Annotated in this window: 106 protein-coding genes (1 of these 106 only partly in view); 62 read left to right on the forward strand and 44 right to left on the reverse strand. The window is 68.7% G+C overall.

Annotation, left to right across the window (positions count from 1 at the left end):
• Nucleotides 1-32 precede the first annotated feature (32 nt).
• From PBN85_RS14045 to PBN85_RS14065, 5 genes are all read left to right on the forward strand, one after another.
• Complete coding sequence (locus tag PBN85_RS14045) at nucleotides 33-1,802, forward strand: ABC transporter transmembrane domain-containing protein (protein WP_271299388.1); 1,770 nt, start codon at nucleotides 33-35, stop codon at nucleotides 1,800-1,802.
• A 159-nt stretch (nucleotides 1,803-1,961) separates the two neighbouring features.
• On the forward strand, nucleotides 1,962-3,113 hold the full coding sequence (locus tag PBN85_RS14050) for a saccharopine dehydrogenase family protein (protein WP_271299389.1): 1,152 nt from the start codon (nucleotides 1,962-1,964) through the stop codon (nucleotides 3,111-3,113).
• A 75-nt stretch (nucleotides 3,114-3,188) separates the two neighbouring features.
• On the forward strand, nucleotides 3,189-5,699 hold the full coding sequence (locus PBN85_RS14055; RefSeq protein WP_271299390.1) for a penicillin-binding protein 1A: 2,511 nt from the start codon (nucleotides 3,189-3,191) through the stop codon (nucleotides 5,697-5,699).
• Between the two features lie 56 nt (nucleotides 5,700-5,755).
• Complete coding sequence (gene prfB, locus PBN85_RS14060) at nucleotides 5,756-6,883, forward strand: peptide chain release factor 2 (RefSeq protein ID WP_037532143.1); 1,128 nt, start codon at nucleotides 5,756-5,758, stop codon at nucleotides 6,881-6,883.
• A gap of 35 nt (nucleotides 6,884-6,918) precedes the next feature.
• Complete coding sequence (locus tag PBN85_RS14065) at nucleotides 6,919-7,602, forward strand: class I SAM-dependent methyltransferase (RefSeq protein ID WP_051583271.1); 684 nt, start codon at nucleotides 6,919-6,921, stop codon at nucleotides 7,600-7,602.
• Between the two features lie 107 nt (nucleotides 7,603-7,709).
• Here the strand turns inward: PBN85_RS14065 and PBN85_RS14070 are convergent, their stop codons facing one another.
• Nucleotides 7,710-8,099 (reverse strand): JAB domain-containing protein, encoded by a 390-nt coding sequence (locus PBN85_RS14070; protein WP_271299391.1) that lies wholly within the window; start codon nucleotides 8,097-8,099, stop codon nucleotides 7,710-7,712.
• Between the two features lie 77 nt (nucleotides 8,100-8,176).
• Here PBN85_RS14070 and PBN85_RS14075 point away from each other — a divergent pair, with 77 nt between their 5' ends.
• The 6 genes from PBN85_RS14075 (at nucleotide 8,177) to PBN85_RS14100 (ending at nucleotide 13,754) form a co-directional block, all read left to right on the forward strand.
• Entirely contained in the window at nucleotides 8,177-8,971 is a 795-nt protein-coding gene (locus tag PBN85_RS14075) for a thymidylate synthase (RefSeq protein ID WP_271299392.1), read from the forward strand.
• Complete coding sequence (locus PBN85_RS14080) at nucleotides 8,968-9,435, forward strand: dihydrofolate reductase (protein ID WP_037532137.1); 468 nt, start codon at nucleotides 8,968-8,970, stop codon at nucleotides 9,433-9,435. The genes PBN85_RS14075 and PBN85_RS14080 overlap by 4 nt, the downstream gene beginning before the upstream one ends.
• A gap of 91 nt (nucleotides 9,436-9,526) precedes the next feature.
• Entirely contained in the window at nucleotides 9,527-10,909 is a 1,383-nt protein-coding gene (locus tag PBN85_RS14085; protein WP_443026750.1) for a M48 family metalloprotease, read from the forward strand.
• On the forward strand, nucleotides 10,906-11,619 hold the full coding sequence (locus PBN85_RS14090) for a DsbA family protein (RefSeq protein WP_271299393.1): 714 nt from the start codon (nucleotides 10,906-10,908) through the stop codon (nucleotides 11,617-11,619). Before PBN85_RS14085 ends, PBN85_RS14090 begins: the two co-directional genes overlap by 4 nt.
• A gap of 447 nt (nucleotides 11,620-12,066) precedes the next feature.
• A complete protein-coding gene (locus PBN85_RS14095; protein ID WP_271299394.1) occupies nucleotides 12,067-12,996 on the forward strand; it encodes an ABC transporter ATP-binding protein in 930 nt (309 codons plus the stop codon).
• Nucleotides 12,993-13,754, forward strand: a complete 762-nt coding sequence (locus PBN85_RS14100; protein ID WP_037532128.1) for an ABC transporter permease — start codon at nucleotides 12,993-12,995, stop codon at nucleotides 13,752-13,754. Before PBN85_RS14095 ends, PBN85_RS14100 begins: the two co-directional genes overlap by 4 nt.
• Here PBN85_RS14100 and PBN85_RS14105 read toward each other — a convergent pair.
• The 6 genes from PBN85_RS14105 to PBN85_RS14130 form a co-directional block, all read right to left on the reverse strand.
• Nucleotides 13,744-14,457, reverse strand: a complete 714-nt coding sequence (locus tag PBN85_RS14105) for a CPBP family intramembrane glutamic endopeptidase (protein ID WP_271300902.1) — start codon at nucleotides 14,455-14,457, stop codon at nucleotides 13,744-13,746. The two genes, PBN85_RS14100 and PBN85_RS14105, sit on opposite strands and share 11 nt — an antisense overlap.
• Nucleotides 14,458-14,742: 285 nt before the next feature.
• Nucleotides 14,743-15,705, reverse strand: coding sequence for a class II fructose-bisphosphatase (glpX, locus tag PBN85_RS14110; RefSeq protein ID WP_271299395.1), 963 nt, complete (start codon nucleotides 15,703-15,705; stop codon nucleotides 14,743-14,745).
• A 141-nt stretch (nucleotides 15,706-15,846) separates the two neighbouring features.
• Nucleotides 15,847-17,253, reverse strand: a complete 1,407-nt coding sequence (locus PBN85_RS14115; RefSeq protein WP_271299396.1) for a carbohydrate porin — start codon at nucleotides 17,251-17,253, stop codon at nucleotides 15,847-15,849.
• A 97-nt stretch (nucleotides 17,254-17,350) separates the two neighbouring features.
• Nucleotides 17,351-17,770: a hypothetical protein gene (locus tag PBN85_RS14120; protein WP_271299397.1), complete on the reverse strand. Its 420-nt coding sequence runs from the start codon at nucleotides 17,768-17,770 to the stop codon at nucleotides 17,351-17,353.
• Nucleotides 17,767-18,516: a prepilin peptidase gene (locus PBN85_RS14125; protein WP_271299398.1), complete on the reverse strand. Its 750-nt coding sequence runs from the start codon at nucleotides 18,514-18,516 to the stop codon at nucleotides 17,767-17,769. Before PBN85_RS14125 ends, PBN85_RS14120 begins: the two co-directional genes overlap by 4 nt.
• Before the next feature lies 1 nt (nucleotide 18,517).
• Nucleotides 18,518-18,778: a hypothetical protein gene (locus PBN85_RS14130; RefSeq protein ID WP_235199541.1), complete on the reverse strand. Its 261-nt coding sequence runs from the start codon at nucleotides 18,776-18,778 to the stop codon at nucleotides 18,518-18,520.
• A 729-nt stretch (nucleotides 18,779-19,507) separates the two neighbouring features.
• Between PBN85_RS14130 and PBN85_RS14135 the strand changes: the two genes are divergently transcribed.
• Nucleotides 19,508-20,692 carry an acetyl-CoA C-acyltransferase gene (locus PBN85_RS14135; protein WP_271299399.1) on the forward strand — a complete coding sequence of 395 codons (1,185 nt, stop codon included), beginning with the start codon at nucleotides 19,508-19,510 and terminating at the stop codon, nucleotides 20,690-20,692.
• 481 nt (nucleotides 20,693-21,173) lie between these two features.
• Here the strand turns inward: PBN85_RS14135 and PBN85_RS14140 are convergent, their stop codons facing one another.
• Nucleotides 21,174-21,662, reverse strand: a complete 489-nt coding sequence (locus tag PBN85_RS14140; RefSeq protein WP_037532116.1) for an SH3 domain-containing protein — start codon at nucleotides 21,660-21,662, stop codon at nucleotides 21,174-21,176.
• A 100-nt stretch (nucleotides 21,663-21,762) separates the two neighbouring features.
• On the opposite strand from PBN85_RS14140, the gene PBN85_RS14145 reads away from it, so the two are divergent.
• The gene (locus tag PBN85_RS14145) at nucleotides 21,763-22,755 is read left to right on the forward strand and encodes a 2-hydroxyacid dehydrogenase (RefSeq protein WP_271299400.1); all 993 of its coding nucleotides are present in this window, start codon (nucleotides 21,763-21,765) and stop codon (nucleotides 22,753-22,755) included.
• A gap of 99 nt (nucleotides 22,756-22,854) precedes the next feature.
• Nucleotides 22,855-23,052, forward strand: coding sequence for a hypothetical protein (locus PBN85_RS14150; protein WP_037532114.1), 198 nt, complete (start codon nucleotides 22,855-22,857; stop codon nucleotides 23,050-23,052).
• Nucleotides 23,053-23,077: 25 nt separating this feature from the next.
• Here PBN85_RS14150 and PBN85_RS14155 read toward each other — a convergent pair whose 3' ends face one another.
• Both PBN85_RS14155 and PBN85_RS14160 read right to left on the reverse strand, forming a co-directional pair.
• Complete coding sequence (locus tag PBN85_RS14155; protein WP_443026788.1) at nucleotides 23,078-23,539, reverse strand: nucleotidyltransferase domain-containing protein; 462 nt, start codon at nucleotides 23,537-23,539, stop codon at nucleotides 23,078-23,080.
• A gap of 19 nt (nucleotides 23,540-23,558) precedes the next feature.
• A complete protein-coding gene (locus PBN85_RS14160; RefSeq protein WP_037532111.1) occupies nucleotides 23,559-24,962 on the reverse strand; it encodes an NAD(P)H-dependent flavin oxidoreductase in 1,404 nt (467 codons plus the stop codon).
• A gap of 176 nt (nucleotides 24,963-25,138) precedes the next feature.
• Here PBN85_RS14160 and PBN85_RS14165 point away from each other — a divergent pair, with 176 nt between their 5' ends.
• On the forward strand, nucleotides 25,139-25,594 hold the full coding sequence (locus PBN85_RS14165) for a hypothetical protein (RefSeq protein WP_271299402.1): 456 nt from the start codon (nucleotides 25,139-25,141) through the stop codon (nucleotides 25,592-25,594).
• A 233-nt stretch (nucleotides 25,595-25,827) separates the two neighbouring features.
• Here PBN85_RS14165 and PBN85_RS14170 read toward each other — a convergent pair whose 3' ends face one another.
• Genes PBN85_RS14170 through PBN85_RS14180 form a run of 3 tightly spaced genes read right to left on the reverse strand, consistent with a single transcriptional unit; the run spans nucleotide 25,828 to nucleotide 29,042 of the window.
• Nucleotides 25,828-26,952 carry a glycosyltransferase family 4 protein gene (locus tag PBN85_RS14170; protein ID WP_373276443.1) on the reverse strand — a complete coding sequence of 375 codons (1,125 nt, stop codon included), beginning with the start codon at nucleotides 26,950-26,952 and terminating at the stop codon, nucleotides 25,828-25,830.
• Between the two features lie 33 nt (nucleotides 26,953-26,985).
• On the reverse strand, nucleotides 26,986-28,188 hold the full coding sequence (locus tag PBN85_RS14175; protein WP_271299404.1) for a DUF418 domain-containing protein: 1,203 nt from the start codon (nucleotides 28,186-28,188) through the stop codon (nucleotides 26,986-26,988).
• Complete coding sequence (locus PBN85_RS14180; protein WP_271299405.1) at nucleotides 28,185-29,042, reverse strand: alpha/beta fold hydrolase; 858 nt, start codon at nucleotides 29,040-29,042, stop codon at nucleotides 28,185-28,187. The genes PBN85_RS14175 and PBN85_RS14180 overlap by 4 nt, the downstream gene beginning before the upstream one ends.
• Nucleotides 29,043-29,092: 50 nt before the next feature.
• On the opposite strand from PBN85_RS14180, the gene PBN85_RS14185 reads away from it, so the two are divergent.
• On the forward strand, nucleotides 29,093-30,451 hold the full coding sequence (locus PBN85_RS14185; RefSeq protein ID WP_271299406.1) for a protein adenylyltransferase SelO family protein: 1,359 nt from the start codon (nucleotides 29,093-29,095) through the stop codon (nucleotides 30,449-30,451).
• A gap of 60 nt (nucleotides 30,452-30,511) precedes the next feature.
• Here PBN85_RS14185 and PBN85_RS14190 read toward each other — a convergent pair whose 3' ends face one another.
• Nucleotides 30,512-30,949, reverse strand: a complete 438-nt coding sequence (locus PBN85_RS14190) for a hypothetical protein (protein WP_152542124.1) — start codon at nucleotides 30,947-30,949, stop codon at nucleotides 30,512-30,514.
• A 98-nt stretch (nucleotides 30,950-31,047) separates the two neighbouring features.
• Between PBN85_RS14190 and astD the strand changes: the two genes are divergently transcribed.
• Both astD and PBN85_RS14200 read left to right on the forward strand, forming a co-directional pair.
• Nucleotides 31,048-32,460 carry a succinylglutamate-semialdehyde dehydrogenase gene (astD, locus tag PBN85_RS14195; protein WP_271299407.1) on the forward strand — a complete coding sequence of 471 codons (1,413 nt, stop codon included), beginning with the start codon at nucleotides 31,048-31,050 and terminating at the stop codon, nucleotides 32,458-32,460.
• Between the two features lie 275 nt (nucleotides 32,461-32,735).
• Entirely contained in the window at nucleotides 32,736-33,266 is a 531-nt protein-coding gene (locus PBN85_RS14200; RefSeq protein ID WP_271299408.1) for an AAA family ATPase, read from the forward strand.
• Here the strand turns inward: PBN85_RS14200 and PBN85_RS14205 are convergent.
• Nucleotides 33,253-33,966, reverse strand: coding sequence for an EAL domain-containing protein (locus PBN85_RS14205; RefSeq protein ID WP_271299409.1), 714 nt, complete (start codon nucleotides 33,964-33,966; stop codon nucleotides 33,253-33,255). The genes PBN85_RS14200 and PBN85_RS14205 overlap by 14 nt on opposite strands.
• A gap of 218 nt (nucleotides 33,967-34,184) precedes the next feature.
• Here PBN85_RS14205 and cobA point away from each other — a divergent pair, with 218 nt between their 5' ends.
• The 6 genes from cobA to PBN85_RS14235 all read left to right on the forward strand — a co-directional run bounded on the left by cobA (nucleotide 34,185) and on the right by PBN85_RS14235 (nucleotide 39,973).
• Complete coding sequence (gene cobA / locus PBN85_RS14210) at nucleotides 34,185-34,976, forward strand: uroporphyrinogen-III C-methyltransferase (RefSeq protein WP_037532092.1); 792 nt, start codon at nucleotides 34,185-34,187, stop codon at nucleotides 34,974-34,976.
• Nucleotides 34,973-35,269 carry a DUF2849 domain-containing protein gene (locus PBN85_RS14215; protein ID WP_037532090.1) on the forward strand — a complete coding sequence of 99 codons (297 nt, stop codon included), beginning with the start codon at nucleotides 34,973-34,975 and terminating at the stop codon, nucleotides 35,267-35,269. The genes cobA and PBN85_RS14215 overlap by 4 nt, the downstream gene beginning before the upstream one ends.
• 176 nt (nucleotides 35,270-35,445) lie before the next feature.
• Nucleotides 35,446-37,071: a nitrite/sulfite reductase gene (locus PBN85_RS14220; RefSeq protein ID WP_271299410.1), complete on the forward strand. Its 1,626-nt coding sequence runs from the start codon at nucleotides 35,446-35,448 to the stop codon at nucleotides 37,069-37,071.
• A complete protein-coding gene (locus PBN85_RS14225; protein WP_037532085.1) occupies nucleotides 37,064-37,492 on the forward strand; it encodes a DUF934 domain-containing protein in 429 nt (142 codons plus the stop codon). The genes PBN85_RS14220 and PBN85_RS14225 overlap by 8 nt, the downstream gene beginning before the upstream one ends.
• Nucleotides 37,485-38,243, forward strand: a complete 759-nt coding sequence (locus PBN85_RS14230) for a phosphoadenylyl-sulfate reductase (RefSeq protein ID WP_037532082.1) — start codon at nucleotides 37,485-37,487, stop codon at nucleotides 38,241-38,243. Before PBN85_RS14225 ends, PBN85_RS14230 begins: the two co-directional genes overlap by 8 nt.
• 101 nt (nucleotides 38,244-38,344) lie before the next feature.
• Nucleotides 38,345-39,973, forward strand: coding sequence for a histidine kinase famiy protein (locus tag PBN85_RS14235; protein ID WP_271299411.1), 1,629 nt, complete (start codon nucleotides 38,345-38,347; stop codon nucleotides 39,971-39,973).
• Nucleotides 39,974-40,047: 74 nt separating this feature from the next.
• On the opposite strand, the gene PBN85_RS14240 is transcribed toward PBN85_RS14235, so the two are convergent.
• Together PBN85_RS14240 and PBN85_RS14245 are read right to left on the reverse strand one after the other, a co-directional pair.
• The gene (locus PBN85_RS14240) at nucleotides 40,048-41,328 is read right to left on the reverse strand and encodes a mechanosensitive ion channel (RefSeq protein WP_271299412.1); all 1,281 of its coding nucleotides are present in this window, start codon (nucleotides 41,326-41,328) and stop codon (nucleotides 40,048-40,050) included.
• A gap of 89 nt (nucleotides 41,329-41,417) precedes the next feature.
• Nucleotides 41,418-41,783 carry a hypothetical protein gene (locus PBN85_RS14245; RefSeq protein ID WP_271299413.1) on the reverse strand — a complete coding sequence of 122 codons (366 nt, stop codon included), beginning with the start codon at nucleotides 41,781-41,783 and terminating at the stop codon, nucleotides 41,418-41,420.
• A gap of 314 nt (nucleotides 41,784-42,097) precedes the next feature.
• Between PBN85_RS14245 and PBN85_RS14250 the strand changes: the two genes are divergently transcribed.
• Together PBN85_RS14250 and PBN85_RS14255 are read left to right on the forward strand one after the other, a co-directional pair.
• On the forward strand, nucleotides 42,098-42,715 hold the full coding sequence (locus PBN85_RS14250; RefSeq protein WP_271299414.1) for an OB-fold-containig protein: 618 nt from the start codon (nucleotides 42,098-42,100) through the stop codon (nucleotides 42,713-42,715).
• A 35-nt stretch (nucleotides 42,716-42,750) separates the two neighbouring features.
• Nucleotides 42,751-44,439 carry a flotillin family protein gene (locus PBN85_RS14255; RefSeq protein WP_271299415.1) on the forward strand — a complete coding sequence of 563 codons (1,689 nt, stop codon included), beginning with the start codon at nucleotides 42,751-42,753 and terminating at the stop codon, nucleotides 44,437-44,439.
• Between the two features lie 18 nt (nucleotides 44,440-44,457).
• Here the strand turns inward: PBN85_RS14255 and PBN85_RS14260 are convergent, their stop codons facing one another.
• Nucleotides 44,458-45,348 (reverse strand): SDR family oxidoreductase, encoded by an 891-nt coding sequence (locus PBN85_RS14260; RefSeq protein ID WP_271299416.1) that lies wholly within the window; start codon nucleotides 45,346-45,348, stop codon nucleotides 44,458-44,460.
• 93 nt (nucleotides 45,349-45,441) lie between these two features.
• Here PBN85_RS14260 and PBN85_RS14265 point away from each other — a divergent pair, with 93 nt between their 5' ends.
• Entirely contained in the window at nucleotides 45,442-46,275 is an 834-nt protein-coding gene (locus PBN85_RS14265) for a helix-turn-helix transcriptional regulator (protein ID WP_037532072.1), read from the forward strand.
• A gap of 27 nt (nucleotides 46,276-46,302) precedes the next feature.
• Here the strand turns inward: PBN85_RS14265 and PBN85_RS14270 are convergent, their stop codons facing one another.
• From PBN85_RS14270 to PBN85_RS14280, 3 genes are all read right to left on the reverse strand, one after another.
• On the reverse strand, nucleotides 46,303-47,922 hold the full coding sequence (locus tag PBN85_RS14270) for a M28 family peptidase (RefSeq protein ID WP_271299417.1): 1,620 nt from the start codon (nucleotides 47,920-47,922) through the stop codon (nucleotides 46,303-46,305).
• Between the two features lie 152 nt (nucleotides 47,923-48,074).
• Nucleotides 48,075-50,852 (reverse strand): TonB-dependent receptor, encoded by a 2,778-nt coding sequence (locus PBN85_RS14275; RefSeq protein ID WP_271299418.1) that lies wholly within the window; start codon nucleotides 50,850-50,852, stop codon nucleotides 48,075-48,077.
• 316 nt (nucleotides 50,853-51,168) lie between these two features.
• Nucleotides 51,169-54,585 (reverse strand): autotransporter domain-containing protein, encoded by a 3,417-nt coding sequence (locus PBN85_RS14280; RefSeq protein WP_271299419.1) that lies wholly within the window; start codon nucleotides 54,583-54,585, stop codon nucleotides 51,169-51,171.
• 373 nt (nucleotides 54,586-54,958) lie between these two features.
• On the opposite strand from PBN85_RS14280, the gene PBN85_RS14285 reads away from it, so the two are divergent.
• A complete protein-coding gene (locus PBN85_RS14285; RefSeq protein ID WP_271299420.1) occupies nucleotides 54,959-56,335 on the forward strand; it encodes a DEAD/DEAH box helicase in 1,377 nt (458 codons plus the stop codon).
• Nucleotides 56,336-56,474: 139 nt separating this feature from the next.
• Nucleotides 56,475-56,741, forward strand: coding sequence for a hypothetical protein (locus PBN85_RS14290; RefSeq protein ID WP_037534991.1), 267 nt, complete (start codon nucleotides 56,475-56,477; stop codon nucleotides 56,739-56,741).
• Nucleotides 56,742-56,847: 106 nt separating this feature from the next.
• On the opposite strand, the gene PBN85_RS14295 is transcribed toward PBN85_RS14290, so the two are convergent.
• Nucleotides 56,848-57,627: a crotonase/enoyl-CoA hydratase family protein gene (locus PBN85_RS14295; protein ID WP_271299421.1), complete on the reverse strand. Its 780-nt coding sequence runs from the start codon at nucleotides 57,625-57,627 to the stop codon at nucleotides 56,848-56,850.
• An 89-nt stretch (nucleotides 57,628-57,716) separates the two neighbouring features.
• Here PBN85_RS14295 and PBN85_RS14300 point away from each other — a divergent pair, with 89 nt between their 5' ends.
• Both PBN85_RS14300 and PBN85_RS14305 read left to right on the forward strand, forming a co-directional pair.
• Nucleotides 57,717-58,142 (forward strand): PaaI family thioesterase, encoded by a 426-nt coding sequence (locus PBN85_RS14300; RefSeq protein ID WP_037534993.1) that lies wholly within the window; start codon nucleotides 57,717-57,719, stop codon nucleotides 58,140-58,142.
• Entirely contained in the window at nucleotides 58,139-58,534 is a 396-nt protein-coding gene (locus tag PBN85_RS14305; RefSeq protein WP_037534994.1) for a PaaI family thioesterase, read from the forward strand. The genes PBN85_RS14300 and PBN85_RS14305 overlap by 4 nt, the downstream gene beginning before the upstream one ends.
• A 27-nt stretch (nucleotides 58,535-58,561) precedes the next feature.
• Here PBN85_RS14305 and PBN85_RS14310 read toward each other — a convergent pair whose 3' ends face one another.
• Both PBN85_RS14310 and PBN85_RS14315 read right to left on the reverse strand, forming a co-directional pair.
• A complete protein-coding gene (locus tag PBN85_RS14310; protein ID WP_271299422.1) occupies nucleotides 58,562-59,380 on the reverse strand; it encodes a shikimate 5-dehydrogenase in 819 nt (272 codons plus the stop codon).
• A gap of 42 nt (nucleotides 59,381-59,422) precedes the next feature.
• A complete protein-coding gene (locus PBN85_RS14315) occupies nucleotides 59,423-60,562 on the reverse strand; it encodes a PQQ-dependent sugar dehydrogenase (RefSeq protein ID WP_271299423.1) in 1,140 nt (379 codons plus the stop codon).
• Nucleotides 60,563-60,782: 220 nt separating this feature from the next.
• Here PBN85_RS14315 and rimP point away from each other — a divergent pair, with 220 nt between their 5' ends.
• The 13 genes from rimP to pnp all read left to right on the forward strand — a co-directional run bounded on the left by rimP (nucleotide 60,783) and on the right by pnp (nucleotide 73,454).
• Complete coding sequence (gene rimP, locus PBN85_RS14320; RefSeq protein ID WP_037534997.1) at nucleotides 60,783-61,370, forward strand: ribosome maturation protein RimP; 588 nt, start codon at nucleotides 60,783-60,785, stop codon at nucleotides 61,368-61,370.
• Between the two features lies 1 nt (nucleotide 61,371).
• Nucleotides 61,372-63,003 (forward strand): transcription termination factor NusA, encoded by a 1,632-nt coding sequence (gene nusA / locus PBN85_RS14325; RefSeq protein ID WP_037534998.1) that lies wholly within the window; start codon nucleotides 61,372-61,374, stop codon nucleotides 63,001-63,003.
• Nucleotides 63,003-63,245 carry a tautomerase family protein gene (locus tag PBN85_RS14330; protein ID WP_271299424.1) on the forward strand — a complete coding sequence of 81 codons (243 nt, stop codon included), beginning with the start codon at nucleotides 63,003-63,005 and terminating at the stop codon, nucleotides 63,243-63,245. The genes nusA and PBN85_RS14330 overlap by 1 nt, the downstream gene beginning before the upstream one ends.
• 105 nt (nucleotides 63,246-63,350) lie before the next feature.
• Complete coding sequence (locus PBN85_RS14335) at nucleotides 63,351-64,085, forward strand: DUF448 domain-containing protein (protein ID WP_037535000.1); 735 nt, start codon at nucleotides 63,351-63,353, stop codon at nucleotides 64,083-64,085.
• Nucleotides 64,082-66,937, forward strand: coding sequence for a translation initiation factor IF-2 (gene infB / locus PBN85_RS14340; protein WP_271299425.1), 2,856 nt, complete (start codon nucleotides 64,082-64,084; stop codon nucleotides 66,935-66,937). The genes PBN85_RS14335 and infB overlap by 4 nt, the downstream gene beginning before the upstream one ends.
• A gap of 203 nt (nucleotides 66,938-67,140) precedes the next feature.
• Nucleotides 67,141-67,527: a 30S ribosome-binding factor RbfA gene (rbfA, locus tag PBN85_RS14345; RefSeq protein ID WP_200870393.1), complete on the forward strand. Its 387-nt coding sequence runs from the start codon at nucleotides 67,141-67,143 to the stop codon at nucleotides 67,525-67,527.
• Nucleotides 67,528-67,558: 31 nt separating this feature from the next.
• Nucleotides 67,559-67,840 (forward strand): AbrB/MazE/SpoVT family DNA-binding domain-containing protein, encoded by a 282-nt coding sequence (locus tag PBN85_RS14350; RefSeq protein WP_271299426.1) that lies wholly within the window; start codon nucleotides 67,559-67,561, stop codon nucleotides 67,838-67,840.
• Complete coding sequence (locus PBN85_RS14355; RefSeq protein WP_271299427.1) at nucleotides 67,837-68,226, forward strand: type II toxin-antitoxin system VapC family toxin; 390 nt, start codon at nucleotides 67,837-67,839, stop codon at nucleotides 68,224-68,226. The genes PBN85_RS14350 and PBN85_RS14355 overlap by 4 nt, the downstream gene beginning before the upstream one ends.
• Entirely contained in the window at nucleotides 68,226-68,807 is a 582-nt protein-coding gene (locus tag PBN85_RS14360; protein ID WP_037533905.1) for a thymidine kinase, read from the forward strand. Before PBN85_RS14355 ends, PBN85_RS14360 begins: the two co-directional genes overlap by 1 nt.
• A 71-nt stretch (nucleotides 68,808-68,878) precedes the next feature.
• A complete protein-coding gene (locus PBN85_RS14365) occupies nucleotides 68,879-69,568 on the forward strand; it encodes a site-2 protease family protein (protein WP_271299428.1) in 690 nt (229 codons plus the stop codon).
• A gap of 10 nt (nucleotides 69,569-69,578) precedes the next feature.
• Complete coding sequence (truB, locus tag PBN85_RS14370) at nucleotides 69,579-70,577, forward strand: tRNA pseudouridine(55) synthase TruB (protein WP_271299429.1); 999 nt, start codon at nucleotides 69,579-69,581, stop codon at nucleotides 70,575-70,577.
• A 21-nt stretch (nucleotides 70,578-70,598) separates the two neighbouring features.
• Complete coding sequence (gene rpsO, locus PBN85_RS14375) at nucleotides 70,599-70,868, forward strand: 30S ribosomal protein S15 (RefSeq protein ID WP_037533902.1); 270 nt, start codon at nucleotides 70,599-70,601, stop codon at nucleotides 70,866-70,868.
• Between the two features lie 210 nt (nucleotides 70,869-71,078).
• Complete coding sequence (gene pnp / locus PBN85_RS14380) at nucleotides 71,079-73,454, forward strand: polyribonucleotide nucleotidyltransferase (RefSeq protein ID WP_271299430.1); 2,376 nt, start codon at nucleotides 71,079-71,081, stop codon at nucleotides 73,452-73,454.
• A gap of 415 nt (nucleotides 73,455-73,869) precedes the next feature.
• Here the strand turns inward: pnp and PBN85_RS14385 are convergent, their stop codons facing one another.
• The gene (locus PBN85_RS14385; protein ID WP_271299431.1) at nucleotides 73,870-74,256 is read right to left on the reverse strand and encodes a response regulator; all 387 of its coding nucleotides are present in this window, start codon (nucleotides 74,254-74,256) and stop codon (nucleotides 73,870-73,872) included.
• 98 nt (nucleotides 74,257-74,354) lie between these two features.
• Here PBN85_RS14385 and PBN85_RS14390 point away from each other — a divergent pair, with 98 nt between their 5' ends.
• The 3 genes from PBN85_RS14390 (at nucleotide 74,355) to PBN85_RS14400 (ending at nucleotide 76,255) form a co-directional block, all read left to right on the forward strand.
• Nucleotides 74,355-75,107 carry a Crp/Fnr family transcriptional regulator gene (locus PBN85_RS14390; RefSeq protein WP_271299432.1) on the forward strand — a complete coding sequence of 251 codons (753 nt, stop codon included), beginning with the start codon at nucleotides 74,355-74,357 and terminating at the stop codon, nucleotides 75,105-75,107.
• A complete protein-coding gene (locus PBN85_RS14395) occupies nucleotides 75,094-76,008 on the forward strand; it encodes a sensor histidine kinase (protein ID WP_271299433.1) in 915 nt (304 codons plus the stop codon). The genes PBN85_RS14390 and PBN85_RS14395 overlap by 14 nt, the downstream gene beginning before the upstream one ends.
• 85 nt (nucleotides 76,009-76,093) lie before the next feature.
• Nucleotides 76,094-76,255 carry a hypothetical protein gene (locus PBN85_RS14400; protein ID WP_200870394.1) on the forward strand — a complete coding sequence of 54 codons (162 nt, stop codon included), beginning with the start codon at nucleotides 76,094-76,096 and terminating at the stop codon, nucleotides 76,253-76,255.
• A 33-nt stretch (nucleotides 76,256-76,288) separates the two neighbouring features.
• On the opposite strand, the gene PBN85_RS14405 is transcribed toward PBN85_RS14400, so the two are convergent.
• Nucleotides 76,289-77,146 (reverse strand): fumarylacetoacetate hydrolase family protein, encoded by an 858-nt coding sequence (locus PBN85_RS14405; protein WP_271299434.1) that lies wholly within the window; start codon nucleotides 77,144-77,146, stop codon nucleotides 76,289-76,291.
• 216 nt (nucleotides 77,147-77,362) lie between these two features.
• Here PBN85_RS14405 and PBN85_RS14410 point away from each other — a divergent pair, with 216 nt between their 5' ends.
• The 3 genes from PBN85_RS14410 (at nucleotide 77,363) to PBN85_RS14420 (ending at nucleotide 79,669) form a co-directional block, all read left to right on the forward strand.
• Nucleotides 77,363-78,463, forward strand: coding sequence for an AI-2E family transporter (locus PBN85_RS14410; RefSeq protein ID WP_037533897.1), 1,101 nt, complete (start codon nucleotides 77,363-77,365; stop codon nucleotides 78,461-78,463).
• Between the two features lie 131 nt (nucleotides 78,464-78,594).
• Nucleotides 78,595-79,290, forward strand: coding sequence for a response regulator transcription factor CtrA (gene ctrA / locus PBN85_RS14415; RefSeq protein ID WP_037533896.1), 696 nt, complete (start codon nucleotides 78,595-78,597; stop codon nucleotides 79,288-79,290).
• 199 nt (nucleotides 79,291-79,489) lie between these two features.
• Complete coding sequence (locus tag PBN85_RS14420) at nucleotides 79,490-79,669, forward strand: hypothetical protein (RefSeq protein WP_271299435.1); 180 nt, start codon at nucleotides 79,490-79,492, stop codon at nucleotides 79,667-79,669.
• A 1-nt stretch (nucleotide 79,670) separates the two neighbouring features.
• Here PBN85_RS14420 and PBN85_RS14425 read toward each other — a convergent pair whose 3' ends face one another.
• The gene (locus tag PBN85_RS14425) at nucleotides 79,671-81,350 is read right to left on the reverse strand and encodes an amidohydrolase (RefSeq protein ID WP_271299436.1); all 1,680 of its coding nucleotides are present in this window, start codon (nucleotides 81,348-81,350) and stop codon (nucleotides 79,671-79,673) included.
• A gap of 55 nt (nucleotides 81,351-81,405) precedes the next feature.
• Here PBN85_RS14425 and PBN85_RS14430 point away from each other — a divergent pair, with 55 nt between their 5' ends.
• On the forward strand, nucleotides 81,406-82,644 hold the full coding sequence (locus PBN85_RS14430) for a threonine ammonia-lyase (protein WP_037533895.1): 1,239 nt from the start codon (nucleotides 81,406-81,408) through the stop codon (nucleotides 82,642-82,644).
• A gap of 256 nt (nucleotides 82,645-82,900) precedes the next feature.
• On the opposite strand, the gene PBN85_RS14435 is transcribed toward PBN85_RS14430, so the two are convergent.
• Nucleotides 82,901-83,143, reverse strand: coding sequence for a hypothetical protein (locus PBN85_RS14435; RefSeq protein ID WP_271299437.1), 243 nt, complete (start codon nucleotides 83,141-83,143; stop codon nucleotides 82,901-82,903).
• Nucleotides 83,144-83,366: 223 nt separating this feature from the next.
• On the opposite strand from PBN85_RS14435, the gene PBN85_RS14440 reads away from it, so the two are divergent.
• The gene (locus PBN85_RS14440) at nucleotides 83,367-84,131 is read left to right on the forward strand and encodes an arginyltransferase (RefSeq protein ID WP_037533924.1); all 765 of its coding nucleotides are present in this window, start codon (nucleotides 83,367-83,369) and stop codon (nucleotides 84,129-84,131) included.
• A gap of 6 nt (nucleotides 84,132-84,137) precedes the next feature.
• Here PBN85_RS14440 and PBN85_RS14445 read toward each other — a convergent pair whose 3' ends face one another.
• From PBN85_RS14445 to PBN85_RS14470, 6 genes are all read right to left on the reverse strand, one after another.
• Nucleotides 84,138-85,115 carry a cell wall hydrolase gene (locus PBN85_RS14445; protein WP_271299438.1) on the reverse strand — a complete coding sequence of 326 codons (978 nt, stop codon included), beginning with the start codon at nucleotides 85,113-85,115 and terminating at the stop codon, nucleotides 84,138-84,140.
• Between the two features lie 70 nt (nucleotides 85,116-85,185).
• Nucleotides 85,186-87,273, reverse strand: a complete 2,088-nt coding sequence (locus tag PBN85_RS14450) for a catalase (protein ID WP_271299439.1) — start codon at nucleotides 87,271-87,273, stop codon at nucleotides 85,186-85,188.
• Between the two features lie 86 nt (nucleotides 87,274-87,359).
• Nucleotides 87,360-88,160 (reverse strand): transglutaminase family protein, encoded by an 801-nt coding sequence (locus PBN85_RS14455; RefSeq protein ID WP_271299440.1) that lies wholly within the window; start codon nucleotides 88,158-88,160, stop codon nucleotides 87,360-87,362.
• Entirely contained in the window at nucleotides 88,160-89,095 is a 936-nt protein-coding gene (locus PBN85_RS14460; RefSeq protein WP_037533922.1) for an alpha-E domain-containing protein, read from the reverse strand. The genes PBN85_RS14455 and PBN85_RS14460 overlap by 1 nt, the downstream gene beginning before the upstream one ends.
• Entirely contained in the window at nucleotides 89,095-90,600 is a 1,506-nt protein-coding gene (locus tag PBN85_RS14465) for a circularly permuted type 2 ATP-grasp protein (RefSeq protein ID WP_271299441.1), read from the reverse strand. The genes PBN85_RS14460 and PBN85_RS14465 overlap by 1 nt, the downstream gene beginning before the upstream one ends.
• Nucleotides 90,601-90,720: 120 nt before the next feature.
• Entirely contained in the window at nucleotides 90,721-92,715 is a 1,995-nt protein-coding gene (locus PBN85_RS14470; protein WP_271299442.1) for a protein-disulfide reductase DsbD family protein, read from the reverse strand.
• Nucleotides 92,716-92,806: 91 nt separating this feature from the next.
• On the opposite strand from PBN85_RS14470, the gene PBN85_RS14475 reads away from it, so the two are divergent.
• The 3 genes from PBN85_RS14475 (at nucleotide 92,807) to PBN85_RS14485 (ending at nucleotide 95,875) form a co-directional block, all read left to right on the forward strand.
• Complete coding sequence (locus tag PBN85_RS14475; RefSeq protein ID WP_271299443.1) at nucleotides 92,807-94,468, forward strand: alkaline phosphatase family protein; 1,662 nt, start codon at nucleotides 92,807-92,809, stop codon at nucleotides 94,466-94,468.
• Nucleotides 94,469-94,564: 96 nt separating this feature from the next.
• Nucleotides 94,565-95,629 (forward strand): sialidase family protein, encoded by a 1,065-nt coding sequence (locus PBN85_RS14480; protein WP_271299444.1) that lies wholly within the window; start codon nucleotides 94,565-94,567, stop codon nucleotides 95,627-95,629.
• Nucleotides 95,630-95,635: 6 nt separating this feature from the next.
• Nucleotides 95,636-95,875 carry a hypothetical protein gene (locus PBN85_RS14485; RefSeq protein ID WP_271299445.1) on the forward strand — a complete coding sequence of 80 codons (240 nt, stop codon included), beginning with the start codon at nucleotides 95,636-95,638 and terminating at the stop codon, nucleotides 95,873-95,875.
• A 52-nt stretch (nucleotides 95,876-95,927) separates the two neighbouring features.
• Here PBN85_RS14485 and PBN85_RS14490 read toward each other — a convergent pair whose 3' ends face one another.
• Complete coding sequence (locus PBN85_RS14490; protein WP_037533880.1) at nucleotides 95,928-96,854, reverse strand: right-handed parallel beta-helix repeat-containing protein; 927 nt, start codon at nucleotides 96,852-96,854, stop codon at nucleotides 95,928-95,930.
• Between the two features lie 666 nt (nucleotides 96,855-97,520).
• On the opposite strand from PBN85_RS14490, the gene PBN85_RS14495 reads away from it, so the two are divergent.
• From PBN85_RS14495 to PBN85_RS14505, 3 genes are all read left to right on the forward strand, one after another.
• Nucleotides 97,521-98,729 (forward strand): cation:proton antiporter, encoded by a 1,209-nt coding sequence (locus tag PBN85_RS14495; protein WP_271299446.1) that lies wholly within the window; start codon nucleotides 97,521-97,523, stop codon nucleotides 98,727-98,729.
• A gap of 28 nt (nucleotides 98,730-98,757) precedes the next feature.
• Nucleotides 98,758-98,916, forward strand: coding sequence for a hypothetical protein (locus PBN85_RS14500; RefSeq protein ID WP_153810794.1), 159 nt, complete (start codon nucleotides 98,758-98,760; stop codon nucleotides 98,914-98,916).
• 219 nt (nucleotides 98,917-99,135) lie between these two features.
• Nucleotides 99,136-99,384 carry a hypothetical protein gene (locus PBN85_RS14505; RefSeq protein ID WP_271299447.1) on the forward strand — a complete coding sequence of 83 codons (249 nt, stop codon included), beginning with the start codon at nucleotides 99,136-99,138 and terminating at the stop codon, nucleotides 99,382-99,384.
• Nucleotides 99,385-99,435: 51 nt separating this feature from the next.
• Here PBN85_RS14505 and metH read toward each other — a convergent pair whose 3' ends face one another.
• The 4 genes from metH to PBN85_RS14525 all read right to left on the reverse strand — a co-directional run bounded on the left by metH (nucleotide 99,436) and on the right by PBN85_RS14525 (nucleotide 105,440).
• The gene (metH, locus tag PBN85_RS14510) at nucleotides 99,436-102,114 is read right to left on the reverse strand and encodes a methionine synthase (RefSeq protein ID WP_271299448.1); all 2,679 of its coding nucleotides are present in this window, start codon (nucleotides 102,112-102,114) and stop codon (nucleotides 99,436-99,438) included.
• A 145-nt stretch (nucleotides 102,115-102,259) separates the two neighbouring features.
• Nucleotides 102,260-103,306, reverse strand: a complete 1,047-nt coding sequence (locus tag PBN85_RS14515; RefSeq protein ID WP_271299449.1) for a homocysteine S-methyltransferase family protein — start codon at nucleotides 103,304-103,306, stop codon at nucleotides 102,260-102,262.
• Between the two features lie 215 nt (nucleotides 103,307-103,521).
• Entirely contained in the window at nucleotides 103,522-104,463 is a 942-nt protein-coding gene (gene metF, locus PBN85_RS14520; RefSeq protein WP_037533872.1) for a methylenetetrahydrofolate reductase [NAD(P)H], read from the reverse strand.
• Nucleotides 104,460-105,440 carry an ArsR/SmtB family transcription factor gene (locus PBN85_RS14525; RefSeq protein ID WP_271299450.1) on the reverse strand — a complete coding sequence of 327 codons (981 nt, stop codon included), beginning with the start codon at nucleotides 105,438-105,440 and terminating at the stop codon, nucleotides 104,460-104,462. The genes metF and PBN85_RS14525 overlap by 4 nt, the downstream gene beginning before the upstream one ends.
• A 104-nt stretch (nucleotides 105,441-105,544) precedes the next feature.
• On the opposite strand from PBN85_RS14525, the gene PBN85_RS14530 reads away from it, so the two are divergent.
• The 3 genes from PBN85_RS14530 to PBN85_RS14540 are packed head-to-tail and all read left to right on the forward strand — an operon-like array spanning nucleotide 105,545 to nucleotide 107,066.
• Entirely contained in the window at nucleotides 105,545-105,916 is a 372-nt protein-coding gene (locus PBN85_RS14530) for a hypothetical protein (RefSeq protein ID WP_037533916.1), read from the forward strand.
• 5 nt (nucleotides 105,917-105,921) lie between these two features.
• Complete coding sequence (locus tag PBN85_RS14535; protein ID WP_037533915.1) at nucleotides 105,922-106,122, forward strand: hypothetical protein; 201 nt, start codon at nucleotides 105,922-105,924, stop codon at nucleotides 106,120-106,122.
• A complete protein-coding gene (locus PBN85_RS14540) occupies nucleotides 106,119-107,066 on the forward strand; it encodes an aldo/keto reductase (RefSeq protein ID WP_037533868.1) in 948 nt (315 codons plus the stop codon). The genes PBN85_RS14535 and PBN85_RS14540 overlap by 4 nt, the downstream gene beginning before the upstream one ends.
• A 6-nt stretch (nucleotides 107,067-107,072) precedes the next feature.
• Here PBN85_RS14540 and PBN85_RS14545 read toward each other — a convergent pair whose 3' ends face one another.
• From PBN85_RS14545 to PBN85_RS14565, 5 genes are all read right to left on the reverse strand, one after another.
• Nucleotides 107,073-107,300 carry a DUF805 domain-containing protein gene (locus tag PBN85_RS14545; RefSeq protein ID WP_443026751.1) on the reverse strand — a complete coding sequence of 76 codons (228 nt, stop codon included), beginning with the start codon at nucleotides 107,298-107,300 and terminating at the stop codon, nucleotides 107,073-107,075.
• Between the two features lie 373 nt (nucleotides 107,301-107,673).
• A complete protein-coding gene (locus PBN85_RS14550; RefSeq protein WP_271299452.1) occupies nucleotides 107,674-109,266 on the reverse strand; it encodes an isocitrate lyase in 1,593 nt (530 codons plus the stop codon).
• A 133-nt stretch (nucleotides 109,267-109,399) separates the two neighbouring features.
• Nucleotides 109,400-110,788 carry a helix-turn-helix domain-containing protein gene (locus PBN85_RS14555; RefSeq protein ID WP_271299453.1) on the reverse strand — a complete coding sequence of 463 codons (1,389 nt, stop codon included), beginning with the start codon at nucleotides 110,786-110,788 and terminating at the stop codon, nucleotides 109,400-109,402.
• A 214-nt stretch (nucleotides 110,789-111,002) separates the two neighbouring features.
• Entirely contained in the window at nucleotides 111,003-111,395 is a 393-nt protein-coding gene (locus PBN85_RS14560; RefSeq protein ID WP_271299454.1) for a type II toxin-antitoxin system death-on-curing family toxin, read from the reverse strand.
• Nucleotides 111,392-111,643, reverse strand: coding sequence for an AbrB/MazE/SpoVT family DNA-binding domain-containing protein (locus PBN85_RS14565; RefSeq protein ID WP_271299455.1), 252 nt, complete (start codon nucleotides 111,641-111,643; stop codon nucleotides 111,392-111,394). The genes PBN85_RS14560 and PBN85_RS14565 overlap by 4 nt, the downstream gene beginning before the upstream one ends.
• 79 nt (nucleotides 111,644-111,722) lie before the next feature.
• Here PBN85_RS14565 and PBN85_RS14570 point away from each other — a divergent pair, with 79 nt between their 5' ends.
• Nucleotides 111,723-111,782 carry the start of a cation diffusion facilitator family transporter gene (locus PBN85_RS14570; protein ID WP_271300903.1) on the forward strand. It continues 903 nt past the right edge of the window, so only the first 60 of its 963 coding nucleotides appear in the window; it begins with the start codon at nucleotides 111,723-111,725; its stop codon lies off the right edge, out of view.

The raw sequence follows: 111,782 nt of genomic DNA on the forward strand, positions 1-111,782 counted from the left end.
CCGGTCCGCCCCGCCTGCTAGGCGCGGGGACGATGGCCCGTACCCCGCTCCCGACCAACCGCCGCCTCGGCGACCTTCGCCTCGTCTGGGATCGCGTGCTCTGCTACCCGCGCCAGTTGACCGTGGCGCTGCTCGCGCTCGCCACCACCTCCGCGGCGACGATCGGCATCCCTTATGGGTTCAAGCGGGTGATCGACCGCGGCTTCGCCCCCGGCGGCGAAGGCTCGGTCGCGGCGTCCTTCCATTATCTGCTGATGATCGTCGCGGTGCTCGCGGTGGCGACGGCGATCCGCTTCTACTACGTGTCGTGGCTCGGCGAGCGCGTCGTCGCCGACATCCGCACCCGCGTCCATGCGCATCTGCTCGCGCTCACCCCGCGCTTCTTCGAGGAGAACCGGCCGTCGGAGATCGCCTCGCGCCTCACCGCCGATACCGTGCTGATCGAGGGCGTCGTCGGCAGCACGGTGTCGATCGCGCTGCGCAACACCTTCACCGGCGTCGGCGGGATGATCTACCTGTTCGCGCTGTCGCCCAAGCTCGCCGGCATGCTGCTGCTCGGCATCCCGCTGATAATCCTGCCGGTGACGATCCTCGGCCGCCGCATCCGCAACCTGTCGCGCACGTCGCAGGATCGCGTCGCCGACGTCAGCGCGCTCGCCACCGAGACGCTCGGCGCGATGAAGATCGTTCAGGCGTTCGGGCAGGAACCGCGCGAGGCGCAGCGCTTCACCGGCGCGGTCGATGCGACCTTCGCCGCGGCCAAGCGCCGTATCGGCCTGCGTGCGGTGATGACCGCGATCATGATCTTCCTGATCTTCGGCTCGATCACCCTCGTCCTGTGGGAGGGGGCGACCGACGTCGCGGCGGGACGCATCTCGGGCGGGGCGATCGCCGCCTTCGTGCTGACCGGCGGCATCGTCGCCGGCGCGTTCGGCGCGCTGACCGAAGTCTACGGCGATCTGCTGCGCGGCGCCGGTGCCGCCGGCCGGCTCGCCGAACTGCTGCGCGAACAGCCCGAGATCACCCGCCCCGCCGCGCCGATCCCGCTGCCCGTGCCGGTGAGCGGCGCGCTGACCTTCGACCATGTCCGCTTCCACTATCCGACGCGGCCCGACGTCGCCGCGCTCGACGACGTCACGCTGGCGATCCGCGCCGGCGAGACGGTGGCGGTGGTCGGCCCGTCGGGGGCCGGCAAGTCGACCTTGTTCCAGCTCGCCGAGCGGTTCTACGATCCGGCCGAGGGCCGTATCCTGCTCGACGGCGTCGACCTGCGCGAGGCGGACCCCGCCGCGATCCGCGCGCAGATCGCGATCGTGCCGCAGGACAATGTCATCTTCGGCGCGAGCGCGCGCGACAATCTGCGCTACGGCCGCTGGGAGGCGGGCGACGACGAGCTGTGGGCCGCCGCCGAGGCCGCCAATGCCGCCGACTTCCTGCGCGCCCTGCCCGAGGGGCTCGACACCAATCTCGGCGAAGGCGGCGCACGTCTGTCGGGCGGCCAGCGCCAGCGCATCACCATCGCCCGCGCGCTGCTCCGCGACGCGCCGATCCTGCTGCTCGACGAGGCGACCAGCGCGCTCGACGCGGAGAGCGAGCGGCTCGTCCAGCAGGCGCTGCAACGGCTGATGGAGCATCGCACCACCCTGGTGATCGCCCACCGCCTCGCGACGGTGCGCGCCGCGCAGCGCATCGTGGTGATGGACGCCGGCCGCATCGTCGAGGAGGGCAACCACGCCTCGCTCATCACCCGCGGCGGTCTCTACGCACGGCTGGCGAGCCTGCAGTTCAGCGAGGCGGCGTAGGGGCGGGCTTCTTCCGCGGACACTCTACCGTTGACCGCCATCCCTCGCCATCCCATCATTCGGACCCTGCATTCGTGTGAGCGCGCCGCTAGACTAGCCGCGCCTTGATCCCCCGCCCCCGGCGGCGCATCATTGTCGCGCACAGAGCAGGAGGCACAGATGCGCGACCATGACCTGATCGTCTATGGCGCGACCGGCTTCACCGGCCGGCTCGTCGCCGAATATTGCGTCGAACGGAAGCTGGAGCGGTGGGCGATGGCCGGGCGCAGCCGCGCCAGGCTGGAGGCGGTGCGCGATGCGATCGGTGCGCCTGCGGACACGCCGCTGATCGTCGCCGAGGCCGACGATCCCGCCGCGCTCGCGGCGCTCGCCGCCTCGACCCGCGCGGTGATCACCACGGTGGGGCCGTATCAGCTCCACGGCGCGCCGCTCGTCGCCGCCTGCGCCGCGGCGGGCACCGGCTATCTCGACCTGTGCGGCGAGCCGGCCTGGATGCGGCAGATGATCGACGCGCATCAGGCGGCGGCGCAGGCGAGCGGCGCGCGCATCCTCTTCTCGTGCGGCTTCGATTCGATCCCCTTCGATCTCGGCGTGCTGACCTTGCAGGACTGCGCGCTTGCCCAGCACGGCCGCCCCGCGCCGCGCGTCAAGGGTCGCGTCCGCGCGATGCAGGGCGGCTTCTCCGGCGGCACCGCGGCGAGCCTCAAGGCGACGCTCGCCGCCGCGGCGCGCGATCCGTCGATCCTCGGGCTGCTCGCCAATCCGTTCGCGCTGACGCCGGGATTCAGCGGCCCGCATCAGCCGACCGGCCTGTTCCCGGAATTCGACGCGACGCTCAACACCTGGGTGGCGCCGTTCATCATGGCGGCGATCAACACCAAGAACGTCCACCGCACCAACTTCCTGCTCGGCCACCGCTACGGCACCGACTTCGTCTATGACGAGATGGTCGTTGCCGGACTGGGCGAGATGGGCAAGGCCGCTGCCGAGGCGATCGCCAAGCTCAATCCCCTGCTCGGCAAGGGGCCGCAGCCCGGCGAAGGCCCGAGCAAGGCGGAGCGCGACGCGGGCCATTACGACCTGCTGTTCGTCGGCCTGATCCCGGACGGCACACGCCTCGACGCGGTCGTCACCGGGGATCGCGATCCGGGCTATGGCTCGACCAGCCGGATGATCGTCGAGACCGCCTTATGCCTGCTCGACCGGGAGGGCGAGACCGTCGGCGGTGTCTGGACGCCCGCCGCGCTGCTCGGCACGGCGCTGCGCGACCGGTTGCAGGCGCGCGCCGGCCTCGGCTTCACCGCGGGCTGACGCACCGGCGCGCGGCCCCCGCGCCGCCAGCGAGGGTGGCAAGCGCGCGCGAACCTGCTACACGCCCGCGGCGTTATGGCGTCCGAAGCTCCCCGATCCCGCCTCCAGGCGTTCCGCGACACCGGCGGCCTCCGCGGCGCGGTGCGGCGTGCGTGGCGACGCTGGTGGGTCAAGGGACTGGCGATCCTCGCGGTGCTCGCGGCGATCGGCTATGGCGTGCTGTGGGTGACGATCCTGCGCGCCTTGCCTTCGGTGGACCAGTTGCGCACCTATGAGCCGCCGCTGCCGACCAACGTCCGCGGCATCGACGGCACGCCGATCCAATCCTATGCGCGCGAGCGCCGCGTCGAGCTGAGCTTCGCCGAATATCCGCCGCTGCTCGTCCGCGCCTTCCTCGCCGCCGAGGACAAGACCTTCTTCGAGCATCACGGCGTCGACTATCCCGGCCTCGGCGGGGCGGTGATCGATTACGCGCGCAAGTTCGGCAGCGGCCGCCGCGCCAAGGGTGGTTCGACCATCACTCAGCAGGTCGCCAAGAACCTGCTGATCGGCGCCGAATATTCGCCGACGCGCAAGATCAAGGAAGCGATCCTAGCCTATCGGATCGAGGATACGCTGACCAAGCCGCAGATCCTCGAACTCTATCTCAACCAGATCGCGCTGGGGCGGAACGCCTTCGGCGTCGAGGCGGCGAGCCACGCCTATTTCGACAAGGAGCTCGACGAGCTCGATCTCGCCCAGCTCGCCTATCTCGCCATCCTGCCCAAGGGGCCGTCCAACTATGATCCGGTCCGTCATGCCGATCGCGCGCTGGCGCGGCGCAATTACGTGCTCGGCGAGATGCTGCGCAACGGCTTCATCAACCAGGCGCAGCATGACGAGGCGGTCGCCGAGCCGCTCGGCACGATCCTGCGCCGCACCCCCAAGTTCGAACGCGTCGGCGGCTATTTCGTCGAGGAGGTCCGCCGCCAGCTGATCGGCAAGTTCGGCGAAACCGCGCGCGACGGGCCCTATGGCGTCTACCAGGGCGGGCTGTGGGTGCGCACCTCGCTCGACACGCGTTTGCAGGACCTCGCCGCGCAGGCGCTGCGCGACGGGCTGCTCCGCTACGATCGCGGGCGCGGCTGGGCCGGGCCGATCACGCACAAGGAGGTCGACGCCGATTCGTGGCAGCAGACGCTGCTCAACACCAATATCGGCCTCGACTATAGCGACTGGCGCGCCGCGATCGTCATCGCGCGCGACGGCGATGCGTGGCAGCTCGGCTTCGCCGACGGCCAGACCGGCCGCCTGCCGCGCAGCGGCGCGCAGATGCCGGTCCGCGGCAAGGGCGGCACCAGCTTCGCCGCGATCCGCGCCGGCGACATCATCGCCGTCGCGCCGGAGGGCAGCAGCTACGGCCTGCGCTCGGTGCCGAAGATCTCGGGCGGCTTCGTCGTCGAGGAGCCGGCGACCGGCCGCGTGCTGGCGATGCAGGGCGGCTTCGACAGCCGCCTGCAGCCGTTCAACCGCGCGACGCAGGCGCTGCGCCAGCCGGGATCGACGATCAAGCCGATCGTCTATTCCGCCGCGCTGGAGAACGGCATGACGCCCGCGTCGATCATCATCGACGGCCCGTTCTGCGTCTACCAGGGCGCGGCGCTCGGCAACAAATGCTTCCGCAACTTCGGCAATTCGCGCGGCGCCGGGCCGCATACGATGCGCTGGGGGATCGAACAGTCGCGCAACCTGATGACGGTGCGCGCCGCCGCCGCCACCGGCATGCCCAAGGTGGTCGACGTGATGAAGCGGATGGGCGTCGGCGACTATCAGCCCTATCTCGCCAATGCGCTCGGCGCGGGCGTCACCACCGTCAGCCGGATGGTCAACGCTTATGCGACGCTCGCCAACAACGGCCGCGCGCACAGTCCGACGCTGATCGACTTCGTCCAGGACCGCCACGGCAAGGTGATCCTGCCGGAGAATTGGCGCGCCTGCGACGGCTGCAACGCCCCCGACTGGGACGGCAAGCCGATGCCGCGGCCGGGCGATCGCGCACGCCAGGTGATCGACGCGATGACCGCCTATCAGATGGTCCATGTCACCGAAGGCGTCGTCCAGCGCGGCACCGCGGTGGTGCTGCGCGACCTCGACCGGCCGATGTTCGGCAAGACCGGGACGACCAGCGGCCCGACCGACGTCTGGTTCATCGGCGGCACGCCGCAATTCATCGGCGGACTCTATGTCGGCTATGACACGCCCAGCAATCTCGGCGGCTATGCGCAGGGCGGCACCTTCGCCGCGCCGATCTTCAAGGACTTCGCGGTCAAGGCCTATGAAGGGATGGAGAAGATCCCGTTCCGAGCGGCGCCCGGCATCCGCATGGTCCGCATCGATCGCGCCAGCGGCAAGCCGGTGTTCGGCACCTTCCCGACCGACGCCGATCCCAAGGCGGCGGTGATCTGGGAAGCGTTCAAGCCGCAGAGCGAACCGCGCCGCGCCATCCACCGCGGCCCCGCCCCCGCCGCCGCGGCGACCACCCCGGCCCGCGCCCGCGCCGCACCGCGCGACAGCGATTTCTTGCAAAGACAAGGCGGAATCTACTAGCGCCTGCTCCTACATAGGCGTCATCGCCCCGTTCCTTCGCTTACCGGAGACTTCCCATGCGCGCCGAAGCGCAGTCCCACGTCGACAGCATCAAAGAGGCGCTGGCGCTGCTGCGCCGGTTCCTCGATTGGGACCGTGCGCTCCGCCGTCTCGACGAGCTCAACGCCCGCGTCGAGGATCAGGCGCTGTGGAGCGACCCCAAGGCGGCGCAGGAGGTGATGCGCGAACGGCGCCGGCTCGACGAGGCGATTACCGCGACGCGCGCGATCCAGTCCGAGCTCGACGACACCGTCGAGCTGATCGAGATGGCCGAGGCCGAGGGCGACACCGCGATGGAGGCGGAGGGCGTCGAGGCGCTCGCCGCGCTGGCGCAGCGCGCCGATCACGACAAGATCCAGGCGCTGCTCGCCGGCGAGGCGGACGCCAACGACACCTATATCGAGATCAACTCGGGCGCCGGCGGCACCGAGAGCCAGGACTGGGCGGGCATGCTGCAACGCATGTACACGCGCTGGGCGGAGCGCCGTGGCATGAAGGTCGAACTGATCGACTATCACGCGGGCGAGCAGGCGGGCATCAAGTCGGCGACGTTGCTGGTCAAGGGCGAGAACGCCTATGGCTATGCCAAGACCGAGAGCGGTGTGCATCGCCTCGTCCGCATCAGCCCCTATGACAGCGCGGCACGGCGCCACACCAGCTTTTCGAGCGTGTGGGTCTATCCGGTGATCGACGACAATATCGAGGTCGAATATAACGAAAGCGACCTGCGCATCGACACCTATCGGGCGAGCGGCGCCGGCGGCCAGCATATCAACACCACCGATTCGGCGGTGCGCATCACGCACATCCCGACCGGCATCGTCGTCCAGTGCCAGAACCAGCGGTCGCAGCACAAGAACAAGGCGGAGGCGTACAACCAGCTGCGCGCGCGCCTCTACGAACGCGAACTCGCGATCCGCGAACAGGCGGCCAATGCGGAAAATGCCACCAAAACCGATATCGGCTGGGGCCATCAGATCCGCTCCTACGTTTTGCAGCCGTATCAGCTGGTCAAGGACCTGCGCACCGGCACGACCTCGACCGCGCCGGGCGACGTGCTCGACGGGGCGCTCGATCCGTTCATGGCGGCGGCGCTGTCGCAGCGCGTGACGGGCGAGAAGGTCGAGGTGGAGGACGTCGATTGAGCCTGCGCCCGGCCTTGCTGCTGACCTTCGCGACGATGCTCGCCGCGACCGCGTGCGACGGTTCGAAACCGCTGATCCGCCAGGATGAGAAGCCGATGCTCTTCCCCGCCGCGGATCGGCCGGTGGCGCATATCGTCTCGGCGCGCTGGTCGAACGAGGAAGCGCGCGACCGCGTCAACGAGGCGGGCGAGGTGATGAGCAAGGCGGGGATCGCCAAGGGCATGACCGTCGCCGACATCGGCGCGGGCGAAGGCTATTACACGATCCGCCTCGCCAGCCGCGTCGGCAAGGACGGACGCGTGCTCGCCGAGGATATCGTCGCCAGCGTCCGCGACACGCTCGCCGAACGCGTCGCGCGCGAGGATCTGGAGAATGTCTCGGTACGGCTCGGCACGCCGGACGATCCCAAATTGCCCGACGCGAGCTTCGATCGCGTGCTGATGGTGCACATGTATCACGAGATCGCGCAGCCCTATGAATTCCTCTGGCGGCTGCGGCCGTCGCTCAAGCCCGACGGGCTGGTGGTGGTGGTCGACGCCAATCGCCAGACGCAGAACCACGGCACCCCGCCCGCGCTGCTGCGCTGCGAGTTCGAGGCGGTCGGCTATCGCCAGGTGTCGATGAGCGACATGCCCTCGGCCGGCGGCTATCTTGCCACCTTCCGCGCCGTCGGCCCCCGCCCCGAACCCGAGGCGATCAAACCCTGCGTCCTGCGCTAGCGGCGGTCGTATCGCCGCGGCGACGGGAGTGGGCGGATGCCGCGCAGTGCCGTGTCCGCGCCTCTGTGCGAACCCGCCTCTCCACCATCCGAGCTGACGCCCGAATCTCAGAGCAACCGAACGTCGAACAGGCTCGTCACCTGCCCTGCGGCGAGGATCAGATGATCGGCGAGCATCATGTCGAGCGCCTCGGCGACGCGCGCCAGCGTGCGGGTATAGTCGAGATCGGCGGCGCTCGGCCGCGGATCGCCGCCGGGATGATTGTGCGCGAGGATCAGCCGCGCGGCATCGAGCCGCAGCGCCTCGGCGATGATCGCGCGCAGCGGCGGCGCGACCTGCTCGCTCGTCCCGACGAAATCGAGCCGGCCGAGATATATCCAATTCGGATCAAGATACAGGACGGTCGCGCGCTCGAGCGTCGCGTCACCCAGGTCCGCGAGCAGACGGATGACGGCGTGAGGATCGGTGATGAGGATCGGGACAGGATCATCCGGCACGACGGTTTGTCGCGCACGCGGCGGATCGTCGCAGCAAAAAGCTCGCCCAAAACGGCGCCACGCGATAGGCGGTCGCGATGCGCCAATATCTCGACCTGATCGATCGCGTGCTGACCAGCGGCACCACCCAGATGGACCGGACCGGCACCGGCACGCGCGCCGTCTTCGGCGCGCAGATGCGGTTCGACCTGGCGCAGGGCTTTCCGGTGCTGACCACCAAGAAGCTGCATCTGCGCTCGATCATCATCGAATTGCTGTGGTTCCTGCGCGGCGACACCAACGTGCGCTGGCTGCAGGAGCAGAAGGTCAGCATCTGGGATGAATGGGCGGACGAAGCGGGCGATCTCGGCCCGGTCTATGGCAAGCAATGGCGCGACTGGGCAACCGCCGATGGCCGCCATATCGACCAGATCGCCGAGCTGATCGCACAGATCCGCAGCCAGCCCGCCTCGCGCCGCCAGATCGTCTCGGCATGGAACCCCGGTGATCTCCACGCGATGGCGCTGGCGCCCTGCCACTGCCTGTTCCAGACGCATGTCGCCGACGGCCGCCTCTCGCTCCAGCTCTACCAGCGGTCGGCGGACATCTTCCTCGGCGTGCCGTTCAACATCGCCAGTTATGCGCTGCTCACCCATATCCTCGCGCAGCAATGCAATCTGGCGGTCGGCGAGTTCATCTGGACCGGCGGCGATTGCCACCTCTATACGAACCACCTCGATCAGGCGCGGCTGCAACTGACGCGGACGCCGGGGCCGCTGCCGCGACTCGAGATCACCCGCCGACCCGATTCGATCGACGCTTATGCCTATGAGGATTTCGTGCTGCACGATTATGTCGCGCAGCCGCATATCAAGGCGGCGGTGTCGGTGTGATCAGCTTCCACCTCGCCCGCGCCGACAATGGCGTGATCGGCCGGGACGGTCGCCTCCCCTGGCATCTTCCCGCCGACCTCAAGCGGTTCAAGGCGATGACATTGGGCCGAGCGATGCTGATGGGGCGCAAGACGTTCGACAGCTTCCCGGCGCCGCTGCCGGGCCGCCGCCATATCGTGCTGACCCGCGACCGCCAGTGGTCGGCGCCCGGGGCCGAAGTCGCGCATGATGTCGACGCGGCGCTGGCGCTCGCCGGTGCGGATGTCGCGGTGATCGGCGGCGCGGAGATCTTCGCGCTGCTCCGCGACCGCGCCGACCGGATCGAATTGACCGAGGTCCATTGCGACGCCGACGGCGACGTCACCATGCCAGGCTTCGCCGACTGGCGTGAGATCGCCCGTGAGGACATCGCTGCGGCGGACGGGCGCCCCGCGTACAGCTTCGTGACGCTGATACCGCGATAGCCGCGGCAATTTGACCGACGGCCGGGTCGGAGGCCGCTGCGGCGCCCCGCCCCACCGCTTTCGCCGTGACCTTCCTCCGCCGCCTGCCTATATGGAGCGGGTGATCGCCCGCTCTCCCCGCATCATGCGACTCGCCGTGTGCACCGCCGCCGCCGCGCTGGTCTGCGCCGCGCCGGTGCAGGCGCAGTCGATCCTGCGCGATGCCGAGACCGAGGCGATGTTCAGCGACATGTCGGTGCCGCTCATCAAGGCCGCCGGCCTCTCCCCGCGCGACGTCAAGGTCGTGCTGATCAACGACGATTCGATCAACGCCTTCGTCGCCGGCGGCCAGACCGTCTACGTTCATTCCGGTCTGCTCCAGGCGGCGGTCAACGCCAATCAGGTGCAGGGCGTCATCGCGCATGAGCTCGGCCATATCGCCGCCGGCCACGTCGTGCTGGCCGACAATGGCATCAAGCCGGCGATGCACATCACCTTGCTGTCGATGGTGCTCGGCCTCGCCGCGGTGGCGGCCGGCGCGGGCGAGGCGGGCGCGGGGCTGATGGCGCTCGGCCAGTCCGCCGGCATGGCCAAATATCTGTCGTTCAGCCGCACGCAGGAAAATGCCGCCGATGCCGCCGGTGCGCGCTTCCTCAACAGCGCCGGCGTCACCGGCAAGGGCATGCTGAGCTTCTTCGGCACGCTCCAGCAGCAGGAATATCGCTACGGCGTCGAGAATATCGATCCGTTCATGCAGACGCACCCGCTGTCCGGCGACCGCATCGCCAGCCTCACCGCGGTGCTCAAGGCGTCGCCGTCGTGGAACAAGCCGTCCGACCCGGCGATCGAGGAACGCTTCCGCCGCGTCAAGGCGAAGCTCGAAGGCTATGTGATGAGCCCGGAGCGGACGCTCAAGGACTTTCCGGAGAGCGACACCAGCATCTACGCGCATTACGCCCGCGCCTATGCCTGGCATAAGGCGGGCTATCCGGACAAGGCGGATGCCGAATCGGTCGCGCTGATCAAGGCAAAGCCCGACGATCCCTATTTCCAGGAGATCCGCGGCCAGATCCTGCTCGAAGCGGGCCATCCCGCCGACGCCGTCGCGCCGTTGCGCGCCGCCACCGAAGGCTCGCGCAACAATCCGCTGATCGCCACCACCTTCGGCCACGCGCTGATCGCCACCGAGGACAAGGCCAATTATCCCGAGGCGGTGCGCGTGCTGCGCGTCGCGGTCGGCCGCGATGACGAAAACCCCTTCGCCTGGTATCAGCTCGGCACGGTCTATGAACTGACCGGCGACACGCCGCGCGCCGCGCTCGCCACCGCCGAGCGCGCCAGCATGGAGGGCGATCAGCGGACCGCCGCGCAAAGTGCGCGCTATGCGCTCGCCAACCTTCCCGCCAACTCGTCCGACTGGATCCGCGCGCAGGACATTGCGATGGCCGCGCAGAACGACATGGACGACAATCCGAAGAAATATAAAAAACGATGACGCGTTTTACCTTGCCGCTGGTCGCGGCGCTCGGCGGCCTGATCGGTGCCGGCGCGGTGTGGAGCTATGAGCGGTTCGCCAGCCCTGGCGGTGCCGATCAGGCGCGGATCGAGCGTGTCGTCCACGATTACGTCCTCGCCCATCCCGAGATCATCCCGCAGGCGATGCAGGGGTTGCAGGAGCGTCAGTCGGGCGAATTGGTCGCCGCGAACCGCGAGGCGATCGTCACGCCGTTCGGCAGCGCCTGGGCGGGCAATCCGCAGGGCGACGTCACGTTGGTCGAATATTTCGACTATAATTGCGGCTATTGCCGCGCATCGCTGCCGATGATCGCCGATCTGCTCAAGCGCGACGGGAAATTGCGTATCGTCTATCGCGACCTGCCGATCCTGTCCGAGGCGAGCCGCACCGCCGCCCGTGCCAGCCTCGCCGCGGCGCAGCAGGGCAAGTTCCTCGCCTTCCATGACGCGCTCTACGCCGGCGGCCCGGTCAGCGACGCCTCGATCACCGCCGCCGCCGCCAAGGCCGGCGTCGGCCTCGGCGCGGTCGACAGCGGCACGATCGACGCCGAGATCGCCAAGAACATGACCGTCGCCGCCAAGCTCGGCATGAACGGCACGCCGAGCTGGGTGGTCGGCAACCGCGTCCTGTCCGGCGCGCTGCCGATCGAGGAACTGGAGAAGGCGATCGCCGCCGCGCGGGGAGCATAGGGGCTTCGAGTCGGGTGTGGGGTGTCGGGCGCGAGGCGTCGGATGTTGAGCGCGGGGCGTCAGCCGTCAGTCGTTGGCTGGAACGCCCCTCTCCTTCGTCATCCCGGCGCAGGCCGGGATCCATGGACACGGCGCCACCCATGGCAGCACGCGCCATCAGCCGACCGCCTCCATGGATCCCGGCTTCCGCCGGGATGACGAATGGGGGGAGCGACCCGGCCAAGACAATGGAATGGACCCTCAATACCCTAGGGTTCCGTATCGCGTTCATTGCCCTCTCGCCGTCTCGCGTGCGGAGCGAACCCAGCTGCACGCTCGGACAGCCATCGATGCGAGCGCGAGGAACGTGAGCGCCTGAGGCACCCCCTCATCCAGCGCCATCCCGCCGAGGCCCCTTATCAACCCGCCCTCGCCCCCCTATCTGCGGCGCAACCGGGGGACGTCCGCATGCCAGAACCGATACTCGCCGTCGCCGGCGTGTCCAAGACGTACAAGGGCGGCTTCACCGCGCTCCACCATGTCGACCTCGCCATCCGGAAGGGCGAGATCTTCGCGCTGCTCGGGCCTAATGGCGCGGGCAAGACGACGCTGATCAGCATCATCTGCGGCATCGTCACGCCGAGCAGCGGCACGATCACCGTCGCCGGCCACGATGCGCTCGGCGACTATAAGGCCGCACGGCGCCGCATCGGCCTCGTGCCGCAGGAGCTGTCGGTCGACATGTTCGAGACGGTGCTCGCCACCGTCACCTTCTCGCGCCGGCTGTTCGGCCATCCCGCCAACCCCGCGCATATCGAGCGCGTGCTGCGCGACCTGTCGCTGTGGGACAAGCGCGATACCAAGATCATGGCGCTGTCCGGCGGGATGAAGCGCCGCGTGCTGATCGCCAAGGCGCTGGCGCACGAGCCGGAGATCCTGTTCCTCGACGAGCCGACCGCCGGCGTCGACGTCGCGCTCCGCCGCGACATGTGGAAGCTGGTGCACGGCCTGCGCGAACAGGGCACGACGATCATCCTCACCACCCATTATATCGAGGAGGCCGAGGAGATGGCCGACCGGGTCGGCGTGATCGACAAGGGACGGCTGCTGCTCGTCGAGGAAAAGGCCGCGCTGATGCACAAGCTCGGCAAGCGCGAGCTCGACCTGACGCTGGTTGAGCCGCTCGCCGCGGTGCCGCCCGGCCTGGAGCGCTGGCAGCTCAGCCTCGTCAACGACGGCAAGGTGCTGCGCTACGTCTTCGACGCGACCGAGGAGCATACCGGCATCCCGTCGCTGCTGCGCGCGCTGGCGGAACAGTCGATCTCCTTCAAGGATCTCGAGACGTCCAAGTCGAGCCTCGAAGACATTTTCGTCGATCTGGTGGGGGAACGCGCATGAACCTGCACGGTGTCTGGGCGATCTATCGCTTCGAGATGGCGCGCGCTTTGCGCACGCTCTGGCAGAGCCTCGTCGCGCCGGTGCTGACCACCAGCCTCTATTTCATCGTCTTCGGCGGCGCGATCGGCAGCCGGATGCAGACGGTCGACGGCGTCGGCTATGGCAGTTTCATCGTCCCCGGCCTGATCATGCTGTCGCTGCTGACGCAGAGCGTCGGCAATGCCTCGATCGGCATCTACTTCCCCAAGTTCACCGGCACCGTCTTCGAACTGCTGTCCGCGCCGATCTCGGCGATGGAGATGGTGCTCGGCTATGTCGGTGCGGCGGCGACCAAGTCGGTGGTGCTCGGCCTGATCATCCTCGCCACCTCCGCCTTTTTCGTGCCGATCACGGTGCTGCATCCCGGCGCGATGATCGCCTTCCTGCTGCTTACCGCCCTCGCCTTCAGCCTGTTCGGCTTCATCCTCGGCATCTGGGCGGGCAGCTTCGAACAGCTCAACTTCGTGCCGATGCTGCTAATCACGCCGCTGACCTTCCTCGGCGGCAGCTTCTATTCGATCGACATGCTGCCGCAGCCGTGGCGGACGGTCAGCCTGTTCAACCCGGTCGTCTATCTGGTCAGCGGCTTCCGCTGGAGCTTCTTCGGCAAGGGCGATGTCGACATCGCGCTCAGCCTCGGCGTGACGCTCGGCTTCCTCGTCGTCTGCCTCGCGATCATCGCCTGGATCTTCAAGAGCGGCTGGCGGCTCAAGAGCTGAGCCGCCGCCGCACCCGCGCCGACAGCGCCGGCCGCAGCACCAGCGCGTTGAGGTCGACCAGCACGTGCACCGCCATCGGCACCCACAGCGCGCCGGTGCCCATATAGAGCGCGGAGAGCAAAGCGCCGCCGACGAAGGTCGCGGCGACGCCGATCCAGCCCTGATAGCGGTGCATCGCCGCAAAGGCGCTGTTGGCGACGATCACCCCGGCAAGCCCCGATCCGCTCGCCATCGCCACCACCACCGGCAGATGCAGCCGGTAGAAGAGCTCCTCGGCCGTCCCCGCCGACAGCGCGAGCACGGCGGCGGGCCACAAATCGGCATCGCTGGTCGGCATCACCGCGCGCGCATCGCCCGCGGTCCACGGCGCCCGGCCGCGCCGCGCCCGCCACCAGGTCAGCAGCAGCCCGAGCAGGCTGCCGCCGACGAGCCCGATCGCCACCGTATCCGCGCCGATCGAGCCGGGCGGCACCTCCGCGACGACGGCGAGCGCCCAGAACTCCGTCGGCAGTCGCCAGATGCCGGACAGGCGCTGCACCGCCGCCAGCCCGGCGAGCGCGACGAGGCCATAGCCGATCCACAAGGTCAGCGCCCAGCGCAGATGCCGCGCCTCTAACCCCACGCGCGCCCAGACGAACATCCGCCCACGCTGCAACAGGGCGATCTGATAGGCGAGCGTCAGGACGAGGATGGTGGCGAGCATGACGGCCACTCAGCCCGGATGCGCGGCGAAGTCCATGGGTGAGTGCGTCACAGCCACTCCTTCAATCGTCATCCCCGCGAAGCCGGGATCCATGGACACGATGCCGGCGAGGTTTCGCGCCCCATTGTGACCCTCGCAACCATGGATCCCGGCTTTCGCCGGGATGACGATAGGGGAACGGGCGCCGCCCCGACGTTCGAGCGGCGCCGGCTCCGACGTCCGAGCGGCGCCGGCACGGCCCAGGCACGACACCGGCACGGCCCCAGCACCAAAACCCCGCCCCGGTCAATCGGTGCGGTGTTCGCCCTTGACCCAGCGCACCGTGCCGGTCGAGGCGCGCATCACCACGCTCTCGGTGGTCATCTTGCCCTTCCTGCGCTTGACGCCGGCGAGCAGCGAGCCGTCGGTCACGCCGGTCGCGGCGAAGATGCAGTCGCCGCGCGCCAGCTCCTCGAGGTCATATTGCTTGTCGAGATCGGCGATGCCCCATTTGCGGGCGCGGGCGCGCTCGTCGTCGTTGCGGAACAGCAGCCGGCCCTTGAACTGACCGCCGACGCAGCGCAGCGCGGCGCAGGCGAGCACCCCCTCCGGCGCGCCGCCCGATCCCATATAGACGTCGATCGTCGTGTCGGGATCGGCGGTGGCGATCACCCCGGCGACGTCGCCGTCGCCGATCAGCATCACGCCGCAGCCGATCGCACGTAGTTCGGCGATCAACGCCTCGTGCCGCGGCCGGTCGAGCACGCAGGCGATGATAGCATTGGGGGCGACGCCCTTGGCGGCGGCAATCGCATGGATGTTCTCGGTCGGCGTGCGGTCGAGGTCGATCACCCCCGCCGGCAGGTTCGGCCCGACCGCGATCTTGTCCATATAGACGTCGGGGGCGTTGAGCAGGCCGCCCTTTTCGGCGATCGCCAGCACCGCGAGGCTGTTCGGCCCGGCCTTGGCGCAGATCGTCGTGCCTTCGAGCGGATCGAGCGCGATGTCGATCGCCGGGCCGTTGCCGGTACCGACCTTCTCGCCGATGAACAGCATCGGCGCCTCGTCGCGCTCGCCCTCGCCGATCACCACCGTGCCGTCGATGTCGAGTTCGTTGAGTGCGGCGCGCATCGCCTCGACCGCGGCGGCATCCGCCGCCTTCTCGTCGCCGCGCCCGGTCAGCGTCGAGGCGGACACCGCCGCCGCCTCGGTGACGCGCACCATCTCGAGGACGAGGACGCGATCGAGGACCTGGCTGGCGGTTTGCATGCTATACCTCTGTTTAACGTGTATAACACCGGTCTACCCCGGCAGCGGCGGCACGACAAGCACGGATCGCGTCCCGGCGCGGGTCAAGGCGAGCCGGCGCGACGAGCCGGCCAGAGCGTCACCGCCGACCGGCGCCCCTGCTCAGAGCGTCACCGCCGCCTTCATCCCCAGGATGCCGACGTCATGCGCTTCCCGGATGCCGCCGGGATGGTGGATATATTGCAGATTGGGACGCAGCTCGAGCCAAGCAGCGGGGTGGATGCTGTAATAGACCTCGGCGGCATATTCGGCGTCGCGGACCGGCGTGCCGGGCACCAGCCGGTCGGCGATCGCGGCGCGGCCGTTGACGTTGGTCCGCGCCGCCGCGACGCCGAGCACGTCGCCCGGCACCGCCGGCACCAGCCCCTTGTAGAACAGGCCGAGCGACACCTGATTGTCGGTCACTGACGTCGCCCGGTCCGCCTGCGTGACATTGGCGAACATCGACAGCCCGGTCAGCGCCTTGCCGTCTTTCGACTCGCCCGTCAGCTGCTGCTGTACCGTCGCATAGATGCCGTATCGGCTGGCATGTTCGAGCGGCGACAGACCGGTGACGACGCGCGGCGCGCGGTTCACGTCGAGCAGCACGTCGTCACCGCGCGCCGTGCCGATCCAGCCGCCGACCTTGTACGATCCGACATGACCGTCGTCGCCGCCGCGCGTCCAGCCGACCTCCGCCGGGATCAGCGCGCCGGTCGCGCCATGCAGCCGCCACAGGAAGAAGCCGGTGTCGAGATTGCGCGGATTGATCTCATAGACGCCGCCCTGCACGTAGAGGTCGTGCGGCAGGTCGACGCGGACCCGCCCGCCCCATTGGCCGACCGGCCAGTTCTGCCAATAATCGCCGACCAGATTGCCCGGCTGCGCGCCGCAGAAGCTGAGATTCATAAAGTGGCAGGAGAAGACCGCGAAATCCTCGCCCGGGTTGGTGCGGCCGAGCTTGACCTCGACGCGCTGGCCGAGCCTTTGCTCATACCATAATTGCGTGACGCGGACGGTCTGGCCGCGGCCATAGACCTCCTGCACCTGTTGCAGCGCATCGATCCCGGCGTCGGCGGTCAGGTTGCGACCGCGCCGCCACGTCACCGTCGCCTGGAAGGCGCCGCCGGTCAGCCCGACGAGCTTGTCGAGGTCGAGCAGCATGCCCGCGTCGAATTGCCCCGTCTCGCGCAACAGCTTCCGCGTGCCGCCGGCAATATTATAGCCGCTCTCCGACGCATAGCGCGCGGTGACGCCGATGCCGCGGGCGCCGAGCCGGGTGCGGATCGTCTGCCAGTCGCCGATCAGCCCCGGCGGCGGCGCGCTCTGCGTATCGCCGATCAGCGCCGATGGCGACGTGTCGCGCGCGCGGCGGATCGGCGTGCGCGGCCGGTGCTGGGTATCCGCCTGGCCGTTGGTGGGCGTCGCCGCGTCCGGGGCTGCCGGAGCGCCGACATCCACCTGTTGCGCCTGCGCGGGTGCGGCCGACAGCGCGGCGCACGCCGCGAGCAGGAAAGATCGTGTCATCATGCTCGTCCCCCTCATTGGCGAGGGGTAGAACCGTTATGAACGATGTTTGTTCTACCTGCGCAACGACAGGGTGCGATGGACGGCGGCTAGGTCGCGCTCAGCTGCGGCAGCCGACCAGCCCGGCGACGGGGAGGACGAGCGCGTCCTGCCCCGGTCGTTCGACCTGCAATGAGGCCTGCGGCACGCGCGCGCCGGCGGTGAGGCCGTCCTGCTGGACGATCGTCATCGCCAGCCGGACGTGGAGGTCGCCGCCGACATAGTCCGTCGCCTCGGCAAAGCCGAGCGCCGCCGCCGCCCCGCCGCCGCTGCGCGCGAGATCGATCGTCTTGCCGCCGACCGCGATACGCAACGTCGCCGGGTCCGCGGTCGCCATCGCGACGAGCTGGCGGTCGGCCGGGTTCCACAGATAGGCGGCACACCCCTTCGCAGGCAGATGCTGCTGGCCGATCGCGCCAAGCCCGGTCGGGGCGGCGGGCGCGGCGGTCTGCAGGGCGGCGGCGAGCAACAGCGCGATCATGACGCCCACCCTACCATGGCGAGCCACGCGGGGTAAGCCGCGACTCCCAGCAACGCGCCGAACGGCAGCGCCGTATCGTGCGCGATCGTCCGGCCGGTGACGCGGGCGAACAGCGCGACGCCGAGCCCGACGAGGCTGGCGATCACCAGCACCGCCGGCAGCATCCGCCAGCCGAGCCACAGGCCGATCGCGCCGAACAATTTGGGATCGCCGCCGCCCATGCCGTCATGCCCGCGCCACGCCTTGTAGCCCCAGGCGATCGCGGCGAGCGCACCATAGCCGGCCACCCCGCCGATCAACCGGTCGGTCCAGCCGGGGGGCAGATCCGTGAGGCCGCTCGCCAGTCCCGCCGCCGCGAGCAGCGCGGTCAGCCGGTCGGGCAGCCACAAGGCGACGATATCGAGCGCGGCGAGGGCGAGCAGCAGCCAGCCGAACGTCGCGCCGGCGATCCCGCCCCAGCCCGGCGCCACCGCCCCCGCCGCCGCGCCGATCGCCACCGCCGCCAGCTCGATCCACAGATGCGTCGGCTCGATCCGCGCGCCACAGGCGCGGCAGCGTCCGCGCTGGGCAAGGAAGCTGACGATCGGCACCAGCTCGAGCGGCGACAGCGTCCGCTCGCATGCATCGCACGCCGACCGGCCCTGCAGCACCGATCGGCCCGCCGGCCAGCGGATCACCAGCGCCGCGATGAAGCTGCCGAAGATCGCGCCGAGCCCGCCGAGCGCGAGCGCCCAGCCGACGCTCACGTCACGCCTCGCCGGGAGCCGGCTCGCGGATCAGATAGCGGTAGACGCCGAGCAGATCGATCAGCAGCAGCACGATGTTCTGCGAGCCCAACGCCCAGTCCCGCATCATCGCCGCGCCGGCGAGCCACGCCACTGCCGACAGGCAGAACAGCACCATCGCCCAGCCGGTATCGCGCCGCCCCCAGTCCAGTGCCACGATGGTCGCCGCGATCATCCCGCTGATCGACGCGAACCAGCGGATCGGCTCGATATACGTCTCCATCCTCGCTGAGCGAGTGGTGCCGCAAAAGTATCCCGTGGAAATAAAGGCTTACGGACGATTTGCCGTGCCGCGAAGGTATCTCCGCCGCGAAACCCGACGGCGGCGCGACGGCGCTCGCAATGTCGCTGACGAGAAGGGGGGACCTCGGCAAAACCCCTGCCGTCATGCCGCACCCGGTCCGGCATCCACGCCGCAGGAGCGTCAGCCGGTGATGGCGCGGCAGGGTGGACCGCGAAACATGTCCGGTGTGACGGCGCGTTTCGGGTGATGCCGAGACTTTTGCGAGAGCCTCGTCAAAACATGAGTCTGCCGATCGTCGCGCCTCAGCCAGTCGCTCTGCCCGGCTCCCGCAACTCCGCCTGCGCACGACCGCTGCGACACCCTCCCGACCACCCCGGCGGAGGCCGGGGTCCAGTTGGAGACCCGTACTGAGGCAGGACAACGCTTCACCCGACTGGACCCCGGCCTCCGCCGGGGTGGTAAATCGGTGAGTGCATCCGTCCGAGGTTCGCCAGGCTCTCAACTCGGTCCGGCAGCCACAAGCACGCAGCCGCCGAGCTTCATGCCGGCGCGGCACGGCGGACGCCCGGACGGGTCCGGCATCCCCCCTCCAACCAACGAAGCGCGCGCCCGCCGGCCGGCACCGCCCGGCCGCTTTCACCGCAGACCGCATTGCCCCGCCTCCCGCCACCACCTAGATCGCACGCAACTAGAAACACCGGAGAGCGCATGTCCACCGATCCCGTCGTCATCGTCAGTTATGCCCGCACGCCGATGGGCTCGTTCCAGGGGTCGCTCGCCGGCGCCTCGGCGACCGAGCTCGGTGCCGCCGCCGCCGCCGCGGCGGTCGCGCGCGCACAGGCGCCCGCGGAGGCGATCGAGCGGATCTACATGGGCTGCGTGCTGCCCGCCGGGCTCGGCCAGGCGCCGGCGCGGCAGGCAGCGATCGGCGCGGGGCTCGGCACGCATGTCGAGGCGACGACGGTCAACAAGATGTGCGGATCGGGGATGCAGGCGGCGATCATGGCCGCGGATGCCCTCGCCGCGGGCTCTGCCGACCTGCTCGTCGCCGGCGGAATGGAGAGCATGACCAATGCCCCCTATCTGTCCAAGACGCATCGCAGCGGCGCACGCATCGGCCACGACACGATGTACGATCATATGTACCTCGACGGGCTGGAGGATGCGTACGAGCCGGGCCGGCTGATGGGCCATTTCGCCGAAGAAACCGCAGCCGATTACCAGTTCACGCGTCAGGCGATGGACGATTATGCGATCGAATCGCTGCACCGGGCGCAGCGCGCGCAGACCAGCGGTGCGTTCGATCGCGAGATCGTTGCGGTCGAGGTCAAGGGCCGCAAGGGCAGCACGACGGTGGCGCGCGACGAGCAGCCGGCGCGCGGCGACGTCGCCAAGATCCCGACGCTCAAGCCCGCCTTCTCGCGCGACGGCACGATCACCGCAGCCAATGCCTCGTCGATCTCCGACGGCGCCGCTGCGCTGGTGATGACGCGCGCCAGCGTCGCCGAGCGGCTCGGCCTCTCGCCGGTCGCGCGGATCGTCGCACACGCCGCGCATGCGCATGCGCCGGCGAAGTTCACCACCGCGCCGGTGTTCGCGATGCGCAAGGCGATGGAGCGCGCCGGCTGGAGCCGCGACGACGTCGACCTGTTCGAGGTCAACGAGGCGTTCGCGGTGGTGTCGATGATCGCGATCCACGATCTCGGCCTCGATCCGGCGCGGCTCAACGTCCATGGCGGCGCCTGCGCGCTCGGCCATCCGATCGGCGCGAGCGGCGCGCGCATCCTCGCGACGTTGCTGTCGGCGCTCGAGACCAACGGCCAGCGCCGCGGCCTCGCCTCGCTGTGCATCGGCGGCGGCGAGGCGACGGCGATGGCGGTCGAACTGGTGTGACCTAGCGAGGTCGCGCGGAGGCGTGCAGGGAGCGCTCGGGACTTGCCGAAACCTTGCGGGCCGCCGCGGCGCCAGCCGCTACCCGGGCGAAGCCACCGCCCTTTCTTCTCCGCGCCTCCGCGTGGATCATTGACCGTGCTGTGAACGCACGTCGTTGCGGGTTCACGCGAAGACGCGAAGACGCGAAGATAAGAAGAGGTTCACGCGGAGGCGCGGAGGCGCGGAGAAGAAGGAGGGAACGGCCCCGTCCAGCCTTCGCTCAAAGAGGTCGAGGAAGTGCGCTCACGCGCACCATCTTCGCGTCTTCGCGTGCATCATTCGGCGTCAGCCGTCTGACCGGTCGAGGCGGTCGCGCCATTCCATCGACCGCCCTTCTCTGCGCCTCTGCGCGAAAACATCCGGCCGCGATAAGCAGTGCGGCTTGGTAATGGAGGACGGCGCACAGGGTCGCTCGGACCGCGGCAGGCGAAAGCCGGCGACGTTACGGCAGCTGCTCGCCCGGCTCGACGCCCCACAGGCCGCTCGACTCGACATAGCCCGCCTGACCGTGGACGTCGAAGCGGCACCAGCCGCCGCCGCAGGCGCTGAGCCGGCCGACGACGCCCGGCGCCGCGCGCCACAGCAGCTTGGTGCCCGACGAGGCGCGTTCGTGCATCTCCAACGGCTGGGGGCCGCGGACGATCGCGGTGCGTCGGTCGCTGAGCAGCGCGGCGAGCATCCACCCCTGCGTGCCGCCGGGGTCCTCGACCTTGCGCCATTGCTTGAACACCGCGACCACCCGCACCGGCAGGTCGGCACGCTGGTAGAGCCAGCTCGCCGGATAGGTGCGGTCCGGCCCGGTGCGCATCCGCGCGCGGCCGGCGCTGATCGACGCGTAATAGGGGAGCGTCCGCTTCGCTTCGGCTGCCTGCGCGCTGCCGTCCGCCGTCAGCATCGCCAGCCCTGCGATCGCTAAAGCCCGAAGGCGCATGGTAACATTCCTTGACCGTGAAGCCCCTCTCTAGCGCAGGCGCCGGCCGGAGCAACGATCCGTTGACGCGGCGGATAGGCTCCGCCAAGCCGCTGACGCGATGTCACAGCCCCGCCAGACCCCGACGGTGATCGTCACCCGCGAACTCGCCGACACGGTGATGGACCGGCTGGAGGCGCTGTTCGATACGCGCAACAACCGCGGCGACACGGTGATGAGCCGCGCGGCGCTCGCCGCGGCGATGGCGGAATGCGACGTGCTCGTCCCCACCGTCACCGACGATATCGACGCCGCGCTGATCGCGGGCGCCGGCCCGCGCCTCAAGCTGATCGCCAATTACGGCGCGGGCGTGAACCATATCGCGCTCCAGGCGGCGCGCGCGCGCGGCATCATCGTCACCAACACGCCCGGCGTGCTGACCGAGGATACCGCCGACGTCGCGATGGCGCTGATCGTCTCGGTGCCGCGGCGGCTGGCGGAGGGCGAGAAGCTGGTGCGCGAGGGCGGCTGGCACGGCTGGAGCCCGGGGGGCATGCTCGGCCACCGCATCGGCGGCAAGGCGCTCGGCATCGTCGGCATGGGGCGGATCGGCCAGGCGGTGGCGCGGCGCGCGCGCGCCTTCGGGCTCGCCATCCATTACCACAACCGCCGCCGCCTGCCCGCGGTGCTAGAGGACGAGCTCGCCGCGACCTATCACGCCGATCTCGACGCAATGCTCGGCGCGATCGACATCCTCAGCATCCATACGCCGCTCAACGCCGACAGCCGCGACCTGATCGACCGGCGCCGCATCGGGCTGATGCGGCGCCACGTCCATGTCATCAACACCTCGCGCGGCGGCATCCTCGACGAAGTCGCGCTGGTCGATGCGTTGGAGGCGGGACAGCTCGCCGGCGCAGGGCTCGACGTATGGGAGCATGAACCGCGCATCGATCCGCGCCTGCTCGCCCTCCCCAATGTGGTGATGACGCCGCATATGGGATCGGCGACGTTCGAGGGCCGCCGCGCCTCGGGCGAGCGGGTCATCCAGAACATCCGCATGTGGGCAGACGGCCATCGCCCGCCCGATCAGGTGCTCGACGGCTGGGCGTGAGCCGATTGGCTCACCGATCGTGAGAAAATGTGTCTCATCGGAACACTTTGCTGCGCAGCACCATTTAGGGGCCTTCCAGTCAGAACAAGGATTAGCCCCATGTCCCGCAAGCCGCTCGCCTCCGTCGCCCTGCTCGCCGGCGTCGCGCTCAGCCTGTCGGCCTGTTCGACGCTCAAGGGCGCCGGCATCGGCGCGGCGGGTGGCGCGGGCGTCGCCGCCGCCACCGGCGGCAGCGTCGAAAAGGGTGCGGCGGTCGGCGGCACCGCCGGCGCCGTGGTCGGCACCGTCGCCGACTGAACCAGGTTCGGGAGCGCCGAGCGCCTCAACCCGGCGCTCCCGTACACTCTAGAATGTGCGCCCGTTCCCGGTCCTTGTCGCGGCCGAAGCGGGTGAGGATCGCGATCATCTCCGCCCGTCCGGGAACGTAGACGGTCGATGTCGCGACGGGCCGGGCTTGGCGCGTGCGCGGTGTCATCGACTGCCACGCCGGGCCGTCGGCGAGCATCAGCTCACCCATGATCTCGACGTCGCGATCCGCCCGCTGCCTGCGGGCGAAGAGTCGCGATCGAAACTGCGGATGGCGATCGGGCGCAGCGACCGTGAGCCCGAGCCGCAGCACCAGCGCCTCCGCATCGCGCCGGCTCGTCAACAGATCGATGTCGGCGACACTGGTCGCGCCGCCCAGCAGGACGACCGCGGCGCTGCCGATGATCCACCACGGATCGCGCGCCGGCCGCATCACCTCCGCGACGGCAATCAGCACGGCGGCGATATCCAGGTCCATCGCCACCGGGCCGCCGTCCTCAGTCCCCGGTCAGGATGCGATCGACGAGCTGCTTCACCGTTGGCACGAAACCGTTCGAATAGAAGGGATCGCGCTTGAAGTTATACGCCGCATGGCCGGCGAACATCAGGTTCTGGTCGATGTCGCCGCCATGCGCGATGTCCTGCAACGTCTTCTGGATGCAGAAGCTGCGCGGATCGGCGAGTCGGCCGGTCGAATTGGTTTCGCTGTCCGCCCAGCTTGAGAAGGAGCATTGCGACAGACAGCCCATGCAATCGGCCTGGTCCTTGCGGATGATACCCTTTTCGGTCGGCGTCACGAACACCAACGTATTGTCGGGCGTCTTGAGCGCGTCGGTGAAGCCCTCGCCGAACCACTGCCGCGCGCGGAGCAGGTCGTTGCGCGTCACCCAGAAGTTCTTGCCCTTCACGCCGACGTCGAGCTGGAAGACGTGGTCGCCAGCCTCCTGCGTCGAAAAGGCGATCTGCCGCTCGGAGCGCGCTTCGAGATTGCGCAGGAAGGGATTGCGCACCGCCGACGAATAGAAACCGGTCGGCGAGAAGCGATGGAGCAGCACCTCGCCTTCCTCGATCTCGGTCAGCTTCGCCTTCCACGCCTCGGGGATCGGGCTTTCCTGCGTCAGCAGCGGGCGGGTGCCATATTGGAAGGCGATCGTGCCGAGTTCGGGATGGTCGATCCAGTCGTTCCAGTCGCGCAGATACCAGACGCCGCCCGCCATCACGATCGGCGTCGTGTCGGGGATGCCGCCTTCGCGCATCACCGCGCGCAGCTCGGCGACGCGCGGGAACGGGTCCTGCGGCTTGAGCGGGTCTTCGGCGTTAGACAGGCCGTTGTGGCCGCCGGCGAGCCAGGGGTCTTCATAGACCACCGCCGCCAGCCATTCCGCCGCCTTCGAATAGGCGCGCTTCCACAGCGCGCGGAAGGCGCGGCCCGACGAGACGATCGGCAGATAGGACACACCGTAGGAAGCGGTGATCTCGGACAGCTTGTACGGCATGCCCGCGCCGCAGGTGACGCCCGCGACCATGCCGCGGGTGCGTTCCAGCACGCCGTGCAGGATCCGCTGCGCGCCGCCCATCTCCCACAGCACGTTGATGTTGATCGCGCCCTTGCCGCCGGCGATCTCGAACGCGCGATGGACCTGCTGCACCGCGCCCTCGATCGCATAGGCGATCAGTTCCTCGTGCCGCTCGCGCCGGGTCAGCGCGCGATAGACCTGCGGGATGATCTTGCCCTCGGGGTCATAGCTGTCGGCATTGACCGCGGAGACCGTGCCGATCCCGCCCGCTGCGGCCCAGGCGCCGGCGGAGGCGTGGTTGGTCGCGGCGACGCCCTTGCCCCCCTCGACCAGTGGCCAGACCTCGCGGCCATTGTAGACGATCGGCTTCAGGCCCTTGAACACGGAAAATTGCACCTCATCCGGGGTAAATGCGGCCGGCTATACAAGAAGCCGGCGGCGAAGCGAAGCAATTGCGCGTTGCGCGCGATCAGACCGACCTGCTGCCCTTTAGCCGACGGTTAACGCCGATGCGCCACAAGCCCCGCTCGACACGCGATGCGAGGGGGGAAGGACGGGCGATGGGGATCCTCAATCATCTGATTGCGCCGCGCCGCGCCGGGGCGATGCACGCCGCACTGGCGCAGGCGCCGTTCGGTGCGCTGCTGCTGCCGCAGTTCGAACGGCTCGGGCGTGCGGCGGGGCGGCTGCCGGAGGGTGGGCCGACCGGCTCGGCCTGGTCGCGCGCCTATGTGCTCGGCGCGGCCTGCGCGTCGTTGCAGCAGCCGGGCGGTGCGCCGATCAGCGACCAGACCTGCTTCGCCACCGCGCTCGACGCCTTCACGCTGACCTATGGCGCACGCCGTGCCCGCGCGATCCTCGCCGCCACCATCGCCGCCGCCGAGGCGCAGGAGCCCGAGGTGGAGGACGGCCTGTTGCAGGGCGCCGCCGATCTCGCTTTGGTCGCGGCGGGCGCACCGGGCGCATCGCTCCATTTCGCGACACGGATCGTGGAGGAACTCGCCGAAGCGGCATGAGGCGCCACCTACGTCCGGTCGACATCGAGTCGCCGGCTAAGCCGCGTGCTGCGGCCGAAAATTGGTTCGCGCGGAGGCGCAGAGGACGCGGAGAGACTGGATTCGGGCGACGCGCGCCTGCATGTCCGTGGCGTGAGATCGCAGGTGCCAGCGCGGCGCGCGCACCCCTCCGCGCCTCTGCGCGAACCCCTTCGACGCATCCGGATCTTGCGCGGCGGTGATCGCCGATCCGGCTAGAACCCCCGCCCCAGCGTCGCACCGTACAGCGACTCGTAGCGCGCGATCATCGCCGCTTCGTCATAGGCGGCGCGCGCCTTCTCCCGGTTCGCCGCGCCGATCCGCGCCCGCAGGGCGGCGTCCGAGACCAGCGCCTGCAACGCATCGCGCAACAGCACCTCGTCGCCACCGGTGACATAGGGCGCATTCTCCGCGGCGACCATCTGCGGCACGTCGCCGACCGGGGTGCTGACCACCGGCAGCCCCGCCGCCATCCCCTCGACGACGCTGATCGGGAATTGCTCGCTCGCCGACGACAGCGCGAGGATGTCGAAATGGCCGATGTAGCGGTGCGGGTCGGCGAGGAAGCCCGGCAGCACGACGCGGTCGGCGATGCCCATGGCGCGCGCGGTCGATTCGATCGCGGCGCGTTCCGGCCCCTCGCCGACGATCACCAGCCGGAACTTGCCGGCGATGCCGCCGCAGGCCCGGACCAGCAGCGGCAGGTTCTTGACCGTGCGCAGGCCGGCGAGCGCCCCGATCACCACCTCCTTGCCGTTGGCGACGAAGCCGGGGATCGCCCGCGGATCGGGCTTCTTCGTGTAGAGCGCGGTGGGAATGCCGTTGCTGATGCGGTGGACGCGCGCGGGCGGCTGCTTCCACGTCCGCAGCGCGATCCGTTCGAGCGATTCGGACGGCACGACCAGCGCCTGCGCCGCACTCAGGGCGATGCGACGGTAGACGTTGCGCTCGACCTTCAGCCCCTGCGCCTCGTCGGCGTTGAAGCCGTCCTCGTGATGGATCAGCGGCGGCGCGCCCTTGGCGAAGACGCGCCGCGCCATCACCCCGTCGATCGCGCCCCAATTATAGGTCAGCACCAGGTCGAAGCGCCGCATGAACCGCGCCAGCGCCTCGTAGCGCGCCACCGACGGGCGTCCGGTCAGCGCCGGCGGATCCTGCGCGATCTCGTAGCGCACGCCCTTGGCGATCGCGGCGCGCGCGCCGAGCTGGTCGGGAACGCCGCTGACGATGGTATGGCGCAGCCGATCGCCGAAGGCGTTCATCAGCCGTACGGCACGCGCCTCCTTGCCGCCCAGGCTGAAGCTCGAATGAAGGTGGAGGACATGCGGCGTCATGCGCATCGATCTACCCGCGTCCGCCGCCATTCGAAAGCGTTAGCGCAAGCGCAGCAGCCGCCCCTCGACCAGCGATCGCCACAGCCATTCGACCGGCGCGATGCGGAAGCGGCGCAACCACCCGACCGCGGCGGCGAGCAGCAGCGCGTCGACGGCGAACGCCACCGCCATCATCGCCGCCCAGCCCATCCGTCCGTAGAGTCCGAGGCCATAGGGCGAGAAGATCAGCCACGAGACGATCAGCGTCTGCGCGATATACACGGTCAGCGCGCATCGCCCCGCCGCCGCGAACGGTACTAGCCAGGCGCGACCGCGCGGATGCGACAGCAGCAGCGCCAGTCCCGCGACATGACCCGCGGTCGTCGCCAGCCGCGCGATGTCCTCGACCATCCAGACATGGCCGACCTGCCCGTCGAAGCGCGTCGCCTCCCACGCGCCGGCGATGCGCAGTGGCAGGCCGATGCCGTACCCCCAGGCGAGCATCCGCCGATAGCGACGCCGCGACCAGCCGCCCTGCAACGCCCCCATCCGGAACAGCGCCGCGCCGACCAGCATCGTCGCCGCCGCCTCCCAGACATAGACGATCTCCTCGCCGCCCAGCCGCTCCAGCGCGACGCGCCGCTGCCCGGCGGTCCAGGCGGCGCGATCGCCGTGGCCGAAGGCGTCTTCGCGCACCACCGCCGCCGCATCCGCCGCCGCCGCCTGCGCGCGGGCCGCCGCCGGCACCTGCGTCGTCAGCCCGGCGGCGAGCGTGAAGGCGGCATAGGAGAGCCCGAGTACGATCAGCGCGCGGGTCGACACCCGCCGCGCCGCGCACGCGAGCAGCGCGGCGACCGCATAAGTGTGAAGGATATCGCCCGGCCACAGCAGCAGGAACATATGCGCGATGCCCAGGGCCCACAGCACGAGGTTGCGCCAGCCGTAGCGCAAGGTCACCCCGAGCGGATGATCGCTCGCCGCCGCGAAGCGATCGGTGAGGATCAGCATCCCCGCACCGAACAGCATCTCGAGCAGCGCGCGTGCCGTCCCCTCGACGAGCAGCGTCTGCGTCCACCAGGCGATCCGGTCGGCGCCGCTCCAGCCGATATGGCGGATGTCGGACCAATTGGCGGTCATCGACGCGCCCATCTCGCCGATGTTCATGAACAGGATGGCGAGGATCGCCACGCCGCGCAGCACGTCGAGCTGGATCAGCCGCGGCGCGCCGTCGGGCTCGTCCGCGGGCGGCGCGGCTGCGGTCATGCCGCAGCGCGCGCGAGCAGCCGGTCGATCGGATCGTGCAGCGCCGCCTCGGCGAGGGTCGGCGCGTGGCCGAGACCCGGCAGCGTCACCAGCTCGGCCCGGTCGAGCGCGGCGACCATCCGCTCGGCGACCGGCTGCGACAGCACGTCGGATCGCCCGCCGCGCACGACCAGCACCGGCACGTCGCGCAATGCCGCCAGCGCCGTCCACATGTCCGGCCCGCTCTCGTTGCCGGGGGTGCGGAACGGCTCGGCGATCTTGAGGTCATAGTCGAGCACGATGCGCCCGCTGCTGGTCAGCCGATAGACGCGCTTGGCCATCGCCAGCCAGTCCTCGATCCGCCAGTCGGGATAGATGTCGGCATTGCCGTCCTGCAGCGCGCGCGCGGCGTGCATCCAGGTCGGACAGCTGCTCGCCTTGCCGACATAGCCGCGGATGCGGCTGATCCCGCCCGCCTCGATCTCCGGGCCGACGTCGTTGAGCAGCGCCGCGGCGATCCCCGCCCCGGCCTGCGCGAGCAGCATCGTCACGATCCCGCCGAGCGAGGTACCGACCGCGACGAAGCGGGTGATGCCGCGCTCGGCAAGCAGGGCCTGCACGTCGGCGACATAGGTGGCCGGGACATAGGTCGCCGGGTCCTTGGCATAGTCGCTGCGGCCGCGACCGCGGAAATCGACCGCGATGACCTGCCGCGGACCGGCGAGCCGCGCGGCGAGGTGATCGAAGTCGCGCGCATTGCGGGTCAGCCCCGGCAGGCACAGCACCGGCGGCGCCGCGGCATCGCCGGGATAGAGCCGATAATGCAGCTTGAGCCCGTCGGCGGACGACCAATAGCAATGTTCGTAGGCGGCCATAGCGGTATCCCGGGGTTGCGCGCGGCGATGCGCGCCCTCCATATCCACGGATGCCCACCGACCCGCAAGCATACCACCCCGCCGCCGCATTGCTCGATCTCGGCACCACGCTGTCGGACCCGGTGGAGGCGGCGCGCTTCCCCGCGACGCGGCTGCGCTTCCGCAACGACCGCGCCGCCGCCGGGGTCGGGCTGGCGACGCTCGACGACGGCGAATGGATCGACGCCTTCGGCCGCTTCGTGCCGCTGCCCGGCACGCTGCCGCAGCCGCTCGCGCTGCGCTATCACGGCCATCAGTTCCGCCAGTATAGTCCGGACATCGGCGACGGCCGCGGCTTTACCTTCGCCCAGTTGCACGACCGCGACGGCCGGCTGATGGACCTCGGCACCAAGGGGTCGGGCACGACGCCGTACAGCCGCTTCGGCGACGGTCGGCTGACGCTAAAGGGCGGCGTGCGCGAGATCCTCGCCACCGAGATGCTCGAGGCGCTCAACGTGCCGACCAGCCGCACGCTGTCGCTGATCGAGACGGGTGAGGAGCTGGTCCGCGGCGACGAACCCTCGCCGACCCGTTCGGCGGTGCTCGTCCGGCTGAGTCACGGCCATATCCGCATCGGCAGCTTCCAGCGGCTCGCCTATCATCAGGACGAGGCGGGGATGCGCGCGCTCGTCCGCTACGTGCTCGCCAACCTCTACGGCGAGGAGTTGGACGATCCGATCCGCCTGCTCGACCATGTCGTCGGCCGCACCGCGACGCTCGCCGCGCGCTACATGGCGGCGGGGTTCGTCCACGGTGTGCTCAACAGCGACAATATCAACGTCACCGGCGAGAGCTTCGACTACGGCCCGTGGCGGTTCGCGCCGACCTGGGACGCCGCCTTCACCGCCGCCTATTTCGATCACGCCGGCCTCTACGCCTTCGGTCGCCAGCCCGAAGCGATCCACTGGGACGTGATGCAGCTCGCCAGCAGCCTGCGCCTGATCGCCGAGAGCGACCCGCTGATCGCGACGCTCGAAACCTTCGCGCCGCGCTATCAGGAGGCGATCACCGCCGCCCTGCTCTGGCGGCTCGGCGTCGTGCCGCACACGCCCGACGCCGACCGCGCGCTCGTCCAGACGATGGAGCGGGCGCTGCGGACCACGCAGGTGCCGCTCGACCGTTTCTTCTTCGACGTGTTCGGCGGCGTGCTGCCGGCGGACTATGGCGAGGACTGGCAGGCGCTGCGCGCGGCGCTCGCCGGTTATGCGCCGCGCTCGTCGCGCGACCATCGTTACTGGCGAGGCGAACCCTGTGGCCTGCTGATCGACGAGGTCGAGGCGATCTGGGCGCCGATCGCCGCCGCGGACGACTGGACCGCGCTCAACGACAAGGTCGCGGCGATCCGCGAGATGGGCGAGGCGCTCGCCTAGTGGCAAGACGGATTGAGCGAGCGCAAACGCCCGTGATATATTCAGGGCCGTGCGCGCGGCTCATAACGAAATAACGCCTTCTATTTCGACGTATGCCTCTCCAAAATTCGGACGATGAGCCGATCGACAAAGCAGGCCGTTCGGAGCGGTGACGACCCGTGCGCCATTCATCTTCAACGCGTGAGCAACGGCGTCAACAGCAAAGAAAACTTCCTTCCATTTAATTTCTTTTGGCGGGGAAAAACAGATCTGGAAAGCCTGCAGCCTATCCCCCATCCAGTTATCGACGGCGTTCTTGACCACACCCAGCTGGTCTGGCGTCAGCTCGCTTTGATCGCCGAACCGGACGATGAAGGGCCCTGCAATTGGATCGTATGTCCTCATCACCGGCGGTGGCGACAGCGTTCGCGCCTGATCTGCCGGCGGCGGCAATAGCCCGATTGCAGCAACCACTAGAATGCGCTGGGACAGAGCAAAAAGAGAGAAGATATCGACCATGCGCGCAATGGTAATACGGCGCTGCCGCCTTACAACGCCCGATCTTGCCGCCCCGCCGTCATTCGCCTAACCCGCTGCGGATAAACGACGGGACAGGCATGGCTGACGCGATCAACTCCCACGAACCCGCCACCGGCGCGCTGCTCTGGAGCGGCGCGATCGGCGATGTCGACGCCGAGGTCACCGCCGCGCGCAACGGCTGGGCGCAATGGGCGGCGCTGCCGCTGACCGTGCGGATCGAGACGTTGCGCCGCTTCGGCAACGTCGTCCGCCAGCGCCACGAGCCCTTCGCCGACCTGATCGCCCGAGAAACCGGCAAACCCCTGTGGGAGGCGCGGACCGAGGTCGACAGCGTCATCGCCAAGGTCGACATTTCGGTGACCGCCTATGCCGAGCGGAGCGCGCAGCGCCGGCTCGAATCGCCGATGGGCAGCCGCATGGCGCTGCGCCACAAGCCGCACGGCGTGCTGGCGGTGCTCGGCCCGTATAATTTCCCGGCGCATCTGCCCAACGGCCATATCGTCCCCGCGCTGCTCGCCGGCAATGCGGTGGTGTTCAAGCCGTCCGAGAAGACGCCGGCGACCGGCGCCTATCTGGTCGACTGTTTCCGCGCCGCCGGCGTGCCCGAAGCGTGCATCCGCCTGCTCGTCGGCGGCCCGGCGGAGGGCAAGGCGCTCGCCGACCATGACGATATCGACGGGCTGCTGTTCACCGGCTCGGCGCGCACCGGCCTGGCGCTCAACCGCGCCTTCGCCACCAAGCCCGAGAAGATCCTCGCGCTGGAGATGGGCGGCAACAATCCGATCCTCGTCTGGGACACGCCCGACCTTCATTCCGCGGCGGTGCTGGTCATCCAGTCCGCCTTCACCACCGCCGGCCAGCGCTGCACTGCCGCGCGCCGGCTGATCGTCGAGGAGCGGCTGTACGAACCGCTGATCGAGGCGATCTGCGGACTGGTCGGCCGGCTGATCGTCGGCAGCCCGCACGACGATCCGCAGCCGTTCATGGGGCCGGTGATCGACAATGACGTCGCCGACCAGCTCGGCGAGAGCTTCCTCGAACTGCTGATGCGCGGCGGCCGGCCGATCCGCCACCTCGAACGCCCGGTCGCCGACCGCCCCTTCCTCACCCCGGCGCTGATCGACATGACCGCGGCGACCGAGCATCCCGACATCGAGCTGTTCGGCCCCATCCTCCAGGTGTATCGCGCCACCGACTTCGACGAGGCGATCGGCATCGCCAACACCACCCGCTACGGCCTGTCCGCGGCATTGGTCAGCCAGACGCCGGCACTCTACGACCGCTTCTGGGCGAGCATCCGCGCCGGCATCGTCAACTGGAACCGCCCGACCAACGGCGCCTCCTCCGCCGCGCCGTTCGGCGGCATCGGCTGGAGCGGCAACCACCGCCCGAGCGCCTATTACGCCGCCGACTACTGCGCCTATCCGGTGGTCAGCAACGAAGCGGAAGCCGCACGCGCCAACCTCGGCATCGGCCTGCGCGACGCGTGAGGAGGGTGGCACCCGAAGAATCTCTGAAGGAGGGGTAGGTCCGCCCCGGCAAGCGAGACTTCTGTGACAGTCCACTAGGCTGCCAAACGCACCGGCTTTCCCGCGCATGCGGGCACCTAGTGGCCAAGCAGAACAAACACCCGATGCAAGAAGAGAACCGGGCTCCCGCCTTCGGGAGCACTGATGGGACTGGACAGATTGGCGGCAAGCACCCCTGGATCGGCGATCAGCCACTTCTGATACCGCGGCGCGCGGCGCGCGCCTAAGATGAGGCCATGCCCCTCACCGCCCTTGGCCAGCGTATCTGCATCATCGGACCGTCGAACAGCGGCAAGTCGACGCTGGCGCAGGCGATCGGCCGTGTGCGGGAGCTGCCGGTGGTGCATCTCGACCGCCTTTACCATCTGCCCGGCACCGACTGGCAGCCGCGCGCCACCGCCGACTTCGTCGCGCTGCACGATGCGGCGATCGCCGGCGAGCGCTGGGTGATCGACGGCAATTACGCGATCTGCCAGCCGCAGCGGCTGGCGCGCGCCACCGGCGTCATCCTGCTCGACGTGCCGACGCTGACCAGCCTGCGCCGCTATGTCCTGCGCTGCTGGTCGGCGGGGAATCGCGTCGGTGGCCTCGACGGCGGGCGCGACAGCGTCAAATGGGCGATGCTGCGCCATATCGCCGGCACCACCCGCGCCAACCGGCGCCGCTACGCCGCGCTGGCCGGCACGCTTGCCGTGCCGCACATCCGCCTTGCTGGTCCGCGCGCGATCGCCGCTTTCTACCGCCGCGCCGGGCTCACGCCGCGGTGACGTGGCGGACGGCGGGCATCGTCACCGCCGGCAGGCAGCGGAAGCCGGGTCGGGCGAGCAGATAGCCCTGGATGTAGCGGATGCCAAGGCCGCGCAGCACGTCATATTCCGCGATCGTCTCGATCCCCTCGGCGATCACCGTGATGCCGAGCGACCGCGCGATCCGCACCACGCCTTCGACGATCATCCGGCGCGGCAGGCTGGTGTCGATGTCGCGGATCAGGTCCATGTCGAGCTTGAGGAAATCGGTCTGGAAGCGGGCGAGCAGCGCAAGCCCCGCATGGCCCGCGCCGAAATCGTCGACCGCTGTGCCGAAGCCCATCGCCGCATAGGATTCGACGATCGTCTTGACGTGCGCGGTGTCGGTCATCTCCTCATTCTCGGTGAATTCGAAGATCAGCCGGTCGGTCGGCAGGCCGGTGGCATGCGCGGTGCGCAGCGTCAGTTGGATGCAGGCGAGCGGCGAATAGACGGCATTGGGCAGGAAGTTGATCGACAGCCGCGCGTCGCCGTCGAGGATCCCAGCCGCCACCGCGCCCTCGATCGCCGCGACCCGGCATTGCTGGTCGAAGGCATAGCGATTGTCCGGCGTCACCTGCGCCAGCACCGCCGCCGCCCCTGCCCCGTCGGCGCCGCGGACCAGCGCCTCGTAAGCGAAGGGCCTGCCGGTCTCGACATCGACGATCGGCTGGAACGCCATGGCGATGGCGAAGCGATGCTGCTCCGATTGACATCCCTGACATCCGGCGGACTGAACGTGCTGCATCGGTTCAGCTAGGACCGGGGGTGCTAAACTTTCGTGAAGATGACTTTAACCGGTGAAACGGGCGCAAGGGCCGCCGTCCCAAGTTCGCCTAGTCCGCGGCCAAGCAACGCTGGCTTGTTCCGCTGCCGCCGTCGCGCCATCTGCTCACCATCATGGCCACGCTTCTCGATCCCAATGCCCGCGGGCGCGTCATCCTGGTCGGTGCCGGTCCCGGCGATCCCGGTCTGCTCACCGTGCGCGCGGTCGAGGCGCTGCGCAGCGCCGATATCGTCGTCCACGACGGGCTGATCGACGCGCGCGTGCTCGACATCGCGCCACCGCAGGCGCAGCGCATCTCGGTCGCGAAGCGGCGCGCGCGGCATACGCTGCCGCAGGAGGCGATCAACGCGCTGATCGTCGCGCATGTGAAGACCGGCGCGATCGTCGTCCGGCTCAAGGGCGGCGACCCGTTCATCTTCGGACGCGGCGGCGAGGAGGTCGAGGCGGTGCGCGCCGCCGGTCTGCCGGTCGAGGTGATCCCCGGCGTCTCGGCGGCGCTCGGCTGCGCGGCGGAGGCGATGCTGCCGCTCACCCATCGCGACCACAGCAGCGCGGTCAGCTTCGTCGCCGGCCAGTGCAAGGGGCTGGCGGATCAGGACTGGGCGGGGCTCGCCGGACAGGGTCGCACGCTCGTCATCTACATGGGCGTCGCCACTGCCGCCGACATCGCCGACAAATTGATGGCGGACGGCGTCGCGCCCGACATGCCGGTCGCGGTGCTCGAACGCGGCACGCTCGCGGGCAGCCGCGCGCTGCGCACCCTGCTCGCCGACCTCGGGCCGATGGTGGCACGCGAGGCGGTGCAGAGCCCGGCGATCATCGTCGTCGGCGAGGTGGTCGAACTGTCCGACGCCGAGGACAAGCTCGCCCGCTGGGCGCGCGTCGCCGAGGGGATGGTGGCATGAGACTGCTCACCGGCAACGACCTGCCGACCGGCGACGTCGTCTGGTGGACCGGCAGCGGCTGGTCGCGCCATGTCGAGGACGCCGCCGACGTCGGCCAGGAGGGCGAGGCGATCCTGCGCCGCGAGGAAGGCGCGCGCCGGGTCAACGTCCCCTATCTGATCGACGCGATCGCGACGCCCGACGGGCCGCGGCCTGCGCATATCAAGGACCGTATCCGCGCGCTCGGCCCGACGGTGCGGCCCGACCTGACCTTGCGGCCGGCGGACCCCGCCGCGGGGAGCTGGGTGATATGAGCGGGCGACGAGCGGTACCCGGCGGTCGTCGGGCCCGTGCGAGAATGTGGAAGCCGACCCCCTCCCCATCGTCATCCCGGCGCAGGCCGGGATGACGATGGAGGGAAGGTCTCCCGTACCGACACAGTCTCACCCCCGCCCCGTCTTCATCGGCACGAACCAAGGCCGGACCCAGAATGTATAGATACGACCAATATGACCAGGCGATCGTCGATGCCCGCGTCGACGAGTTCCGCGACCAGGTGGAGCGCCGCCTGTCGGGCCAGCTCAGCGAGGATCAGTTCAAGCCGCTGCGGCTGATGAACGGCCTCTACCTGCAGCTTCATGCCTATATGCTGCGCGTCGCCATTCCCTATGGCACGCTCGATTCGCGGCAGATGCGCATGCTCGCCGGCATCGCCCGCGACTATGATCGCGGCTACGGCCATTTCACCACGCGCCAGAACCTCCAGTTCAACTGGATCAAGCTTGCCGACACGCCCGACATCCTCGCGCGGCTGGCGACGGTGCAGATGCATGCGATCCAGACCAGCGGCAATTGCATCCGCAACATCAGCGCCGATCAATATGCCGGCGCCGCCGCGGACGAGGTCGCCGATCCCCGTCCCTGGGCCGAGCTGATCCGCCAGTGGAGCACCTTCCACCCCGAATTCAGCTACCTGCCGCGCAAGTTCAAATTCGCCGTGATCGCCGCCGAGGAGGATCGCGCGGCGATGCGGCTGCACGACATCGGCATCCGGCTGGTGACGCGCGACGGCGAGCTTGGCGCGTCGATCTATGTCGGCGGCGGCATGGGACGCACGCCGATGATCAGCCATCTGGTGCGCGACTTCGTCGGCTCCGACGATCTGATGAGCTATCTGGAGGCGTGCCTGCGCGTCTACAATCGCTACGGCCGCCGCGACAATATCTACAAGGCGCGGATCAAGATCCTGCTCCACGAGATCGGCGCCGAGGAATATCGTCGCCAGGTCGAGGAGGAGTTCCTGCTCGTCAAGCAGCTCGGCATCGACCCGCCGCGCGCCGAGCTGGAGCGGATCACCGCGATGTTCGCGCCTCCCGCCTTCGACCCGGCGGCGCCCGATGCCGTCGACCGCAGCGATCCCGATTTCGCCGTCTGGCTCGACCAGAACGTCGCCGCGCACAAACAGCCCGGCTATGCGATCGTCAACGTCAGCCTCAAGCCGATCGGCGGCATCCCCGGCGATGCCGATGCCGATCAGATCGCGCTGCTCGCCGATCTCGGCGCCGCCTATTCGTTCGACGAATTGCGCGTCACCCATGCGCAGAACATCGTCCTGCCGCACGTCGCCAAGCGCGACCTCCACGCGATATGGCGTCGCCTCACGGAGGCTGGTCTCGCCGAGCCCAACCTCGACCTGATCACCGACATCATCGCCTGCCCGGGGCTCGATTATTGCAGCCTCGCCAATGCGCGCTCGATCCCGCTGGCGCAGAAGATCGCGACCCGCTTCGCCGATCGCCAGCGCGAACTCGGCGAGCTGAAGCTCAAGATCTCGGGTTGCATCAATGCCTGCGGCCATCATCACGCCGGCCACATCGGCATCCTCGGCGTCGACAAGAAGGGCACCGAAAACTACCAGCTGTCGCTCGGCGGATCGGGGGCGGAGGACGTCAGCCTCGCCAAGATCACCGGTCCCGGTTTCTCCGAGGATGGCGTCGTCGACGCGATCGAGCGGGTCACCGACCGCTATCTCGCGACGCGCGAGCCGGGCGAACGCTTTCTCGACACCTATCGCCGCGTCGGGTTCGAACCGTTCAAGGACGCCATTTATGGTTGATGCCCCGCTGCGCTTCCGCGACGACGAGCCGCACGACGAACCGGCGGTGACGCTCGACGCCTTCCTCGGCCAGAGCAACGCCACGGCGGTTCGGCTCGAGGCGGGCGAGGACGCGCGCGCGCTGCTGCCGCAGATCGGCCAGATCGCGCTGGTCGAGGTCAGCTTCCCGAGCTTCCGCGACGGCCGCGGCTACAGCGCCGCGCGCGTGCTGCGCGAGGCGGGCTATACCGGCGAATTGCGCGCGGCGGGCGATGTGCTCGTCGACCAATTGCCGCTGATGCGCCGCTGTGGCTTCGACAGTTTCGCGCCGGAAGCGCCGATCGATCCGGAGGCGTTGCAACGCAGCCTCGACCGCTACGACTATCGCTACCAGCCCGCCGCCGACGGAATCGTGCCGGTGTGGAAATTGCGCCATGGCTGAATCTGCGCGCGCGGCCGACGTGATCGACGTCGCGCCGCCCTTCACCACCGCCGATGCCGCGGCGATGCAGATCCGCTTCGCCGGCGTGCCCGCCGCGGCGATGCTGCGCGAGCTGCTCACCGGCGAGCTCGCCGGGCGGGTCGCTTCGGTCTCCTCCTACGGCGCCGAATCGGCGGTGCTGCTGCATATGGTGGCGAGCATCGACAAGGACGTGCCGGTAATCTTCACCAACACGCAGAAGATGTTCGGCGAGACTTTGGCCTATCGGGACGAATTGTCCGAGCGGCTCGGCCTCACCGACCTGCGCGTCTTCCGTCCCGATCCGCGCATGCTCGCGCTGCGCGATGCGACGGGCATGCGCTGGTCCTACGATCCCGACGGCTGTTGCGAGATCCGCAAGGTCGAACCGCTGCGCCGCGCGCTGGCGCCGTTCGACGCGTGGATTTCGGGACGCAAGGGATTCCAGGCGGGGACGCGCACCGCCCTGCCGCGGTTCGAGGAGGATGAGGGCCGGTTGAAGCTCAACCCGCTCGCCGACTGGAACAAGGATCAGCTCAACGCCTATTTCGAGGAGCATGACCTGCCGCGTCATCCGCTGGAGGCGCAGGGCTTTCTGTCGATCGGCTGCGCGCCGTGCACCAGCAAGGTCAAGCCCGGCGAGGACCCGCGCGCCGGCCGCTGGCGCGGTTGGGACAAGGTGGAATGCGGCATCCATGTCGCGACGACCGGCGAGGACGACCCGGCGTTCTGAGCCCGACCGTCTTATGCCGGGAACATCGTTGATCTCGATGGGTTTTCCGATCGACCCGGCAATGTCATAAGGCCCGGCCTGACTCTAGCGCTTGGATCCCCATGGCCGACGGAACGCCGGAAAAGCCGCGGGGCGGTCCGCCCCCGCATCTGCAACGCGTCACCAATCACGATATGGCGGACGACCGCAACGGCATCTTCTTCGCCGCGGTGTCGACGACGCGGATGCCGATGATCGTCACCGATCCCAATCAGCACGACAATCCGATCGTCTTCGCCAATCCCGCCTTCATCACCATGACCGGTTATGCGCGCGACGAACTGATCGGCCGCAACTGCCGGCTGCTCCAGGGGCCGGAGACCGATCCGGACACCGTCGCCGAGCTGCGCCGCGCGATCAGCCAGCAGCGCGAAACCTCCGTCGAGATCCTCAATTACAAGAAGAACGGCGCCGTCTTCTGGAACGCTTTGTTCGTATCGCCGGTGTTCGATTGCGACGGCAAGGTCGTCTATCATTTCGCCTCGCAGCTCGACGTCACGCGGCGCCGCGATGCCGAGGAAGGGCTGCGCCGGGCGCAGACGATGGAGGCGGTCGGCCAGCTCACCGGCGGTGTCGCGCATGATTTCAACAATCTGCTTACCGTGATCCAGGGGTTCGGCGACATCATCCTCGCCAATCTCGAACGCGACGGCGAGTTCGACCGCCGCAAGGCGGCCCGCTCGATGCGCGCGGTGCTGCAGGCCGCCGAACGCGGCGCGACGCTGACCCAGCAATTGCTCGCTTTCTCGCGCCGGCAGAAACTGCAAGGCCGCGTCGTCAATCTCGGCGATCTGCTCGACCATCTCCAGCCGCTGATCGAGCGCACCGCCGGCGGCGCGGTCACCGTCGCCGTGCGCAGCGATCCGCATATCTGCAATGCCCGGATCGATCCGACGCAGGCCGAACTCGCCGTCATCAACATCCTGCGCAACGCGCGCGACGCAATGCCCGATGGCGGCACGATCACGATCGAAGCGAGCAACCGCTCGATCGAAGCCGGCGACAAGGGCTTCGGCGAACTCGCGCCCGGCACCTATGTCATGCTGACCATCACCGATCAGGGCATCGGCATGTCGCCGGACATCCTCGCCCGCGTCACCGAACCGTTCTTCACCACCAAGGATCAGGGCAAGGGCACCGGGCTCGGCCTGTCGATGGTCTACGGCTTCATGAAACAGTCGGGCGGCTTGCTCCGCATCACGTCCGAAGAGGGGCGCGGCACGACGGTACGGATGCTGTTCCCGTGCGAGGCGGCGGCGGCGGAGCCGCAGGGCGCGCCGGCGTCGCGTCCGCTCGCCGACAAGCGCGGACATGAGACGGTGCTGGTCGTCGAGGATCAGGTCGACGTCGGCGACTATGCCGAGGCGGTGCTCACCGACTTCGGATATACCGTGCTGCGCGCCGACAATGCCGATGCCGCGCTCGAACTGCTCGATGGCGCCGGTCCTATCGATCTGCTGTTCAGCGACCTGATCATGCCGGGCGGGACGAACGGCGTGATGCTGGCGCGCGAGGTCAAGCGCCGGCGGCCGCGGATCTGCGTGCTGCTGACGACCGGTTATGCCGAATCCTCGATCGAGCGGGTCGACGCGCGCGGCGCCGAATTCGACCTGATCCAGAAACCCTACAAGCGCAGCGAACTCGCCATCAAGGTCCGCCGCGTCATCGACGGACCGACCGGGGTCGGCTGACCGGCGGCGACGGCCGTGCACCGGGGCACGGCATTGCACCATCCCGGCGAACCGGGATGGTGCTCTTGATCGCCTCAGACAAGCGGCTCGCGCGGCGCATCGAGGTCCGCGGCACGCTCGGCCGTGCGGGTGTCGCGACGGCTGCCGTCGAGCATCCGTCGTACCGCCTGCCCCGCCGCCTCGCGGCCGCCGAGGCCGAAGGCGAGTGCGAAGGCGACCGCAATCGCGCCGAGCAGCAGCCCGAAGGCGAGATTGATGATGTCGTCGGCAAGACCCATGAAGCGCAGGCCGATCGCGGTGCCGAGGACGATGATCGCCACCCGGACGATCGGCGCGGCGATGCGCGTGCCGCTGTCGCCGCTGCTGCGCGCGATGGCCTGTGCGACGAAGCGGGCGATGATCACCGCGGCGACGATGATCACCGTACCGAAGACGACCTGGCCGAACAGCGCCAGCACCTCCGCCATGATCTTCGATCCATAAGCGAAATTGAGCTGGCGGAAGGCTTCCATCAGCCCGAAGATAAGGATCGCGACGAACGCGCCGGTCCCCGCCGCCTTGGACGGCACGATGGCGGGCGCCTCGCCCGGTGCGGTGTTGAACAGGCGCAGCGCGCCGACGCTGCGGTCGAAGGCGGTGGTGGCAAGGAACTGCGTCAGCAGGCGCGACGCGAACCTCGCGATGACATAGGCGACCGCGAGGATCATGCCGGCGGCGATGACGTGCGGGATCGCATCGAGGATGATGCGCAGCATCGCGGTGGCGGGCTGTGAGATGGCGGCGATGTTGAGCGTGTCGAGCGCGGCGATGGCGACCGGGATGATGATCAGCGCGAAGACGATGGCACCGACGGTGCGCGGCAGCATCGTCGGATCGGCCGGCGCGGCGGCGCCGATCCGCGTCGAGAAGCGCTCGACATGGCTGGCGGTGATCACCGCCTCGACCGCCTTCTTCGTCACCTTGGCGAGCACATAGCCGAGGAAGAAGATGAGGCCGGCGCCGATGATCCGCGGCACCGCGGCGCCGAAGCCGCGCAGCATGTCGCCGAGCGGTCCAGTCGCGCCGGTCAGGCCGAGCGGCTGCGTTGCGAGGAACAGCGCGATCAGCAGCACCACCCAATAGACCGCATCGCCGACCTGCGCGCCGATCGACGAGGGATGCCGCTCGCCGACCTCGGGCGCATTGGCGTGATGGGCGAGCGGCGTGCGGTTGACGAGCTTCGCCACGCCCCATTTCGCCGCGCGCGCGATCAGCCAGCCGATCGCCAGCACGAGCAGCGCCGCGACGATGCGCGGCCCCCAGATTTCGATCAGGTCGAGCGCGCGCGCGCCGAGGTCGCGGGTCTGTGACACCATCGTGTCACCCGCATAGTCTACACCTTGCATGGTCCTTGGTCCCTTTTACGTAACGAGGCACGGCGACCGCGGCCGCCGCGCATGGCCGCTCACAATGGCGAGGCGGGGTCGGTGAGGATGCCGCAGGCCGCCGCGGCCTTGCCGACTTCGAGCGGCACCTTGGGGTCCTTGACCTGACCGGCGACGCGGACGAAGTCGCTCACCGTCAGCCGGCCCGGCGTGGTGTCGCCCTCGCGCGAGGCGCGGGCGGCGCGACCGAGCCGCTGGAGCTGGCCGAGCGACAGATTCGCCTCCAGCCGGTCGCCGACACATTGCGACTGCGCCGGCTGGAAGCCATAGCCTTCGAGCGACGTCGCGATCTTCTCCGACGGGTTGACGCAACCGGCGATCGCCAGCGTCGTGATCCCGGCGCAGAGCAGGCCGACGCGCCCGCCCGGCAGACTATATGTCGTCATCGCAAACCCCTGTCGTTCTGGTGATGCTTCGCCGCGCCACGCGGGACATCTTATCCGATCGACCAACCGTTCGTGCCGGCGAAGTATCCGAGGTATTGATGCACTAGATAGGGGTATATCCAAACCAATGGATTAGCCGGAAAACGTCAGTTTCTACGTCGTTTCAGACTGTTTATTGCCAACTATACTGTCCTACATCGTTGCCGAATTTTTGACTATCTTACTTCGCCCGGTGGGAGTCCCGGCGCGCGCCGCCGGGTTCCGGCGAGGGCGCCGCACGGGACATCGAGCCGGGCGGGTGATAGGCTGCGGCAATGTTCGCGATCTTCCTCACCCCCGCCTATCTACCCTTCGCGATCGCCTTCGTCGTGATGATCGGCATCGGGCTGATCGAGGCGATCGGGCTCGGGCTCGGCCATCTCGATCTCGACGGCGACGTCGGCGCGGACGGGCACGGTGGCGTGCTCGACTGGCTCGGCCTCGGCGGCGAATTGCCGATCCTGATCTGGCTGACCTCGCTGCTCGGCTGTTTCACGCTCGCCGGCGTGGCGATCCAGCAGCTTGCCGAGAGCCTGCGCGGCGCGCCGCTCGGCGGGCCGGCGGCGAGCGGTGTGGCGCTGGTCGTCGGCCTGATGCTCAACACGCTTGCCGCCAACGGGCTCGCGCGGATCATGCCGGGGTTCGAGACGAGCGTGATCTCGAGCGACGACCTGCTCCGCCAGCGCGCCACCGTGCTTGAGGGCGTCGCACGGCGCGGCGCGCCGGCGCGCGCCAAGATCGTCGATCGCCACGGCCAGGCGCACGTCATCCTGATCGAGCCGCACGACGACGCCGATGCGATCCCCGCCGGCGCAACGGTGCTGATCGTCCGGCGCGACGGCGCCCGTTTCTTCGCGCTCGCCAGCGAGAACACCTTTCTTCAACCCCTATGATGGACAGACGGGGGGGAACGCCGGGGGATATGCTCATGCCTGCATCATTGTATAACATACTGATCTACGCAGGGATCGTCCTGCTCGCCTTGGTCGTGATCGGGATCATCCTGACCCGCCTCTACCGCCGCGCGACCAAGGACGTCGCGCTGATCCGCACCGGCTTCGGCGGCGAGAAGGTCGTGCTCAACGGCGGCATCATGGTGATCCCGGTGCTGCACGAGCTGATGCAGGTGCGGCTGACGACGGTGAAGCTGGAGGTGTCGCGGCTCAACAAGGACGCGCTGATCACGCTCGACAAGCTGCGCGTCGACGTGGTCGGGCTGTTCCACATCAAGGTCAAGCCGGACGCCGAATCGATCGCCGCCGCCGCGCAGACGCTCGGCAACGCGGTCAACAGTCCGGAGGCGGTCAAGTCGCTGCTCGACGGCAAGCTGGTCTCGGCACTGCGTTCGGTCGCCGCGACGATGACGATGGAGCATCTCCACGCCAACCGCGCCGACTTCATCCAGAAGGTGCAGGAGGCGCTGCTCACCGACCTCGACATGAACGGCTTCCATCTCGAATCGGTGTCGATCACCCATTTCGACCAGACCGCCTTCGAGCATTTCAACGAGAACAACGCCTTCGACGCGGAAGGCCTGACCGTACTGACCCGCACGATCGAGGAGCGCAAGAAGACGCGCAACGACATCGTCGCGACCAACCGCGTCGCGATCGAGCAGCGCAACCTGGAGGCGAACAACCAGTCGCTCGAAATCGCGCAGGCCGCCGAACAAGCGCGGCTGACGCAGGAACAGGCGCTCGCCGCCCGCCGCGCCGAACAGGCGACCGCGATCGCCACCGCCACCGCCGAGCAGACGCGCCTCGCCGAGATCGCGCGGATCACCGCGATGCAGGCGCAGACCGTCGCGCAGACCGAGGCGGACAAGGTGGTCAAGACCGCGACGATCGCCCGCGACGGTGCGATCCAGACCGCGACGATCGAACGCGACCGCACGATCGAGATCGCCCGCATCACCACCGCGGTGCAGACCGCGCAGAAATCGGAGGAGGAATCGACTGCGGCGGCGGCGGCCAACGAGGCGCGCGCCCTCGCCGTCCGCGCCGAGGAAAGCGTCGCCACCGCCAAGGCGACCGAGATCGCCAACCGCAACAAGAACGTCGCGGTGATCGCCGCCACCCAGCGGGCGCAGGAGGAAGCGGTGCAGATCACCGTCGCCGCCTCCGCCGAGAAGGAAGCCGCCGAAGCGCGTGCGATCGCGCTGCGCACCGAGGCACAGGCCGAGGCGGACGCCGAAAAGGCGCGCGCCGAAGGTCGCGAGGCAGCGTTCAGGGTCGATGCCGCGGGTCAGGCGGCGATCAACGAGGCGACCAATATCCTCAGCGAGGCGCAGACCGCGCTGCTCGTCCGCAAGGCGATGCTCGACGCGCTGCCGGCGATCATCGCCGCCGCCGCCAAGCCGATCGAGAATATCGACCGGATCAGCATCCTCGATGCGCGGGGGCTGCACGGCGACGGCGGCACAGGGGACGCAGCCGCGGCGATGGGTCAGGACAATCTCGCCGATGCCGCGGTCGCCGCAGCGATGCGCTATCGCGTCGGCGGGCCGCTGATCGACGGACTGATGGCCGAGCTCGGCATGACCGGCGGCACGCTCAACGGCATGCTCGCCGGCAGTGACGCCGCGGGCAAGGCGGCGCCGGATCAGGGTCAGGACTGATCCGGCGCGCGGGTCCGGTCAGCCGGCATAGTCCATCGCGGCGAGGTCGCTGAGCAGATCGGGGCCGCCCGGCTGCCAGCCGAGCCGCTCGCGCGTCCAGGCACTCGACGCGGTCATGTCGAGCGCGGCGAACGGCGCCATCCAGCCGAAATGCTGTGCGACCGCCTCGGCGTCGATCGAGCGCACCGGCAGGCCGGTCCCCTTGCCGATCGCCTCGGCGATCGCACGCGCCGATACGCCCTCCTCGACCGAGGCGTGGTAGCGCGCGCCCGGCTCGCCGCGGTCGAGCGCCAAGGCGTACAGCCGCGCGACATCGCTGACATGCGCCGCCGCCCAGCGCGTCTCGCCCGCGCCCAGATAGGCGATTGCGCCGGCGCGGCGCGCCTCGGCGATCAGCGGCGTGATCAGCCCCGCCTTGCGCGTATCATGCACCTGCGGCAGCCGGATCGTCCGCACGTCGATCCGTCGCGCGAGCAGCGCCGCGCCGGCGAGTTCGGTGGCGATGCGCGGATTGGCATGATGCGGATTGAGCACGTCCTCGCGCGCCGGGCCGCCGTCGCGCGGCGTGCCGATGCCGACGCCCGAGGTGATCAGCAGCGGCTTGCGCGTCCCGGCGAGCGCCTCCCCCATCGCCAGGATGTTGCGCTCGTCCTTGCCGGTATTGGCGACGAAGTTGCTGAAGTCGTGATCGAAGGCGCAATGGATCACCGCCTCGGCCGCCGCCGCGCCGGCCGCCAGCGTCTCGGGCTGGTCGAGGTCGCCGCGATGCACCGCCGCCCCCGCCGCTTCGAGCCGGTCCGCCCCCTCCGCCGAGCGGGCGAGACCGAGCACCTGATGCCCGCGGGCGAGCAGTTCGGGAATGACGTGCGAGCCGATGAAACCGGTGGCACCGGTGAGGAAGATGCGCATGGGACTTCTCCTAGTGTCCCGCCGCTATCGGACCGCCGCCCACCCTGTTAAAGTAGTGTCCGTATCGGGGTATAACGAATAACAGGATCGATCATGGCCAGCGCTGCGGACAATCCGCTCGGCACCTATCTGCGCGATCGCCGCACCCGGCTCGACCCGGCGGCGTTCGGCTTCGGCGGCGGCCGGCGGCGCACCCCCGGCCTGCGCCGCGAGGAGGTGGCGAGCCGCGCCAATATCAGCGCGACCTGGTATACCTGGCTCGAACAGGGGCGCGGCGGCGCGCCCTCCGCCGACGTGCTCGACCGTATCGCCAAGGGGCTGATGCTCACCGAGCCGGAGCGCGAACATCTCTATATGCTCGGCCTCGGCCGGCCGCCCGAGGCGCGCTATCGGCCGGTCGACGGCATCTCGCCGCGGTTGCAGCGCGTGCTCGACGGCATGACGCTGAGCCCGGCGATCATCAAGACGGCGATGTGGGATGTCGTCGGCTGGAACCGCGCGGCGACGCTGCTGCTCACCGATTATGCCACTCTGCCGCCGGACGGGCGCAACATCCTCCGCCTGATGTTCGGGAACGCGCAGGCCCGCGCGCGCAACGCTGACTGGGACAGCGTCGCGCGCTTCGTCGTCGCCGCCTTCAGGGCCGACATGACCCGCGCCGGCGGCAGCGCCGCGGCAGCCGGATTGGTCGCCGAACTCAGCGCGCTCAGCCCCGATTTCGACCGGCTGTGGCGCGACAATGACGTCGTCGCGCACAACGAAGGGGTGAAGCGCCTCCACCATCCCGTCGCCGGCCCGCTGGCGATGGAATTCGCCACCTTCACCGTCGAAGGGCGGCCCGATCTCGGCATGATCGTCTACAATCCCGCCACCGCCGCGGATGCCGAGCGGTTGCACCGGCTGCTCGCCGCCGCGCCGGACGGCTGATCGCAGCGGCCACGACCGGCGCCGCGCCTAGCGCCGCGCCGCGTCCGTCTTGGCGCGCTCCGCCGCAAAGGGTTCGGTGGCGTTCCAGCCCGGCCAGTTTCGCCCGTTCGCGATCTCGCGGCCGAGCGCATAAGCGACGCTGCCCTCCTGCGCCGCGCCGGTCATATCCCAGCGCGGATCATATTCGTCGCAGGTCTGATGATAGCATTGCGCATTGTAGCGCGCGCGCTTGCGCTCGCCCGCCGCCATGCCGCCGTCGACCAGATCGCGGCCGGCGCGGAAGTAGACGCCCGGCACGCCTTTCTGCGCGAAGGCGAAATGATCCGATCGATAATACCAGCCCGCCTCCGTATTCTCCTCGGGCACGATCCGCAGCCCCTGCGTCGCCGCGACGCGGGCGAGGTCCGCCTCGAGCGGCGTGCGGCCGACGCCGATCAGTTCGAGGTCGCGCGTCCGCCCGAGCACGACATGCGGGTCGAGGTTGAACTGCGCCGCGGTGGTGGCGAGCGGCAGAGCGGGATGATCGGCATACCAGCTCGCGCCGAGCAGCCCCTTTTCCTCCGCCGTCCACAAGGCGAAGACGATCGAGCGGCGCGTGCGCGGTGCCGCCGCGAAGGTGCGGGCGATCTCGAGCAAGGTCGCGGTGCCGGTGCCATTGTCGATCGCGCCGTTGCGGATGCGGTCGGCGGGCGGATCGAAGTCGTTCTCGCCATAGGCGTCCCAATGCGCGCCGTAGAGGATGCTGCCCGCCGCCGGATCGCTGCCCGGCAGGATCGCGACGACATTGTGGCTGACCGCGCGGTCGAGGCTGGTCCGGACCGTGCCCGACAGCGTCACCCCGGCAAGCGCGACGCCGCTGAAGTCGGCAGCCTGCGCCGCGCGCTTGGCGGCGGCATAGTCGAGCCCGCCCTGCCGCAGCATCGCGACGCCGATGTCGTTGCGCAGCGTGCCGCGGATGCCGAATGCGGGCGGCACCGTGCCCGTGTCGAGCGCATAGCCCGGCACCGCATCGCCCTTGGCCAGTTGCAGCCACGGGTAGCTCGACGGAAAGGTGTCATGGATCTGGAAGAAGGCCGCGGCGCCGCGTTTCTGCGCCTCGGCGAGCTTGGTGCGCGAGGCGGGGCTCGCCGCGCGCCCGCCGAAGCCGAGATCGCGCCCCGCCTCGACATCCGGATCGCCGGCGAGTGCCACCACCACCTTGCCGCGCACGTCGAGCCCGCGATACGGATCATAGCCGAGCCGCGGCTCGACCACGCCATAGCCGACGAACACCACCGGTGCCTGCGCCAGCGTCGTCGTCCCGACGATCCGCGACGACACCGCGACCTCGACGCCCGGCGTCAGCGCCCGCGTCGCGCCGCCGATCGCCAGATCGAGCCGCGCCGCCTCGCGCGTCCAGCGCAGCAGCGGCACCGTCTGGCGGTAGCCCGCATTACCCGCCGGCTTGAGACCGAGCGCAGCGAAGCGCTTGTCGAGGAAATCGAGCGTCACCGCCTCGCCTGGCTGCGTCGGCCCGCGGCCGTGGAAATCGTCGGCGCTGAGCGTGTGCACATCGGCCTTGATCCGTTCGGGCGACAGAATCGGCACGCGCGGCCCGCCCGGAGCGGCGGCGACGGTGAGCAGGAGAAGCGGGAGCCAGCGTTTCATGGCACCAGCGTGACGGCTCGCGACGGACGGCGCAAGCGGGATATGCCGGTCGCCGGACGCGCTTACCGGGTGGTGTCGGCTGGGTCGCAGACGTGCTGATCGTCATGGCAGATCGCCTGACGGCGCACGCCTTCCGATGCCGGCCGCCGCCGTCACAGCCGCCGGCGTACCGACAGGTTGATCGTGCGGCCGTAGGGATCGATCGCGTCGGGCTGGTAGAGCAGCGGCGTCGCGCCGGTCGCGTCGGTGACGCGCTGGCGCGTGTTGAGGACGTTGCCGAGAGTCAGCGATACCCGCGTGCCGCGCGCCCAGCCGCGACCGGGGAAGCGATTGGCGAGTTCGGCGAACAGCCGCAGGTCGAACGTCGCCAGCGCGTGGAAGCGCAGGTCACCCGCTGCGCTGCCGGCATCGGCGCGGACGCGGGTGGCGCTCTTCCAATTGCCGCTCAGCCGCAGGCCGACGCCATTGTCGATCAGCCCGGTGTTGAGCTGAACGGTATGACGCGCCTGTCCGCCGGCGCCGATCGTCCCGCCGTCGAGCAGATCGATCGTCGGGCCGCCGTCCTTCAGCAGGATGGCGTCGCGGAAGAACCAGCTGTGATAGAGCGACATCTGGACACGCGCGCCATTGTCGCTGCCGCCGAACGCGTCCGGCCCGCCCGGCCCGCCCGGCCCACCGGGACCGCCACCCGGCGGCGGTCCATCCGGGGGCGGACCGCCAGGCGGGGGACCACCGGGCGGGGGACCACCCGGCGGCGGCCCCATACCGTCGTCGGGCGGCGGCCCCGGCGGCGGGCCGTCGCCCTCGTCCCGTCGCCGGCCTTCGACGACGATATCCTCCCCGGCCGCGGGATCGCCGGCCGCGGGATCGCCGGCGGGCGGGGCATCGCGCGCCGCGGTCGCGTCCGCGCCGGCAGGCGGCGGTGCCTCCCCCTGCCCCGACACCGCCTTGCCGGCCCCCGCCGGCCCGCGCATGGGAGGATGCGGCCGCCGCGGCGCGCGCAGGATGCCCGTAAGGTTCACCCCCCAGCGGATCTCCTCGCGATCCTCGCGCGCGAAATTGACCGCGCGACTGTCGACCGCGGTCAGCATGCCGGTGTCGTCGCGGGTGAAGCGCTCGGCGAAGGCCGCTTCGGTCGCGGCGGTCGCGCCGCTCAGCGTGCCGATCGGATTGCGCGTGCGGCTGTTGATGTAATTGGCCGAAAGCGACAGATTGCGCCGCGGGAACGGCTTGAGCGCGACGCCGAGCTTGAAGACGTGACGATCGTCGGCGGCGAGCGCGGCGTTGCCGCCGGTGCTCTGCAACACCGTCACCGTCGCGCCCGTCACCGCATCGTAGACGCGCGCCTGGGTGACGACGACCGGCGCATTGAGCTGCTGCAACGTCGGCGCGACGCGATCTTCGTTGACCGAGGCGATCACGCTGATCCCGGTGCGCGGCGTCCAGTTGAGCCCATAGCCGAAGGTCGCGAGCGTACCGTAATCGGCGACCCGCGTCGCACCCGCGTTCAGATTGGCGGTGAGGTTGCCGAGACCGCTGAGGAAGCCGCTGCGCCGGCTGGTCAGCGGCACGTCGAGGCTGATCTGCCCGCGCCCGGTGGTGCGCGTCGCCGCGCTCGTCCGGGTGACGCTGGCATAAGCGGTCGACGAGCGCAAAGCGCTGACGTCGCCGCCCAGCCGCAGCGACACACGGATGTCGCCCGCCGGCATCGCGAACAGCCGCCCCATCAGCACGGCGCTGGCGCTGCCGGCGTCCGATCGCGCCACCGCCCGCTCGCGCTGCAGCGTCCCGAGCAAGGCGGCGGAGAGCGGGCCGTACGGATCCACCGCGATGGCGTTCGCCGCGATCGCCTGTTGCAGCGCGGCCGTATCATAGCCGCGGTCGGTCACGGTGCGCGTGTCGCCGTGATCATAATTGGCGATCACCGACAGCTTCCACCGCGTCGACACATCGGCGTTGAGCGTCGCGCCGAGATGCCCGCTTGCGGTCGCGATATCCTGGCGCAGCGCCTGCGTGTCGAGATAGCGGTCGATCGTAGCATCCGACATACTGGTGGCGAAGGGATTGTCGGCGGTGACGTCGAGCGTCGCGGTCGCCAGCCCCTGCAGGGCGGCGCTGGTGGCGTAGCTTGCACCGGCATTGAGCGAGGCGGTCACCGCGTCGCTCACCTGATGCGCGACCGCACCGTTGAGCGACCAGGTCCGCGTCGCCGGCACGAGCGTGCGATAGGCGGTGTCGTCGGCGATCCGTCCGGTCGGATCGATCGCGCCGGTCGCAGAGATCAGGCCGCGCTCGCTCTCGCGCAATGACGCCGTCGATTCGACGCGCGCGGCGACATTGACCCGGTCGTTGTCGTGGATGCGGGTATAGGTGACGTCGGCCCTGGCCTTCTCGCCCTGCCCCGCCAGCGAGCCGCCGCCGCCGATATTGGCGACGGTGGTGCGGATCCGCCGCCGCAGGATGAGATTGACGACCTTCTGCTGCGCGTCATAGCCATATTTGAGCGCGACCTCCTCGGGCAGGATGTCGACGCGCAGGATCGCCTCGGTCGGCAGGTCGCCGATCTCGTTGACGCCGGAGATCCTCTTGCCGTTGACCAGCACGACCGGGCCGCTGCTGCTGTCGCGACCCTGATCGCTCTGCGTCTGGCCGCTGATCTGGTCGAGCAATTCGGTGACGGTGCCGACGCCATAGCCGGCAATATCGGCGGGCGAGAGGCGGTCCTCGGCGGGAATGTCGCCGATCACCGCACCGGGCACCGCGCGGCCGGTGACGACGATATCCTCGTCGCGCGCGGTGGCGGGCGCGGCGGTGCGGGTCGCCGGCTGCGCGGCTGGCGCGCCGCCGCTCTGCGCCGCCGCCGCAGGCGCCAGCGCGCCACCGACCAGCAGCGCGAGCAGGCAGGACGCAGGATAAGAAGGGCTGCTCATCGCCGCGCCTTCGGGTCGGATTGTGTCAGACCGATTTCATCACGATTGCGCCGGCTGCAACCTGACGCGGTGGTCGGGTGGGATGAGGCTTTGGTGGGCGGATGGCGAGCAGCCCCCCTCGCAAAGCGTACCGCAAGACCGTCATCCCGCACGACGCGCGTTCCTTGGATATCGGCACCGGACGGCGCGAGGTTCCAACCGCCTCAATGTCTGTCGTGGCACCGCGGCCCGCTATGGGCGATGGGCCATTCTTCCAAAGCTATAGTCGATCCCGCCGCAGCTTAGATTTCGCTGCGGCGGGCGCGACCCGGCCGGATCAGAATTTGAAGGTCACCGCACCATGATAGGCTTGGTTGCGCACGTCGCGGCGCAGCGCGGTGGTGTCGGCGCTGAGTGATAGCGTGACACGGTCGGTGGTGTAGGACAGGCCCGCGGTCAGTTCGACCCAGTCATGATCCTGGCTCGCCAGCCGGAAGGCCGCCGACGGCGTGCCGCCGATGAAATTGGCGGTGAACACACCCGGCCGATCCTCGAAGTCATGGACGTAATAGGCCGAGGCGAAGGGCTTGATCGCCTCCCCGCCGGCGATCTGCACACCGGCGCGCGCCTGCGCGCTGTCGAGCGTATAGCGATCGAAGCGCAGCGCGCCGTCCCCGCCCGTTTCGACCGTCGGCGTGAAGCCGATATGGCTGACGCGGGCGGCGAGGCGCGGGCCGACCTGCAGGCCGGCGAGATCGAATTGCTGGCCGACGCCGACTTCGGCGGACAGGGCGAAGGCGTCGTCGCGGCTGCGCAGCGTTTCGCCGATTCCTGCCAGCGCGACGCTGCGTCGCGTGCTCGCCCGGAACACGCCGGCGCTGACCTGCGCGTCGAGCAGCTGACCGCGGCTGCCCTGCGCCTTGCCGAACAGCGTACCCTGGAACAGCTCGCCGACCGCATGCTGCGCGACGCCTCCGGTGGTGCCGTCGAGCTTGGTGAAGCCGAAGCCGAAGCCGAGCACGCTGGTGTCGCTGACCTTCGTCTCGATGCCGCTGACCACGTAGAAGCCGTCGAACGAGTCGCGCCCGCCCGCCGGGCTGGCGTCGCGCAGGCTGCGGCTGCTGCCGTCGACATAGCCGCCGGCGATGAAGACGTTGACGTTCTCCGGCAGCACGTTTTCGCGCACCGTGGTGGTGGCGTCACTCGCGGTGGCCTGCGCCATCGGCAGATCGCGCGCCATCAGCGCGGCGAATTGCAGCGGCTGGCCCGTCATCGTCAGCGTCCCCGACAGCGGCTGGCGCGCGTCGATCGCGCCGAGATGCTGGCGGTAATAGCGCGCGACATTGTCGGTCGCGACGATGCCCATGCCCTGGACGAGCTGCGTGGTGCGCGGCGCCAGCCCCTCCAGCGTCGTGCGGATCGTCGCCGCATTCTGGAGATCGAGCACGCCGTAGAGGCCGGCGAGCCTGGCATATTGGCCGCGGTCGCGATCGAGCAATCCGGCGAAGGCGGTCTGGATCGGCGTGTTGGCGACGACGCTCGCATAGCTGCCGGCGACGACATGCGCCTGCACCGCCGTATCGGAATAGAGCAGCTCCGGCTTGAGGATCGCGGAGATCGGCACGACCCCGTCGAATTGGCCGATGACGCCGCCGGTCGCGGTGACGATCGTGTAGCGATCATTGTAGCGCAGGATATGGCCGGCGACCGGCGCCAGCCCGACGCGGCCGCCGAGCGCGGCAAAGCCGTCGTCGGCGCCGGTGCCGACCACGGCGATCCGGTCGGACGTGCCGTTCGGCCCGACGTCGATCAGCACGCGGCTGCCCGAGGCGAGGATGAGATTGCCGCCGATCGTCAGCGTGCCGATCGTCCCCAGCGTTCCCGGCGCGATCAGGCCGGCGACGCTGGTGAGATAGGGCGTGTTGATCCGCCCGCTGCCGGTGAGCAGGCCTTGCAGAAGGAAGTAATCGCCCGGCGTCGACAGCTGGCCGTCGACGCTGACCGTGCCGCTATACTGGTTGACGGCGATCAGGCTGGTCAGCGACCCCGCACGGGTGATCGCCAGCTTGGCGGCATCGCCGCTGATCGTGAACTGGTCGACCGTCGCCGCGGTATCGAGCGTCGTCGTACCGGTCGCAGCCAGCGTCACGTCGAAATAGCGTCCGCTGCGCTGCGTCGCGGCATCGGGATCGATATTGTCGGGCACGAAGCCGGTCGCGCCGGGCAGGCCGTTGGCGAGCGTCGGCGTCGGCAGCGCTGCGGTCCTGGCGTCCGCGGCACTGGATGGAGCGCCGATCCACGTCCCCGCCGCGCGGCCGCCATCGGCCTCGCCCTGCTGCGTGGCGGCGACCGGCTTGCCGTCGACATAGGTGACGCCGGTGTGGAGATCGTAGCATTGGTCGTAGCCGATGCGCGGTTCCTGGTCACACACCTGCCCGAACTTGTTCTGCGTATCGTTGGCGGTGCCGAGCCCCGGCGTCGTCGGCACGCCATTGACGAGCTGGCCGTCGGCGATGATCTGATAGGCCGGATCGAGCCGGGTGACCCAGTGGCTGGCGTCACTCCATTTGCCGTCCCCAGCCACTGCGCCGACATAGCGATAGGGGTTGTTGGCGACGATATAGTCCCAATAGAGATATAGCGGCTGGTAGAAGGACGTCGTGCCGTAGCCCGCCGATTTCTGGCCAGAGAAGGTGTAGCTTCCCGACAGCACGCCGATCACCGTCGATAGGTTGGTGCCGCCGCGCTTGAACGTCTGATCGAGGATCAGCGGCCCGCCCGAATCGCCGGAGGCGGTCAGGCCTTCGTGCGGCAGCGCCTTGTCCTTGAAGAGATTATAATCGCCCGGCGCCTTGCGGGTCGGGTCGTCGAAGTCGAGCTGATACAGGTTGGCCGGGAAACCGGCATTGCCGCCGAACAGGCCGTAATAGAAATCGTCGATCGAGCCGAGCACACCGATATAATTTTCGGCGACGCGACGACGGAAGTCGATGGCGCCGGTACTGCCGGTGGTACCCGTACCGTTCTTGCCATAGCCGGTGACGGTGACGTGATATCCGGTGCCGGTGGTATCGTCGATCGCTGCGGGTGCCGGGAGCGGCGAGAACAGCAATGTCCAGGTCGGCACGTCGGGAACCGGCGTATCGGTGGTCGCCAGCGCGATGTCGGCCTGCATGAAGTTCTTGTTCATGCCAAAGGCGAGCGACTGCGAGTTATAGACGACCTGACTGACGTTGTAGAAGTGATTGTCGGCGTTGGTCGCATGACCGCCGTAAAGCCAGTTCTGCACACCGGGCCGGGTATTGGCTTCGAACCCGAACCCGATCGGCAACTGCCCGGCCGCCGTGCCGTAATTCCACGGGTTCATCGCGGTGCCGTCGGGTGCTTCGTTGACGCAATGCGCCGCGAACAGAACCGTGCGCGGATTGAGCAGCGTGCCTGTGCACATGTAGATATATTTGTAGTTCTGATCCGTCGGCGTCTGGTCGATGATCATCTGCCCGACGCCGTTGACGCCCTGGTCGAGATCCGACTTGGGCGTGCCGGGATCGGAGATGACGATCTGGGGTTGAGCATGCGGCGGCTGCAGCAGAACCTCGCGCGCCGCGGGCGCGGCGATCGGGGCAGCCGTCTTCAGCCCGTCGAGCAGATCGGACGTCCTCGCCTGTGCCTGCGCCGCTACCGGCGTGAGGATCATCGCCGTCGAGGCGAGCAGGACGTATCGCGACAGGCGACGCAGCGGCGTGTGGCTCATACAGTATTTCCCCCTGATCGTACCGGACGGCTCTCCCGCTCCGGCTGACCTACGCAATGTGTCAGATCTGGTCACAAACCTGTCAAGTCGTCGCCATGGTTGCATCTTTCTTAATGATCCATATCGGTCAGATCGTGTCGGACCCGCAACACCAGCCCCCGGCACCTTGACTTTTGCCGCAATGCAGCGCACATCCGCTGCATCGAGGCGTCATGCAGCGTGAACGGGTTGGCCTGGCCACCCCCGGCTCCGCCTCGGTCGATATGCTCAGGGCTTCCCTATTCACGCGGGGTGTCAGTTTTCCCCGCCCCCTGCGAGCCGTGTCCGGTCCGGACACCGGCGCGCGGGTTGGGCCCGTTTTGGAAGTTGTTTCATGACCTTCGCCAATCTCGGCCTCGCCGAGCCGCTTGTCCGCGCGCTCGAAGCCAAAGGCTATACCAACCCGACGCCGATCCAGGCGCAGTCGATCCCGATCCTGCTCGAAGGCGGCGACCTGCTCGGCATCGCCCAGACCGGCACCGGCAAGACCGCGGCCTTCGTGCTGCCGTCGATCCAGCGACTCGCCGCCGCGCAGAAGCGCGTGCTGCCGACCCACGTCCGCATGCTCGTCCTCGCGCCGACGCGCGAACTCGCCAGCCAGATCGCCGACAATGCGCGCGGCTACGGCCAGTTCAGCAAGCTGTCGGTCGCGACCGTGTTCGGCGGCACCAGCATCAACAAGAACCGGCAGGATCTCAGCCGCGGCGTCGACATCCTCGTCGCCACGCCCGGCCGCCTGATCGACCTCGTCGAACAGGGCATGTGCAACCTGTCGATGATCGAGATCCTCGTGCTCGACGAAGCCGACCAGATGATGGACCTCGGCTTCATCCACGCGCTCAAGAAGATCGTGCGGATGATCCCGCGCAAGCGCCAGACGCTGTTCTTCTCGGCGACGATGCCGGTGGCGATCCGCGAACTCGCCAACCAGTTCCTGCACGAGCCGAAGACGGTGTCGGTCGTCCCCGCCTCGACCACTGCCGAGCGCGTCGACCAATATGTCACCTTCGTCAACCAGACGGAGAAGCAGGCGCTGCTGACGCTGACGCTGCAGGATCCGACGATCAACCGCGCGCTGGTGTTCACCCGCACCAAGCATGGCGCCGACCGCGTCGTGAAGCTGCTCGCCGGCAACGGCATCGCCGCCAATGCGATCCACGGCAACAAGAGCCAGGGTCAGCGCGAGCGCGCGCTCGGCGAGTTCAAGGACGGCAAGACCAAGGTGCTGGTCGCCACCGACATCGCCGCGCGCGGCATCGACGTGTCGGGGGTCAGCCACGTCATCAACTTCGAGCTGCCGAATGTCGCCGAGCAATATGTCCACCGCATCGGGCGGACCGCGCGGGCCGGCAACAGCGGCATCGCCATCGCCTTCTGCGCGGATGACGAGCGCGCCTATCTGAAGGACATCGAGAAGCTGACCCGCCAGAAGGTGACGGTGCGGCCGCTGCCGGACAATTTCACCGCGCTGTCGAACGAGATCAAGGCGACCCGCGTCAAGGCGATCGGCGCCGATCCCGCGCCGCGCGCCGACCTGCCGCGCGGCCAGCGGCAGCCGGCGCGCCCGCGGGCGACGCACGCGCCGACCGCGACGCGCAACTACGCCAATGCGAGCCGTGGCGGCCAGCGTGGCGGCGGCGGCGGCGGTGGTCGTGGTGGCCGCTCGGGCGGCGGCGGTGGTCGCGGCCAGGGCGCCGGCGCGGCGCGCTAAGCCGCATCGGCTGCGGCGCACCTGCGTCGCGTCGCATGGATATTCGAACGGCCCCGCAGGCGCGATCCTGCGGGGCCGTTTGCGTTCGGGGCAACCCGCCGCCGCGTGGCGCATTGACTCCCCCAGAGGAGAGACTGCCATGGACGTTTCCACCACCCCGCTGCCCGAACGGATCGCCCGCGTGCTCGCCGGGCAGCGGATCAGCGCCAATGCCGGCGGCGATGCCGAGAGCGCCGGCGATCAGGTCGACGGGGCGTGGCGCGACTATCTCGATGACGCGCGCGCGGTGCTGCGCACGCTGCGCGAACCCGACCGCAGGATGGCCGCGGCCGGCGACCCGGCGGTGTGGGAGCGGATGGTGCTGGCGGCGATCGACGAGGCGAAGCCGGAGACGGTGGTTCTCTAACGGATCGCAGGCGGCGTTCCGCCCTGCCCTCACCCTATCGCCGGCTTCGCCGTCTCCTCCCTCTCCCACCGGGAGAGGGAGGAGAGACCGGGCGCTGCCTCCGTGGTCAATCGTCGAACACCGGCGGGCGCTTGGCGAGATTGGCGGCGACCGCCTCCATCATCGCCGGGCGGCCGATCACCTTGAGCTGCTCCTCGGTCTCCGCGGCGAGCATCGTCCGCGGATCGGCATCATGCGCCATGTTGAGCAGGCGCTTGGCACCGCGGATCGCCGGCGGGCTGCGCCCGGCGATCGTGCGGGCGAGCGCCAGTGCCGCCGCCAGCGGATCGGCGTCGAGCCGCGTCACGAAGCCCTGCGCCAGCGCTTCATCGGCGGCGAATTCCCGCGCGGTATAGACGAATTCGCGCAGCACGTCGTCGCGCACCGATCCGCGCCACAGCGCAAAGCCCGCCATGTCGGGCACCAGCCCCCAATGCAGCTCGCGGATCGCGAAGCGCGTGTCGGGCGCGGCGATGCGGATGTCCGCGCCGGCCATGATCTGGAAGCCGCCGCCGAAGGCGACGCCGTGCACCGCAGCGATCACCGGCATCGGCAATTGCCGCCAGCCCCAGCTGACATGCTGCGGCAGGATCGCGCCGGCGGCGTTGCGCGTCGTCGCGACGCCCGATCCGCCCTGCGCCATGCTCGCCATGTCGAGCCCGGCGCAAAAGCCGCGCCCCTCGCCCGACAGCACGACGCAGCGCACGTCGCGGCGGTCGGCGAGCGCATCGATCGTCGCGCCGATGCCCTTGAACATCGCCGGGTCGATCGCGTTCATCTTGTCAGGCCGGGCGAGGCGGACGTCGGCGATGCCATCGGCGACGGCGAGGGTGACGCGATCGTGCAAGACTCTCTCCCACAGCAGGGGCCCCGATCCGGCCTCGGACGCTACCCCGGTGCGTTGCGCTACTGCGGATGGCGTGTAGAGACAATGCGATGAGCGGCTTCAACATCGACGCATTCATGGCGCACCGCTTCGGCGGCCATGCCGGTGCGCTCGGCATCGTCTATCATGCGAAAGGGCCCGGCTGGGTCGAGCTCGCCCTGCCCTATCGCGACGCGCTGATCGGCGATCCGGCGAGCGGCGTGCTGGCGTCGGGCCCGATCATCGCGCTGATGGACATGGCGACGAGCATCGCCGTGTGGGTCAAGCGCGACCGGTTCGCGCCGCAGGCGACGCTCGACCTGCGGGTCGACTATCTCCGGCCGGCGGTGCCGGGGCGGACGGTGATCGGCCGCGGCGAATGCCTGCGGCTGACCCGCTCGATCGCCTTCGTCCGCGGCATCGCCTATGACGAGACGCCCGACGATCCGCTCGCACAGGTCGCGGGCACCTTCATGCTGATGGACCGCGCGGCATGAGCCCGCTCGACGCGCTGCCGCCGTATGCCGAGCTGCTCGGCATCACCCTCACCCCGCGCGACGGCGCCGCGCCGACGCTGCTGCTGCCGTTCCGCGACGCGGTGCTCGGCCGGCCCGGCTTCCTGCACGGCGGCGCGATCGCCGGGCTGCTCGAGGTCGCGGCGATCGTCTCGCTGCAACATGCGCTCGCCGGTGAGGGCGGCGGGCGGATCAAGCCGGTCAACGTCACCGTCGACTTCATGCGCGGCGGCCGCGACAAGCCGACCCATGCCGAGGGGATCGTCACCCGGCTCGGTACGCGGATCGCCAATGTCGAGGCGCTGGCCTGGCAGGACGACCGCGCCCGCCCGATTGCCAGCGCGCGGATGAACTATCTGATCGTGCGGGAGTAGCTCGGACCGACCGGCATCTCTCAGGTCTTACCCCCGCGCCACCCGCTCCGCATCGGCGACCTGTTCGGGAGTCGGCGTCACCCCGGTGTAGAGCACGAATTGTTCGAGCGCCTGCAACGTCCCGATCGCCGCGCCGGTGATCACCGTCTTGCCCGCCGCGCGCGCGGCGCGGAGCAGCGGCGTGTCGGGCGGCAGCGCCACCGCATCGAGGACGATCCCGGCCGCGGCGATCGTCTCCGCCGGAAAGGCGAGCGCATCCGCATCCGCCCCCTCCATGCCGAGCGGCGTGACATTGGCGAGGAGGTCGGCGCGCTCCGCCGCCACCTCCGCAGCCCAGCGCCAGCCGACCGAGGCGGCGAGCGCCTGCCCGCGCTCGGCATTGCGCGCGACGATGACGCCATCGGTCAGCCCGGCATCGCGCAGCGCCGTCGCCACCGCCTTGCCCATCCCGCCCGAACCGCGCAGCATCACACGCGCCGCCGGATCGATGCCGGCCTGCTCGACCAGCGTGCGCACCGCCGAATAATCGGTGTTGTAGCCCGTCAGCCGGCCATCGTCGTTGACGATCGTGTTGACGCTGTCGATCGCCGCCGCCGATCCCTCCAGGCGATCGAGCAGCGGGATCACCGCTTCCTTGAACGGCATCGAGATCGCGCAGCCGCGGATGCCAAGCGCGCGGATGCCGCCGATCGCCGCGGGCAGATCGGTGGTGGTGAACGCCTTGTAGACATAATCGAGGCCGCACAGCTCGTAGAGCCGGTTGTGGAAGCGCGTCCCGAAATTGCTCGGCCGCGCCGACAGCGACATGCACAACCCGGTGTCGCGGCCGATGAGGGGTTTCGTCATGCAATCTCCTGCTACGCCTCCCCGTCCCGGGAAGGATTGCTATCACCGCGGCGTCAACCGGATCAACCGCCCCGCCGACTTGCCGCCGTCCTCGATCAGCCAGATCGCGCCGTCGGGCCCCTGGTCTACGTCGCGGATGCGCGCGCCCATCGGCCATTGGTCCGCCTTGCCCGCGGTCTGGCCGTCGAGGTCGACGTGGACGAGCGACTGGGACGACAGGCCGCCGATGAAGGCATCGCCCTTCCACTGCGGGAAGAGATTTCCCGAATAGATCATCAGCCCGCCCGGCGAGATCACCGGGTTCCACCAGACCTTGGGCGGCTCATAGCCGTCGCCCGGCGCATGATCGGGGATGTCGCGGCCGTCGTAATGGCTGCCGTTCGATACGGTCGGCCAGCCATAGTTGCGGCCGGGCAGGATCAGGTTGAGCTCGTCGCCGCCCTTCGGCCCCATCTCCTGCTCCCACAACCGCCCCGCGCCGTCGAAGGCGATGCCGAGCAGGTTGCGATGGCCATAGCTCCATACCTCCGGCGCGAAGCCCTTGACGGCGAGCGGGTTGCCCGGCGCGGGCTTGCCGTCGAGCGTCAGCCGCAACACCTTGCCCAGCGTCGCCTGCGGATCCTGCGCCGGCGTGAACTTCTGCCGTTCGCCATTGGTGAAGAACAGCGACTGGCCATCGGGCGCGAAGGCGATGCGGCCCGAATAATGGCCGTCCCCCGCGACGAACGGCCGCGCCTGGAACACGGCCTCGATCTCGCCGAGCCGGTCGCCACCCCGGCCGTCGTCGCGCAACCGGCCGCGCGCCAGCACGACGCCCTTGCCGCCCGCGCCCTTGGCCGAATAGCTGAAATAGATCCGCCGGCTGGTCGCGGAATCGGGCGCGGGAACGACATCCATCAGCCCGCCCTGCCCGGCGCTGTCGACGGGCAGCGTCGCGATCGTCTGGCGGCGCTTGCCGTCGGCGGACAGCAGGATCATCTGCCCCGCCTTTTCGGTGACGAGGATGCGCTCGTCGGGCAGGAAGGCGATCGCCCAGGGCGAGACGAAATCGGCGATCACCGTCTCGCGGAACGGCTTAGCCGAGGGCGGCGTCTCCCCCGCCTGCCCCGCTGCCGCGATCGAAGGGGCGCCCGCACCGGCGAGCAAGGCGAGCGGCAGAGTGGCGAGCAGAGTGAGGCGCATGTGAGTCTCCCGAATACACCCGATCGCAAACGCGCCGGCGACAACGATGGATGCTTGTATCGCCCGACAGGTCGGCGTATATGACGGCTGCCTTCTCTTACATCGTCAGGTGAAAGAGGCTGCGGAGGATCTCCCCCGCGGCGGCGAAGACGCATATTCCCGCGGCGGCAGCCGCAATCCTTTCCCGGCGGCGGGCAGCCGCATGATTTCTGGAGCCTGCATGGCGGACATCGCCCTTCTCACGCAATTGATCGAACCCGAGGCCCGCGCGCTGGGTTTCGACCTCGTGCGCGTGAAGATGTTCGGCGGCAAGTCCGACCCGACCCTGCAGGTCATGGCCGAGCGCCCCGACACCGGCCAGCTGACGATCGACGACTGCGCCGACCTGTCGCGCCGCATCTCCGACCGGCTCGACGCCCTCGAAGCCGAGGGCAAGGACCCGATTCCGGATGCCTATCGGCTCGAAGTGTCGTCGCCCGGCATCGACCGGCCGCTGACCCGCCCGCAGGATTATGCCAACTGGGCCGGGCATGAGGCGAAGATCACGCTCGTCGAGAAGATCGACAACCGCAAGATCCTGACCGGCGACATCGTCGGCATCGACGGCGACAGGGTGACGATCGATGTGCGCGGCCACCAGCCGATGACGGTCGCGCTCGACCAGGTCCACGACGCCAAGCTGACGATCACCGACCGGCTGCTCGCCGCCACCGCGCCTTTGTCTTCGGACGGCGCCGACGAATTCGAAGAGGTGTCCGATGACACCGACAGCAACGACACCCATGCCCTGAACGAAGGACAGCAGTAAGATGGCCACCGTCGCCACCGCCAACCGCGCGGAACTGATCGCGATCGCCAATTCGGTCGCTTCGGAGAAGATGATCGACAAGAGCATCGTCATCGAGGCGCTGGAAGAGGCGATCCAGCGCGCCGCGAAGACGCGCTACGGCATCGAGAACGACATCCGCGCCAAGCTCGATCCCAACACCGGCGATCTGCGGCTGTGGCGCGTCGTCGAGGTGGTCGAGGCGGTCGACGATTATTTCAAGCAGGTCGACGTCAATCAGGCGCAGAAGCTCCAGAAGGGCGCGGTCGTCGGCGATTATATCGTCGATCCGCTGCCGCCGATCGAATTCGGCCGCATCCAGGCGCAGGCGTCGAAGCAGATCATCTTCCAGAAGGTGCGCGACGCCGAGCGCGACCGCCAGTATGAAGAGTTCAAGGATCGCCAGGGCGAGATCATCACCGGCGTCGTCAAGCGCGTCGAATTCGGCCATGTCGTCGTCGACCTCGGCCGCGCCGAGGGCGTCATCCGCCGCGACCAGCAGATCCCGCGCGAAGTGGTGCGCGTCAACGACCGCATCCGGTCGCTGATCCTCAACGTCCGCCGCGAGAACCGCGGCCCGCAGATCTTCCTCAGCCGCGCGCACCCCGACTTCATGAAGAAGCTGTTCGCGCAGGAAGTGCCCGAGATCTACGACGGCATCATCACCATCCAGGCCGCCGCGCGCGATCCGGGCAGCCGCGCCAAGATCGGCGTCATCAGCCGCGACAGCAGCATCGATCCGGTCGGCGCCTGCGTCGGCATGAAGGGCAGCCGCGTCCAGGCCGTCGTGCAGGAGATGCAGGGCGAGAAGATCGACATCATCCCCTGGTCGCCCGATATCGCCACCTTCGTCGTCAATGCGTTGCAGCCGGCGTCGGTCAGCCGCGTCGTGATCGACGAGGAAGAGGAGCGGATCGAGGTCGTCGTCCCCGACGACCAGCTCAGCCTCGCGATCGGTCGCCGCGGCCAGAACGTCCGCCTCGCCAGCCAGTTGACCGGCAAGGCGATCGACATCCTCACCGAGCAGGATGCGAGCGAAAAGCGCCAGAAGGAATTCACCGAGCGCACCGAGATGTTCCAGAACGAGCTGGACGTCGACGAGACGCTGGCGCAGCTGCTCGTCGCCGAAGGCTTCGGCGCGCTCGAGGAGGTCGCGTATGTCGAGCTCGACGAGATCGCCGGCATCGAGGGCTTCGACGAGGACCTTGGCCAGGAATTGCAGAGCCGCGCGCAGGAAGCGCTCGATCGCCGCGAGGCCGCCAATCGCGAGGAGCGGATCGCGCTCGGCGTCGAGGATGCGCTGATCGACATGCCCTATCTGACCGAGGCGATGCTGGTCACGCTCGGCAAGGCGGGGATCAAGACGCTCGACGATCTCGCCGACCTCGCCACCGACGAGCTGGTCGAGAAGAAGCGCGTCGAACCGCGCCGCCGCAACGAGGACGCGCCCAAGCGCCCCGAGCCGAAGGGCGGCATCCTCGCGGAATATGGCCTCAGCGACGAGCAGGGCAACGAGATCATCATGGCGGCGCGCCAGCATTGGTTCGCCGACGAGGAGGCTCCTGCCGAAGCCGAAGCCCATGCCGACGCCGACGCGGCGGACGGGCAGGCCTGATGCCGTTCGTCTCGATCCGACTGGCGGGCAGCGCCACGCGCGAGCAGAAGGCGGGGATCGTCGCCGACGTCACCGCATCGCTGGTGACGCGGCTGGGCAGGAACCCGGCCGCGGTCCAGGTCGTGATCGACGAGGTCTCGACCGAGAATTACGGCGCCGGCGGCCAGCTGATTGCCGACCGCGACGCCCCCGCCGCCCCGCCGCCATCGAGGGAGGACGCGCATGCGGTTCCCTCACAATGAGACGCTAGGGCTCCAGCAGATTGGCGACGGACGACGCGACCCGCGGGTGACCGCGGGATCGCATATGCCTGCGCGTCACGCCGTGCCGGCGACGCGAGGCCGTGCATGACCGACCCCGTCCGCAAGTGCATCCTCACCCAGGACCGCGATCATCGCGAGAATCTCATCCGGCTGGCGATCGCGCCCGACGGACAGGTGCTGCCCGACGTACGCGCCAAGGCCCCCGGTCGCGGCGCGTGGATCGGCGTCACCCGCGCCGCGCTGGAAGAGGCGATCGCCAAGAAGAAGCTGCGCGGCGCGCTCGCCCGCGCGTTCAAGGGCGCGGAGCTCGTCATCCCTGACGACCTGCCCGAGCGGATCGCCACCGCGCTCGAACGCAATGCGCTCGACCGGCTCGGTCTCGAATCGCGGTCGGGCCTCTTGCTCACCGGATCGGAGAAGATCGAGACCGCGGCGCGCGCCGGGCAATTGCACGCGCTCTACCATGCCGCGGACGCGGGCAGCGACGGCAACCGCAAGCTCGACCAGGCGTGGCGGATCGGCGCGGATCGCGAAGGATCCGCGCTGCGAGGCGTTGTTTTGCCGATGCCGCGCCCCATATTGTCGTTGGCGCTGGGCCGCGAGAATGTGGTACACATCGGCCTGACCGACCGCGCTGCCGCCGCGCGGGTGAGCGATGCGCTCGACCGCTGGCTGCATTTTATCGGACCTGAACCCACTCCCGTGCCTTGCGAAACGGCCTCGCAAGGCGCATCGGCGCCCGGACTTTCCTCAGCGACTCTGAGGGATGCATCCGACGGGCTGCGACCGGCCGTAGACGTGAACGAGGAATTTGAGTGAGCGACACCGACAACGATAAGCCGAAACTTGGCATGCGCGCACCCTTGGGGTTGAAGCGCACGGTCGAGACCGGCCAGGTGAAGCAAAGCTTCAGCCACGGCCGGTCCAATACGGTGATCGTGGAAACCAAGAAGCGGCGCGTTCTCGGCCGTCCGGGCGAGGCACAGGCCGCACCCGAGCCGCAGGTCGAGGCGCCCGTCGCCGCGCCTGCTCCGGCGCCCCGCCCCGCCCCTGCCCCGCGCCCGGCGCCGTCGAACGAGACGCCGCAGGAGCGTCAGGCACGCCTGCTGCGCGAAGCGGAAGACCAGCGGATGCACGCGCTCGAGGAAGCGCGTCGCCGCGAGGAAGCCGCGCGCATCCAGGCCGCGGAAGACGAGCGCGCCCGCGCCGCCGAAAAGGCTGCCGCGGCCGCCGCTGCTGCCGCCGCACCGCCGGCACCGCCGCCCGCGCCCGAGCCCGCACCGGTCGAGCCGACCCCGGCTCCGGTCGCCGCGGCTCCGGCGCCCGCTCCCGTCGTCGTGCCGACGCCGGCCGGCCGTGGCTTCCGCCCGGTCGAGCGCGCCGTGCCGCCCGCGCCGGTCGAGGCGCCCGTACCTGCGCCGGCACCCGAGCCGGTCGCCGCACCCGCTCCGGCACCGACGCCCGCCCCCGCGCCTGCTCCGGTCGCCGCCGCGCCCGCCCCGGCGCCGGCGCCCGCGCCCGCGCCTGCCCCGATCGTCGGCTTCGGTCGCGACCCGTCGCTGCCTGCGCCGCGCCGCTTCTCGCCGGTCGCCCGTCCCGAGATTCCCAAGCCGCAGCCCAAGCCTGCGCCGGCTCCCACGCCTGCGCCGACGCCGGCCGCGACCACCGCGTCGGGCAATGCCGGTGGCGCCGCCTCGCGCAGCCTGCCCTCGGGCCAGGCGACGCCGCGCAACGCGCCGCCGAGCCGGCCGACGCAGCGCGACCGCAAGGGCGACGAACGCCGCGGCGGCAAGCTGACGGTCAATCGTGCGCTCGGCGACGATGGTGCGCGCTCGCGCAGCCTCGCCGCGCTCAAGCGTGCGCGTGAGAAGGAAAAGCGTCACTTCGGCGGCCCGCGCGAACAGCAGGCCAAGCAGATCCGCGACGTCCAGGTGCCCGAGGCGATCACCGTCCAGGAACTCGCCAACCGTATGGCGGAAAAGGGCGCGGATCTGGTCAAGACGCTGTTCAAGATGGGCATGCCCGTCACGATGACGCAAACGATCGACCAGGACACCGCCGAGCTGCTGGTGACCGAATTCGGCCATAACATCGTCCGCGTCAGCGACAGCGACATCGACCTGGCGCTCGACACCGGCGAGGATGCCGACGACACGCTGCGTCCGCGTCCGCCGGTCGTCACGATCATGGGTCACGTCGATCACGGCAAGACCAGCCTGCTCGACGCGCTGCGCGGCACCGACGTGGTGCGCGGCGAGGCCGGCGGCATCACGCAGCATATCGGCGCCTATCAGGTGACGCTCAAGGACAAGTCGAAGGTCACCTTCCTCGACACGCCGGGCCATGAGGCGTTCACGCAGATGCGCGCCCGCGGCGCCGACGTCACCGATATCGTCGTGCTGGTCGTCGCTGCCGACGACGGGCTGATGCCGCAGACGATCGAGGCGATCAACCACACCAAGGCGGCCGGCGTGCCGATGATCGTGGCGATCAACAAGATCGACAAATATGAGGCGAATGCCCAGCGCGTGCGCGAGCGGCTGCTCGAACATGAGGTGGTGGTCGAGGAAATGGGCGGCGACGTCCAGGACGTCGAGGTGTCCGCGCTCAAGAAGACCGGGCTCGACACGCTGATCGAGAAGATCCAGCTCCAGGCCGAGCTGCTCGAACTGCGCGCCAATCCCGATCGCCCGGCAGAGGGCACGGTGATCGAGGCGAAGCTCGACAAGGGCCGCGGCCCGGTCGCGACGATCCTCGTCAACCGCGGCACGCTCAAAGTCGGCGACGTGTTCGTCATCGGCGCGGAAAGCGGCAAGGTCCGTGCGCTGATCGACGACAAGGGCCGTCAGGTGAAGGAAGCCGGCCCGGCGATGCCGGTCGAGGTGCTCGGCATGACCGGCGTCCCCTCGGCAGGCGATCCGCTGCAGGTCGTCGAGAGCGAAGCGCGCGCCCGTGAGGTCGCCGAATATCGCCAGAGCGTGCTGACGCAGAAGCGCACCACCACCGCGCCGGCGAGCCTGGAGAGCATGTTCTCCGCGCTCAAGGCGAATGCGGCGATCGAATATCCGCTGGTGGTCAAGGCCGACACCCAGGGTACAGTCGAGGCGATCGTGGCGTCGATCAACAAGATCTCGACCGATCTCATCAAGGCCCGCGTGCTGCACTCGGGCGTTGGTGGCATCACCGAGAGCGACGTGACGCTGGCCGGGGCATCGGGCGCGCCGATCATCGGCTTCAACGTCCGCGCCAATGCCAAGGCCCGCGAGATCGCCGACCGGCAGAAGGTGGCGTTGAAATATTACGACGTCATCTACGACCTGATCGACGAGATCCGCGCCGGCATGGCGGGCGAGCTCGGGCCGGAAGCGTTCGAGACGGTGGTCGGCCGGGCGGAGATCCGTGAGGTCTTCTCGGCGGGCAAGCACGGCAAGGCGGCGGGTCTGCTCGTCACCGAAGGTGTCATCCGCAAGGCGCTCAAGGCCCGTATCACCCGCAACGATGTCATCATCTATCAGGGTGAGATCGCCAGCCTGCGTCGCTTCAAGGATGATGTCGCCGAAGTGCGCGCCGGTCTGGAATGCGGCGTGACGTTCACGCAGAATTTCGTCGACATCAAGTCGGGCGACTATCTCGAAACCTTCGAGGTCGAGATGCGCGAACGGACCCTCTAAATACGGTCCCTCTCCCATTTGGGAGAGGGAGGGCGCTGCCGCAGGCAGCGGAAGGGTGAGGATAGCATAGCGCAGCCCCTCACCCTCCCACCCCTATCGACGGCGGGGCCCTCCAGCATCAGGTGAATAGCGCCCCGCGCTGTTCAGTCCATGCTGGGAGCATGGACGACCTGATACTCCGATGGGAGAGGGTAAGAGGCATCATGAACAAAGACCCCCAGGAAAAATCGGTCCGCACGCTCCGCGTCGGCGAACAGGTGCGCCACGTGCTGTCGGAGATCCTTCAGCGCGGCGACGTGCATGACGAGACTCTCGCCAAGCATATGGTGTCGATCACCGAGGTGCGGATGTCGCCCGACCTGCGCCATGCGACGGTGTTCGTGAAGCCGCTGCTCGGCAAGGACGAAGCCGCGGTGCTCAAGGCGCTGCGCACCAACACCGCCTATCTCCAGCGCGAGGTCGCGCACCGCATCCAGACCAAATATGCCGCCAAGCTCAAGTTCCTCGGCGACGAGAGCTTCGACGAGGGCAGCCATATCGATGCGCTGCTGCGCAAGCCGGAGGTCGCGCGGGATCTGGGCGAGGATTGACGGGGCGGCTGGGCGGTCGCATCTTGTAGGCATGAACGCCTTCGTCGAATTGTCGGATCAGGGGCAGGTCGTCATCCCGCAGGAGATTCGGGAGCGGCTTCGCCTCGTCTCGGGTGACCGGCTGGAATTGATCGAACGGTCCGATGGCGTTTTCGTGCGCAAGTCGCCGGTCCGGTCAGGCGATAGCTTCGAGGCGATCACTGCGCGCATTCGTGCGCGCGTCCCGAAGTACGATCGGTCGACGTCGATTGAGGACATGAATGCCGCCGTCGCCGAAATGTGGGCGCAGGGCGGCCCGCATTGGGATCGATGAAGGCGGTCGATACCAACATCGTCGTTCGCTACGTTACGGATGACGATCCGGTTCAGAGCCCGATCGCAACCCGCGTGCTGAGCGAGCCTTGCTACGTTTCGGACACGGTCCTGCTCGAAACCGCGTGGCTACGGTCGTCGCCTTACGGCTTCGGCCGGACACTTCTCGCAGCGACGCTTGCCGACCTGATCCGGTTGCCGACGATTACGCTCAGCGATCCCGCGTGGATTGCATGGGCGATCGAGCGATTTGCCAGAGGCGCGGATTTGGCCGACATGATCCATCTGGTGAATGCGCGACACATGGACGCGTTCATCTCTTTCGAGAAGCGGCTAGGTCGCCTCGCCGGTTCGAAGACGCCGTTGCCAATCGAGCGTCCTTCGTGATGGCCAAGCTCTATTTCTACTACGCCTCGATGAACGCCGGCAAGTCGACGACGCTGTTGCAGGCGGACTTCAACTATCGCGAGCGCGGCATGAACACGATGCTGTTCACCGCCGCGGTCGACGATCGCTTCGCGGCGGGAACGATCACCAGCCGGATCGGGCTGGAGGCGCCGGCGACGCCGTTCGACGCCGCCACCGACCTTGCCGCCTGCGTCGCCGAGCGGCAGGCGCGCGAGCCGCTCGCCTGCGTCTTGGTCGACGAGGCGCAGTTCCTCACCGCCGGACAGGTGGCGCAGCTCGCACGCATCTGCGACCGGCTCAATGTGCCGGTGCTCGCTTATGGTCTGCGCACCGACTTCCAGGGGCGGTTGTTCGAAGGATCGGCGCGACTGCTGGCGATCGCGGATGCGCTCATCGAGATCAAATCAGTCTGCGTGTGCGGGCGCAAGGCGATCATGAACCTGCGCGTCGACGCGCAAGGCCGCGCCATAGCGGAAGGCGCGCAGACCGAGATCGGCGGCAACGATCGCTACGTCGCGCTGTGCCGACGGCATTTCAGCGAGGCGCTCGATACCAACTGACCGACGGGGCCGAGCGAAGGCGTGCGTCTCCGCACTGGCGCACCGCCCTGCCCCGCGCCATATCGCTGCGCATGAACCCCGAACACATCGTCTACCGCACGGCGGTATGGATCATCCCGCTGGTGATCGCGATCGTCTTCCATGAGGTGGCGCATGGCTGGATGGCGAAGTGGCTCGGCGATCCGACCGCGCAGGAGCAGCGCCGGCTGAGCTTCAACCCGCTTCGCCACGTCGATCCGGTCGGCACGGTGATCCTGCCGCTCGGCCTCGCCATCGCCGGTGCGCCGGTGTTCGGTTGGGCGAAGCCGGTGCCGGTGATCGCGCAACGGCTGCGCAACCCGCGCTGGGGCATGGTCGCGGTGGCGCTGGCAGGTCCGGGCATGAACTTCCTGCTGGCGACGATCGCCGCGGTGGCGATCGGCGCGATCGCCGCGAGCGCGGGCGGCACGGCACCCGGCGGGATCGGCGGATTCCTGCTCGCCAATCTCGTCAACTTCCTGCTCGTCAATGTCTTCCTCGCGATCTTCAACCTGCTGCCGATGCCGCCCTTCGACGGCGGCCATGTCGTCGAGGGGCTGCTGCCGCGTCCGCTCGCCGCGCAATATGCCAAGATCGGGCGGTTCGGCTTCCTTCTGCTGATCCTCGTGCTCGTCGTGCTGCCGATGATCTTCCCGCGCGCCGATCTGGTCGGCCGTGTGGTCGGGCCGCCGGCCCAGGCGATCGTCGGCTGGTTTCTGGCCTTGGCGCAGGCGATCGCCTAACGCGCTGCCGATGCACGGCTGGATCATCATCGACAAACCCCTCGGGCTCGGCAGCACGCAGGTCGTCTCCGCGGTCAAGCGCGCGTTGCGGCAGGGCGACTATGGCAAGTGGAAGGTAGGCCACGGCGGCACGCTCGATCCGCTCGCCACCGGCGTGCTGCCGGTCGCGGTCGGCGAGGCGACCAAGCTCGCCGGACGGATGCTCGACAGCGACAAGGTCTACGATTTCACGATCCGTTTCGGCGAGCAGACCGATACGCTCGATGCCGAGGGCGTGGTGATCGCGACTTCCGACGTGCGGCCGACCGCGGCGCAGGTCGCCGCGGTGCTGCCGCGCTTCACCGGGCCGATCACGCAGGTGCCGCCGGCCTATTCGGCGCTGAAGGTGGATGGCGCGCGGGCCTATGACCTCGCGCGGGCGGGCGAAGAGGTGGTGCTGGCGAGCCGCGCGGTGACGATCCACGCGCTCTACTCCTCCCCAGGATGGGGAGGGGGACCGCCGGCGTCAGCCGGTGGTGGAGGGGGGCTTCCACAGGCGGCACCTCTTGGGGAAGCCCCCCTCCACCATCCTTCGGATGGTCCCCCTCCCCTTGCAGGGGAGGAATTGCCCGAACTTACCCTCACCGCGCACGTCTCGAAGGGCACCTATATCCGCAGCCTGGCGCGCGACATCGCCCTGGCGCTGGGTACGGTCGGGCACGTCGCCATGCTCCGCCGCACCAAGGCCGGCCCCTTCACCCTCACCCCGGCGATATCGCTGGACAAATTGGCTGAGGCCGCTATGGCGCGCACCCTTGAACAGTTGATCCTGCCGTTGAGGGCGGGGCTGGACGACATCCCGGCTCTATCCCTCTCCCCCGATCAGGCAGGGGCGCTCCGCCAGGGGCGTGTTCTGACCGGGATTGCCGAGGACGATGGCCCCTATTTCGCGTGTGACGGCGACAAGCCGATCGCGCTGGTAGCGGTCGAGGGCCATGAGGCCCGCGTCGTCCGCGGCTTCAATCTGTGACACGATGTCGAGGACTGACGCATGACGATCACCGCCGAACGCAAGACCGAGCTGGTCAAGGAACACGCCCGCCAGGAAGGCGACACCGGTTCGCCCGAGGTGCAGGTCGCGATCCTGTCGGAGCGCATCAAGAACCTGACCGAACATTTCAAGGGTCACAAGAAGGACAACCATTCGCGCCGCGGGCTGCTGATGATGGTCAACAAGCGGCGCTCGCTGCTCGACTATTTGCGCAAGACCGACGGCCAGCGGTATCTGGACCTGATCGCGAAGCTCGGCCTTCGCAAGTAACAAGAGGGCGACCTTCGGGTCGCCCTTTTCGTATCGCCGTGCTATGAGCGGCCACGGAATTTTCGAATACCGGCATGATGCCGGCTGAGCGGAGACGGGCAATCCGGCCCCGATCCACCGGAGCGACACAACGCTCCACACCGACGCGGGCCGGCTAGCCCGCGATATAGGCCCCGGCCGGGATCTGCCCGCCGGAGTGAAGGAAAATACATGTTCAATGCCAAGAAGGTATCGATCGAGTGGGGCGGCCAGACGCTGACCCTCGAAACGGGCAAGGTTGCCCGTCAAGCCGACGGCGCGGTGATCGCGACGCTCGGCGAGACGGTCGTGCTCTGCGCGGTCACCGCCGCCAAGTCGGTCAAGGAAGGGCAGGACTTCTTCCCGCTCACCGTCCATTACCAGGAAAAGTTCTCCGCCAGCGGCCGCATCCCCGGCGGCTTCTTCAAGCGCGAGCGCGGCGCGACCGAGCGTGAGACGTTGGTCAGCCGCCTGATCGATCGCCCGATCCGCCCGCTGTTCCCCGAAGGCTTCTACAACGAGATCAACTGCATCGCGCAGGTGCTCAGCTATGACGGCGAGAATGAGCCCGATCTGCTGGCGATGATCGCCGCCTCGGCCGCGATGACGCTGTCGGGCGTGCCCTTCATGGGCCCGATCGGCGCGGCGCGCGTCGGCTATCAGGACGGCGAATATATCCTCAACCCGTCCGACGCCAAGGTCGTCGAGGGCGAGCTCGACCTGATGGTCGCCGCCACGCATGACGCGGTGATGATGGTCGAATCGGAAGCCAAGGAGCTTTCGGAAGAGGTCATGCTCGGCGCCGTGATGTTCGCGCACAAGGCGTCGCAGGACGTCATCAACGCGATCATCGATCTCGCCGAACAGGCCGCCAAGGATCCGTGGGAGCTGAAGGTGCAGGCCGACAGCTCGGCGGTGAAGGCCAAGCTCAAGAAGCTGATCGGCAAGGACCTCGAGGCGGCGTACAAGCTGACCGACAAGCAGCAGCGGCAGACCGCGATCAACGAGGCGCGCACCAAGGCGCGCGACGGTATGGCCGACCTCAAGGACAGCGATCCGCAGGCCTATCTCGCCAGCCTCAAGCTGGTGAAGAAGCTGGAGGCGGACATCGTCCGCACCGCGATCCTCAAGACCGGTCGCCGCATCGACGGCCGCGACACCAAGACGGTCCGTCCGATCGAGGCGGAAGTCCACTTCCTGCCGCGCGCGCACGGCTCGGCGCTGTTCACCCGCGGCGAGACGCAGACGATCGCGACGACCACGCTCGGCACCCGCGACGCGGAGCAGATGATCGACGGCCTCAACGGCCTGTCGTACCAGAACTTCATGCTCCACTATAACTTCCCGCCCTACTCGGTCGGCGAAGTCGGCCGCTTCGGCGCGCCGGGCCGTCGCGAAGTCGGTCACGGCAAGCTCGCCTGGCGCGCGCTGCACCCGGTGCTGCCCACCAAGGAGGAATTCCCCTACACGATCCGCGTAACCAGCGACATCACGGAGAGCAACGGCTCGTCGTCGATGGCGACGGTGTGCGGCGGTTCGCTGTCGATGATGGACGCGGGCGTGCCGCTCAAGCGCCCGGTGTCGGGCATCGCGATGGGCCTGATCCTCGAAGGCAAGGACTTCGCCGTCCTGTCGGACATCCTGGGCGACGAGGATCACCTCGGCGACATGGACTTCAAGGTCGCCGGCACCAGCGAGGGCATCACCGCGCTGCAGATGGACATCAAGATCTCCGGCATCACCGAAGAGATCATGAAGGTCGCGCTGGCGCAGGCGCACGAGGGTCGCGCACACATCCTCGGCGAAATGGCCAAGGCGCTGGGCGAGACCCGCTCGGAGCTGTCGGCGCATGCGCCGCGCATCGAGACCTTCTCGATCGACAAGTCGAAGATCCGCGAAGTGATCGGCACCGGCGGCAAGGTGATCCGCGAGATCGTCGCGCAGACCGGCGCCAAGGTCGACATCGACGACGAGGGCGTCATCAAGGTCTCCTCGTCCGATCCGGCGCAGATCGATGCGGCGGTGAAGTGGATCAAGGGCCTCGTCGAGGAAGCGGAAGTCGGCAAGGTCTATGACGGCAAGGTCGTCAACCTCGTCGATTTCGGCGCCTTCGTGAACTTCATGGGCGGCAAGGACGGTCTGGTCCACGTCTCGGAGATCAAGAACGAGCGCGTCGAGAAGGTGTCCGACGTCCTGTCCGAGGGCCAGGCGGTCAAGGTCAAGGTCCTCGAGATCGATCCGCGCGGCAAGGTCCGCCTGTCGATGCGTGTCGTCGACCAGGAAACCGGCGCCGAGCTGGAGGACACGCGTCCGGCCCGCGAACCGCGCGAAGGCGGTGATCGTGGTCCGCGCGGACCGCGCAGCGGCGGCGGCGATCGGGACGGCGGTGGTCGTGGTCCGCGCCGCGACGGCAGCGGCCGTGACGGCGGCGGGCGCGGACCGCGTCGCGACGGCGGCGATCGTGGCCCCCGCGGCGAGGGCGGTGACCGCGGCCCGCGCAACGGCGGCAACGACGACGGCCCCGCGCCCGCGTTCGCGCCGGCGTTCCTGACCGGCGATCGCGACTGATCGATCGCGTCCTCGTGACACGAAGGGGTCCGGCAGCGATGCCGGGCCCCTTTTGTTATGGGGATTGAGGCCTCATCCCAGCCGCTCCACGGTCGGGCAAACTCCGACGTCTGACACTGCGGGGAACGCCGAGCGGGAGGGGCGCCCGGCGCCACCGTGGACGCTGCTGGCGGAGCAGCGCATCCCTATGCGCACGCGATCGGTCTCTGCGCGAAGGTGGCAAAAGCGCGTAGAAGCACCACCGTTCCCACGCCGGCGGGATTCCACTGCCACAAAGAGCGACGGCTGGCGGCGCGACGCAACCCTGCGCTCCGGCCTGCGGGGAGCACCGGCATGGGTCAGGCTCAAGCAGATACACGGCGCCAGGCCATTGCCGGGTTCGCCGCTCGGAAACCCAGCGCGGCCGACCGCCGCCCTACCCGCGCGCCGCCTCGTCGAACAACGCCTCCGCCGCGCGGCGCAGGCGTTCGGTGGTCACCGGTTTCTCGCAGCGCGGCAGATCGTGATAGCGGTCGAGGATCATCGCCTCGTCATAGCCGCTGGTCAGCAGGACCTTCACGCCCGCGGCGAGCAGTGCGTCGATCAGCGGATAGACGAGCATCTCGCGCAGGTTGATGTCGAGAATCGCTAGGTCGAGCGCCCCCGCGTCGCTCAGCCGCATCGCCTGCGGCAGCGATGCCGCCGGCCCGACGACATGCGCGCCGGCGCCGCGCAACTCGCGCGCGAGGTCGTCGGCGATCATATATTCGTCCTCGACGACGAGCACCGCCTTGCCGACGAGCGGCGATATCCCTGACGTCATTGCGCTACTCCTTGCTAAATCGCGGGATAAAGCCTCAGTAATGGTTGGCGTTAACATGGGTGAACGAGCAGGCGCGACAAATGCTGTCAGGTCGCACCATGTCTGCCCCGCCCGCTCACCGCCTGCTCGCCCGGTTACGACATTTCACCGTCTTCTCGCCCGAGGAGCGGAATGCGATCAATACGGCCTGCGGCGGATCGGCGCTCGTCGCCCGCCAGCGCCGCGATCTGATCCGCGAAGGCGATCGGCCGCGCGGCGTGCCGCTGATCCTCGAGGGCTGGGCGTTCCGCTACAAGACGCTTGAAGACGGCCGCCGCCAGATCATCGCCCTCCATCTGCCCGGCGATCTGTGTGACATCCACGGCTCGATCCTGCGCAAAATGGATCATTCGATCGGCGCGCTGACCCAGGTCCGCTATGTCGAACTGACCCGCGACCAGATCGACGATCTGGCGGCGCTCGGACCGCGCGTCCATCAGGCCCTGTGGTGGGATTCGCTGACCACCGCGGCGATCCAGCGCGAATGGACGGTCAATCTCGGCCAGCGCGACGCGCTCGAACGCCTGTCGCACCTGTTCTGCGAGCTGATCTTCCGCCTGCGCGCGGTCGGGATGATCGACGGGCTGCGCTGCGAAATCCCGCTGACCCAGACCGATCTCGCCGAGGCGACCGGCATGACGCCGGTGCATGTCAACCGGATGGTGCAGGAGTTGCGCTCGCGCCAGTTGATCCGCTGGAAAGGACGCGAATTCGAGGCACTTGATCTTGACGGTCTGTGCGATGTCGCGATGTTCAATCCGGCCTATCTCCACCTCGACCACGAAGGACGGCATCTCGATGCCCTTGGGTGATCCCGCCGCCGCTGCCGATCCGATCGCCCCTCTGGCCTGGCATGCGGCGGCGGACGGCGCGGCGCTGCGCTTTCTCCGCGCGGCCGACGATGCGGTCAGCGTCCATCCCGACGATTACGACCGGCTCGGCGCGCAATGGCGCCGCGCTGCCGGTCTGGCGCTGTTCAGCGCCGACGTGCGCGTGCGACTCGCGCCGGCAGAGGCCTATCGTTGGCTGCGGTTGAGCGGCGTGCCCGATGCGGACGGATGGCAGGGCGTCGCGGTCGACGTCACCGATCTGTGCGACGGCCTCGCGAGCGAACGGCGCCGCCGCTACACGCTCCATCACCGGGTGCGCAACACGCTGGCGATCATCCGCTCGATCGCGCGGCGCACCGCCGAGACCAGCGAGACGATCGACGACTATCGCTATCGCTTCGACGGCCGGCTCGCCGCAGTGGCGCGGACGCAGAGCCAGATCATGGGCGCAGGCGACCGTGGCGTCGATCTCGAGACCTTGCTGGTCGACGCCTTGCTTGCGCATCAGCTCGGCGGGCGGGTCGATTATGGCGGCCCCGAGGTGCGGCTGCCGCCGCAGCTCGCCGAACAATTCGGCCTCGCGCTGCACGAGCTGACCGACAATGCGGTCCAGCATGGCGCGCTGAGCCGCGATGATGGCACGCTGGCGGTACGCTGGACGGTCGAGGAGGCGCCCGACGCGCAGCTGCGCCTGGACTGGAACGAGACGAGCCGCGACGGCGCCTGCCCGCCCGCGCGCGAGGGCTTCGGTCTCGAACTGCTCACCCGCGCGCTGGCCTATGAGATCGATGCCGAGGTGACGCTCACCTTCGGCGCGCGCGGCATGACCTGCCGGATACGGCTGCCGCTCGCCGCGCCTCATGCGTCGATAAAGCCCGCGTAAGCGATCGAAAAAGCTGCTAATATGCAGATGGTTACCGCCGGCCCGCGGGTGAGTCGGCGGATGGCATGCGGGGACGCGAGCGATGATGGCCGCCGATATCGCTTTCTACCAACGTCGCGCCGAGCAGGAGCGGCGCCTTGCGGATCGCAGCGCCACGCCTGATGCGCGACGGGTCCATCGCGAGATGGCGAAACGCTATGCGCGGCTGATCGCCGAGCTGGATTCGGGCAACCCCGCAGCGCCCTGAACGGGGCGGCCGCAGCCGCCCCGCACGCGCCGGTCAGGCGAGCGGCGCGTCGCCGAGCTGCCGCCACGCGACGACCTGCTGGCGCTGCGTGCCGAGCCGCTCGACGCCTAGTTCGATCACGTCGCCGGCCTTGAGATAGACCGCCTCGGGCTTCTTGCCCTCGCCGACGCCCGGCGGCGTCCCGGTGATCAGCAGATCGCCCGGATAGAGTGTGATATATTCGCTGACATAGGCGATCAGCTGCTTGAGATCGAAGATCATCGTCCGGGTATTGCCGGTCTGCATCCGCTCGCCGTTGACGTCGAGATACATGTCGAGCGCCTGCGCGTCGCCGACCTCGTCGGGCGTCACCAGCCACGGGCCGACCGGGCAGAAGGTGTCATGCCCCTTGCCCTTCGACCATTGCGAGCCGCGCTGCTTCTGGTTGAACCGCTCCGACACGTCGTTGACCAGCACATAGCCGGCGACCTTGTCGAGCGCCTCGTCCTCGCTGACGTAGCGGCAGGTCTTGCCGATGATCACGCCCAGTTCGACCTCCCAGTCGCTATGCGTCGAATCGCGCGGCAGCATGACGTCGTCATAGGGACCCGACAGGCTCGACAGCGGCTTCTGGAACATCATCGGCTCGGTCGGGATCGGCAGGTTCGATTCGATCGCATGGTCGCGATAGTTGAGCCCGATCGCGACGATCTTGCCGATGCCCTTGACCGGCACGCCATAGCGCGGCGTCCCCTCGACCACCGGCAGGCTGGCGACATCGGCGGCCCGCACCGTGGCGAGCGTATCGACGGTGATGTCGCCGACCAGCGCGGACAGGTCGCGGATGCGGCCCGTATCGTCGATGAGGCCGGGCTGTTCCTGGCCGGGCTGGCCGAAGCGGCAGAATTTCATATCATCGGTCTTTCGCAAGCGTGCAGGGATATCCCCGATCGGGGCAGCGGCGACAGGGTCCGTACAGCCCTACCCTGCGCGACGGAAGCGTACACGCCAGGACATGCGGCCAAATCGCGGAATCGGACGTTTAGCCGCGCACAGGTCGATGCGGCCCCAAGGAGATGCGTACGTGACCATTGCCGCCTGCGTACCCTCCCCTGCCCGTCCGCCCGCATGAACCGCCTTGCCCCCGACGCTGCCGACAGCCGCTTCATCCGGCGGCTGGTCTATATCCTGATCATCGCCGCGGTCGCCGCGGCGCTGTTCAAGGCGGGCAATCTGCTCATCCTCGCCTTCGGGTCGATGCTCGGCGCGATCGCCATTCACGCGATTGCCGATCTGTACCGCGATCATCTGCGCGTTCCCGAGAAGGCGTCGGTCGGCCTGGGCATCGCCACCGCCTTCGGCATCGTCGGCTTCCTCGTCTGGCTGTTCGGCGTCCAGTTCCGCGAACAGGTCAACGTGCTGGTGACGCAATTGCCCAGCCTGCTCGACCAGCTCGCCGCCTGGGCGTCGCGCAGTCCGGTCGGCGCCAAGCTGGTCGACGCGGTGCAGCAGGCCTATGCCGGGTCGCGTGCCGCGCAGGACGTCAGCGGCCTGCTCCAGGGCGGCGGCGAACTGGTGCTCAACAGCCTGCTGCTGCTCGTCGGCGCCGCCTTCTTCGCCGCCGATCCCGGCATCTACCAGCGCGGCTTCCTGTTCCTAATCCCGCGCGGCAAGCGTCCGGCGATCGAGGATGCGCTGTTCGACGTCGGCTCGACCTTGCGGTTGTGGCTGCGCTCGTCGCTGATCCTGATGACGAGCATGGGGATATTGGTCGGCATCGGCCTGTGGATTTCTGGCGTGCCGTCGGCCGCGGCGCTGGGGCTGCTCGCCGGCCTGTCGGAGTTCATTCCCTATATCGGCCCGACCGCGGCGATGGTGCCAGCGCTCGGCCTCGCCGCGACGCAGGGGACCGGGCCGCTGATCGGCACGCTCGTCACCTATGCGGTGGTGCGGCTGATCCAGACCAATTTCATCACGCCCTATGTGCAGGCCCGCGTCATCTCGATCCCGCCGGCGATCACCGTCTTCGCAATCATCGGCATCGGCGTGATCTTCGGCATCTTCGGCCTGTTCTTCTCGGCGGCGCTGCTGGTGGTGATCTTCACCCTCGTCCGCAGCCTCTACCTGCGCGAGGTGCTCGGCGAGGACATTCCGCGCAGCCGCCACCAGACGCTGCTCGGACCGGACCTGACGCCAACCGATCCCGACGAGGAAGCTAAAAAAGATTAACTATCCGCACCGTTCAGCGCGCTGGATTAAATCCTAATTAACCTTTTGCCTTCAGATGTTCTTTGGTTAATGGAATCGGGTCGCGCCGTGCAGCAGGGGTGCTCAGGGTCGGACCAACAGGGGTTGATGCGATGCGAGTGCTGTTGATCGAAGACGAGCCCACCACCGCCAAGGCGATCGAGCTGATGCTCGGCACGGAAGGGTTCAACGTCTACACCACCGATCTGGGCGAGGAAGGCCTCGATCTGGGCAAGCTGTACGATTACGACATCATCCTGCTCGACCTCAACCTGCCCGACATGCACGGCTATGACGTGCTCAAGAAGCTGCGCGTCGCGCGGGTCGCGACGCCGGTACTGATCCTGTCGGGGATCAACGAAATGGATTCGAAGGTGCGCAGCTTCGGCTTCGGCGCCGACGATTACGTCACCAAGCCGTTCCACCGCGAAGAACTGATCGCGCGCATCCACGCCGTCGTCCGCCGCTCGAAGGGCCACAGCCAGTCGGTCATCCGCACCGGCAAGCTCGCGGTCAATCTCGACGCCAAGACGGTCGAGGTCGATGGCAGCCGTGTCCATCTGACCGGCAAGGAATATGCGATGCTCGAGCTGCTCTCGCTGCGCAAGGGCACCACGCTGACCAAGGAAATGTTCCTCAATCACCTGTACGGCGGCATGGACGAGCCGGAATTGAAGATCATCGACGTCTTTATCTGCAAGTTGCGCAAGAAGCTCAGCCTGGCCTGCGACGGCGAGAATTATATCGAGACGGTATGGGGCCGCGGCTACGTCCTGCGCGAGCCCGAGGAGATCGGCGCGGTCGCCTGACGCCCGTTCGTCTGTTCGGTCTACTATGAAAGGCCGCGGCATCCCCCGATGCCGCGGCCTTATTGTTACTTGTGCGCACACCGCTCACTATACTTGCCATCACGGATCGGCCTGATCCAAATCAGCTATAAATACTTACTGGTTATTAACGCCACCTTATGAGACGAGATAATAAAGGAGTCGCAGTACGACGAGGCCGATGATGACGAATGACTTGAATCAGCAGAATGATCTGGCAACGGCAACTGCCCGCGCCCTGATTGCAGACGCCCTGCAACTGCTGGACACCATGCCGACCTTCTCGTCTCAGATCGCCGCCGCGCACCTCGCCCACGCGATCGAGCTGATCGACGCCGCCGACACCGCGCCCAACGGCTGAGCTACTTGCGCTCCCAGACCTTCCGCCCGCCGACCCAGGTTTCCTGCACGCGCGTCGCGCGCAGGTCGGCGGGGGAGGCGAGCAGCGGGTCCTGATCGACGATGACGAAGTCCGCGTCGAGCCCGGGGGCGAGCCGGCCGATCCGGTCCTCGGCGAAACCGGCATAGGCCGCGCCGCCGGTGAAGGCCCACCACGCCTGTTCGCGCGTCACCGCCTCTTCGGGCCGCCAGCCCCCCGACGGCTGACCGTCGGCACCCTGGCGGGTAAAGGCCGCCGCCCAGCCTGCCCAGGGATCGGGCCGCTCGACCGGATAGTCCGACCCGAAGGCGAGCTTGGCACCGTTGCGCAGCATCGACGCCCAGGCATAGGCCCCGGTCAGCCGCGCCGCGCCGAGCCGCGCCTCCGCCATCGTCCGGTCGCTGGTCTCGTGCGTCGGCTGCATCGACGCGATCGTGCCGTAGCGGCCGAAGCGCGGCAGATCGACGGGATCGACGATCTGCGCATGTTCGACCCGCCAGCGCCGGTCGCCCTTGTAGGTCTGCGCCATCTCGTCGATCGCATCGAGCACCTCGGCATTGGCGCGGTCGCCGATCGCGTGGACCGCGACCTGATAGCCGTCCATCGCTGCGCGGCTCATCAGGTTGCGCAGCACCGTGTCGCTCATGAAGCCCGCGCCCGACTGGCCCGGCGCATCGGCATAGGGCGCCTTGAGCCACGCCCCCCGCGAACCCAGCGCGCCATCGGCATAGAGCTTGACGCCGACCAGCTTGAGCCGGTCGCCGTACAGCCACGGCGTCGGCCCGGTGCCGCCGATCTGCACCGTCGTGTCGACGCCCATGCCGTAGCTCATGATCCGCACGCGCAGGCCGCCGAGATCGCCGATGCGGCGATAGGTCAGCCAGTCCTCGATGGTCGTGCCCATGTCGGCGGTGGCGGTGACGCCGTAACCGAGCAGGATCGTCTGCGCCTTGAGGAAGGCGGCGTTGCGATCCTTGCCGAGCGGCTGCGGCACCACCTTGGCGACGAGCGCCTGCGCGGCGTCGACGAACACGCCCGCGGGCTGGCCCCCTGTCCCCTTTTCGATCCGCCCGCCTGCGGGCGAGACGCTCTTGGCGGTGACGCCCGCCGCCTTGAGCGCGGCGCTATTGCCCCAGCTCGCATGGCCGTCGGCGCGGGCGAGCCAGACCGGCCGGTCGGGCACCGCCGCGTCGAGCTCGGCAGCGGTCGGGAAGCGGCCGAGATTCCACGCCTCTTGGTTCCAGCCGCCGCCGATGATCCAGGCGCGATCCGGATTGGCGCGGGCATAATCGGCGATCTTCGCCTGCGCCTCGGCGAGGCTCTTCGTCTCCGACAGATCGAGTTCGAGCGCGCGGAAGCCCAGTTCCATGACGTGGCCGTGCGCGTCGATCATGCCGGGCAGCAAGGTCTTGCCCTTGAAATCGGCACGCCAGTCGAGCTTGTCGGGCCGCTTGTCCTTGGCGCTGAGCAGCCGCGCGACATGGCCGTCGGGCGTGACCAGCATCGCCTGGAAGCGGACGACCTTGCCGTCCTTGTCGAGCGTCATGCCGTTGACGTTGTCGACCAGCCCGTCCGCCGCGGCGACTCCGGGCAGCAGCGCCGCCGCCAGCGTGAGGGTCGTGATCGCCGTCCCGGCGAAGGTGCTGAAAAGCCGTCGTGCCATGCCGTGCGCATAAGCGCTGTTCCCCCGCTGCACCAGATGGTCTAGCGGGACCGATATGGCCACGAACCCTGCCGCCGCCGCGCTGCCCGTATCGATCGACGACGTCCGCGCCGCCCATGCCCGCATCCGCGACAAGATCGTCCGCACGCCGACGCTGATCAGCCGTACGCTGAGCGAGATGACCGGCGCCAACGTCTACCTCAAGTTCGAGAATCTGCAGTTCACTGCGGCGTACAAGGAGCGTGGCGCGCTCAACACGCTGTTGCAGCTGTCGCCGGAGGCGCGCGCCAAGGGCGTCATCGCCGCCTCGGCGGGCAATCACGCGCAGGGCCTCGCCTATCACGCCAACCGGCTCGGCATTCCGGCGACGATCGTCATGCCGCGCACCACGCCGACGGTGAAGGTGATGCAGACGGAAGGCCATAAGGCGACGGTGGTGCTGGAGGGCGAGACGTTCGACGCCGCCTACGCCCATGCCCGCGTGCTCGAGGCGGAGCGCGACTTCACCTTCGTCCACCCGTTCGACGATCCGCGCGTCATCGCCGGCCAGGGCACCGCCGCGGCGGAGATGCTGGAGGACGTGCCGACGCTCGATACGCTGCTGATCCCGATCGGCGGCGGCGGGCTGATCTCGGGCACCGCGATCGTCGCGCGTGCGGCCGATCACCCGATCGAGGTGGTCGGCGTGCAGGCCGAACTGTTCCCGTCGATGTACAATCGCATCCGCGGCACCAGCCTGCCCTGCGCCGGCGATACGCTCGCCGAGGGGATTGCGGTCAAGGAGCCGGGCGGGATCACCGCGCGGATGGTCGCCGAGCTGGTCGACGACATCGTGCTGGTCGGCGAGCGCAACCTCGAAGAGGCGGTCAGCCTGCTGCTCCAGATCGAGAAGACGGTGGTCGAGGGCGCCGGCGCCGCGGGGCTCGCCGCGCTGATGGCCTATCCCGAGCGGTTCCGCGGGCGGACCGTCGGTATCATCCTGTGCGGCGGCAATATCGACACGCGGCTGCTTGCCAACGTGCTGCTGCGCGACCTCGCCCGGTCGGGGCGGCTGGCACGCCTGCGCGTGCGCCTCCAGGACCAGCCGGGCGCGCTGTTCCACGTCGCTCGCATCTTCGACGCGCAGCGCGTCAACATCATCGAAGTCTATCACCAGCGCATCTTCACCTCGCTGCCGGCCAAGGGCCTGTTCACCGAGATCGAATGCGAAACCCGCGACCGCCCGCACCTCGACCGGCTGATCGCGGCGCTGCGCGAAGGCGGGTTCGAGACGAGCATGATCGAGCAGGCGTAGGCCGGCGGGGCCCCCGTCGGGAAGCGATGGACGTCCTTTGGACCGATCGCCCGACCAAGCCCTGCCCTTATTCGGCGCTGCGCGAAGTATCAGTGCTCCGGCGAAGGCGGGAGTTCAGTATTCTTGCCATGAGCGGTTGTCCTGCTCGGCCACGGGATTCCCGCCGGCGCGGTTATGCTGGCACCGCCAAGACACCGGACGCAAAAACGGGGGCCGCGCCGTGGCGCAGCCCCCGTTCGAAAGCATAAGCCGAAGCTTAGTTGCTGTCGGCGTTGTCGTCCTGCACGACGGCGACGACGCCGATCGCGACCACGCCAGCGACGATCAGCGCGGCGAGCAGACCGCCACCAGCCAGGTCGCTCTTCTTCGCCGACGGCGCGCTGGCGCGGACCGACTTGGCAACCGACAGCGACGCGGCGGGGTTGGCAGGAGCGGCGCTAGCAGCGACCGGGGCGGCAATCATCGCCAGGGCGGCGAGCGGACCAGCAAACTTCGACATAAACAGAAAACTCCAAGCGGATTGGATACCGGGAACGAGCGGTTACCAACTTTGTTCCTGCGGTGCAACATTGACTTGATCTGACGGCAAGCCAACGCACGAAAAGACAATTAGCCGCAAATTAACCGTTTCCGACCGGAAAGCCACTTTGCAAGGCGGCACGCTTCTTTCATAGGTCGGGTGGTACCGCTTCGCGCGTGACGTTCCCAGGAGATTGCCGGCGGTGACTGCGCCATTCCGTTTTCCGCGCTTCTTCGTCACGACGCCCGCACCCTGCCCGTATCTGCCCGGGCGGCAGGAACGCAAGGTGTTCACCGAATTGAGCGGCCCGCATGCCAGCGAACTCAACGACGCGCTGAGCCGGATCGGCTTCCGTCGCTCGCAGGGGGTCGCCTATCGTCCGTCGTGCGCAGGCTGCACCGCCTGCGTCTCGGTCCGTATCGTCACCCAGGCGTTCACGCCCAATGCCAGCCAGCGCAAGCTGCTGCGCCGCAATGCCGATCTCGACATCGCGATCTGCCGGCCGTGGGCGACCGACGAACAGTTCCAGCTGCTGCGCCGCTACCTCGCCGCGCGCCACCCCGGCGGCGGCATGGCCGGGATGGACGAGGACGATTACGCCGACATGATCGAACATTCGCCGGTCAATTCGATGATCGTCGAATATCGCACCCGCACCGCCGACGGGTCGCGCGGCGAACTGGTCGGCGCCTGCCTCACCGACCGGCAGGCGGACGGCCTGTCGATGATCTACAGCTTCTTCGCCGCGGATACCGAAGGCGGCGACGGTCGCCCGGGCCTCGGCAACGTGATCATCATGGATCACATCATGCGCGCGCGCGAATCGGGACTGCCCTACGTCTATCTCGGCTATTGGGTGAAGGGCTCGGCGCGGATGGCGTACAAGACGCGCTATCGCCCGCTGGAGATGCTCGGGCCGAACGGCTGGCGGCCGCTCAGCGACGCGGATCTCGCCGCCGCGGTGTGACGCCGCTCAGCCGGGATCGCTTTCCTCGCCGACCGTCGCGCCCTCGGTGACGACGCGCGTCGGCGCGACGCTGCCGAGATGGACGCGCACGCCCGCGGTAACGGTCATTCGCGGCGCCGCGACGGCAATGGCGGTGCCGGCCGGCGGATCGGGGCGGACGATCGCGGCGAGCTGCCCGCGATGGACGGTGACGCCGCCATCCTCGCCGCTGTCGCGATAGAGCGCCGCGGTCTGCGCGACCGGCTCCGACGGCGCCGCGAGCGGCTCGACGCCGGCATAAGCGGCGCGGAAGCTCAACGCCCCCTCCATCGCGCCGCGCCAGCGGTAGAAGATGTGCGCGCCGACCGAGCCGATCCGCGCAAGGCTCGATGCCCACCACGGCAGGATTGCGCTGGTGTGATAGAAGGTCGCCCCACCGATCGGCGCATAGACGCTGCCGGCGAGCGCCGCCTCGGCGACCGCGCGCGCCCGCGCCCACGCACCGGGTTCGCGGCGATAGGCCATCGATCCGTCGCAGGTGAAGGAGAATTGGCAACCGGTGCGCCGGTTCGAACCCTGGAAGACGACGCCGCAGACGCTGTGCGGGAAAGCCCGGTCGCGCACCCGGTTGAGCACCACCTGGGCGACCGCGCGCTGACCGTCGAGCGGTTCGGAGCGCGCCTCGTAATAGACCGCGGCGGTCAGGCAGCCGCTGGCGCGCGCCGCATCCTCCGCGCTCGCCGCCTGGGCGAGGAAGGCGGGCGCGGCCTGCGGATTCGCCGCACCGTCGTCTTCCGCGGCGAGCGAGGCGCGCAGCGTATCGGGCAGACCGTCGAGACCGGGGGTGTCGAGCGCGAGCGCGCGCAGCAACTGGCGCGGGCTCGGCGCCGGCACCGCCTGCGCGACCCGCGTCGCATCGTTGCCGGAGGGCATGCAGGACGAGGTGACGAGCAGCGTCAGCCCCATGAATGCCTGCCCGAAGAAAGAGATATGCCGCCCGCTCACCGTATGACGGGTAGAGCGGGCGGCTTATGATAGGGTTAATGGCGGCAGCCGGGGCTGCCGCCCGGGGCCGTTACGCCAGCGTGCGCACCTTCGCCTCGCGATCCCAATAGCGCTGCTTCGCCGCCTCGACGAAGCCGGCGAGATCGGTGACGCCCTCGTCCGCCTCGACGCCCGCCTTGTCGAGCAGCGGCTTGGCCGCCTCGTTCGCGCCGATCGCCTTGAGGTGACCGAAGGCGTCCATCACCCACTGGACCGCCGCGCCTTCCTTGACGAGCTTGGCCGCCGCCGCGTCGGACAGGATCACCGCGCAGGCATCGACCGTCACCGAAGGCTGGCCGAACAATTGCGCATCGGCGGCGATCGTCGATCCGTCGGAGAGCGGCACCTTGCCGACCTTGGGCGCGATCGTTATCGCATGACCACCGGCCGCCTTGACCGCATCCTTGAGCGTGGCGAGCGCCGCCGCATCGCTGCCGTCGGCGATCAGGATGCCCACGGTGCGCCCCTCGAGCGTATGCTTTTCGAGCGGCCCGCGGATGATGCGCAACGCCGGCGACACCGCCATGTCGAGCACCGGCGCGGCGGTCGGGGCGGCGTCCGGCAGATCCATCGCCAGTCCCTCGGCGACGCGCGTCGCAAGATCCTCATCGACGTTGCGCAGGTTGGCGAGCATCGCGGTGCGGATATGGTCGAGGCTGACCTTCGACAGTTCGAACACCAGCGCCGATGCGATATGCGCCTGTTCCGCCGTATCCATCGAGCGGAAGAACAGCCGCGCCTGGCTGTAATGATCGGCGAAGCTCTCGGGGCGGATACGCAGCTTCTGTCCCTGCTCCTCCGACGGGAAGGTCTTGTAGCCCTTGGCCGGGTCTTCGCGCGCGCCCGCCTCTTCCCCTGCCTTGGCGAGGCTGTTGGGCTCGTAGTTGGCGCGTCCCTTGGGCACCGCCATCTGCATGTGGCCGTCGCGCTGCTGGTTGAGGAAAGGACAGCCTGTCGCCGCCTCGCGGCCCTTGGCGGCGTTGATCGGCAACTGGTGGAAGTTGACCGAGCCGAGACGCGACAATTGCGTGTCGGTGTAGCTGAACAGCCGCCCCTGCAACAACGGATCGTTGGAGAAGCCGATGCCCGGTACGACATGGCTCGGCACGAACGCCGCCTGCTCCGTCTCGGCGAAGTAATTGTCGGGATAGCGATCGAGCACCATCTTGCCGACGATCTTCACCGGCAGGACTTCCTCGGGGATGATCTTGGTCGCGTCGAGGACGTCATAGGGCTGGCTGTTGGCGAAGTCCTCGTCGAACAATTGCACGCCGAGATCCCAGGTCGGGTAATCGCCGCGCTCGATCCGCTCGAACAGGTCGCGGCGCTGGAAGTCGGGATCGGCACCGGCGATCTTCACCGTCTCGTCCCAGATCGTCGAGGCGAGGCCGGCGCGCGGCTTCCAGTGGAACTTGACGAAGGTGCTCTTGCCCTCGGCGTTGATGAAGCGGAAGGTGTGGACGCCGAAACCTTCCATATTGGCGAAGGTGCGCGGCAGCGTGCGGTCCGACATCGCCCACATGATCATGTGCGTCGCCTCGGGCATCAGGCTGATGAAGTCCCAGAAGGTGTCATGCGCGGTCGCCGCCTGCGGATAGCCGCGGTCGGCCTCCATCTTGGCGGCATGGATCAGATCGGGGAATTTGATCGCATCCTGGATGAAGAAGACCGGGATGTTGTTGCCGACCAGGTCCCAATTGCCTTCGCGCGTGTAGAATTTGACCGCGAAGCCGCGCACGTCGCGCGGCGTGTCGACCGATCCCGCGCCACCCGCGACGGTCGAGAAGCGGGTGAACACCTCGGTGCGCTGGCCCTTCTTCTGGAACAGGTCGGCGACGGTGATGTCGGCGAGGCTTTCGGTACATTCGAAATAGCCGTGCGCCGCCGAACCGCGCGCATGGACGATCCGCTCCGGAATGCGCTCGTGATCGAAATGGTTGATCTTCTCGCGATAGACCTCATCCTCGAGCAGCACCGGGCCGCGCGCACCGGCTTTCAGCTGGTTCTGGTTGTCGCTGATCGGCGTGCCGTGATTGGTGGTGAGCACCGGATGGTCGGCGTCGGTGGTCTGATGCGTCTCGCCGCCGTTGCCGGGGTTGCGGGCCAGGGTATCGGTCATGATCGGAAATCTCGCTTCGCAGGGATCTGCGCTCACTCAACGAAGCTGATCGAAGTCGGTGCCTTCGTGACACCGAGTTTAATGCCCTACTGGGCGGATACGGTGACCGCGACGTCGAGTTCCTCCTCGCCCTCGCCGAGCCGCGATCCCGCCACCGGTGCCGCGCCCGCCGCATCGAGCGCCGCGGCGACGCGGACGCTCTCCTCCTGCGGCGAGCGGCCGGTGAAGGGATCGAAGCCGACCCAGCCGAGCCCTTCGACGAAGGCCTCCGCCCAGCCGTGCGGGGTCGGCCGCGTCGCGCCCTCGACGATGCTGTAGCCGGTGACGTAGCGCGCCGGCACGCCGAGCGACCGCGCCGCCACCGCGAAGATCTGCGCAAGATCGCGCGACGTCGCGGTCGGTCGGTCGAAGGCCGCCGCGGCGCTCAGCCCCGGCTCCGGCCGCGCGCGGTCGGCGGTGAAGCGCGCGTGGATCGCGCAGTTGAGCCCGTGCAGCATGCCGACGACGCCATCCGCCGCGGCGGTGATTTCGGCGGCGAAGGCGGCGATCGCCGGATCGCGCGGCGTCGCCTCGGTCGCGCGCAGAAAGACGGCGGGCGGCAGCGCTTCTGACACGCCGCGCACCACGCCGTCGGAATGGCTGGTCAGCACCTCGCCGCGCACCGCGATCTCGATGTCGGCGATCGGCCCCTCGGCGTAGAGCATCGTGATCGCATTGCCGAAACCGTCGCGCCCGCGCCGCATCTTGACGTCGCAATCGACGTCGATCCGCCAGCGCGCCACCGTCTGGTCGTGGCTGTTCTCGGGCGTCATGCGCAGCATCTGCACCAGCCGGCTCTGCGGCTCGCTGAAGCGGTAGACGGTACGGTGATCGATCGACAGGCGCATCAGCCGAACCGGAACTGGCGGCCGATCGCTTCGTGCAGCTGGCCGTTCTCGCGGATGAAGGCTTGCAGATATTGGTGCAGGCCGCTGGCGATGACCTCGCCCGAGCGGGTCTTGCCGAGCCGCGTCGCGCGCATCCGCGCCATCCGGTCGGCCTCGCCATGGCTGCCGGTGCGTTCGGCGAGCAGGCCGAGCAGCTCGACCGTCGTGTCCGCCGAGGCCATCAGGCTGCGCGGCAGGTCGCGGCTGGCGATCAGCAGGTCGATGACGTTGGCGGGGACCAGCCCGTCCGAATAGAGCCAGCGATAGGCGGTCACCGCCGACACCGTCTGCAGGATCGTCGTCCATTGATCGCGATCGACGACGCCGCCGACCGTCTCGCCGGCGGGGAGCAGGATATGATATTTGACGTCGAGCAGCCGCGCGGTGTTGTCGGCGCGCTCCACGGCTTGCCCCAGCCGGATGAACCAATGCGCCTGATTGCGCAGCATCTGGTGCACCGCGCCCTCGAAACCGCGCGTCTCGTTCTTCACCGCCTCGACCAGGCTGAGCGTCGCCTGCGTCTCGCCGATCTGGCGGCGGTTCTCGAACACCAGCCAGGCGCGGTTGATCGCGGTCCACGCCTCGCGGCTCAACGCAGTGCGCACCGCCTTGGCGTTGGTGCGCGCGCGGTCGAGGCAGCGGATCACCGAGCCGCCGTGCCGCGTGTCGAGCGCGAGGAAGCGCACCACGTCGGTCTGCGTCAACTCGCCGCCGAACGCCGCAAAGTCCGCCTCGGTATCGGTCACCGCCAGCGCCGACGACCAGGCGACCTCGCCCGCGGGGCGCGACGACATCACGTCGAGCCGCACCGTCGCCTCGATCAGCCGCGCGTAGAAATCCGCGCGCTCGATATAGCGGCCGAGCCAGTAGAGCGACGACGCGGTGCGCGAGAGCATCATGCGCCGCCTCCCTGCCGCTGCGTCATCCCGCCCATCGTCTGGGTCTGCGACTGCCCCGCAGGCTCCGCCATCAGCACGAAACTGTCCTTGGTGCCGCCGCCCTGGCTCGAATTGACGACCAGCGATCCTTGCTTGAGAGCCACCCGCGTCAGCCCGCCGGGCACCACCTGCACGCCGTTCGATCCGGTCAGCACGAACGGGCGGAAGTCGACGTGGCGCGGGCTGAGCCCGCTGTCGGCGAGCGTCGGTACGGTCGACAGCGCCAGCGTCGGCTGCGCGATATAGCGATGCGGCTCGGCGATCAGCGCGGCGCGGAAGGCGTCGATCTCGGCGCGGCTCGCGGTCGGGCCGACCAGCATGCCGTAGCCGCCCGATCCGTCGACCAGCTTGACCACCAGCTCGTCGAGATGGTCGAGCACGTAGCGCAGCGCCTGCGGCTCGCGGCAGCGCCACGTCTCGACATTGGGCAGCTTCGCCTCGCCGCCCGAATAGAAGCGGACGATCTCGGGCATATAGCTGTAGATCGCCTTGTCGTCGGCGATGCCGTTGCCGGGCGCGTTGATGATCGCGACATTGCCCGCGGCATAAGCGGCGATCAGCCCCGGCACGCCGAGCATCGAATCGGCGCGGAAGACGAGCGGGTCGAGATAATCGTCGTCGACCCGGCGATAGATGACGTCGACGCGCACCCGCCCGGCGATCGTGCGCATCCAGACGTAATCGTCGTCGACGACGAGATCGGCCGCCTCGACCAGCTCGATCCCCATCGAATCGGCGAGGAAGCTGTGTTCGTAATAAGCGGAATTGTAATGACCCGGCGTCAGCACGACGCAGACCGGCCCCGCCGACCCGCCGCGCCCGCCCGGCGGTGCCACCGATTTCATCGTCGCGAGCAGCCGGTCGGGATAGCTGTCGACCGGCTCGACGCGGTATTCGCGGAACAGCTCGGGGCACAGCCGCACCATCGCCTCGCGGTTTTCGAGCATATAGCTGACGCCCGACGGCGTGCGCGCATTGTCCTCGAGCACGAAGAATTCGTCGGGGCCGGTGCGCACCAGGTCGATGCCGCAGATATGCGCCCAGATGCCGTGCGGCGGGCGCATCCCGGCGATCTCCGGGCGGAACTGCGGATTGCCGAGGATCAGGTCGGGCGGCAGCACGCCTTCGGCCAGGATGCGGCGCTCGCCGTAGATATCGTCGAGGAAGGCGTTGATCGCCTCGACGCGCTGCACCAGCCCTTCGGACAGCCGTGCCCATTCGTCGGCGAGGAAGACGCGCGGGACGATATCGAACGGGATGATCCGCTCGCGGGTATCGCTGTCGCCATAAACGGCGAAGGTGATGCCGAGCTGGCGGAAGGTCGTTTCCGCCGCCTCCTGACGGCGGCGCAGTTCGTCGTCCGGGGTCTGGTCGAGCCAGCGACCGAGCGCGGCGAGCGCGGGACGCGGCGGCGCCTCGCCGGACATCCCCATGATCTCATCGAACGCCGGTCGTTTCCCCATCGGAACGGTAAAGCCCTCCTCCGCCTGCCGGTTCCATGCTGCGGGCAATCGCTGCGTCGCACAAGAGGCTTACGACGGAAGTAACCGCCTAAATCCGCTCCGTTCCGAGACCGATGGCGATCACCGCAGGGCGGTCAGCATGCCCGGCGTCAGCACCTGCGGCAGGACGCGTGGCTCCGCCGCCCCCGGTGCGTAATAGAGGTAGAGCGGCACCCCGGCGCGATTGTGCGCCTGGATGAAGCGGCCGAGCGCGGGATCGCCGTCGGTCCAGTCGCCGACCAGCACCGCGACCTTGTGCTTTGCGAAAGCGGCGCGCGTCGCCGCGGTGTCGATCGACGAGGCTTCGTTGACCTTGCACGACAGGCACCAGTCGGCGGTGAAATAAGCGAACACCGGCCGCCCCTGTCGGCGCAGCGCGGCGAGTCGCGCCTCGCTGAACGCATCGCCGCCGACCGCGGCGGGCTTGGCCGCGCCGCCGGTCAGCGCCGCGGCGAGGCCGGCGGGGAGCAGCAAGGCGGCGAGCGCCAGCGCCCAGCCGAAGCCGGCACCGCGCCGCTGCCGTGCGCCGCCGAGCGACAGGACGAGGCCGGTGACCACCATCGTCGCGATGCCGATCGCCAGTCCCATCGTCCCCGCCTGCCGCCACGCCAGCCACAGCAGCGCCAGCACGGTCAGCGCCATCGGCACCGCGAGGATGCGGCGGAACCGCTCCATCCACAGCCCCGGCCGCGGCAGCCGCCGCCGCAGCGCCGGCACGAAGCCGATCGCGAGGAAGGGCAGCGCCAGCCCGATCCCCAGCCCGGCGAACACCGCCAGCGCCGCCGGCCACGGCAGCACCAGCGCTGCGCCGAGCGCCGCGCCCATGAACGGCCCGCTGCACGGCGTCGCGACGAAGGCGGCGAGCGCTCCCGTCGCCACCGATCCCGCCGCGCCGCCATGGCTGGCGAATTGCGGCACCGGGATCTCGAACCGCCCGGCGAGGTTGAGCGTGATCGCGAAGGTCAACGCGATCAGCAGCACGACGATGCGCGGGTCCTGCAACTGGAACGCCCAGCCGACCACCGAACCGCCGGCGCGCAAAGCCAGGATCAGCCCGCCGAGCGCAACGCACATCAGCACCGTACCCAGCAGATAGCCGAGCGCATCGATCCGCGCCGCGCGCTCGTCCTCGCCGCCGCGGGCGAGATGCAGCGCCTTGAGGCTGAGGATCGGGAAGACGCAGGGCATGACGTTGAGGATCAGCCCGCCGAGCACCGCCCCGGCGAAGGCGAGCAGCGCCGCCGCCCAGCCGCTGCGATCGCTCGCCTGCGCCACCGTCCCCGCCGTCGCATGGATGCTGAGGCCGAGATCGGGTCCGATGCGCAGCACGCCCGTGATCGGCCCCTTGGGCGCGCCCTTGGTGGCGATCAGCAGCCGGTCGCCGTCGCGCGTCACCGTCTGCGGCGCGGCATAGGTGATCATGTCCGGCCCGAACGGGAAGAAGGCGGCCTTGTCCACCTTCGCCGCCGCCGGCAGCGGTACGGCGATAACGAGCGCGCCGTCCTTGACCTGATAGGTCCCCGCCGCGTCGAGCGGCTTGGGGATGGCGGCGCGCCAGCGGTCGAAGTCCGCGCCATGCGCGGGCGCCCCGTCGCCGACGACGAGGTCGAGGCCGAGCGTCTGCTGCTCGGGCACGCAGATCGCATTGGTGCAGACGAGATAGTTGATCGCAAGCTTGATCGGCAGCGGCGTGCCCTTCGCAAGACCCGCCGGCACGCGCAGGCTGACCAGCGGCGCATAGGGCGCTTCATAGACGTAGTTCATCAGCCCGGCGACGAGCAACGTCGTCGGCACCGGCCATTGCACCTCGCCGCCGAGGCTGGCGCCCTTGGGCAGCGTCCAGTCGAACGCCGGGGCGAAGCCGGCATCGCCGGGATTGCGCCAATAGCCGTGCCAGCCCGGCGCCGGCCGCGTGTCGATCGCCAGCGTCACGCTCTGCCCGGCACGCGGCGCGTCGCTGTCGGCGACGAGTCGCATCGCCAGATGTTTCGGCCCGTCCGCCGGCGCGAGATCGGCATGCGCCGCCCCCGTCCAGAACAGCGCCAGCGTCATCAACACGCAACACAGCGCGCGCATCACTTTCACGGCGGCATACCGCCCGACCTGAGTTGCCCGATTCATCGCCGACCGCCATAGCGGCGCCGGCCCCGCAAAACGAGTGTTCCCGATGAAAGCGCTGATCGCCGCCGCCCTGCTTGCTTCTTCCGGCTTCGCGGCCACCGCCGCCGCCCAGTCCGTGCCCCCGGCAGCGACGCCCGCGCCCGTCGCCACCGCCGCAGCGCCGACCACGCCGCCACGGCTGATCGTCGCGATCTCGGTCGATCAATTCTCCGCCGATCTGTTCCAGCAATATCGCAACCATTTCACCGGCGGCTTTGCGCGGCTGCTGACCGGCGCGGTCTTCCCCTCGGGCTATCAGAGCCATGCCGCGACCGAGACCTGCCCGGGCCATTCGACCATTCTCACCGGCATGCGCCCGGCGCACACCGGCATCGTCGCCAACAACTGGATCGACCAGTCGGTCGCGCGCGCCGACAAGACGGTCTATTGCAGCGAGGACGAGACCGTCCCCGGCACCGACCACAACAATTACGTCGTCAGCGACAAGCACCTCAAGGTGCCGACGCTGGGCGAGATGATGAAGGCGGCGCGCCCGGCGACGCGCGTCGTCTCGGTCGCCGGCAAGGACCGCGCCGCGGTGATGATGGGCGGCCACAAGGTCGACGAACTCTGGTGGTGGGACGGCAAGACCTACAGCAGTTACGCCGGCCGCGCGGTGCCGCGCGCGGTGCAGCGCGGGCGCGACGCGGTCGCCGCGATGGTCGCCAAGCCGCAGCCGGCGCTGCCGCTGCCCGGATTCTGCCAGCCGCTCGACCGGCCGATCACCGTCGCCGGCACCGTCTACGGCCAGGGCCGGTTCGAACGCGCCGCGGGCGACCTCAAGGCGTTCCGCGCCTCGCCCGCCAGCGACGCGGCGGTGTTCGCGATCGCCGCCGGGCTGATCCAGGACATGAAGCTCGGCCGGGGCGAAACCACCGACATCATCGACATCGGCGCCTCGGCGACCGACTATATCGGCCATTCGCTGGGCACGCAGGGCACCGAAATGTGCATCCAGATGGATCAGCTCGACCAGACGCTCGCCAGCTTCTTCCAGACGCTCGACGGCTGGGGCCTCGATTACGAGGTGGTGCTGACCGCCGACCATGGCGCGCACGACATGACCGAGCGGCAGCAGCAGCATGCGATGCCGATGGAGAGCCACGTCTCCGGCGACGCGACGATCAAGGCGGTCGATGCCGCGGTCTCGGCGGCGCTCGGGCTCAAGGGGCCGGTGCTGGTCGGGGCGGAGGGCGACGTCTATCTCGCCAAGGGCCTGTCGCCGGCGAATCGCGCCCGCGTGCTGGCGGAAGCGCAGAAGCGCTTCGCCGCGCAGCCGCAGGTCGCCGCCGCCTTTACCCGCGCGCAGATCGCGGCGCAGCCGTTCGCGACGACCCCGCCCGAAACCTGGACTTTGCTCGAACGCGCCCGCGCCTCGTTCAACCCCGCCGTGTCGGGCGACCTGCTCGTCCTGCTCAAACCGCGCGTGACGACGATCGAGACGCCCGGCCCGGGCTATGTCGAGACGCACGGCAGCCCGTGGGATTACGATCGCCGCGTGCCGATCCTGTTCTGGCGCAAGGGCATGGCCGGCTTCGAACAGCCGCTGTCGGTCGAGACGGTCGACATCGCGCCGACGCTGGCGGCGACGATCGGCCTGCCGGTGCACGGCCTCGACGGCCGCTGCCTCGATCTCGATCCGGGCGCGGGCGACACCTGCGCGCGGTAAGGGCGGCAAGCCAACGCGGGGGTAGCCAGCCCCCGCGCTTCCCCCCGCCGCCACACCGATGCTAACGCACCCGTCCCCGCCGGCATCGGAACCCTTATGATAGCCATATCCGCGCTGCTCATTGCCGCCGCCTCGCCGATCGTGAGCAGCGCGTTCATCGATCCCGCGCCGCCGTACCCGCAGGCGCATGCCTCGACGCTCGCCGAGCTGCCCGACGGGACGATCGCCGCCGCCTGGTTCGGCGGCAGCGGCGAGAGCCGGCCGGACGTCACCATCTGGTTCGCCCGCCACGACCGCTCCGGCTGGAGCAAGCCGGTCAGCGTCGCCGACGGGCGCAGCGCCGATGGCCAACGCTACCCGACGTGGAACCCGGTGCTGTTCGCACCCCACGGCCAGCCGCTCCACCTGTTCTACAAGGTCGGGCCGAATCCACGCGCCTGGTGGGGCATGGAGATCGTGTCACGCGACGGCGGCCGCCACTGGAGCGCACCGCACCGCCTGCCCGACGGCGTGCTCGGTCCGATCAAGAACAAGCCGGTGGTGACGCCGGAGGGCGCCTGGCTCGCCCCGTCGAGTCGCGAGGAGGGCACGCCCGAGCACAATCGCTGGTTCCTGCGCATGGAACGCTCGACCGACGCGGGTGCGAGCTGGCAGGTCGGGCCGCCGATCGCCTCGCCGATGGGGATCGAGGCGATCCAGCCGAGCGTGCTCGTCTATCCCGATCGCCGGCTCGAGCTCGTCGCGCGCACCCGACAGGGGGCGCTGGCGATGAGCTGGTCGCGTGACGACGGGCGCAGCTGGTCGCCGCTCGCCGCGATCGACCTGCCCAATCCCAATGCCGGCACCGATGCGGTGACGCTCGCCGACGGGCGGCAGCTGATCGTCTACAATCACAGCGCGCACTGGCCCGACCGGCCCGGCGACGGCCCGCGCTATCCGCTCGCCGTCGCGCTGTCCGACGACGGCGTGCGCTGGCAGCCGGTGCTGACGCTGGAAAGCAAGCCGCGGCCCGACGGCTATGCCTATCCCGCGGTGATCCAGAGCCGCGACGGGCTGATCCATATCAGCTATACGTGGAACCGCACGCACATCCGCTATGTGGTGCTCGATCCGCGGCGGCTGCGCGTCGCGCCGGGACCGTCGGCCCGCGTCGCTCGTTGACCGATCATGGCCAGGCACCATCCCCACCAGCCGAACGCCCAGCGCGCGGCGTTCACCCTGCGCTTCGGCGAACGCAGCCGGGTGCGCGCCGAGCTGACGATGACGCCGGCCGGGCTGCTCTCGGTCGGCGCGCTCGTCTCGTCGATCCTGCTGTCGACCGCGGTGATCGTCCGCACCGCCCGCCGACCGGCGGGAGTTCCGCCCGCGCTGCCCGACGAGGGCGAGACGATAGAGCGCCTCCGCTGATTCAATACATCGCCGTCAGGCGGTTACGAGCTCGACGAAGCGACCGCCGCGCTCAGCGCGTCTCGAACATCCGGATCCCCGCCCCCAGCCGGTTCGCGCCGACCGCCAGCCGCTCGTGGCTCAAGTCGGCGACGAAGGCCGGGTTGCCCGGCGCCCCCGGGGCGAGGCGCGCGTCATTGTCCTCGATGCGCAAGCCCGCCGACGGATAGGTCCGGGCTTCCGCCGCCACCACGATCAGCCCGCTGCTATTCTCCTTGCCGCGCCCCTGGACGAAGCTGTTGCGCGCGATCAGCCCGCGTGCGCCATCGGGCAGGTCGATCATATAGTTCGTCTTGCGCCCGGCGGTGTCGTCGAAGCTGTTGTCGGTGATCGTCACGTTGGGGACGCGCAGCTTGACGTAATGGCCGCCGGTGCCGCGCTCGAAACGCGAACGGGTGATCGTCACCTGCCCGCGATTGGCGAGGTAGATGGCGTGCGCGCAATTGGGTGCCTCGTCGCACTGGCCGAGCCCGGCGAAGGTCGAATGATCGATGGTGATCCGCTGCCCGGTCGGCTCGCCGCCGAGGATGCCCTCCTGACTGTCGAGGAACATCGCATTGCTGACGGTGAGGTCGCCCATCTCGGTCCGGATGCCCGCGCCATTGCCATCGGCGACGCGATAGCCGCGGAACACCAATCCGTCGACGCGCGAGCCCTGCCCGCGAAGCACCAGCGCCGCCTTGTCCTCGCACGTCTGCTTCTCGAAGATCGCGGTGCCCGGCGTCACCGCCTGATAGGTGATCCGCCCGCCCTGCTGCACCGCGCATTGCCGATAGACGCCGGGCGCGATCCGGATCGTCGCGGTGCCCATCCGCACCGACGAGACCGCCGCCTGCAGATCGTCGAACCCCTCGCCCGTCTCGGCGATGGTGAACGGCTTGCCGCTTTGCGCGAAGGCGGGAGCGGCGAGCAGGGCGAGCGCGAGCAGCAGACGGGTCATGCCGCGCACCTTATCGCCTCTCGCGCCGCGCCGCCGCAGCGATCCGCACGCGCGGCGTCCCGGATTGATGCAAGGATGCGCCGGCGGGCGCTGTCGCCGAGGGCGCTTCGCGTGTCTGGCAGGCGCCAAGGCCGGTTGGCGGAACCGATGCGTAAAAGGCTGAAGCTGATACTTATCTAGTATTCCCGCGCAGGCGGGAATCCAGTGGCCAAGCAGAGCGACGGCTGGCGTGGGAAGAAGCACTGGCTCCCGTTTGCGCGAGACCTCTGCGAAACCCCCGTCGTCATGCCGGACGTGTTCCGGAATTCACTGTTCCGTAAGAGCGAAGGCGTTGTTTACGCGGCACGGTGGACCCCGGAACACGTCCGGGGTGACGACGCATTTTGGGCGAGGCCAGGACTGTTGCAGAGGTCTTACTTCCGCGGGAGCACTGGCGGGACCTGTGCTAGACACCCGCAATGACAAGCGCGCAACGGCCAAGACGGACCGAGGCTAGCCATCATGCCGACGCGTGACGCGCCCCTCCGGGACGATACGGCCAGATCGCCAAAGAGGCGTCCGGCCGACACCCGCATCAACCAACCGATGATTGCGCTCCCAGCACCGCCTCGGCTAACCCCTTGAGCAAGGGAGACGGCGGCCGGGGGGCCGCACGGGGGGGATTCGATGCACGCCATGTCGCCGACGGAGATCTTTCTCCTCGCCATCCTGATCATCTTCACGCTGCCGTGGCTGGTCTGGCGCGTCGGGCGGACCGATTATTGGGCGCCGCTGGTCGTCGTGCAGATCATCGGCGGCATCCTGCTCGGACCGGGGGTGGTCGGCGCGATCTTCCCCGATTATTATGCCTTCGTCTTCGCGCCGGCGACGATGGGCGCGCTCAACGGCATCGCCTGGTGGTCGGTGATGCTGTTCGTCTGGGTGGCGGGGCTCGAACTCGACATCGGCGAGGCGTGGCGGCGGCGTGGCGAGACCGGGATCACTGCCGGCCTCGCGCTCGGCGTGCCGTTGCTCGCGGGCAGCGCCGCGGCGCTGCTGATGCTGCGCTATCCCGGCTGGCGCGGGCCGCTCGGCGCGGAATGGCAGGTGGTGCTCGGCATCGGCATGGCCTGCGCGGTCACCGCGCTGCCGATCCTCGTCCTGTTCATGGAGAAGCTCGACATCCTGCGCGCGCCGTTCGGCCAGCGCGTGCTGCGCTATGCCAGCCTCGACGATATCGCGATCTGGGGCGTGCTCGCGCTGATCCTGCTCGACTGGGAGCGGGTCGGCCGGCAGGTGGGGTTCCTGATCGGGTTTGCGGTGGCGACTTGGGCGATCCGCCGCCTGCTGCGCGCGCTCGGCGAGAATGATCGCTGGTATGTCGGGCTGATCTGGCTGGCGCTGTGCGGCTTTGCGGCGGACTGGGCGGGGCTGCACTTCATGGTCGGCGCATTCCTGGCCGGCGCCGTGCTCGACGCGCATTGGTTCGGCGAGGCGCGGATGGACCGCTTCCGGCAGACGATCCTGCTCGCGGTGATGCCGGTCTATTTCCTGTCGACCGGCCTGAAGACGCAATGGGGCGTCGGCGGCGCTTCGGTGTTCGCGGTGGCGGCGCTGCTGCTCGCCGCCTCGGTCGGCGGCAAGCTCGCCGGCATCCATCTTGCCGGCCGCATCCTCAAATGGCCCAAGGGCGATGCGCGCGCGATCGGCTGGCTGTTGCAGACCAAGGCGCTGATCATGATCATCTTCGTCAACATCCTGCTCGACAAGCAGATCATCACGCATGAGACGTTCACCGCATTGCTGCTGATGGCGGTGGCGAGCACGATGATGACGATCCCCGTCGTCGCGCCGATGCTGAAACGCGACGCCTCGCTGCGCCGTCGCGGGTCCTGACCGCGGCGGGGCCGGACCGATCGGGGTCATGACATGGCTCGCCGAATGGGCGGCGGAGGCGGCGCTGAGCGTCTGGACCGAGGTCGTCCGCTTCACCTACCGCCATCTGGGCTGGGCCGGCGGCATATTGGCGACCCTCCTGCCGCCCGCCTTGGTGGGAATGGCCTTGTGGCTGCTTCTGCGCTGAGCATGCGCCCGCTCAGCGGGACGGACGGCATGACGCGACCGGTCGATCTGTCCGAATTGGCACGATCGGCCGCTCAATGGCGGTTTTCACCGACCGGCGGCACAAGCGACCAATTGGCTGGCCGAAATAGCGTGGCTTTTCCAATCCCCTGTGTCTGGCACGACTAATGCACCAGCCCCGATGTCGCTGCACCCGCAGCCGCATCAGCAAGGGGTCATCATGTTCGTCGCCATCCGTATCACCGCCGCGCTCGCCGCCACGACCATCGCCGCCGCCGGCCCGGCGCTCGCGGCCAGGAAGCCGCCGGTCGTCATCGTACCGGCGCGGGTCATCGCCGATCCCGCCGCCAAGATCTGCATGCCGCGCACCACCAGCCCGCTGCTCGCCAAGGACAAGACGCTGCCGGACACGCTGTGCCGCACCGTCGCCGGCTGGGCGGACTATGGCGTGACGATCCGCGCGAAATGATCCGCCGCCCCGGTCCCTCCCTTGCATGGGGAAGGATCGGGACGAATCGGCTCAATCCAGATTGGGCCGCAGCCAGCGTTCCGCCTGCGCCACCTCGACGCCGCGCCGCGCGGCATAGTCCGCCACCTGATCCTGGCCGATCCGCGCGACGCCGAAATATTCCGCCTGGGCGTGGCCGAAGTAGAAGCCGCTGACCGCCGCGGTCGGCAGCATCGCGAAACTGTCGGTCAGCTCCAGTCCGACGTTCGCCTCCGCGTCGAGCATGTCGAACAGCGTCCGCTTGAGGCTATGCTCCGGACAGGCGGGATAGCCGGGCGCGGGGCGGATGCCGCGATATTGTTCGCGGACCAGCGCCTCGTTGGTCAGCTGCTCGTCGGGGGCATAGCCCCACAGCTCACGGCGGACGTGCGCGTGCAACGCCTCGGCGAAGGCCTCGGCAAGGCGATCCGCCAGCGCCTTCAGCAGGATGTCGTTGTAATCGTCATTATCCGCCTTGAAGCGGGCGATATGCGCGTCGATGCCGTGGATGCCGACCGCGAAGCCGCCGATCCAGTCGCCCGCCGGATCGACGAAATCGGCAAGGCAGAGATTGGCGCGCCCCTCGCGCTTGGCGATCTGCTGGCGCAGGAAGGGCAGCCGCACCGTCGCTTCGCCGCTGCGGTCGAGATTGGGGATGTGGAAGCCCTCGGGGATGCTCGCGCCATCGGGGCTGCGGTGCGATTCGCGATGCTCGGTATAGACCCACACATCGTCGTCATGGCGGTGGCAGGCCCACAGGCCGGCGACGCCGCGCGCGGTCAGCCATTTCTCGGCGACGATCCGGTCGAGCATCGCCTGTGCATCCTCGTACAGCGCGCTCGCGCTCGCGCCGACCACCGTATCGGTAAGGATCGCGGGGAAGTTGCCGGCGAGTTCCCAGGCGCGGAAGAACGGCGTCCAGTCGATATACTGGCGCAGGTCGGCGAGATCCCAGTCGTCGAAGACATGCACGCCCGGCCGCGCCACCGGCGTCGCCTTGAGCGCCATGTCGGCGACGAAGCCGCGCGCCCGCGCCTCGGCGAGCGGCAGCAGGTCGTTCTGCCCCTTGTTGGCGCGCGCGATCCGCACCTTCTCGTAATCCTCGGCGACGCTCGCGACATAGGCGTCGCGCTGCGTGTCGGAGACGAGCGTGGTGGCGACGCCGACCGCGCGGCTGGCGTCGAGCACATGGACGATCGGCCCGTCATAGGCGGGCGAGATGCGCAGCGCGGTATGGACCTTGGAGGTCGTCGCGCCGCCGATCAGCAGCGGCATCGTCATGCCGGCGCGCTTCATCTCCTCCGCCACCGTCACCATCTCGTCGAGCGACGGGGTGATCAGGCCCGACAGGCCGATCATGTCGGCGTCATTCTCGTTCGCCGCCGCGATGATCTTCGACCAGGGCACCATCACGCCGAGATCGACGACGTCGAAGCCGTTGCACTGGAGCACGACGCCGACGATGTTCTTGCCGATATCGTGCACGTCGCCCTTGACCGTCGCCATGACGATCTTGCCCTTGCCCTTGGCGCCGGGTTCCTTGGCGGCCTCGATGAAGGGGAGCAGGTGCGCGACCGCCTTCTTCATCACGCGCGCGCTCTTCACCACCTGCGGCAGGAACATCTTGCCCGATCCGAACAGGTCGCCGACGACGTTCATCCCGTCCATCAGCGGCCCCTCGATCACCTCGATCGGGCGGGCGAATTGCTGGCGGCATTCCTCGGTATCGTCGACGACATGCGCGTCGATCCCCTTGACCAGGGCATATTCGAGCCGCTTGGTGACCGGCAGGCCGCGCCATTCGGCCGCCGCCTTTTCCGCCACCGCATCGGTGCCGCGGTATTTCTCGGCGAGCGCGACGAGCCGGTCACCCGCCTCGACATCGCGGTTGAGGATGACGTCCTCGCAGGCGGTGCGCAATTCGGGATCGATCGTGTCATAGACGTCGAGCTGGCCGGCGTTGACGATCGCCATGTCCATGCCCGCGGGGATGGCGTGGTAGAGGAACACCGAATGCATCGCGCGGCGCACCGGCTCGTTGCCGCGGAAGCTGAACGACAGGTTGGACAGGCCGCCGGAGATATGGACGTGCGGGCAGCGCGCCTTGATCTCGCGGCACGCCTCGATGAAGTCGACCGCGTAATTGTTATGCTCCTCGATCCCTGTCGCCACCGCGAAGACGTTGGGGTCGAAGATGATATCCTCGGGCGGGAAGCCGATGCCCATCAGCAGGTCATAGGCGCGCGCGCAGATCTCGACCTTGCGCGCCTGGGTGTCGGCCTGGCCGACCTCGTCGAACGCCATGACGACCACCGCCGCGCCATAGGCCATGCACAGCCTCGCATGATGGAGGAACGCCTCCTCGCCCTCCTTCATGCTGATCGAATTGACGATCGGCTTGCCCGAGACGCATTTGAGCCCGGCCTCGATCACGCTCCATTTCGAGCTGTCGATCATGATCGGCACGCGCGCGATATCGGGCTCGGCGGCGATCAGCTTGAGGAAGGTGGTCATCGCGTGATGCGCGTCGAGCAGGCCTTCGTCCATGTTGACGTCGACGACCTGCGCGCCGTTCTCGACCTGCTGGCGCGCGACCTCGACCGCGCGCGTATAGTCGCCCGCCATGATCATCTTCTTGAACGCCGCCGATCCGGTGACGTTGGTGCGCTCGCCGATATTGACGAACTGGGCGGAGGACGTGGTGGTCATCATCATTCCTATTCCTCCCCGGCACGGAGAGGGGGACCGCTCGGCGTAGCCGAGGGGTGGAGGGGGCTCTCCACCAGCGTTGTCTTTCGTGGAGAGCCCCCTCCACCAGCCTCCGGCTGGTCCCCCTCCCCGTTCCGGGGAGGATGTTTTATGCTACCATCGTGAACGGCTCCAAACCGGCGAGGCGGGTGCGGACCGGCGGCACCGGCAGCTGCCGCGGCGCGACACCGCGCGCCATGTCGGCGATCGCCTTGATATGGGCCGGCGTCGAGCCGCAGCAGCCGCCGAGCACGTTGACCTGCCCCGCCTGCGCCCATTCGCCGACCAGAGCCGCGGTGGTCGCCGGCGCCTCGTCATAGGCGCCGAGCTCGTTGGGCAGGCCGGCATTGGGATAGACCATGATCAGCGTGTCGCAGATCTCGCTCAGCGTCTTGACGTGCGGGCGCAGCTGCTCGGCGCCGAACGAGCAGTTGAGCCCGATCGTCACCGGCCGGGCATGGCGCACCGCATGCCAGAAGGCCTCGACGGTATGGCCCGACAGATTGCGCCCGCTGAGGTCGGTCAGCGTCATCGACAGCATCAGCGGCAGGTCGCGGCCGAGATCCTCGGCAGCCTCGATCGTCGCCATGATCCCGGCCTTGGCGTTGAGCGTATCGAACACCGTCTCGATCAGGATGAAGTCCGCGCCGCCCTCGACCAAGGCGTCGATCTGCTCGCGATAGACCTGCTTGAGGTAATCGAAGTCGATCTCGCGATAGCCGGGATCGTTGACGTCGGGGCTCAGCGACAAGGTCTTGTTGGTCGGGCCGATCGCCCCGGCGACGAAGCGCGGGCGGCCGTCCTTCGCCTGATATTCGTCGGCGATGCGGCGGGCGAGCCGCGCGCTTTCCAGGTTGATCTCGCGCACCAGCCCTTCCGCGCCGTAATCGGCCTGGCTGATGCGATTGGCGGAGAAGGTGTTGGTCTCGGCGATGTCGGCGCCCGCCTCGAAATAGGCGCGGTGGATCGCCTCGGGCACCTCGGGCTTGGTCAGCGCGAGGATGTCGTTATTGCCCTTCTGGTCGTGGCCGAGCTGGAGCGTGCCGGCATAATCCGCCTCGGACAGCTTCCAGTTCTGGATCTCGGTACCGAAGGCGCCGTCGGTGATCAGGATGCGCTTGGCGGCCTCGCCGAGGAATGTGTCGCGTGTGGTCATGTCAATCTCCGATCCTCCCCGGCACGGGGAGGGGGACCGCTCGGCGCAGCCGAGGGGTGGAGGGGGCTCTCCACGAACGATATCGCTGGTGGAGAGCCCCCTCCACCATGCGTTGCATGTCGCACAGGAGAAATTGCCCCCGGCAATTCCAGCCATGTCCGGGGGGACATGGCGACCCGCACGACCCTCCCCGTGCCGGGGAGGAATTACCGTCGCTACGCCGCCGCCGCGCTCGCCACCGGCTTCGACCGCACGCCGAGCAGGTGGCAGATCGCGAACGCCAGTTCCGCACGGTTGAGCGTATAGAAATGCAGCGACTTCACCCCGCCGGCATACAGCTTTCTAGACAATTCCGCGGCGAGCGTGGCGGCGATCAGCTGCCGCGACGCGGGATGATCCTCCAGCCCCTCGAACAGCCGCGCCATCCACGCCGGCACGTCGGTGCCGCACATCTTGCTCATCTTCACGACGCTGGCGAAATTGGTGACGGGCATGATCCCCGGCACGATCTCCGCATCGATCCCCGCCGCCGCGACCTTGTCGCGATAGCGGAAGAAGGTCTCGGGCTCGTGGAAGAATTGCGTGATCGCGCGCGTCGCGCCGGCATCGAACTTCGCCTTGAGGTTGTCGATATCCGCGGCCATGTCGCGCGAATCGGGATGGCATTCGGGATAGGCCGCGACCGAGATCTCGAACGGGTGCAGCCGCTTCAACCCCGCGACCAGCGCCGCGGCATTCTCATAGCCGCCCGGATGGCTCGCGAACTTCGCGCCGGCCGCGGGCGGATCGCCGCGCAGCGCGACGATATGCCGCACGCCCGCCGCCCAGTAATCCTCCGCGACCTGATCGATCTCCGCGCGCGTCGCCTCGACGCAGGTGAGGTGCGCCGCCGCGGCGAGGCTGGTCTCGCGCTGGATGCGCGCCACCGTCGCATGGGTGCGCTCGCGCGTCGATCCGCCCGCGCCATAGGTGACGGAGACGAAATCGGGCGCGAGCGGTTCGAGCGTGCGCACCGCTTCCCACAATTGCTCCTCCATCTTCTCCGTCTTGGGCGGGAAGAATTCGAACGACACGGCGATGTCGCCCGCCACGTCCGCGTAAAGGGGCGCCTTGAGCGCGATCTGCGCCTCTTCGAGCTGGGTCACCGAAATCGTCATGCCGCCCCCACCGTTTGTCCGACCCTCGTCATCGTCACCTCGTGCAGGCTCGCACCGGCTTTGCGCCCGAGCCACAATGTCACCGTCAATTCGCCGCCCTTCAGCGTCTCGGTCCGCGCCAGCGCCAGCCCGGCATTGCCGAACCAGCCGGCGATCTGCTCGTCGGCGAAGCCCAGCCGGGTGTGCGCGTCGCGTGTGCGCAGGTCCTCGCGGTCGTGCGGCGCGAAGTCGACGATCAGCAACCGCCCGCCCGGGCCGAGCACCCGCGCCGCCTCGGCGATCGCGGCGCCGGGCTGCTGCGCGAAATGGAGCACATGGTGCAGGATCGCGACATCGGCTGCGCCGTCCGCCATCGGCAGCGCATAGAGGTCGGCCTGCCGCAATTCGGTATTGGCGCGATCGTGCAGCTTGGCCCGCGCGAGCCGGAGCATCTCCGACGAACGGTCGATGCCGAGCGCGCTGTCCGCCTGGTCGCCGAACAGTTCGAGCATCCGCCCGGTGCCGGTGCCGATGTCGATCAACTGGCCGAGCGGACCATCGCCAAGCACCTCGGCCATCGCCGCCTCCACTTCGCTCTCGGCGACATGGAGCGAGCGGATCGCGTCCCATTCGTCGGCATGGCCTTCGAACCATTGCGCCGCGCTCGCCGCGCGATCGGCGCGGACCGCGGCGAGGCGCGCGGCATCGGCGACCGCCCAATGATCGGGCTCGGTCCGCTGCCATTCGTCGATCGCCGCCGCCACCGGCGCCGTCGCCGCGGCGCGGCCGAGCGCGACGAATACCCAGCTGCCCTCCTTGCGCCGTTCGGCGAGGCCGGCGTCGCACAGGATCTTGACGTGGCGGCTGACGCGCGGCTGGCTCTGCCCGAGGACCTGCGCAAGCTCGCCGACCGACAGCTCCATCGTGCGCAGCAACGAGAAGATGCGCAGCCGCGTCGCATCGGCTAAGGCACGGAAGATGTCGAGCGCGAGGGTCATGTCGCATCAACATATAAAGATATCTTTATATGCGGTCAACGCGGACCCGAAGCCGCCGTGCCGCGTTGCCCAGCGCTATGATCCGATTCTACCGGGAGAAGACGATGAAGCGTTTGTTGATCCTCGCCGCGCCGCTGGCGATCGGCCTCGCCGCCTGTAGCCAGAACGCCCAGGACCAGACCGAACAGGCCGCCAATGCCATCGCCGCCGATACCGAGGCAACGACGCGCAATGCGGTGAGCGATGTCGATGCCGCCACCGACCGCGCCTTCGGTTCGGCCGAACGCCACCTCGACAATGCCGGCGCGGCGATCGACCGGGCGGGCGACAATATCGACGCCAACGCGGATCGCGCGGGCGCGCGGATCGACCGCGGGGCGGATCGCGCCGGTGCGGCGATCAGCAACGGCGCCGATCGCGCCGCCGATGCGACCGGCAACACGCTGGAGCGCGCCGGCCGCGCGATCAAGGACTGAGCCGGATGGGGAGGCATCGCCCGTCGCCGCGGCTGATCGCGGCGGTGCTTCCCCTCGCCCTCCTCGCCTGCGCGCGTGGGCATGACGATTCCGGCGCGGTGAGCGCCGACGAAGCCGCCCAGCTCAACGACGCCGCGGCGATGCTCGACGCCAACAGCATCGACCTCGACGCAGTGACCACCAACGACACGGACGCCCAGCCATGACCAAGCGCCGCCTCGGCTCCACCGATCTGCAGATCGCCCCGCTCGTCCTCGGCGGCAACGTCTTCGGCTGGACCGCCGATCGTGCCGCCAGCTTCGCGGTGCTCGACGCCTTCGTCGCCGGCGGCGGCACGATGATCGACACCGCCGACGTCTATTCCGCCTGGGTCGACGGCCATAAGGGCGGCGAATCGGAAGCGATGATCGGCGAATGGCTCGCCGCGAGCGGCAAGCGCGACGCGGTGCTGATCGCCACCAAGGTCGGCATGCTCCCCGGCGAGGGCGGCGAGAAGCTCGCGCCGTCTCGGATCATCGCCGCCGCCGAAGCCTCGCTCCAGCGGCTCGGCACCGACCGCATCGATCTCTATTACGCGCATCAGGACGACGATTCGGTGCCGCAGGAGGCGGTGCTCGAGGCCTTCGGGCGGCTGATCGACGCGGGCAAGGTGCGGGTGATCGGCGCCTCCAATTTCCACGCCGCGCGCCTCAAATCCGCGGTCGACGCCGCCAAGGCGCACGGCCTGCCGCGCTATCACGTGCTCCAGCCCGAATATAATCTGGTCAGCCGCCACAAGTTCGAGGGCGAGTTGCAGGATTATTGCGTCACCGAGAATATCGGCGTGCTGCCCTATTACGGCCTCGCCTCGGGGTTCCTCACCGGCAAATACCGCAGCCGCGACGATCTGGGTCAGAGCGTGCGCGGCGGCCGGATGGGCGATCTGCTCGACGGCAAGGGCGCGGCGGTGCTCGCCGCGATGGATGCGGTCGCCGAGGAAACCGGCGCACGCCACGCCCAGATCGCGCTCGCCTGGCTGATCGCGCAACCCGGCGTCACCGCGCCGATCGCCAGCGCGACCAAGGTGGCGCAGGTCGAGGAGCTGCTCCCCGCGATGACGCTGGAGCTGAGCAAGGATCAGCTCGAGCGATTGACCAACGCGGGGGCGTGACGGCGATCAGGCGGTGACGTCGGCGGCGGTGCGTGGGTCAGGCCCGAAGTCGTTCTCGCCAGCGGTACCCGGCATGACGGCAAAACACAGCTCTACGAGAAAGCCGAGGTAGGGCACGGCGGACGCGAGAACCCACCATCCCGATGCATTGAAGTCATGCACCCGCCGTCCTTCACAGCCAAAGCGGGGGTGATGAAGGCGAGCATCACGACGAGGAACAGCCCGACGGTCCAATTGTGGCTGCCCTCCCTGTTAAACGCGCCACCGAAGCCAATTGCGGCAAACATGCTCGTCCACATCATTATGGTGAAGCACAGGAATTCCCGCCGCGACGATCGGCCGCGGAACGCTGCAAGGAGCCGGAAGGGCCGCGCGACGTAACCGGACAGCATCCGTCGTTTCTTCTCCCTCACGATCGACGGGGCAGAGATTCTTCTACCCAACCGATCCATCGATGACGCACGCCGCCGCCGCGGCGCCGTACCGTCATTATAGAGGAGGCCAGACATGGTCGGGCCGAGGAGGCTCGGAAACGACGTGCAAGGCGACGCGTCTTCGCGCCGCCTCGAACAGGCGATGGAGCGGGGCACGCACCCCGCCCCGCCCCTCACGCCGCGAACTGGTTCATCGTATTCCCCGCGCCGCCCGCCTTCAGCGCCGCCTCGCCCGCGAAATACTCCTTGTGGTCGTCGCCGATGTCGGAGCCCGACATGTTCTGGTGCTTGACGCAGGCGATGCCCTCGCGGATCTCGCGACGCTGCACGCCCTCGACATAGCCGAGCATCCCCGCCTCGCCGAAATAGGCGCGTGCCAGCGTGTCGGTCGACAAGGCCGCGGTATGATAGGTCGGCAGCGTGATGAGATGGTGGAAGATGCCGGCACGCGCCGCGGCATCCTTCTGGAAGGTGCGGATCCGCTCGTCCGCCTCGACGGCGAGCGCGGTGCCGTCATAGTCCGCCGCCATCAGCCTTGCACGGTCATAGCCCGCCACGTCTCGCCCCGCCTCTGCCCAGGCGTCATAGACCTGCTGACGGAAGTTGAGCGTCCAATTGAAACTCGGGCTGTTGTTGTAGACCAGTTTGGCGTTCGGCACGACGGCGCGGATGCGATCGACCATCGCCGCGATCTGCTCGATATGCGGCTTTTCGGTCTCGATCCACAACAGGTCGGCGCCGTGTTGCAGGCTGGTGATGCAGTCGAGCACGCAGCGGTCCGCCCCCGTCCCCTCGCGGAACTGGAACAGGTTCGACGGCAGGCGCCTGGGGCGCAACAGCCTGCCGTCGCGGGCGATCACCACGTCGCCGCTGCCGACCGCGGCCGGATCGATCTCCTCGCAATCGAGGAAGCTGTTATACTGATCGCCGAGGTCACCGGGCGCGGCCGAATAGGCGATCTGCTTGGTCAGCCCGGCGCCGAGCGAATCGGTGCGGGTGACGATGATGCCGTCCTCGACGCCGAGTTCGAGGAAGGCGTAGCGACATGCGCGCACCTTGGCGAGGAAGTCGTCGTGCGGCACGGTGACCTTGCCGTCCTGATGACCGCACTGCTTCTCGTCACTGACCTGGTTCTCGATCTGGAGCGCGCAGGCGCCGGCCTCGATCATCTTGCGGGCGAGCAGATAGGTCGCCTCGGCATTGCCGAAGCCCGCGTCGATGTCGGCGATGATCGGCACGACGTGGGTCTGATGCTGGTCGATCGCCTGGCTGATCCGTTGCGCCTCGATCGCATTGCCGGCGGCGCGCGCCGCATCGAGATCGCGGAACAGCAGCCCGAGCTCGCGCGCATCCGCCTGACGCAGGAAGGTGTACAGTTCCTCGATCAGCGCCGGGACGCTGGTCTTCTCGTGCATCGACTGGTCGGGCAACGGCCCGAACTGGCTGCGCAGCGCCGCGACCATCCAGCCGGACAGATAGAGGTAGCGGCGATCGGTGGTGCCGAAATGCTTCTTGATGCTGATCATCGTCTGCTGGCCGATGAAGCCGTGCCAGCAGCCGAGCGACTGGGTGTAGGCGGCGGGATTGGCGTCATAGGCGGCCATGTCGCGGCGCATGATCGCCGCTGTGTAGCGCGCGATGTCGAGCCCGGTGCGGAAGCGGTTCTGCACCCGCATCCGCGCGACCGATTCGGCGTCGATCCCGCTCCAATGCGGCTGGGTCGCGATCCGTTGCCGCGCCGCGCCGATCTGCTGCTGATAGCTCATGTCCCGTCCTCGCTTGGTGGTGTCGAGGCGAGACTGTACCGAACTTCACACGATGCAGAGCAGATATCCGCCGTTTTACAGCGTTGCGATGTCACACCCTCGGCAGATCATCAGTAATTTTGTACGAAAGTTTTCAGTCGTTCGTGAAGGTGAACCCCGACACGCCGCGGTCGCGTTCGTTGATCAGCAGCGCCCGCCCCGCCGGCGGCGCAGAGCGTTGCGGGCAGTCGGAGCGGTGGCAGGCGCGGCAGCCGAGCCCGATCGGCGTCGCATCGCCCTTCAGGTCGACCCCGCGCGCCACCGCCAGCGCGCCGCCGAGTTCGGCGGAGACGCCGATGCCGACCGCGAATTCGGCGAGCACGCCGCCGTAGCGGCGGCGCTGCGGCGTCACCGTCCGCGCGATCGTCAGCCAGCGTGCGCCATCCTCCAGCTCAACGAGCTGCACCGCGAGGCTGCCCGGCCGGTCGAAGGCATGGTGGAGCCGCCACAGCGGGCATCGACCCTCCGCCTCGGCGAGCGGCGACGCGCTCGCGCCCGAAAAGCGCTTCGAACATTGTCCGGCGCGGTCGACGCGGATCAGGAAGAAGGGCAATCCGCGCGCGCCGACGCGATGCAGCGTCGTCAGCCGGTGCGCGACCTGTTCGAACCCCGCGCCGAACCGCCGCTGGAGCAGTTCGAAGTCATAGCCGGTCGATTCGCAGGCGCGCAGGAAGCGCGCATAGGGCATCATCACCGCCGCCGCAAAATAGCTGGCAAGGTGGCGGCGGAACAGCCGCTCGGCGGACCGGTCGGCGAAATCCGCGCCCTTGGCGAGCGCGTCGATCTCGGCCCGCGCCTCGATCTGCGCGAGCTGATAGGCGGCGGCGAAGGTGCGCGAGGCGGGATCGAGCACCTCGCTCAGCTGCAACTGCCGGGCGTGGAGGTCGAGCCGACGCAGCAGGTCGGGCATCACGTCCATCGGCAGGATGCGGATGGTGAGCTGATGCTTGACGCGCAGCCGCTCGGCGATCGCGCCGTACAGGTCGCCGGCGCCGAGGCGCAACTCGTCGGCGAGCGCCTCGGCGGCGCTGTCGAGATCGGCGAAATGCCCGCGCCAGCGCTCGATCGCGCGGCGCACCTCGGCGACCGGATCGACGCCGCCGCCGACGCCGCTGCCGCCGCCGGCGCCGAGCCGGTCATAGGCGCGCGCGAACGCCTCCGCCCCGCCGGGCGCGCCGGCGAGCCATTCGCCGACCTCGTTGCGGTCGATCTCGAGATCGGCGAACATCGGATCGGCGAGCCGCCGGCGGATCGCCGCCTCGCCGCCGCCGGGCTCGCCCGCGGTCAGCGCACGCGGATCGAAATCGTAGGATTCGGCGAGCTTGACCAGCAATGTCGCGGACAGCGGCCGCTGGTTGCGCTCGACCAGATTGAGATAGCTCGACGATATGCCGAGCACCTCCGCCATCGCCGCCTGGGTCAGCCCCGCCTGACGCCGCAGGCGGCGGACGGCATGGCCGGCGAATAACTTACGGTCGGGCATCGGATCTCCTCGGCTCGAGGATCAGATATGCCGTAGCCGTTGTCAAATCCTTACAGCTTGACGAAACACCATGTCCGTCCGGTGGACACGATGACCGGACACGCCGCACCTGCCCCCTGCCACGCCCGGCGCAGGACGCTAGGGATGACGACGAAAGTTTCCTGGGGAGGAAAGGTGGCCGCCGGCGTCTCGTACGCCGGCGGCCATTCCCGTTCTACGGCCGGACGATGTGGCCTCGGAACCAGTCGGCGAGCGCGGACTCTTCCAATTCCCCGGCGGCAAGGGCGAGCATCGTCCGTATCGCATCCGCCTTGTCGAAGGCGATCTCCACCCCGTTGAGCCGCAGAAACAGACGCGCCATGACCCAGGCGGTACGCTTGTTGCCATCGGCCAACGGATGATTTCGCGCGATGCCATAGGCATATGCAGCGGCCAGCACGCTCGGGTCGGTCTCGCCATAGCCGAATTTGTTCACCGGACGCGCCAGCGCCGATTCGAGCAGGCCGATATCCTTGACCCCGGCCAGCCCGCCATGTTCGGCCAATTGGCGATCGTGAACCGCCACCGCCATATCCGGACTGAGGAACCGCGGCGGTGTCGTCGTCATTTTGCGAGAACCGCGAGGATGTCACGATCCTCGCGCATGATGTCTTCGGCGGCCGCCATCGCGTCGGCGAAATCGGGATCGTGCGCGCGCAGACCGACGCCCCATGGATGTTCGGTGAGGTACAGCGAGTCGCCGAGTCCGACGCGAAGCTGCGCGAGCACCTCCTTGCTAAGGATCACGCCCTGTGAATTGCCGATTTTGATGATGCGGACTTCCTGGGCCGTCTTATTGTCGAGCACCTTGTTCATACGCCCGTTATAACATCGTCGAGGGAGCCTCACCACCCCCTCGCGCGTAACGCCTGCAACACCAATGACGGGACATGGGATGGATCAGGGGCTGACCGCGCGCATTCGCGAGAATATCGTGCTGTATGGCGCGCTTGCC

The sequence above is a fragment of the Sphingomonas sp. CV7422 genome (genome assembly GCF_027945725.1).
In the GTDB taxonomy this organism is placed as follows: domain Bacteria; phylum Pseudomonadota; class Alphaproteobacteria; order Sphingomonadales; family Sphingomonadaceae; genus Sphingomonas; species Sphingomonas kyungheensis.

Bases quoted from the DNA above. Each gene is read 5' to 3' on its own strand.
- PBN85_RS14555 (WP_271299453.1), bottom strand. From the start codon at position 110,788: ATGCCCGACCGTAAGTTATTCGCCGGCCATGCCGTCCGCCGCCTGCGG.
- PBN85_RS14315 (WP_271299423.1), bottom strand. From the start codon at position 60,562: ATGCGCCTCACTCTGCTCGCCACTCTGCCGCTCGCCTTGCTCGCCGGT.
- PBN85_RS14235 (WP_271299411.1), top strand. From the start codon at position 38,345: ATGGCCGACGGAACGCCGGAAAAGCCGCGGGGCGGTCCGCCCCCGCAT.
- pnp (WP_271299430.1), top strand. From the start codon at position 71,079: ATGTTCAATGCCAAGAAGGTATCGATCGAGTGGGGCGGCCAGACGCTG.
- PBN85_RS14490 (WP_037533880.1), bottom strand. From the start codon at position 96,854: ATGACCCGTCTGCTGCTCGCGCTCGCCCTGCTCGCCGCTCCCGCCTTC.
- PBN85_RS14535 (WP_037533915.1), top strand. From the start codon at position 105,922: ATGGGGAGGCATCGCCCGTCGCCGCGGCTGATCGCGGCGGTGCTTCCC.
- PBN85_RS14180 (WP_271299405.1), bottom strand. From the start codon at position 29,042: ATGGCCGCCTACGAACATTGCTATTGGTCGTCCGCCGACGGGCTCAAG.
- PBN85_RS14215 (WP_037532090.1), top strand. From the start codon at position 34,973: ATGAGACTGCTCACCGGCAACGACCTGCCGACCGGCGACGTCGTCTGG.
- PBN85_RS14085 (WP_443026750.1), top strand. From the start codon at position 9,527: ATGGAGCGGGTGATCGCCCGCTCTCCCCGCATCATGCGACTCGCCGTG.
- PBN85_RS14250 (WP_271299414.1), top strand. From the start codon at position 42,098: ATGTTCGCGATCTTCCTCACCCCCGCCTATCTACCCTTCGCGATCGCC.
- PBN85_RS14230 (WP_037532082.1), top strand. From the start codon at position 37,485: ATGGCTGAATCTGCGCGCGCGGCCGACGTGATCGACGTCGCGCCGCCC.
- PBN85_RS14475 (WP_271299443.1), top strand. From the start codon at position 92,807: ATGAAAGCGCTGATCGCCGCCGCCCTGCTTGCTTCTTCCGGCTTCGCG.
- PBN85_RS14365 (WP_271299428.1), top strand. From the start codon at position 68,879: ATGAACCCCGAACACATCGTCTACCGCACGGCGGTATGGATCATCCCG.
- prfB (WP_037532143.1), top strand. From the start codon at position 5,756: ATGCGCGCCGAAGCGCAGTCCCACGTCGACAGCATCAAAGAGGCGCTG.
- glpX (WP_271299395.1), bottom strand. From the start codon at position 15,705: ATGCAAACCGCCAGCCAGGTCCTCGATCGCGTCCTCGTCCTCGAGATG.
- PBN85_RS14525 (WP_271299450.1), bottom strand. From the start codon at position 105,440: ATGACCCTCGCGCTCGACATCTTCCGTGCCTTAGCCGATGCGACGCGG.
- PBN85_RS14540 (WP_037533868.1), top strand. From the start codon at position 106,119: ATGACCAAGCGCCGCCTCGGCTCCACCGATCTGCAGATCGCCCCGCTC.
- PBN85_RS14090 (WP_271299393.1), top strand. From the start codon at position 10,906: ATGACGCGTTTTACCTTGCCGCTGGTCGCGGCGCTCGGCGGCCTGATC.
- PBN85_RS14435 (WP_271299437.1), bottom strand. From the start codon at position 83,143: ATGTCGAAGTTTGCTGGTCCGCTCGCCGCCCTGGCGATGATTGCCGCC.
- truB (WP_271299429.1), top strand. From the start codon at position 69,579: ATGCACGGCTGGATCATCATCGACAAACCCCTCGGGCTCGGCAGCACG.
- PBN85_RS14065 (WP_051583271.1), top strand. From the start codon at position 6,919: ATGCTCGCCGCGACCGCGTGCGACGGTTCGAAACCGCTGATCCGCCAG.
- astD (WP_271299407.1), top strand. From the start codon at position 31,048: ATGGCTGACGCGATCAACTCCCACGAACCCGCCACCGGCGCGCTGCTC.
- PBN85_RS14185 (WP_271299406.1), top strand. From the start codon at position 29,093: ATGCCCACCGACCCGCAAGCATACCACCCCGCCGCCGCATTGCTCGAT.
- PBN85_RS14190 (WP_152542124.1), bottom strand. From the start codon at position 30,949: ATGGTCGATATCTTCTCTCTTTTTGCTCTGTCCCAGCGCATTCTAGTG.
- PBN85_RS14360 (WP_037533905.1), top strand. From the start codon at position 68,226: ATGGCCAAGCTCTATTTCTACTACGCCTCGATGAACGCCGGCAAGTCG.
- PBN85_RS14055 (WP_271299390.1), top strand. From the start codon at position 3,189: ATGGCGTCCGAAGCTCCCCGATCCCGCCTCCAGGCGTTCCGCGACACC.
- PBN85_RS14200 (WP_271299408.1), top strand. From the start codon at position 32,736: ATGCCCCTCACCGCCCTTGGCCAGCGTATCTGCATCATCGGACCGTCG.
- PBN85_RS14165 (WP_271299402.1), top strand. From the start codon at position 25,139: ATGGGGATCCTCAATCATCTGATTGCGCCGCGCCGCGCCGGGGCGATG.
- PBN85_RS14355 (WP_271299427.1), top strand. From the start codon at position 67,837: ATGAAGGCGGTCGATACCAACATCGTCGTTCGCTACGTTACGGATGAC.
- cobA (WP_037532092.1), top strand. From the start codon at position 34,185: ATGGCCACGCTTCTCGATCCCAATGCCCGCGGGCGCGTCATCCTGGTC.
- PBN85_RS14420 (WP_271299435.1), top strand. From the start codon at position 79,490: ATGATGACGAATGACTTGAATCAGCAGAATGATCTGGCAACGGCAACT.
- PBN85_RS14395 (WP_271299433.1), top strand. From the start codon at position 75,094: ATGCCCTTGGGTGATCCCGCCGCCGCTGCCGATCCGATCGCCCCTCTG.
- PBN85_RS14310 (WP_271299422.1), bottom strand. From the start codon at position 59,380: ATGACGAAACCCCTCATCGGCCGCGACACCGGGTTGTGCATGTCGCTG.
- PBN85_RS14045 (WP_271299388.1), top strand. From the start codon at position 33: ATGGCCCGTACCCCGCTCCCGACCAACCGCCGCCTCGGCGACCTTCGC.
- PBN85_RS14265 (WP_037532072.1), top strand. From the start codon at position 45,442: ATGGCCAGCGCTGCGGACAATCCGCTCGGCACCTATCTGCGCGATCGC.
- PBN85_RS14130 (WP_235199541.1), bottom strand. From the start codon at position 18,778: ATGGAGACGTATATCGAGCCGATCCGCTGGTTCGCGTCGATCAGCGGG.
- PBN85_RS14495 (WP_271299446.1), top strand. From the start codon at position 97,521: ATGCACGCCATGTCGCCGACGGAGATCTTTCTCCTCGCCATCCTGATC.
- PBN85_RS14390 (WP_271299432.1), top strand. From the start codon at position 74,355: ATGTCTGCCCCGCCCGCTCACCGCCTGCTCGCCCGGTTACGACATTTC.
- PBN85_RS14350 (WP_271299426.1), top strand. From the start codon at position 67,559: ATGAACGCCTTCGTCGAATTGTCGGATCAGGGGCAGGTCGTCATCCCG.
- PBN85_RS14140 (WP_037532116.1), bottom strand. From the start codon at position 21,662: ATGCGCCTTCGGGCTTTAGCGATCGCAGGGCTGGCGATGCTGACGGCG.
- rpsO (WP_037533902.1), top strand. From the start codon at position 70,599: ATGACGATCACCGCCGAACGCAAGACCGAGCTGGTCAAGGAACACGCC.
- PBN85_RS14505 (WP_271299447.1), top strand. From the start codon at position 99,136: ATGTTCGTCGCCATCCGTATCACCGCCGCGCTCGCCGCCACGACCATC.
- PBN85_RS14290 (WP_037534991.1), top strand. From the start codon at position 56,475: ATGGACGTTTCCACCACCCCGCTGCCCGAACGGATCGCCCGCGTGCTC.
- PBN85_RS14225 (WP_037532085.1), top strand. From the start codon at position 37,064: ATGGTTGATGCCCCGCTGCGCTTCCGCGACGACGAGCCGCACGACGAA.
- PBN85_RS14270 (WP_271299417.1), bottom strand. From the start codon at position 47,922: ATGAAACGCTGGCTCCCGCTTCTCCTGCTCACCGTCGCCGCCGCTCCG.
- PBN85_RS14330 (WP_271299424.1), top strand. From the start codon at position 63,003: ATGCCGTTCGTCTCGATCCGACTGGCGGGCAGCGCCACGCGCGAGCAG.
- PBN85_RS14410 (WP_037533897.1), top strand. From the start codon at position 77,363: ATGAACCGCCTTGCCCCCGACGCTGCCGACAGCCGCTTCATCCGGCGG.
- PBN85_RS14485 (WP_271299445.1), top strand. From the start codon at position 95,636: ATGGCCAGGCACCATCCCCACCAGCCGAACGCCCAGCGCGCGGCGTTC.
- PBN85_RS14240 (WP_271299412.1), bottom strand. From the start codon at position 41,328: ATGGTGTCACAGACCCGCGACCTCGGCGCGCGCGCGCTCGACCTGATC.
- PBN85_RS14425 (WP_271299436.1), bottom strand. From the start codon at position 81,350: ATGGCACGACGGCTTTTCAGCACCTTCGCCGGGACGGCGATCACGACC.
- PBN85_RS14305 (WP_037534994.1), top strand. From the start codon at position 58,139: ATGAGCCCGCTCGACGCGCTGCCGCCGTATGCCGAGCTGCTCGGCATC.
- PBN85_RS14400 (WP_200870394.1), top strand. From the start codon at position 76,094: ATGGCCGCCGATATCGCTTTCTACCAACGTCGCGCCGAGCAGGAGCGG.
- PBN85_RS14155 (WP_443026788.1), bottom strand. From the start codon at position 23,539: ATGGACCTGGATATCGCCGCCGTGCTGATTGCCGTCGCGGAGGTGATG.
- PBN85_RS14050 (WP_271299389.1), top strand. From the start codon at position 1,962: ATGCGCGACCATGACCTGATCGTCTATGGCGCGACCGGCTTCACCGGC.
- PBN85_RS14255 (WP_271299415.1), top strand. From the start codon at position 42,751: ATGCCTGCATCATTGTATAACATACTGATCTACGCAGGGATCGTCCTG.
- PBN85_RS14115 (WP_271299396.1), bottom strand. From the start codon at position 17,253: ATGATGACACGATCTTTCCTGCTCGCGGCGTGCGCCGCGCTGTCGGCC.
- PBN85_RS14245 (WP_271299413.1), bottom strand. From the start codon at position 41,783: ATGACGACATATAGTCTGCCGGGCGGGCGCGTCGGCCTGCTCTGCGCC.
- PBN85_RS14285 (WP_271299420.1), top strand. From the start codon at position 54,959: ATGACCTTCGCCAATCTCGGCCTCGCCGAGCCGCTTGTCCGCGCGCTC.
- PBN85_RS14260 (WP_271299416.1), bottom strand. From the start codon at position 45,348: ATGCGCATCTTCCTCACCGGTGCCACCGGTTTCATCGGCTCGCACGTC.
- metH (WP_271299448.1), bottom strand. From the start codon at position 102,114: ATGATGACCACCACGTCCTCCGCCCAGTTCGTCAATATCGGCGAGCGC.
- PBN85_RS14430 (WP_037533895.1), top strand. From the start codon at position 81,406: ATGGCCACGAACCCTGCCGCCGCCGCGCTGCCCGTATCGATCGACGAC.
- PBN85_RS14120 (WP_271299397.1), bottom strand. From the start codon at position 17,770: ATGATCGCGCTGTTGCTCGCCGCCGCCCTGCAGACCGCCGCGCCCGCC.
- PBN85_RS14275 (WP_271299418.1), bottom strand. From the start codon at position 50,852: ATGAGCAGCCCTTCTTATCCTGCGTCCTGCCTGCTCGCGCTGCTGGTC.
- metF (WP_037533872.1), bottom strand. From the start codon at position 104,463: ATGACGATTTCGGTGACCCAGCTCGAAGAGGCGCAGATCGCGCTCAAG.
- PBN85_RS14460 (WP_037533922.1), bottom strand. From the start codon at position 89,095: ATGCTCTCGCGCACCGCGTCGTCGCTCTACTGGCTCGGCCGCTATATC.
- ctrA (WP_037533896.1), top strand. From the start codon at position 78,595: ATGCGAGTGCTGTTGATCGAAGACGAGCCCACCACCGCCAAGGCGATC.
- PBN85_RS14075 (WP_271299392.1), top strand. From the start codon at position 8,177: ATGCGCCAATATCTCGACCTGATCGATCGCGTGCTGACCAGCGGCACC.
- PBN85_RS14205 (WP_271299409.1), bottom strand. From the start codon at position 33,966: ATGGCGTTCCAGCCGATCGTCGATGTCGAGACCGGCAGGCCCTTCGCT.
- rbfA (WP_200870393.1), top strand. From the start codon at position 67,141: ATGAACAAAGACCCCCAGGAAAAATCGGTCCGCACGCTCCGCGTCGGC.
- PBN85_RS14300 (WP_037534993.1), top strand. From the start codon at position 57,717: ATGAGCGGCTTCAACATCGACGCATTCATGGCGCACCGCTTCGGCGGC.
- PBN85_RS14565 (WP_271299455.1), bottom strand. From the start codon at position 111,643: ATGAACAAGGTGCTCGACAATAAGACGGCCCAGGAAGTCCGCATCATC.
- PBN85_RS14335 (WP_037535000.1), top strand. From the start codon at position 63,351: ATGACCGACCCCGTCCGCAAGTGCATCCTCACCCAGGACCGCGATCAT.
- PBN85_RS14280 (WP_271299419.1), bottom strand. From the start codon at position 54,585: ATGAGCCACACGCCGCTGCGTCGCCTGTCGCGATACGTCCTGCTCGCC.
- PBN85_RS14385 (WP_271299431.1), bottom strand. From the start codon at position 74,256: ATGACGTCAGGGATATCGCCGCTCGTCGGCAAGGCGGTGCTCGTCGTC.
- PBN85_RS14175 (WP_271299404.1), bottom strand. From the start codon at position 28,188: ATGACCGCAGCCGCGCCGCCCGCGGACGAGCCCGACGGCGCGCCGCGG.
- PBN85_RS14405 (WP_271299434.1), bottom strand. From the start codon at position 77,146: ATGAAATTCTGCCGCTTCGGCCAGCCCGGCCAGGAACAGCCCGGCCTC.
- PBN85_RS14145 (WP_271299400.1), top strand. From the start codon at position 21,763: ATGTCACAGCCCCGCCAGACCCCGACGGTGATCGTCACCCGCGAACTC.
- PBN85_RS14550 (WP_271299452.1), bottom strand. From the start codon at position 109,266: ATGAGCTATCAGCAGCAGATCGGCGCGGCGCGGCAACGGATCGCGACC.
- PBN85_RS14500 (WP_153810794.1), top strand. From the start codon at position 98,758: ATGACATGGCTCGCCGAATGGGCGGCGGAGGCGGCGCTGAGCGTCTGG.
- PBN85_RS14095 (WP_271299394.1), top strand. From the start codon at position 12,067: ATGCCAGAACCGATACTCGCCGTCGCCGGCGTGTCCAAGACGTACAAG.
- rimP (WP_037534997.1), top strand. From the start codon at position 60,783: ATGGCGGACATCGCCCTTCTCACGCAATTGATCGAACCCGAGGCCCGC.
- PBN85_RS14220 (WP_271299410.1), top strand. From the start codon at position 35,446: ATGTATAGATACGACCAATATGACCAGGCGATCGTCGATGCCCGCGTC.
- PBN85_RS14480 (WP_271299444.1), top strand. From the start codon at position 94,565: ATGATAGCCATATCCGCGCTGCTCATTGCCGCCGCCTCGCCGATCGTG.
- PBN85_RS14150 (WP_037532114.1), top strand. From the start codon at position 22,855: ATGTCCCGCAAGCCGCTCGCCTCCGTCGCCCTGCTCGCCGGCGTCGCG.
- nusA (WP_037534998.1), top strand. From the start codon at position 61,372: ATGGCCACCGTCGCCACCGCCAACCGCGCGGAACTGATCGCGATCGCC.
- PBN85_RS14515 (WP_271299449.1), bottom strand. From the start codon at position 103,306: ATGACCACACGCGACACATTCCTCGGCGAGGCCGCCAAGCGCATCCTG.
- PBN85_RS14465 (WP_271299441.1), bottom strand. From the start codon at position 90,600: ATGGGGAAACGACCGGCGTTCGATGAGATCATGGGGATGTCCGGCGAG.
- PBN85_RS14135 (WP_271299399.1), top strand. From the start codon at position 19,508: ATGTCCACCGATCCCGTCGTCATCGTCAGTTATGCCCGCACGCCGATG.
- PBN85_RS14170 (WP_373276443.1), bottom strand. From the start codon at position 26,952: ATGCGCATGACGCCGCATGTCCTCCACCTTCATTCGAGCTTCAGCCTG.
- PBN85_RS14100 (WP_037532128.1), top strand. From the start codon at position 12,993: ATGAACCTGCACGGTGTCTGGGCGATCTATCGCTTCGAGATGGCGCGC.
- PBN85_RS14530 (WP_037533916.1), top strand. From the start codon at position 105,545: ATGAAGCGTTTGTTGATCCTCGCCGCGCCGCTGGCGATCGGCCTCGCC.
- PBN85_RS14560 (WP_271299454.1), bottom strand. From the start codon at position 111,395: ATGACGACGACACCGCCGCGGTTCCTCAGTCCGGATATGGCGGTGGCG.
- PBN85_RS14455 (WP_271299440.1), bottom strand. From the start codon at position 88,160: ATGCGCCTGTCGATCGATCACCGTACCGTCTACCGCTTCAGCGAGCCG.
- PBN85_RS14470 (WP_271299442.1), bottom strand. From the start codon at position 92,715: ATGCGCGCGCTGTGTTGCGTGTTGATGACGCTGGCGCTGTTCTGGACG.
- PBN85_RS14450 (WP_271299439.1), bottom strand. From the start codon at position 87,273: ATGACCGATACCCTGGCCCGCAACCCCGGCAACGGCGGCGAGACGCAT.
- PBN85_RS14105 (WP_271300902.1), bottom strand. From the start codon at position 14,457: ATGCTCGCCACCATCCTCGTCCTGACGCTCGCCTATCAGATCGCCCTG.